The 113728-nt window shown below is 66.4% G+C and carries 103 protein-coding genes, 3 tRNA genes, 2 rRNA genes, 3 pseudogenes and 1 riboswitch (2 of these 112 running past the window's edge); of the genes and pseudogenes, 64 read left to right on the top strand and 47 right to left on the bottom strand.

Annotated features, from left to right (window positions below):
- The 3 genes from PXD02_RS12765 to PXD02_RS12755 form a co-directional block, all read left to right on the top strand.
- Positions 1 to 985: ribosomal RNA gene (locus PXD02_RS12765) — 23S ribosomal RNA — on the top strand (it extends 1847 nt beyond the left edge of the window).
- An 86-nt stretch (positions 986 to 1071) separates the two neighbouring features.
- Positions 1072 to 1186 (top strand): 5S ribosomal RNA (rrf, locus tag PXD02_RS12760).
- Positions 1187 to 1246: 60 nt separating this feature from the next.
- Positions 1247 to 1323 (top strand) — tRNA-Met (locus PXD02_RS12755).
- A 450-nt stretch (positions 1324 to 1773) separates the two neighbouring features.
- Here the strand turns inward: PXD02_RS12755 and PXD02_RS12750 are convergent.
- Positions 1774 to 2934 (bottom strand): recombinase family protein, encoded by a 1161-nt coding sequence (locus PXD02_RS12750; protein WP_342759027.1) that lies wholly within the window; start codon positions 2932 to 2934, stop codon positions 1774 to 1776.
- A 502-nt stretch (positions 2935 to 3436) separates the two neighbouring features.
- On the opposite strand from PXD02_RS12750, the gene PXD02_RS12745 reads away from it, so the two are divergent.
- Positions 3437 to 3742: a hypothetical protein gene (locus PXD02_RS12745; RefSeq protein ID WP_275104229.1), complete on the top strand. Its 306-nt coding sequence runs from the start codon at positions 3437 to 3439 to the stop codon at positions 3740 to 3742.
- A complete protein-coding gene (locus PXD02_RS12740) occupies positions 3739 to 4170 on the top strand; it encodes a PIN domain-containing protein (RefSeq protein ID WP_275104228.1) in 432 nt (143 codons plus the stop codon). The genes PXD02_RS12745 and PXD02_RS12740 overlap by 4 nt, the downstream gene beginning before the upstream one ends.
- On the opposite strand, the gene PXD02_RS12735 is transcribed toward PXD02_RS12740, so the two are convergent.
- The 4 genes and pseudogenes from PXD02_RS12735 to istA all read right to left on the bottom strand — a co-directional run bounded on the left by PXD02_RS12735 (position 4145) and on the right by istA (position 7139).
- Complete coding sequence (locus tag PXD02_RS12735; protein ID WP_275104227.1) at positions 4145 to 4522, bottom strand: hypothetical protein; 378 nt, start codon at positions 4520 to 4522, stop codon at positions 4145 to 4147. The genes PXD02_RS12740 and PXD02_RS12735 overlap by 26 nt on opposite strands.
- Before the next feature lie 21 nt (positions 4523 to 4543).
- A complete protein-coding gene (locus PXD02_RS16905) occupies positions 4544 to 4771 on the bottom strand; it encodes a DinB/UmuC family translesion DNA polymerase (protein WP_473092086.1) in 228 nt (75 codons plus the stop codon).
- A gap of 55 nt (positions 4772 to 4826) precedes the next feature.
- Positions 4827 to 5621 (bottom strand): IS21-like element helper ATPase IstB, encoded by a 795-nt coding sequence (gene istB, locus PXD02_RS12730; protein WP_275104226.1) that lies wholly within the window; start codon positions 5619 to 5621, stop codon positions 4827 to 4829.
- Positions 5611 to 7139, bottom strand: a pseudogene (istA, locus tag PXD02_RS12725) (IS21 family transposase). The gene istB and the pseudogene istA overlap by 11 nt, the downstream one beginning before the upstream one ends.
- On the opposite strand from istA, the gene PXD02_RS12720 reads away from it, so the two are divergent.
- From PXD02_RS12720 to PXD02_RS12710, 3 genes and pseudogenes are all read left to right on the top strand, one after another.
- Complete coding sequence (locus PXD02_RS12720; protein ID WP_473092024.1) at positions 7138 to 7506, top strand: ATP-binding protein; 369 nt, start codon at positions 7138 to 7140, stop codon at positions 7504 to 7506. The pseudogene istA and the gene PXD02_RS12720 sit on opposite strands and share 2 nt — an antisense overlap.
- Positions 7506 to 8480, top strand: coding sequence for a Fic family protein (locus PXD02_RS12715; RefSeq protein WP_275104225.1), 975 nt, complete (start codon positions 7506 to 7508; stop codon positions 8478 to 8480). The genes PXD02_RS12720 and PXD02_RS12715 overlap by 1 nt, the downstream gene beginning before the upstream one ends.
- A 334-nt stretch (positions 8481 to 8814) precedes the next feature.
- A pseudogene (locus PXD02_RS12710) lies at positions 8815 to 9784 on the top strand (IS481 family transposase); the annotation flags it as partial.
- Positions 9785 to 9819: 35 nt separating this feature from the next.
- Here the strand turns inward: PXD02_RS12710 and PXD02_RS12705 are convergent.
- Together PXD02_RS12705 and PXD02_RS12700 are read right to left on the bottom strand one after the other, a co-directional pair.
- Positions 9820 to 10970 (bottom strand): IS3 family transposase gene (locus PXD02_RS12705; protein WP_473092014.1). Its coding sequence is split into 2 segments (ribosomal slippage): positions 9820 to 10697 and positions 10697 to 10970, totalling 1152 coding nucleotides; the frame shifts between segments, so codons are not numbered across the junction.
- 226 nt (positions 10971 to 11196) lie between these two features.
- Entirely contained in the window at positions 11197 to 12117 is a 921-nt protein-coding gene (locus PXD02_RS12700) for a helix-turn-helix domain-containing protein (RefSeq protein ID WP_275104224.1), read from the bottom strand.
- 299 nt (positions 12118 to 12416) lie between these two features.
- Between PXD02_RS12700 and PXD02_RS12695 the strand changes: the two genes are divergently transcribed.
- The 16 genes and pseudogenes from PXD02_RS12695 to opgC all read left to right on the top strand — a co-directional run bounded on the left by PXD02_RS12695 (position 12417) and on the right by opgC (position 34734).
- Entirely contained in the window at positions 12417 to 12680 is a 264-nt protein-coding gene (locus PXD02_RS12695) for a helix-turn-helix domain-containing protein (protein WP_275104223.1), read from the top strand.
- 11 nt (positions 12681 to 12691) lie between these two features.
- Positions 12692 to 13936, top strand: a complete 1245-nt coding sequence (locus PXD02_RS12690; protein WP_275104222.1) for a type II toxin-antitoxin system HipA family toxin — start codon at positions 12692 to 12694, stop codon at positions 13934 to 13936.
- A 479-nt stretch (positions 13937 to 14415) separates the two neighbouring features.
- A protein-coding gene (locus PXD02_RS12685; RefSeq protein ID WP_275103585.1) for an IS3 family transposase occupies positions 14416 to 15605 on the top strand; the annotation gives its coding sequence in 2 pieces (ribosomal slippage) (positions 14416 to 14668 and positions 14668 to 15605; 1191 coding nt in all).
- Positions 15606 to 15682: 77 nt separating this feature from the next.
- Positions 15683 to 16467, top strand: a pseudogene (locus PXD02_RS12680) (IS3 family transposase); the annotation flags it as partial.
- A gap of 57 nt (positions 16468 to 16524) precedes the next feature.
- Complete coding sequence (locus tag PXD02_RS12675) at positions 16525 to 17625, top strand: IS481 family transposase (protein WP_275104221.1); 1101 nt, start codon at positions 16525 to 16527, stop codon at positions 17623 to 17625.
- Positions 17626 to 18181: 556 nt separating this feature from the next.
- Positions 18182 to 18814 (top strand): hypothetical protein, encoded by a 633-nt coding sequence (locus PXD02_RS12670; RefSeq protein WP_275104220.1) that lies wholly within the window; start codon positions 18182 to 18184, stop codon positions 18812 to 18814.
- Entirely contained in the window at positions 18804 to 20234 is a 1431-nt protein-coding gene (locus PXD02_RS12665; protein WP_342759021.1) for a Y-family DNA polymerase, read from the top strand. Before PXD02_RS12670 ends, PXD02_RS12665 begins: the two co-directional genes overlap by 11 nt.
- Positions 20234 to 23512, top strand: coding sequence for an error-prone DNA polymerase (locus PXD02_RS12660; protein ID WP_275104218.1), 3279 nt, complete (start codon positions 20234 to 20236; stop codon positions 23510 to 23512). Before PXD02_RS12665 ends, PXD02_RS12660 begins: the two co-directional genes overlap by 1 nt.
- 348 nt (positions 23513 to 23860) lie before the next feature.
- Positions 23861 to 25090 (top strand): 3-deoxy-D-manno-octulosonic acid transferase, encoded by a 1230-nt coding sequence (locus tag PXD02_RS12655; protein ID WP_275104217.1) that lies wholly within the window; start codon positions 23861 to 23863, stop codon positions 25088 to 25090.
- A complete protein-coding gene (locus PXD02_RS12650; RefSeq protein WP_275104216.1) occupies positions 25087 to 25491 on the top strand; it encodes a DUF1178 family protein in 405 nt (134 codons plus the stop codon). Before PXD02_RS12655 ends, PXD02_RS12650 begins: the two co-directional genes overlap by 4 nt.
- Positions 25491 to 26123 carry an SDR family NAD(P)-dependent oxidoreductase gene (locus PXD02_RS12645; RefSeq protein ID WP_275104215.1) on the top strand — a complete coding sequence of 211 codons (633 nt, stop codon included), beginning with the start codon at positions 25491 to 25493 and terminating at the stop codon, positions 26121 to 26123. The genes PXD02_RS12650 and PXD02_RS12645 overlap by 1 nt, the downstream gene beginning before the upstream one ends.
- Positions 26124 to 26223: 100 nt before the next feature.
- Positions 26224 to 27480 carry an aspartate kinase gene (locus tag PXD02_RS12640; protein WP_275104214.1) on the top strand — a complete coding sequence of 419 codons (1257 nt, stop codon included), beginning with the start codon at positions 26224 to 26226 and terminating at the stop codon, positions 27478 to 27480.
- A gap of 68 nt (positions 27481 to 27548) precedes the next feature.
- Positions 27549 to 29795 carry a phosphoenolpyruvate--protein phosphotransferase gene (ptsP, locus tag PXD02_RS12635; protein ID WP_275104213.1) on the top strand — a complete coding sequence of 749 codons (2247 nt, stop codon included), beginning with the start codon at positions 27549 to 27551 and terminating at the stop codon, positions 29793 to 29795.
- Positions 29796 to 29930: 135 nt separating this feature from the next.
- Positions 29931 to 31508 carry an OpgD/OpgG family glucan biosynthesis protein gene (locus PXD02_RS12630; RefSeq protein ID WP_275104212.1) on the top strand — a complete coding sequence of 526 codons (1578 nt, stop codon included), beginning with the start codon at positions 29931 to 29933 and terminating at the stop codon, positions 31506 to 31508.
- Entirely contained in the window at positions 31505 to 33604 is a 2100-nt protein-coding gene (gene mdoH, locus PXD02_RS12625; protein WP_275104211.1) for a glucans biosynthesis glucosyltransferase MdoH, read from the top strand. The genes PXD02_RS12630 and mdoH overlap by 4 nt, the downstream gene beginning before the upstream one ends.
- Positions 33601 to 34734 carry an OpgC domain-containing protein gene (gene opgC / locus PXD02_RS12620; RefSeq protein ID WP_275104210.1) on the top strand — a complete coding sequence of 378 codons (1134 nt, stop codon included), beginning with the start codon at positions 33601 to 33603 and terminating at the stop codon, positions 34732 to 34734. The genes mdoH and opgC overlap by 4 nt, the downstream gene beginning before the upstream one ends.
- Before the next feature lie 30 nt (positions 34735 to 34764).
- Here the strand turns inward: opgC and PXD02_RS12615 are convergent.
- A tRNA-Cys gene (locus tag PXD02_RS12615) sits at positions 34765 to 34838 on the bottom strand.
- A 124-nt stretch (positions 34839 to 34962) separates the two neighbouring features.
- Here PXD02_RS12615 and PXD02_RS12610 point away from each other — a divergent pair.
- The 3 genes from PXD02_RS12610 to PXD02_RS12600 are packed head-to-tail and all read left to right on the top strand — an operon-like array spanning position 34963 to position 37897.
- Positions 34963 to 35616 carry a protein-L-isoaspartate O-methyltransferase family protein gene (locus PXD02_RS12610; protein WP_275104209.1) on the top strand — a complete coding sequence of 218 codons (654 nt, stop codon included), beginning with the start codon at positions 34963 to 34965 and terminating at the stop codon, positions 35614 to 35616.
- Positions 35613 to 37004, top strand: coding sequence for a TolC family outer membrane protein (locus tag PXD02_RS12605; protein WP_275104208.1), 1392 nt, complete (start codon positions 35613 to 35615; stop codon positions 37002 to 37004). Before PXD02_RS12610 ends, PXD02_RS12605 begins: the two co-directional genes overlap by 4 nt.
- A 23-nt stretch (positions 37005 to 37027) precedes the next feature.
- Entirely contained in the window at positions 37028 to 37897 is an 870-nt protein-coding gene (locus tag PXD02_RS12600; RefSeq protein ID WP_275104207.1) for a hypothetical protein, read from the top strand.
- Positions 37898 to 37941: 44 nt separating this feature from the next.
- Here the strand turns inward: PXD02_RS12600 and PXD02_RS12595 are convergent, their stop codons facing one another.
- Entirely contained in the window at positions 37942 to 38523 is a 582-nt protein-coding gene (locus PXD02_RS12595) for an NADPH-dependent FMN reductase (RefSeq protein WP_275104206.1), read from the bottom strand.
- A 169-nt stretch (positions 38524 to 38692) separates the two neighbouring features.
- Between PXD02_RS12595 and cobT the strand changes: the two genes are divergently transcribed.
- A complete protein-coding gene (gene cobT / locus PXD02_RS12590) occupies positions 38693 to 40555 on the top strand; it encodes a cobaltochelatase subunit CobT (protein ID WP_275104205.1) in 1863 nt (620 codons plus the stop codon).
- A 71-nt stretch (positions 40556 to 40626) separates the two neighbouring features.
- Here the strand turns inward: cobT and PXD02_RS12585 are convergent, their stop codons facing one another.
- Both PXD02_RS12585 and PXD02_RS12580 read right to left on the bottom strand, forming a co-directional pair.
- A complete protein-coding gene (locus tag PXD02_RS12585; protein WP_275104204.1) occupies positions 40627 to 41436 on the bottom strand; it encodes an NAD-dependent epimerase/dehydratase family protein in 810 nt (269 codons plus the stop codon).
- Positions 41436 to 42269, bottom strand: coding sequence for a glycosyltransferase (locus PXD02_RS12580; protein ID WP_275106421.1), 834 nt, complete (start codon positions 42267 to 42269; stop codon positions 41436 to 41438). The genes PXD02_RS12585 and PXD02_RS12580 overlap by 1 nt, the downstream gene beginning before the upstream one ends.
- 208 nt (positions 42270 to 42477) lie before the next feature.
- Here PXD02_RS12580 and PXD02_RS12575 point away from each other — a divergent pair, with 208 nt between their 5' ends.
- The 5 genes from PXD02_RS12575 (at position 42478) to aspS (ending at position 47577) form a co-directional block, all read left to right on the top strand.
- The gene (locus PXD02_RS12575; RefSeq protein WP_275104203.1) at positions 42478 to 43857 is read left to right on the top strand and encodes an FAD-binding oxidoreductase; all 1380 of its coding nucleotides are present in this window, start codon (positions 42478 to 42480) and stop codon (positions 43855 to 43857) included.
- Between the two features lie 48 nt (positions 43858 to 43905).
- Positions 43906 to 44211, top strand: a complete 306-nt coding sequence (locus tag PXD02_RS12570; RefSeq protein WP_275104202.1) for a hypothetical protein — start codon at positions 43906 to 43908, stop codon at positions 44209 to 44211.
- A 142-nt stretch (positions 44212 to 44353) separates the two neighbouring features.
- A complete protein-coding gene (locus PXD02_RS12565) occupies positions 44354 to 45112 on the top strand; it encodes a glycoside hydrolase family 25 protein (protein ID WP_241232623.1) in 759 nt (252 codons plus the stop codon).
- On the top strand, positions 45085 to 45741 hold the full coding sequence (locus PXD02_RS12560) for a CPBP family intramembrane glutamic endopeptidase (protein ID WP_126152786.1): 657 nt from the start codon (positions 45085 to 45087) through the stop codon (positions 45739 to 45741). Before PXD02_RS12565 ends, PXD02_RS12560 begins: the two co-directional genes overlap by 28 nt.
- Before the next feature lie 60 nt (positions 45742 to 45801).
- A complete protein-coding gene (gene aspS, locus PXD02_RS12555) occupies positions 45802 to 47577 on the top strand; it encodes an aspartate--tRNA ligase (protein WP_126152785.1) in 1776 nt (591 codons plus the stop codon).
- A gap of 448 nt (positions 47578 to 48025) precedes the next feature.
- Here aspS and PXD02_RS12550 read toward each other — a convergent pair whose 3' ends face one another.
- Positions 48026 to 48769, bottom strand: coding sequence for a response regulator (locus PXD02_RS12550; RefSeq protein WP_473092023.1), 744 nt, complete (start codon positions 48767 to 48769; stop codon positions 48026 to 48028).
- 130 nt (positions 48770 to 48899) lie between these two features.
- On the opposite strand from PXD02_RS12550, the gene mce reads away from it, so the two are divergent.
- The gene (gene mce, locus PXD02_RS12545; RefSeq protein WP_275104201.1) at positions 48900 to 49304 is read left to right on the top strand and encodes a methylmalonyl-CoA epimerase; all 405 of its coding nucleotides are present in this window, start codon (positions 48900 to 48902) and stop codon (positions 49302 to 49304) included.
- A complete protein-coding gene (locus PXD02_RS12540; protein WP_275104200.1) occupies positions 49304 to 49573 on the top strand; it encodes a DUF1467 family protein in 270 nt (89 codons plus the stop codon). Before mce ends, PXD02_RS12540 begins: the two co-directional genes overlap by 1 nt.
- Here the strand turns inward: PXD02_RS12540 and PXD02_RS12535 are convergent.
- Positions 49530 to 50246 (bottom strand): EI24 domain-containing protein, encoded by a 717-nt coding sequence (locus tag PXD02_RS12535; RefSeq protein WP_275104199.1) that lies wholly within the window; start codon positions 50244 to 50246, stop codon positions 49530 to 49532. The two genes, PXD02_RS12540 and PXD02_RS12535, sit on opposite strands and share 44 nt — an antisense overlap.
- Complete coding sequence (locus tag PXD02_RS12530; RefSeq protein WP_275104198.1) at positions 50243 to 50815, bottom strand: nitroreductase family protein; 573 nt, start codon at positions 50813 to 50815, stop codon at positions 50243 to 50245. Before PXD02_RS12530 ends, PXD02_RS12535 begins: the two co-directional genes overlap by 4 nt.
- Positions 50816 to 50905: 90 nt before the next feature.
- Here PXD02_RS12530 and PXD02_RS12525 point away from each other — a divergent pair, with 90 nt between their 5' ends.
- The gene (locus PXD02_RS12525; protein WP_275104197.1) at positions 50906 to 51175 is read left to right on the top strand and encodes a DUF167 domain-containing protein; all 270 of its coding nucleotides are present in this window, start codon (positions 50906 to 50908) and stop codon (positions 51173 to 51175) included.
- On the opposite strand, the gene PXD02_RS12520 is transcribed toward PXD02_RS12525, so the two are convergent.
- Positions 51154 to 51393 carry a hypothetical protein gene (locus PXD02_RS12520; protein ID WP_126152779.1) on the bottom strand — a complete coding sequence of 80 codons (240 nt, stop codon included), beginning with the start codon at positions 51391 to 51393 and terminating at the stop codon, positions 51154 to 51156. The genes PXD02_RS12525 and PXD02_RS12520 overlap by 22 nt on opposite strands.
- A 156-nt stretch (positions 51394 to 51549) precedes the next feature.
- Here PXD02_RS12520 and PXD02_RS12515 point away from each other — a divergent pair, with 156 nt between their 5' ends.
- Entirely contained in the window at positions 51550 to 52302 is a 753-nt protein-coding gene (locus tag PXD02_RS12515; protein WP_275104196.1) for a M48 family metallopeptidase, read from the top strand.
- 300 nt (positions 52303 to 52602) lie between these two features.
- A complete protein-coding gene (locus tag PXD02_RS12510; RefSeq protein WP_275104195.1) occupies positions 52603 to 52947 on the top strand; it encodes a hypothetical protein in 345 nt (114 codons plus the stop codon).
- 6 nt (positions 52948 to 52953) lie between these two features.
- Here PXD02_RS12510 and ilvN read toward each other — a convergent pair whose 3' ends face one another.
- From ilvN to PXD02_RS12495, 3 genes are all read right to left on the bottom strand, one after another.
- Positions 52954 to 53514, bottom strand: a complete 561-nt coding sequence (gene ilvN, locus PXD02_RS12505) for an acetolactate synthase small subunit (protein ID WP_275104194.1) — start codon at positions 53512 to 53514, stop codon at positions 52954 to 52956.
- 133 nt (positions 53515 to 53647) lie between these two features.
- Positions 53648 to 55402: an acetolactate synthase 3 large subunit gene (locus PXD02_RS12500; protein ID WP_275104193.1), complete on the bottom strand. Its 1755-nt coding sequence runs from the start codon at positions 55400 to 55402 to the stop codon at positions 53648 to 53650.
- Between the two features lie 142 nt (positions 55403 to 55544).
- Positions 55545 to 56384: an arginyltransferase gene (locus PXD02_RS12495; protein WP_275104192.1), complete on the bottom strand. Its 840-nt coding sequence runs from the start codon at positions 56382 to 56384 to the stop codon at positions 55545 to 55547.
- Positions 56385 to 56578: 194 nt separating this feature from the next.
- Between PXD02_RS12495 and PXD02_RS12490 the strand changes: the two genes are divergently transcribed.
- Positions 56579 to 59383, top strand: a complete 2805-nt coding sequence (locus tag PXD02_RS12490) for a [protein-PII] uridylyltransferase family protein (RefSeq protein WP_275104191.1) — start codon at positions 56579 to 56581, stop codon at positions 59381 to 59383.
- A gap of 58 nt (positions 59384 to 59441) precedes the next feature.
- Here PXD02_RS12490 and PXD02_RS12485 read toward each other — a convergent pair whose 3' ends face one another.
- Positions 59442 to 61502 carry a glycosyltransferase gene (locus PXD02_RS12485; RefSeq protein WP_275104190.1) on the bottom strand — a complete coding sequence of 687 codons (2061 nt, stop codon included), beginning with the start codon at positions 61500 to 61502 and terminating at the stop codon, positions 59442 to 59444.
- 54 nt (positions 61503 to 61556) lie between these two features.
- Positions 61557 to 62711 (bottom strand): glutamine-hydrolyzing carbamoyl-phosphate synthase small subunit, encoded by a 1155-nt coding sequence (gene carA, locus PXD02_RS12480; RefSeq protein WP_275104189.1) that lies wholly within the window; start codon positions 62709 to 62711, stop codon positions 61557 to 61559.
- Between the two features lie 127 nt (positions 62712 to 62838).
- Between carA and PXD02_RS12475 the strand changes: the two genes are divergently transcribed.
- Both PXD02_RS12475 and PXD02_RS12470 read left to right on the top strand, forming a co-directional pair.
- Positions 62839 to 63300 (top strand): GatB/YqeY domain-containing protein, encoded by a 462-nt coding sequence (locus tag PXD02_RS12475; protein ID WP_275104188.1) that lies wholly within the window; start codon positions 62839 to 62841, stop codon positions 63298 to 63300.
- 40 nt (positions 63301 to 63340) lie between these two features.
- Entirely contained in the window at positions 63341 to 63532 is a 192-nt protein-coding gene (locus tag PXD02_RS12470; protein WP_275104187.1) for a DUF3008 family protein, read from the top strand.
- On the opposite strand, the gene PXD02_RS12465 is transcribed toward PXD02_RS12470, so the two are convergent.
- From PXD02_RS12465 to lipB, 5 genes are all read right to left on the bottom strand, one after another.
- Positions 63533 to 63982: a DUF2244 domain-containing protein gene (locus PXD02_RS12465; RefSeq protein WP_342759006.1), complete on the bottom strand. Its 450-nt coding sequence runs from the start codon at positions 63980 to 63982 to the stop codon at positions 63533 to 63535. It lies immediately after the preceding gene.
- Between the two features lie 54 nt (positions 63983 to 64036).
- Complete coding sequence (ctaD, locus tag PXD02_RS12460; RefSeq protein WP_275104185.1) at positions 64037 to 65713, bottom strand: cytochrome c oxidase subunit I; 1677 nt, start codon at positions 65711 to 65713, stop codon at positions 64037 to 64039.
- A gap of 141 nt (positions 65714 to 65854) precedes the next feature.
- Positions 65855 to 66292, bottom strand: a complete 438-nt coding sequence (locus PXD02_RS12455; RefSeq protein ID WP_275104184.1) for a universal stress protein — start codon at positions 66290 to 66292, stop codon at positions 65855 to 65857.
- Positions 66293 to 66444: 152 nt separating this feature from the next.
- Positions 66445 to 66861: a c-type cytochrome gene (locus PXD02_RS12450; protein WP_275104183.1), complete on the bottom strand. Its 417-nt coding sequence runs from the start codon at positions 66859 to 66861 to the stop codon at positions 66445 to 66447.
- A gap of 47 nt (positions 66862 to 66908) precedes the next feature.
- Positions 66909 to 67646, bottom strand: coding sequence for a lipoyl(octanoyl) transferase LipB (lipB, locus tag PXD02_RS12445; protein ID WP_275104182.1), 738 nt, complete (start codon positions 67644 to 67646; stop codon positions 66909 to 66911).
- Positions 67647 to 67715: 69 nt separating this feature from the next.
- Here lipB and PXD02_RS12440 point away from each other — a divergent pair.
- From PXD02_RS12440 to PXD02_RS12410, 7 genes are all read left to right on the top strand, one after another.
- Positions 67716 to 67802 (top strand) — tRNA-Leu (locus tag PXD02_RS12440).
- Positions 67803 to 67861: 59 nt separating this feature from the next.
- The gene (locus PXD02_RS12435) at positions 67862 to 69031 is read left to right on the top strand and encodes a nucleotide sugar dehydrogenase (RefSeq protein ID WP_275104181.1); all 1170 of its coding nucleotides are present in this window, start codon (positions 67862 to 67864) and stop codon (positions 69029 to 69031) included.
- Positions 69028 to 70170 carry an RsmB/NOP family class I SAM-dependent RNA methyltransferase gene (locus PXD02_RS12430; protein WP_275104180.1) on the top strand — a complete coding sequence of 381 codons (1143 nt, stop codon included), beginning with the start codon at positions 69028 to 69030 and terminating at the stop codon, positions 70168 to 70170. The genes PXD02_RS12435 and PXD02_RS12430 overlap by 4 nt, the downstream gene beginning before the upstream one ends.
- Before the next feature lie 80 nt (positions 70171 to 70250).
- Positions 70251 to 72335: an ATP-binding response regulator gene (locus PXD02_RS12425; RefSeq protein ID WP_275104179.1), complete on the top strand. Its 2085-nt coding sequence runs from the start codon at positions 70251 to 70253 to the stop codon at positions 72333 to 72335.
- A gap of 178 nt (positions 72336 to 72513) precedes the next feature.
- Positions 72514 to 73590, top strand: a complete 1077-nt coding sequence (gene recA, locus PXD02_RS12420; RefSeq protein ID WP_275104178.1) for a recombinase RecA — start codon at positions 72514 to 72516, stop codon at positions 73588 to 73590.
- 181 nt (positions 73591 to 73771) lie between these two features.
- A complete protein-coding gene (gene alaS, locus PXD02_RS12415; protein ID WP_275104177.1) occupies positions 73772 to 76429 on the top strand; it encodes an alanine--tRNA ligase in 2658 nt (885 codons plus the stop codon).
- Complete coding sequence (locus PXD02_RS12410) at positions 76426 to 76725, top strand: DUF1330 domain-containing protein (protein WP_275104176.1); 300 nt, start codon at positions 76426 to 76428, stop codon at positions 76723 to 76725. The genes alaS and PXD02_RS12410 overlap by 4 nt, the downstream gene beginning before the upstream one ends.
- 264 nt (positions 76726 to 76989) lie before the next feature.
- Here the strand turns inward: PXD02_RS12410 and PXD02_RS12405 are convergent, their stop codons facing one another.
- Positions 76990 to 77439, bottom strand: a complete 450-nt coding sequence (locus tag PXD02_RS12405) for a DUF4177 domain-containing protein (RefSeq protein WP_275104175.1) — start codon at positions 77437 to 77439, stop codon at positions 76990 to 76992.
- Positions 77440 to 77486: 47 nt separating this feature from the next.
- Complete coding sequence (gatB, locus tag PXD02_RS12400; RefSeq protein ID WP_275104174.1) at positions 77487 to 79016, bottom strand: Asp-tRNA(Asn)/Glu-tRNA(Gln) amidotransferase subunit GatB; 1530 nt, start codon at positions 79014 to 79016, stop codon at positions 77487 to 77489.
- Positions 79017 to 79310: 294 nt separating this feature from the next.
- Between gatB and PXD02_RS12395 the strand changes: the two genes are divergently transcribed.
- Positions 79311 to 79931: a transglycosylase SLT domain-containing protein gene (locus tag PXD02_RS12395; RefSeq protein WP_275104173.1), complete on the top strand. Its 621-nt coding sequence runs from the start codon at positions 79311 to 79313 to the stop codon at positions 79929 to 79931.
- Between the two features lie 85 nt (positions 79932 to 80016).
- Here the strand turns inward: PXD02_RS12395 and PXD02_RS12390 are convergent, their stop codons facing one another.
- Complete coding sequence (locus PXD02_RS12390) at positions 80017 to 81402, bottom strand: M20/M25/M40 family metallo-hydrolase (RefSeq protein WP_275104172.1); 1386 nt, start codon at positions 81400 to 81402, stop codon at positions 80017 to 80019.
- 166 nt (positions 81403 to 81568) lie between these two features.
- On the opposite strand from PXD02_RS12390, the gene hemA reads away from it, so the two are divergent.
- Positions 81569 to 82798: a 5-aminolevulinate synthase gene (gene hemA / locus PXD02_RS12385; protein ID WP_275104171.1), complete on the top strand. Its 1230-nt coding sequence runs from the start codon at positions 81569 to 81571 to the stop codon at positions 82796 to 82798.
- A gap of 110 nt (positions 82799 to 82908) precedes the next feature.
- Entirely contained in the window at positions 82909 to 84183 is a 1275-nt protein-coding gene (locus PXD02_RS12380; protein ID WP_275104170.1) for a helix-turn-helix domain-containing protein, read from the top strand.
- A 140-nt stretch (positions 84184 to 84323) separates the two neighbouring features.
- Here PXD02_RS12380 and PXD02_RS12375 read toward each other — a convergent pair whose 3' ends face one another.
- Positions 84324 to 85364 carry a dipeptidase gene (locus PXD02_RS12375; RefSeq protein WP_275104169.1) on the bottom strand — a complete coding sequence of 347 codons (1041 nt, stop codon included), beginning with the start codon at positions 85362 to 85364 and terminating at the stop codon, positions 84324 to 84326.
- 121 nt (positions 85365 to 85485) lie between these two features.
- On the opposite strand from PXD02_RS12375, the gene PXD02_RS12370 reads away from it, so the two are divergent.
- On the top strand, positions 85486 to 85809 hold the full coding sequence (locus tag PXD02_RS12370; protein WP_275104168.1) for an antibiotic biosynthesis monooxygenase family protein: 324 nt from the start codon (positions 85486 to 85488) through the stop codon (positions 85807 to 85809).
- 80 nt (positions 85810 to 85889) lie between these two features.
- Positions 85890 to 86525 (top strand): ParA family partition ATPase, encoded by a 636-nt coding sequence (parA, locus tag PXD02_RS12365; RefSeq protein ID WP_275104167.1) that lies wholly within the window; start codon positions 85890 to 85892, stop codon positions 86523 to 86525.
- Here the strand turns inward: parA and PXD02_RS12360 are convergent.
- The 7 genes from PXD02_RS12360 to PXD02_RS12330 all read right to left on the bottom strand — a co-directional run bounded on the left by PXD02_RS12360 (position 86522) and on the right by PXD02_RS12330 (position 92529).
- Positions 86522 to 87262, bottom strand: coding sequence for an ABC transporter ATP-binding protein (locus tag PXD02_RS12360; RefSeq protein WP_473092085.1), 741 nt, complete (start codon positions 87260 to 87262; stop codon positions 86522 to 86524). The genes parA and PXD02_RS12360 overlap by 4 nt on opposite strands.
- Positions 87259 to 88245 carry a FecCD family ABC transporter permease gene (locus PXD02_RS12355; RefSeq protein ID WP_275104165.1) on the bottom strand — a complete coding sequence of 329 codons (987 nt, stop codon included), beginning with the start codon at positions 88243 to 88245 and terminating at the stop codon, positions 87259 to 87261. The genes PXD02_RS12360 and PXD02_RS12355 overlap by 4 nt, the downstream gene beginning before the upstream one ends.
- Positions 88242 to 89036 (bottom strand): ABC transporter substrate-binding protein, encoded by a 795-nt coding sequence (locus PXD02_RS12350; protein WP_275104164.1) that lies wholly within the window; start codon positions 89034 to 89036, stop codon positions 88242 to 88244. Before PXD02_RS12350 ends, PXD02_RS12355 begins: the two co-directional genes overlap by 4 nt.
- Entirely contained in the window at positions 89023 to 90849 is a 1827-nt protein-coding gene (locus PXD02_RS12345) for a TonB-dependent receptor plug domain-containing protein (RefSeq protein WP_275104163.1), read from the bottom strand. Before PXD02_RS12345 ends, PXD02_RS12350 begins: the two co-directional genes overlap by 14 nt.
- A 131-nt stretch (positions 90850 to 90980) precedes the next feature.
- A riboswitch (cobalamin riboswitch) is annotated at positions 90981 to 91171 on the bottom strand.
- Positions 91172 to 91200: 29 nt separating this feature from the next.
- Complete coding sequence (locus PXD02_RS12340; protein WP_275104162.1) at positions 91201 to 91878, bottom strand: NAD-dependent deacylase; 678 nt, start codon at positions 91876 to 91878, stop codon at positions 91201 to 91203.
- A gap of 7 nt (positions 91879 to 91885) precedes the next feature.
- Positions 91886 to 92188 (bottom strand): hypothetical protein, encoded by a 303-nt coding sequence (locus tag PXD02_RS12335; RefSeq protein ID WP_275104161.1) that lies wholly within the window; start codon positions 92186 to 92188, stop codon positions 91886 to 91888.
- A gap of 155 nt (positions 92189 to 92343) precedes the next feature.
- Positions 92344 to 92529, bottom strand: a complete 186-nt coding sequence (locus tag PXD02_RS12330; RefSeq protein WP_275104160.1) for a heavy-metal-associated domain-containing protein — start codon at positions 92527 to 92529, stop codon at positions 92344 to 92346.
- Positions 92530 to 92566: 37 nt separating this feature from the next.
- Here PXD02_RS12330 and PXD02_RS12325 point away from each other — a divergent pair, with 37 nt between their 5' ends.
- Genes PXD02_RS12325 through PXD02_RS12310 form a run of 4 tightly spaced genes read left to right on the top strand, consistent with a single transcriptional unit; the run spans position 92567 to position 97503 of the window.
- On the top strand, positions 92567 to 93304 hold the full coding sequence (locus PXD02_RS12325; RefSeq protein ID WP_275104159.1) for an HAD family hydrolase: 738 nt from the start codon (positions 92567 to 92569) through the stop codon (positions 93302 to 93304).
- The gene (locus PXD02_RS12320; protein WP_275104158.1) at positions 93297 to 94181 is read left to right on the top strand and encodes a DMT family transporter; all 885 of its coding nucleotides are present in this window, start codon (positions 93297 to 93299) and stop codon (positions 94179 to 94181) included. Before PXD02_RS12325 ends, PXD02_RS12320 begins: the two co-directional genes overlap by 8 nt.
- Positions 94182 to 94227: 46 nt before the next feature.
- Positions 94228 to 96024 carry a translation elongation factor 4 gene (gene lepA, locus PXD02_RS12315; protein ID WP_275104157.1) on the top strand — a complete coding sequence of 599 codons (1797 nt, stop codon included), beginning with the start codon at positions 94228 to 94230 and terminating at the stop codon, positions 96022 to 96024.
- Between the two features lie 3 nt (positions 96025 to 96027).
- Positions 96028 to 97503 carry a TIR domain-containing protein gene (locus PXD02_RS12310; RefSeq protein WP_275104156.1) on the top strand — a complete coding sequence of 492 codons (1476 nt, stop codon included), beginning with the start codon at positions 96028 to 96030 and terminating at the stop codon, positions 97501 to 97503.
- Positions 97504 to 98085: 582 nt separating this feature from the next.
- On the opposite strand, the gene PXD02_RS12305 is transcribed toward PXD02_RS12310, so the two are convergent.
- From PXD02_RS12305 to PXD02_RS12295, 3 genes are all read right to left on the bottom strand, one after another.
- Positions 98086 to 98259, bottom strand: a complete 174-nt coding sequence (locus PXD02_RS12305) for a hypothetical protein (RefSeq protein WP_275104155.1) — start codon at positions 98257 to 98259, stop codon at positions 98086 to 98088.
- Positions 98260 to 98301: 42 nt separating this feature from the next.
- Complete coding sequence (locus PXD02_RS12300; RefSeq protein WP_473092022.1) at positions 98302 to 99903, bottom strand: transglutaminase family protein; 1602 nt, start codon at positions 99901 to 99903, stop codon at positions 98302 to 98304.
- A gap of 71 nt (positions 99904 to 99974) precedes the next feature.
- Entirely contained in the window at positions 99975 to 100916 is a 942-nt protein-coding gene (locus PXD02_RS12295; protein ID WP_275104154.1) for a threonine-phosphate decarboxylase, read from the bottom strand.
- A gap of 202 nt (positions 100917 to 101118) precedes the next feature.
- On the opposite strand from PXD02_RS12295, the gene PXD02_RS12290 reads away from it, so the two are divergent.
- The 7 genes from PXD02_RS12290 to PXD02_RS12260 all read left to right on the top strand — a co-directional run bounded on the left by PXD02_RS12290 (position 101119) and on the right by PXD02_RS12260 (position 106265).
- Complete coding sequence (locus tag PXD02_RS12290) at positions 101119 to 101622, top strand: type III secretion system chaperone family protein (protein ID WP_275104153.1); 504 nt, start codon at positions 101119 to 101121, stop codon at positions 101620 to 101622.
- A gap of 38 nt (positions 101623 to 101660) precedes the next feature.
- Entirely contained in the window at positions 101661 to 102476 is an 816-nt protein-coding gene (gene proC / locus PXD02_RS12285; protein WP_275104152.1) for a pyrroline-5-carboxylate reductase, read from the top strand.
- Positions 102473 to 102805 (top strand): tRNA-binding protein, encoded by a 333-nt coding sequence (locus PXD02_RS12280; RefSeq protein WP_275104151.1) that lies wholly within the window; start codon positions 102473 to 102475, stop codon positions 102803 to 102805. The genes proC and PXD02_RS12280 overlap by 4 nt, the downstream gene beginning before the upstream one ends.
- Positions 102805 to 103752, top strand: coding sequence for a 2-hydroxyacid dehydrogenase (locus tag PXD02_RS12275; protein WP_275104150.1), 948 nt, complete (start codon positions 102805 to 102807; stop codon positions 103750 to 103752). Before PXD02_RS12280 ends, PXD02_RS12275 begins: the two co-directional genes overlap by 1 nt.
- Before the next feature lie 74 nt (positions 103753 to 103826).
- The gene (locus PXD02_RS12270; protein ID WP_275104149.1) at positions 103827 to 104030 is read left to right on the top strand and encodes a CsbD family protein; all 204 of its coding nucleotides are present in this window, start codon (positions 103827 to 103829) and stop codon (positions 104028 to 104030) included.
- A 130-nt stretch (positions 104031 to 104160) separates the two neighbouring features.
- Complete coding sequence (locus PXD02_RS12265) at positions 104161 to 105123, top strand: magnesium transporter CorA family protein (RefSeq protein ID WP_275104148.1); 963 nt, start codon at positions 104161 to 104163, stop codon at positions 105121 to 105123.
- An 83-nt stretch (positions 105124 to 105206) separates the two neighbouring features.
- Positions 105207 to 106265 carry a DUF475 domain-containing protein gene (locus tag PXD02_RS12260; protein ID WP_275104147.1) on the top strand — a complete coding sequence of 353 codons (1059 nt, stop codon included), beginning with the start codon at positions 105207 to 105209 and terminating at the stop codon, positions 106263 to 106265.
- Positions 106266 to 106335: 70 nt separating this feature from the next.
- Here PXD02_RS12260 and PXD02_RS12255 read toward each other — a convergent pair whose 3' ends face one another.
- From PXD02_RS12255 to PXD02_RS12220, 8 genes are all read right to left on the bottom strand, one after another.
- Positions 106336 to 106617, bottom strand: coding sequence for a protealysin inhibitor emfourin (locus PXD02_RS12255; RefSeq protein ID WP_275104146.1), 282 nt, complete (start codon positions 106615 to 106617; stop codon positions 106336 to 106338).
- 34 nt (positions 106618 to 106651) lie between these two features.
- Positions 106652 to 107752, bottom strand: coding sequence for a M4 family metallopeptidase (locus tag PXD02_RS12250; protein ID WP_275104145.1), 1101 nt, complete (start codon positions 107750 to 107752; stop codon positions 106652 to 106654).
- A 68-nt stretch (positions 107753 to 107820) separates the two neighbouring features.
- On the bottom strand, positions 107821 to 108828 hold the full coding sequence (locus PXD02_RS12245) for a sn-glycerol-3-phosphate import ATP-binding protein UgpC (RefSeq protein ID WP_275104143.1): 1008 nt from the start codon (positions 108826 to 108828) through the stop codon (positions 107821 to 107823).
- 3 nt (positions 108829 to 108831) lie between these two features.
- Positions 108832 to 109680: a sn-glycerol-3-phosphate ABC transporter permease UgpE gene (ugpE, locus tag PXD02_RS12240; protein ID WP_275104142.1), complete on the bottom strand. Its 849-nt coding sequence runs from the start codon at positions 109678 to 109680 to the stop codon at positions 108832 to 108834.
- Positions 109680 to 110558, bottom strand: a complete 879-nt coding sequence (ugpA, locus tag PXD02_RS12235; protein WP_275104141.1) for a sn-glycerol-3-phosphate ABC transporter permease UgpA — start codon at positions 110556 to 110558, stop codon at positions 109680 to 109682. Before ugpA ends, ugpE begins: the two co-directional genes overlap by 1 nt.
- A 52-nt stretch (positions 110559 to 110610) precedes the next feature.
- Positions 110611 to 111924: a sn-glycerol-3-phosphate ABC transporter substrate-binding protein UgpB gene (gene ugpB, locus PXD02_RS12230; RefSeq protein ID WP_275104140.1), complete on the bottom strand. Its 1314-nt coding sequence runs from the start codon at positions 111922 to 111924 to the stop codon at positions 110611 to 110613.
- Positions 111925 to 112092: 168 nt separating this feature from the next.
- The gene (locus tag PXD02_RS12225) at positions 112093 to 113076 is read right to left on the bottom strand and encodes a DUF808 domain-containing protein (protein ID WP_275104139.1); all 984 of its coding nucleotides are present in this window, start codon (positions 113074 to 113076) and stop codon (positions 112093 to 112095) included.
- Positions 113077 to 113154: 78 nt separating this feature from the next.
- A protein-coding gene (locus PXD02_RS12220; RefSeq protein ID WP_275104138.1) for a Bug family tripartite tricarboxylate transporter substrate binding protein crosses the window boundary here: on the bottom strand, positions 113155 to 113728 show its 3' portion. The gene runs 389 nt beyond the window's last position; 574 of the gene's 963 nt are visible here — the last part of the coding sequence; its start codon lies beyond the right edge, outside the window — the gene reads right to left on this strand; the stop codon is at positions 113155 to 113157.

The following is a 113728-nucleotide window of genomic DNA, read 5'->3' as shown; positions in this document are numbered from 1 at the left end:
GGCGGCCGTAACTATAACGGTCCTAAGGTAGCGAAATTCCTTGTCGGGTAAGTTCCGACCTGCACGAATGGCGTAACGACTTCCCCGCTGTCTCAAATGTGGACTCAGCGAAATTGAATTGTCTGTGAAGATGCAGACTTCCCGCGGTTAGACGGAAAGACCCCATGCACCTTTACTACAACTTCGCACTGGCATCAGGATTGCGATGTGCAGGATAGGCGGTAGGCTTTGAAGCGGGGACGCCAGTTCCCGTGGAGCCATCCTTGAGATACCGCCCTTCGCTGTTCTGATGTCTAACCGCGGTCCGTCATCCGGATCCGGGACCCTGCGTGGTGGGTAGTTTGACTGGGGCGGTCGCCTCCCAAACAGTAACGGAGGCGCGCGAAGGTTGGCTCAGAGCGGTCGGAAATCGCTCGTTGAGTGCAATGGCAGAAGCCAGCCTGACTGCAAGACTGACAAGTCGAGCAGAGACGAAAGTCGGCCATAGTGATCCGGTGGTCCCGAGTGGAAGGGCCATCGCTCAACGGATAAAAGGTACGCTGGGGATAACAGGCTGATGATGCCCAAGAGTCCATATCGACGGCATCGTTTGGCACCTCGATGTCGGCTCATCTCATCCTGGGGCTGGAGCAGGTCCCAAGGGTACGGCTGTTCGCCGTTTAAAGAGGTACGTGAGCTGGGTTTAGAACGTCGTGAGACAGTTCGGTCCCTATCTGCCGTGGGTGTTGGAGACTTGAGAGGAGTTGCCCCTAGTACGAGAGGACCGGGGTGAACGTTCCACTGGTGGACCTGTTGTCGTGCCAACGGCAGTGCAGGGTAGCTATGAACGGACAGGATAAACGCTGAAGGCATCTAAGCGTGAAGCCCCCCTCAAAACAAGGTCTCCCTTGAGAGCCGTGGAAGACCACCACGTCGATAGGCCGGAGGTGTAAGTGCAGCAATGTATTCAGCTGACCGGTACTAATGGCTCGATAGGCTTGATTTGATCCGGAAGAAGCAGGACTTCTTCCCGAAAGCATCCTTGGACAACACGTTCCCGAAAACGGAACACGCTGATCGCTTCTTTCCCGGTCTGGTGGCCCTAGCGCGAGCAAAACACCCGATCCCATCCCGAACTCGGCCGTTAAGTGCCGCTGCGCCGATGGTACTGCGTCAAAAGACGTGGGAGAGTAGGTCACCGCCAGACCTGGAAAGACGCGAACATCTCTCCGACACGATGAAAAAAACCGAGCAGGACATCCATTGGCGCGGGGTAGAGCAGCCCGGTAGCTCGTCAGGCTCATAACCTGAAGGCCGCAGGTTCAAATCCTGCCCCCGCAACCATCGTCACTTGCGATCCGCCCGCCCCTTCGGCGGGCTTTTTCGTTTGTGCGGAAATCGTAAGGATTCCAGCGAGATCGCCCTGAACGTCGATTTCCACCTTGCCGTCCACCGGCGTCAGCACGATCTTTTCCACCAGCGAGCGCAGGATGTCTGCTGCCTCGACCCGCTTCTCTTCCTCTTCGTCCTGCAGGGCTTCATAGAGCTGCTGCACCCGCCTGCGGTATTGCAGCGCCATCGAGGGGTGCAGAAGGGGAGGCGGTTCCTCGGCCTCGGCCAGGAACAGAGCCAGCTCCTTCTTGCGGTGTTCGAGCAGGACCATCTTGGAATTGATGGCGTCAGCCGCGCCGCCCTTGAGGATCAGGTTGAGCAGCGTGTCGAGTTCCCGGTCGATCTTCGCCATCTCGGCCTCGGCCGCGGCGATACCGGCGCGGCCTTCCATCCGCAGCCGGTTCATCTCCTGCGTAAACACCGCGCAGAAGTGAGCGAACAATTCGGGATCGACAATTTGGTGCGAAGCGCATTCAGCACGCGCGTCTCCAATTCGTCGCGGCGGATGTTGGTTCGGTTGTCGCAGGTGCCTTTGTTCCGTGCTGTCGAGCAGCCGATCAGCGTGGCCGAGATGGCGGAGTATCCTCCGCCGCAGCAGGCGCATTTGGTCAGGCCCGAGAAGAGATATTTCGGCCGGCGTCGGTAGTTCATCTTGCGGACGTCGGCGACGCCGCTCTCGTCCCGCTCAGTCCGGTTCTCGTCCTGCCTCGCCTTCACGGCGTTCCAGAGGTCGTCATCGAGGATGCGCAGCTCCGGCGCCTCCTGAATGACCCATTCCGATTCTGGGTTGGGCCGGGCCTGGCGCTTGCCGGTATCGGAGTCTTTGACGAAACGCTGGCGGTTCCAGACGATCTTGCCGACATACATCTCGTTGTTGAGGATGCCGTTGCCACGCTTCGGGTTGCCGTTGATCGTGCTGAACCCCCAGTCTCCGCCCGACGGCGCGGGGATACGGTCCCTGTTCAGGGCGAAGGCAATGGTCTTGGCCGACTTGCCGGCGGCGTAGTCGCGGAAGATGCGACGCACGACATCAGCCTGCGCCTCGTTGATGGTCCGGTCGCCGCGAATGGGCTCGCCATTGGCGTCGAACTTCTTGACGACATCATGGCCGTAGGAATTGCCGCCGCCCGACTTGCCCGCCTCGACACGCCCGCGCTGACCGCGCCGGGTTTTGTCGGCGAGATCTTTCAGGAACAGCGCGTTCATCGTGCCCTTCAGGCCAACATGCAATTCGCTGATCTCGCCCTCGGACAGGGTGAACATCCTCACATCGGCATAGCGCATGCGCTTGTAGATGCCGGCGATGTCTTCCTGGTCACGGCTGATCCGGTCGAGCGCTTCGGCCATGATCAGGTCGAAGCGGCCGCGCGAGGAATCCATGATCAGCGCCTGGATGCCGGGACGCTGAATCATGCTGGAGCCGGAGATGGCGTGATCGGAATATTCCTCGACCACCGTCCAGCCTTCCTTCTCCGCCCGCAGGCGGCACATGCGGAACTGGTCGGCGATGGACGCCTCGCGCTGATTGTCCGACGAATAGCGGGCGTAGATCGCGACTTTCACTGCACATCTCCTTTCGGCATCAGGAGGTGCGCTTCCCCCGTCGACGCGTCATCTTCACTCCTCGGCGTAGCATTCCCGCGCTGCCTGCCGCGCCAGAAACTCGACGAGACGCAGAAGGCGCGGATCGGGATTGCCGCACGGGGTGAACGTCAGTTCCGGCTCGTCGATCATCAGGGATTCGAGTAACGCTTCGCGCTCTCGTCCTGACATCTTTGCTGTGTTTCCGGGGGCTCGCAAGGTCATGCTTCGCAGCATCGCCACCTGAAGCCAGCCAAGCAACTGAAATCAAACCCGTAATTCTGGCGGTGGAGGAGGCGTGATCGGCGTCTTCCGCGCGGTCTGGCGAAGCGTAGCGCATCACAGCATATGGAAAATACTGGCGGGAACGCGCAGTTTTCTTCTGCACTAACGGTCTATGGTGCGAGTCGCGCGGCATCGCTGACATCCCTTGTTTGTAAGGATAATATCGGCTATATATCAGGATATAGAACGGAGGCCAGCAATGAGCAATGCCGCACAGAAAAGAGCGATCGAGAACTACCGGGCGCGCCTGACGCAGCGTGGCTTCAAGCGCTTTGAGGTCCTGGCATTGGAATCCGACCGCGAACTGATCCGGTCGCTCGCCCGCCAACTGGCGGAGGAGGGACCGGAAGCGGATCAGGCGCGGGCTGCGGTCAAGGCAGCCCTCGTCGCGGGTGAGCCGCCAAAATCTGGCGGCATCCTGTCCGCGCTGCGCCGTTCGCCCCTTGTCGGCGCCAATCTCGATCTGTCGCGCCCGCGCGAGGAAGGGCGCCGGGTCGATCTGTGACGCGCTATCTCCTCGATACCAACATCATCAGCAACGTCGTCAAGCCGCATCCGTCGGAAGCGCTGTTGGCGTGGTGGGCGGAGCAGCGCGACGAAGACCTGCTTATTTCGGCGCTGACCATCGCCGAGATCCGGCGCGGTATTCTGGAGAAACCGCGCGGGAAAAAGCGCGATGCTCTCGAGGCATGGTTCTCAGGACCGGAGGGGCCGCGGGAACTGTTCACCGGTCGAATTCTCTCGTTCGATGACAAAGCGGGCCTGATCTGGGCGCGGTTGATGGCGGAAGGGAAGGCGGCAGGTCGTCCGCGTAGCGCCTTGGATATGATCATCGCTTCTGTCGCAGGTGCGAACGACTGCATTGTGGTTACGGACAACGAGAAGGACTTCGCCGGGCTGGAGTTCGTCAATCCGCTGCGTCCGGGGGGATGATGCCAGGCAGGCCGGGATCAAGAACGGGTTCGTCCCACTTGCGTGCGACGCCGAGCCAGCGGTTCACGAATGCCTGAAACTCGGGCTCTCCGAAGCGAAGCTGGAACGTATAGAGGCGATTTACTACCTGCCGCATCAGATCACGCATTTCGTTGTCGTCAATGCGCGAAAGCTCTTGCCATGGAATTTGATTGCCGTCGGCATCGACGACGATAACATCGGAGAAATCTCCGGCTTTCGTTACCGGCACGCGCCCCGCATGGATGTTCTCCAGCATGGTGTTGCGTACGCAGATCATGGCCATCGCCTTGGCGAGTTGGGCCGCAATCCTTTCCTCGTCACGCCGCTTCATCCGGCCACTCCCGTTCGGTTTCTACAGACCCGGCAGTTCGAGGCTAAGTTGCCGGACGACATCTTCGTCTCTTTCCGGCTCCAATGAGGATAGCGTCACGCCAAGAAGCCGCACACCCTTTTCGACCGGGAACAGCGCCTCCAGAAGCACCCACGCGATCGCGGTGAGTTCCTCCGCTCCGCGCAGTCTGCGCTCGATTGTCCGGCTGCGGGTGATCTGCTGGAAGTCAGCGTGTTGATTTCCACCCAGAACTGAGCCGGCATTTCCATCGAGAAGTGAGCCACCTCTGATTATGGTTTTCGGGTCATTCAGTGGTCAAGGCGTGATTGCTCTCCTTCTTTTGGCGCGCTGCGGCGGCTGAACTGGCTTTGAAGCGGAAGCTGTCGTTTCCGGTCTCCAGGATGTGGCAGCGATGGGTGAGGCGGTCGAGCAGCGCGGTGGTCATCTTGGCGTCGCCGAAGACCGTGGCCCATTCGCTGAAGCTGAGGTTTGTGGTGATGACGACGCTGGTGCGTTCGTAGAGCTTGCTCAGCAGATGGAAGAGCAGCGCCCCGCCCGAGGCACTGAAGGGCAGATAGCCCAGCTCATCGAGGATCACGAGATCGAGGCGGGTCAGGCTTTCGGCGATCTGCCCGGCCTTGCCCTTGGCCTTTTCCTGTTCGAGGGCGTTGACCAGTTCGATGGTGGAGAAGAAGCGGACCTTGCGGCGGTGATGCTCTATGGCCTGAACGCCGAGGGCGGTTGCGGCGTGGGTCTTCCCCGTGCCCGGACCGCCAATCAGAACCACGTTCTGTGCCCCGTCCATGAACTCGCAACGATGCAGCTGGCGCACCGTGGCTTCGTTGATCTCGCTGGCCGAGAAGTCGAAGCCTGAGAGGTCCTTGTATGCCGGGAAGCGTGCGGCCTTCATGTGATAGGCGATGGAGCGGACCTCGCGCTCGGCCATCTCGGCTTTCAGCAGTTGAGACAGGATCGGCACGGCTGCATCAAAGGCCGGCGCCCCTTGCTCGATCAGGTCCGTCACGGCCTGCGCCATGCCATGCATCTTCAGGCTGCGAAGCATGATGACGATGGCGCCGCTGGCAGGATCATGACGCATGACGGCCTCCTGCAGCTTGGGTGCGCAGGCCGTCGTAGCGTTCGACATTGGCCTTTGGCTCGCGGCGCAGGGCCAAGGCCTGCGGAGTATCAAGGGGCGGCCCGCAATGACCTTTCTGTCGACCAGCCGGTGCAGGAGGTTCAGCACATGGGTCTTGGTTGCCACGCGCTCGGCCAGGGCCAACTCCACCGCGGTCAGCACGGCCTGTTCGTCGTGCTGGAGAACCAGGGCGAGAATGTCGACCATCTCGCGGTCCCCACCGGGTTTGCGGAGCATCTGCTCCTGCAGTTGCCGGAAGGCAGGCGGGAACTCGGCAAAGGGCGCGCCATTGCGCAATGCACCGGGCTTGCGCTGAAGAACGGCAAGATAGTGCCGCCAGTCATAGATCGTCCGCGGCGGCACCTGGTGATTGCGCTGGAACACGCGGCCATGCTCGCACAGGATGTTGCCCTCGGCCGCCACGACCAACCGGTCCGGATAGATCCGCAGGCTGACAGGCCGGTTTGCGAAAGACGCCGGCACGCTGTAGCGATTGCGCTCGAAGCTGATCAGGCAGGTGGGCGAGACGCGCTTGCTCAGTTCGATGAAGCCGTCAAAGGCGGGCGGCAACGGCATCAGCGCGGTCCGCTCCTCAGCCCAGACATCGGCGATCGTGCCGGGCAGCGTGCCGTGCGGGGTCTCCTGCCACACCTCCAGGCAGCGCTGTTCCAGCCAGGCATTCATCGTGGCAAGGTCGGGAAAGCCCGGCATCTCCTGCAGGAGCTGGCGGCGGGAGTCCTGAACGTTCTTCTCGACCTGACCCTTCTCCCAGCCTGCGGCCGGATTGCAGAACTCCGGTTCGAAGACGTAGTGGTTCGTCATGGCCAGAAAGCGGAGGTTGACCTGCCGCTCCTTGCCGCGGCCGACCCGGTCCACCGCCGTCTTCATGTTGTCGTAAATGCCTCGTTCGGGCACGCCGCCGAACACGCGGAAGCCATGCCAGTGGGCGTCAAACAGCATCTCGTGGGTCTGCAACAGATAGGCGCGCAGGAACGCCCGGCTGTGGGACAGCTTGATATGTGCCATCTGAAGCTTGGTGCGATCGTCGGTCAGATGCCCGTAGTCTTCGCTCCAGTCGAACTGGAACGCTTCGCCCGGTCGAAAGGACAGCGGAACAAAGGTGCCGCGTCCCGTGGTCTGCTGTTCGCGCTGGCGATCTTTCCGCCATTGCCGCGCAAATGCCGCAACCCGGTTGTAGGAGCCGGTGAACCCAAGCTTGACGAGATCGGCATGCATCTGCTTCAGCGTCCGCCGCTGCTTGCGCGACTTGCCGGCCTCCGTTTTCAACCAGCCGGCCAGCTTCTCGGCGAAAGGATCAAGCTTGCTCGGCCGATCCGGCGTCGCGAACTTCGGCTCGATCGTGCCCTCCGCCAGGTGCTTGGTAATCGTGTTGCGCGACAGGCCGGTGCGCCGCGCGATCTCGCGGACCGACAGCTTCTGCCGCAAGTGCATGCGTCGAATGAGGTTCAAAAGTCCCATGTGGATCACTCCCGTTACCCCCGCCGCTCATCGCTTTGGGGAAAGGTTCACATGGCTCAATTCTCAGTGGAAATTACGCGCCTATCCGGCTCAGTTCTGGGTGGAAATCAACAGCCTGACCTCAAATCGCGGCTTCGCAGAATGGGGCGAGATCTTCGGTGATCCCGTTGTTGCGACCGCGCTTCTGGATCGGCTCCTGCACCATGCCGTCGTGGTTCAGATCGAAGGCGCCAGCTACCGGCTACGCCAACACGCCGACCTGATCCCGGAACACACCCGGGCGCACGCCACCATTACGCCGCCGCCCCCGCCAAAGCGGCGCGATCGGCCGCTCAAAAATGGAGGAGCCCATCACCTGCACGGCTGATGGCCGAACCCGAAGGGTGGGGAATATTGCGCCAGCACTTCTGGGGAATTGTGATCCAGCATTTACACGACCTTCTGCGCTTCGAGACCGAAGCCCAGGCCGGGGAGCCGATAGACGACATCCGCGAGGTGTCGAACTATGTCGATGCGATGATGTATGGGCTGGAGCGGCTGGAGGAATTGCCGTTGTCCCTGCGCCTGATCCGCGAGATGCACGCGCGGTTGCTGCAAAGTGGGCGGGGCGGCACGAAAAGTCCAGGCGAGTTCCGCCGTTCGCAGAACTGGATCGGCGGCTCGCGTCCCGGCAACGCGCTCTATGTTCCGCCGCCCGTCACCGAACTCGATGCCTGCCTCGACGCGCTGGAGCGTTTCATGCACGAGGACAGTTCGCGATTGCCGGCGCTGATCAAGGCTGGCCTACTGCATGTCCAGTTCGAGACCATCCACCCGTTCCTCGATGGCAACGGCCGTATCGGCCGCCTGCTGGTGACGCTGTATCTTTGCGTCAACGGGGTGCTGCGCAAGCCGCTGCTCTATCTCAGCCTCTATCTGAAGACACATCGGGCCGACTATTACCGCCTGCTTCAGGAGGTGCGCGAGCATGGCAATTGGGAGGCCTGGCTGGATTTCTTCCTTGCCGGGGTGGCCGAGACGGCAAACCAGGCGTTCGAGGCAGCGACCAGGATCGTCGACTTGTTCAAGGAAGACCGCGAGCGCATCACTACCGAAAGTGATCGCGCCGGATCGACCCTCCGCATCCACGACCTCTTCCAACAAAACCCGTTCCTGACCTCCAACCAACTGGTCCGGCAGACAGGCCTGTCGGCTCCGACGGTCAATGCCGCCTTGGCCGATCTGGAGAAGATGGGCATCGTCGACGAAATCACCGGGCGCAAGCGGGGGCGGGTGTTCAGCTACCGCCGCTATCTTGCGATCCTTAGCGAAGGGACCGATCCCTTGCCTGCGGGTAGCTGATCTGTCCGTTCCCAAGGAACTCGAGACAGGCTAGGCAGCGTTGAATTGCCGACGATAGAAACGCGAAGCAGTGGTGAAAAGGTCGCATTCGGTTTCGGTCTGTCTCCTACGCTGCTGTGCGAAATACTTCGCCATGGAGCGATGTTTCCGTCCGGAGCAGCATAGCGCGAGGAGAATAGGGCGGTCACGGGCAACGACAATGGCAGCTTTCGAGTTGCTGTTTTCGGAGATGAAGCACCTGATCAGGTCAGGCCTTATCATTGTGCAGCGCGCAGCAATTCATGTGTCCTCTTAACCTTCTTGCGGTGCTATTCTCAGCAAGGAGGAAGGGACCATGGATAGATCATCGAAGATCAGGAAATCGGCACCACGTGACGCGATCAGCAAGGTTGCGCAGCAGCGGATGAGCGTGCTGGACCTGGCGCGAGAACTTGGGAATGTCGCCGAAGCCTGCCGCCAGCGGGGCATGGATCGCACCAGCTTCTATGACTGGAAGCGCCGCTTTCAGACGCAGGGCTTTGACGGCCTGAAGGACCTGCCGCCGATCCACAAGTCCCATCCTCGGGCGACCGCGCCGGAGGTCGTCGACCGCATCCGGGCCCTGGCGCTGGAGCATCCCGCCTACGGCTGCAACCGTCTTGAGGCCATCCTGTCGCTGGAGGGGACGCGGGTCTCGGCGATCACGATCCAGAAAGCTGCTCAACGACCATGGCTTGGGCACCAGGATCGAGCGCTGGCTGGCGCTGGAGGAGGCGAACGCCGGCAAGGTGATCGACATCACTCCCGAACAGGCTACGTTCCTTGAGAAGCTCAATCCCTGCTTCCGGGAGCGCCATGTCGAGAGCAGCGCTCCTGGCGCGCTTCTGTCGGCTGACACCTTCTTCGTCGGCAGCCTGAAGGGCGTGGGAAAAGTCTACCTGCATGCAGTGGTCGACACCTACGGCTCCTGCGCTTTCGGCTTTCTGCACGTCTCCAAGCAGCCGGAGGCCGCGGTGGCGGTGCTGCACAACGCCGTGCTGCCCTTCTCCGCGAATCTGGACCTGCCGGTGAAAGCCGTGCTGACCGACAACGGCCGAGAGTTCTGCGGCACCGAGAAGCATCCCTACGAGCTCTACCTGGATCTCAACGGCATTGAGCACCGCCGCACCAAGGTCAGGACGCCCAAGACCAACGGCTTCGCCGAGCGCTTCAACGGCACGGTCCTCGACGAATTCTTCCGCATCAAGATGCGCGAGACCTTCTACGACAGCGTCGAGGCGATGCAGGCAGATCTCGATGCCTGGCTTGTCCACTACAACACTGAGCTACTCCCCGATCCTTGGACAGCTTTCCGGCTGATTTAAGCTACTGCCTGTGCCTGCTGATCGGTTTCGCTGCTGTTGAAGTAGACCACGGCGGGCGGCTGCCCGCCATGGGCAGTGTGGGGTCGTCGATGGTTGTAGAAGTTGATCCAGTGCCCAATACCAACCTTGGCCTGCGATCCCGTTTCCCAGGCGTGCAGGTAGACGCATTCATACTTCAGGGATCGCCACAGACGCTCGATGAAGACGTTGTCGATGCAGCGCCCCTTGCCGTCCATCGAGATCCGAGTGCCAATGCGCTTCAGCCGATCAGTCCAGGCGAAGGACGTGAACTGTGAGCCCTGATCCGTGTTCATGATCCCGGGCGCGCCGAAGCGATGGATGGCCTCGTTCAGCGCCTCGACGCAGAAGTCGGCCTCCAGCGTGTTCGATATCCGCCAGGCCAGCACCTTGCGGGTGAACCAGTCCATGATCGCCACCAGATACAGAAAGCCCCGCCGCATCGGCAAATAGGTGATATCTGCGCACCAGACCTGACCGGGCCGATCCACCCGCAGCCCGCCCAACAGATAGGGATAGGTCTTGTGGCCTTTTCTCGGCTTGCTGGTGTTGGGCCTCTGGTAGATCGGCATCAGGCGCATGAGCCGCATCAGCCGCCGGATGCGTTTCTGGTTCACACCATGCCCCTCGTTCTGCAGGTGCCACGTCATCTGCCGCACGCCGTAGAAGGGTGTATCCAGGAACTGCTTGTCGATCAACAGCATGAGGTCGAGGTTCATCGCCGTCTCGCCCTGCGGCGCGTAATAGAACGACGACCGCGAGATCGATAGCAGGCGGCACTGCGCCCCGACCGACAGGCTTGGGTGGTTCTTCTCAACCATTCCGCGCCTCACTTGCCGATCCAGGGCTTGAGCTTTCGTGACAAAAAATCGTTGGCGACGGCCAGCTCTCCGATCTTGGCGTGCAGGTCACGGACAGTTTCTTCGGCAACCTCGGCCGCTGCCGCAGCCTTGCCGCCCCGCTCGAAGATCCCTGCGGCACCCTCCAGAAGCGACCGTTTCCATTGATGGATCATCGTCGGATGCACGCCATATTCGGCGGCCAGCTCTGACACTGTGCGCTCCCCCTTCACGGCTTCCAGCGCCACACGCGCCTTGAACGCCGCATCGTGGTTCCTGCGTCTCGACATCTCTGTTCTCCTCGTTCTTGGAGACCAGCAGACTTCAGATCGTAGCTTCCGTCACTGTCCGATTTTCGGGGGGTAGCTCAACACCGAGCGGCCGCATCTCGGCTACCGCAACATGGGGCGCAGACCAATCGAAACCGTCATGTCATTCGTTAGCCAAGAAGGTTAAGAGGACAATTCATAAAAATATTCACCGCATATGCTGGAATTTTTGATCCGGAGTCGCCTGTCAGTCGATATTGTCGACCTCATCATTAGAAAGTTCGGAATCCAATGCTTCCAAGCCGCGCTTCAAGATGATCAACGGAAGCTCCATAAGCGAGACAAGGCCTGTAGAGATGAATACGCTATGATCGCCATGCTTATCATCGAGATGAAGCATGGCAGAATCATCAAGATCAAAGCCGAGATCAACTTGTGCCACTATATCAGCTAGCCGATCCGGGGAACAGCAGAAGAGGCTGCTTGTCCCATCGGTATATATGACCCGAGTATCGACGCACATCTCTTCTAACTTTTCATCATCAAGATCGTGATCACCTATAAGCGTGTTGGCCAAGTGGATGAGTTTGTCGGAAAACTGGTCATTCGCGCGAACGCTGTGCCTTTCGTACATCAGATGCTCTAGGCATCCGTAAACTTCCATCGGCCAGCCTTCGACGTCGGCCGGGCCAACCTGCCAATCCCCTTCAATCTGATCCTCGGCTTCGTCGAGGAACGTAAACGCCTTTACTGAAGCCGGGCGACAGCAAACCATCTTGTTATTTAGTGTTTGGAACGAAATCCAGTTATCAGCCGCCACGGACTGCAGATCTGAGGAAAGGCGCCGCATTGTTGTGGTCGTGATCGGATACCAGCGGGAAAATGAAGCCTGAGGCAGGCGAAGCCCGATATTACCCCAGTAACCGCTCTCGTCCCCGGAAATCCACGCGAAAGGATCGGTGGTTTGATGCGCGATCACCGAGGTTCTGCCTACGAGACCATCCACAGTTGTTCCAAGGCAGATTGCCAGATCACGTAACGCGGCAAGGTTCGGTTCTGCTTTTCCCGCTTCCCATCTGGCGATTGTCTGCTGCGTTGTGCCTACCCGCTGGGCAAGTTCAGTTTGAGTAAGGCGGGATTTCTCCCTGAGCGCTTTCAGATTCTTCATACCATACCGCACATCAAAAATTGAGTTTTATACTCGTATAATGTGTTTTCTTGTTGGTCAACCTCTCCTTGTCAGCATCGATTTCGCCTGTGTCGTGTGATTTGCAGCCTTCGGTGGAACGACATGCCCAGTGCTACAGTGCTATTGAGATACCGCTCTTTATCATCCGACGGGCGGCCAGGTGAGATGGTACCAAACTGTATCATTTTGGTTCTGGCGCTAGAATGCTACATCAAGGTACCATATTGCTTCTTCATGCCCAATGAGATACATCTGCGTATCATTTGTGCGAGGATTTTATGGGCCTGTCCACGGCAGAAGAACGCTTGGCTCAAGAGTTCGGCGCAGCCATCCGGGCGCGCCGCAAGGCGCTTGGGCATACACAGGCGGACCTCGCTAGCATGATCGGCACCAATCGACGCTTCGTCAGTGAACTCGAGCGAGGAAAGGGGACCAGCTACCTTGCCCCGGCTCTGGCTGCGGCCGAGGCGCTGGGCATGCGGATTGAGGGTCTGTTCTCCGAGGGGCCGAAGTCTTCCGGCTCCATGCTGCCGCCTTTGTGAGCAGATGACCCATGCAGCTGTTCTATGAGCGTTATCCGGTCGGCGAGATCATCACGGGCGAAAGCACCGCCCCGGAGTTCCGCTATGATCCGGCATGGCTGGCGCAGGACGGTGCCTTTCCGCTCTCGACAACCATGCCGCTCAGCGCCGAGCCATGGGGCTGGCCGATGCTTGCTCCGTGGCTGATCAACCTGCTGCCCGAAGACAATGATGCCATCCGCATGATGGCGCGCATCCTTGATGTTCCTCATACCGATGTGCTGGCCCTGCTCGGACGGGTGGGGCGCGACACGTCGGGGGCGATTTCCTTCGCCGAGCGCGGCATGACCGGCTCTGAGGTGCGCGAGGTTGCCTCTGAAGAGGAACTCGAACGGATCATCGGCGAACTCCCGCGAAAGCCATTCCTCGCAGGCGAAGACGGGGTCTCCATGTCGCTTGCCGGAGTGCAGAGCAAGCTGGCCGTGCGCGTTTTGGAGGGCAGTCGTATTGCCATCCCGGTCAACGGCACAGCCTCGAGCCATATCCTGAAGCCGGACAGCGATCGCCTCTGGGGCGGCGTGCAGAATGAGGCGCTGTGCCTGACACTGGCGCGGCTGGTCGGCCTGCGTGCACCGGATGTTAGTACGGGCAGGGCGGGGCAGCGGTTCTATCTACTGGTCGGGCGTTATGACCGATTGCAGCAGGGCGAGGCCTTGCGGCGGCTGCATCAGGAGGACTTCTGTCAGGCGCTTGGCCTGCCACCCTCGGCGAAATACCAGCACAACCAGACGAACGGTCCGAAGGGCAGTTTCGCCGCCATGATGGACCGGCTGCGCGCCATCGGAGGCGCGGCCGAGGTGTTCCGGCTGTGGGACGCCATGGTCTTCAACGTGCTGTGCTGCAACACGGATGCGCATCTGAAGAACTATTCCATCCTGATCCGGGGCGATGGTATCGAACTTGCCCCGATCTACGATGTGATGTGCGCCAAGATCTGGCCCGGGATTACCGAGAACCTTGCCCTTGATGTCGATGACAAACGCCGCGGGGAGTATATCGAGGGGCGGCATTGGGCGCGCGAGGCGAAAAAATGCGGGCTCGCACCAAGGGTCGCGCTTGAGCGTGTGAAAGTGCTGGCCGAGGCGATCCAGGAACGGCTTGCCGATGCGAGAGCAGCCGTCGCGGCCATGTCGGCAGGCGATCATCCGATGCTCGACGAAGTCGAGAAGGCGATCCGGTCCAGGTGTGGCAGCATCCTGAAGACGCTGGATCGGTAAGCGATTGTGGAATACCGCATGGCCTGTCGTTGTCAGGGGCGACCTGTGTATGTAGCATGTCGGCGTCGTCGATCCGCCCCGGCAAGTTGCCTTCCCTGTAATTCTTCGTGTGAGTGGGCAGGCGGAAATTACGCTGCGGCGCGAAACGGACCGCCACTACCCTCCAATGCCAGAAGAGTTCTTGCGGTGTGTTCGACTGGGGCGAATTGCAGGTACTGATTGAGGGGCATACCTGCAACCATCTTTACTTGCTCCGGTCGCAAGTAAAGATCATAGCTTGCCCCCGCAACCAAAATCTAGCGCCAGATCAAATACATATGCCCCGCCACAACGCGGGGCTTTCTGCTGTGCGCAGATGACTCAACGCTGACTCAACAAAATGTTCCGAGATGGGAAAGCGGCAGTGGCAGGCCGCGTGACCTGCCACGGGATTTTTCCTCCACCGTCGATTAGAGTCCGGCCCAACCTGAGGACGGACAATGAAGCGAACGAGATTCACGGACGAGCAGATCATCGGCATTCTGGCCGAGCACGACGCGGGCGCGAAGTGCGCCGATCTGTGTCGGAAGCACGGGATGTCGGAAGGCACCTTCTACAACTGGAAAGCCAAGCTCGGCGGCATGACGGTGCCTGAGGCGAAGCGGCTGAAGGCGCTCGAGGATGAGAATGCCAAGCTGAAGAGGCTCTTGGCCGAGCAGATGCTCGACATGGCCGCGATGAAGGATCTGCTGGCAAAAAAATGGTGACGCCCGTCGTGAAGCGCGAGGCGGTCGCGCATCTGCAGGCCCGGTTCGGGGTCTCGGAGCGGCGGGCGTGCCGGATCGCGGGCGCCGATCGCAGGATGGTCCGCTATCGGTCGCGGCGCCCGGCAGATGGGGCGCTGCGCGGACGATTGCGCGAGCTTGCCAACGAGCGGCGCAGGTTCGGATACCGGCGGCTGTTCGTGCTGCTGCGGCGGGAAGGAGAGCCGTCTGGCATCAACCGGATCTATCGGCTCTACCGCGAAGAGGGGTTAACCGTCCGTAAACGCAGCGCCCGCCGCAAGGCGCTTGGCACCCGCGCGCCGATCCTGGTCGAGCCGCGGGCCAATGCACGCTGGTCCCTCGACTTCGTTCACGACCAGTTCGCCTGCGGGCGCCGGTTCCGGATCCTGAATGTGGTCGATGACGTGACCCGGGAATGCCTTGCCGCCATCCCCGACACGTCGATCTCGGGCCGCCGTGTCGCGCGGGAGCTGACGGCACTGATCGAACGGCGGGGGCGCCCGGGCATGATCGTCTCCGACAACAGCACGGAACTGACCTCGAATGCCATCCTGAAATGGTGCGGCGAGCATCGGATCGAGTGGCACTACATCGCGCCGGGAAAGCCCATGCAGAACGGCTTCGTCGAAAGCTTCAACGGCCGGATGCGCGACGAATTCCTCAACGAAACGCTGTTCCATAGCTTGGCCCATGCTCGCCATCTGATCGCGTCCTGGGTCCGGGACTACAACACAGAGCGGCCCCACTCGGCGCTCGGCTATCAGACGCCGGCAGACTTTGCCCGGGCTCTGATCACCGCAATCGACCGCCCCGTTGCGCGAATGGAGGCCCATGCAAGCCGAGCCATTGCTTTTACATCGAAGACACCCACAAATGATCACTGGGCTCCGGTCGCAACTGGATGAAAGACCAGTGGCAGGACATGAATAGCCCCATGTTTCGTGGACGCCTTTTTCGCTAACTTTGAGGCAAGGAGGCCATGATGGGCACAGGTAATTTCACTGACGATTTCAAGCGCGATGCGGTGGCGCAGATCACGGAGCGGGGCTACCCGGCCAAGGAGGTCTCTGAGCGGCTCGGGGTGAGCACGCACTCGCTCTATGCCTGGAAGCGCAAGTTCGCGAAGGCGGTGTCGGGTGAGACGGCAAAGGATGCCGAGATCCGACGACTGAAGCGAGAGCTGGTCCGGGTATCGGAGGAACGTGACATCCTAAATAAAGCCACCGCGTATTTCGCCAGGGATGCAAAGTGAGATACGCGTTCGTGGCCGAGCATCGGGGTCAGTTTTCCATCCGTGCGATGTGCCGGTGCCTGCGCATCCAGCCGAGCGGGTTCTATGCCTGGCTGCAGGCGCCGGTGAGCGCGCGAGCCCAGGAAGACAGGCGCCAGACCGAACTGCTGCAGAAGGCTTGGGCCGAGAGCGGCAAGGTCTACGGCTACCGCAAGCTGCATGATGATCTGGTTGAACAGGGCGAAAGCATTTGTCCGAACCGGGTCGCCCGATTGACGCAGCTTGCGGGGATCAAGGCGCAGATCGGCTACAAGCGCCGCCCCGGAAGTTATGGCGGCAAGCCGTCGGTCGTGGTCGACAACACCCTCGACCGGCAGTTCAACGTCGAGGCCCCGGACAAGGTCTGGGTGACCGATATCACTTACATCCGGACGCAAGAGGGGTTCGCCTACCTCGCGGTGGTCATCGATCTCTATTCCCGGCGTGTGGTTGGCTGGTCGATGCAAAGTCGGCAGACGACAGATGTCGTTCTGCAGGTGTTTGATCCCACGGTTTGATGGTGCGATCCTTTCTCAGGAATGGAGGGAAGCATTATGGGCCAGGTTCGTCACGGGAGCGCCACGACCACGCACGCCGTCAGAGCTGCAATACAACGATCGCAAGCTTCGCTCGCGACGCTGAGCCGGGAGCTCGGCATTAACCCCAAGACAGTGGCGAAGTGGCGCAAGCGAGTGACGGTCGATGATCTCAAGACAGGGCCGAAGGAGCCACGCTCCACGGTTTTGACAGAAGCCGAGGAGGCGGCCATCGTCGCGTTCAGGCTGCACACGCTTTTGCCGCTGGACGACTGCCTCTATGCCCTGCAGCCATCAATTCCACACCTGACACGCTCAGCGCTGCATCGGTGCCTTCAGCGCCACGGCATCTCTCGACTGCCCGACGTGGAAGGCGACAAGCCGAAACGGTCGAAGTTCAAGCGCTACCCTATCGGCTTCTTTCATATCGACATCGCCGAGGTGCAGACTGCTGAAGGCAAGCTTTACCTGTTCGTCGGCATTGACCGCACGAGCAAGTTTGCCGTGACCCAGCTCGTCGACAAGGCGGACAGGAAGACAGCTTGGGAGTTCCTGCAGCACATGCTCGAAGCCGTGCCCTATCAGGTCCATACCATCCTCACCGACAACGGTATTCAGTTCGCCGAGCAGCCTCGGAACCGGAACACCATCTATTCCAGACCTATGCGCTTTGACATGATCTGCGAGGCCAACGGCATTGAGCACCGCCTGACGAAGCCCAACCACCCGTGGACCAACGGTCAGGTCGAGCGGATGAACCGCACGATCAAGGACGCCACCGTCAAACGCTTTCACTACACCAGCCACGACGAGCTCCGCACGCATCTCGCCGACTTCATGGCAGCCTACAACTTCGCGCGTAGGCTCAAGACCCTCGGCGGCCTCACGCCCTACGAATACATCTGCAAGATCTGGACATCAGAGCCAGACAGATTCATCCTAAACCCGATCCACCAGATGCCGGGACTGAACACCTACCGGACCCGCGAAGACGCAAGGCAGGACGTGTTCGATTATATCGAGATGTTCTATAACCCGAAGCGCAAACATGCGAGAAACGGAATGCTGTCGCCCGCAGAGTTCGAGCGACGGCAGATGATGAGACGGGAAGGCGTCTAAGAAACTCGAAGGCTATTCACTCCCGGCCGCACCTCATAGGTGACAGCGCCGTTCTCCGTGACAGGGCGAATGTCCACTAAAACACCGAGCGGCCGCATCTCGGCTACCGCAACATGGGGCGCAGACCAATCGAAACCGTCATGTCATTCGTTAGCCAAGAAGGTTAAGAGGACATCTTAGACGATATGCAGCCGGAGTTCCCGGGCATGTGCCAATCGACGCCAACCAGCCGATCTCGAGGCTCGGGTCTGTGAACAGTCTGCTGAAAATGGGGTAGAAATGCTTGGCGTTTGGGGTGGAAGTGCCTGACAGGAATCCGGCCGATCTCCAAGTAATCGAACCTGATTGAGTCAATAATCGCTGACATCTGACAACAAGGGCTTAGGCATCGTTGCCTTGGCCCTTTTTCTTTTTCTCGACCCTGCATTCACAGACATCCGCCGCGCGCGAAGATTGACGACTCATCAGGCGAGGCATAGAACAAAACATAAACATTCATCTGCTGCCGTCATGTATGTCTGTCCATGTCCTGCGGCCTCTGGCGCCTGTGAGGCGGGTGCCGGACCTGTGCGCCGCCACCCTGGCCGAGATCATCTGCGCCGCGTCGCTGGACGGGGCGGCGGCGGGATTCGCGCTGGCGGCCCTGCCGGAAGGGGCGCTGTTCTGGGCGCAGGACCGGCTGAGCGGGCGCGAGGCGGGGGCGCCGTTCCTGCCCGGCATCGGCCGCCGCCTGCTGCGGGCCGATCTGTCGCGTCCGGCGGATGTGCTGGCGGCGATGGAGGATGCGCTGTCCTGTCCCAGCCTGGCGGCCGTGGTGGGCGAGATCTGGGGCGATCCCGCGGCGCTGGATTTCACCGCCACGCGACGGCTGGCGATGCGGGCCGAGGCCGCCGGGCGGCCCTGCTGGCTGCTGCGCCGGGCGGCCTCGGCGGATGCTTCGGCGGCGCGGATGCGGTGGCGGGTGGCGGCCTGTCCCTCGGTCCCATCGGCGGACGATCCGGCCGCGCCGGGCGATCCCTGCTGGCGGGTCGGCCTGTTCCGGTCGCGCCTGTCGCCGCCCGGCGAATGGCTGGTGCGCCATGAACGGGGCCGGGACGGGGCGCCGGATCGCCTGCATTTTTCTGCCCTCGCTGCCGATCGAGCGCTGGCAGAACCACCGGCTGAGACGGGGCGAAGCGGTGCCGAATGACGTGCCGGTCGTGCTGTCGGCCGAGGGCACGCATGGCCCGGTCGTCCATGACCTGAACCACGCCGCCCGGATCGAGGGGGTGCAGCGGGGCGCGCGCGTGGTGGACATGCGGGCGATCTGCCCGGCGCTTCGGACCGTGCCCGCCCAGCCGCAGGCCGATTCGGCCGCGCTGTCGCGGCTGATGTTCTGGGCGCGGCGGTGGGGGCCGTTTTCCGCCACCGATGGCGAGGACGGACTGGTCGTCGACACCACCGGCACCGCGCATCTGTTCGGGGGCGAGGAGTCGCTGCTGTCCGACATGCAGGCGCGCCTTGGCCGCGCCGGGCTGACCGCGCGGGTGGCGATGGCGCCCAACTGGGGCGCGGCCTGGGGGCTGGCGCGGTTCGGGGTCGGGGGCGCTGTCTGCCGCGATCTGGCCGACCTGCACCCGCTGCCCCTGGCCGCGCTGCGCCTGTCGGCCGAGACGCTGCTGCTGCTGCGCCGCCTGGGCTTGCGGCGGATCGGCGATCTGGCGGCGATCCCCCGCCCGCCGCTGATGCGCCGCTTTGCCCGCGCACCGGCCTGGGACAATCCGCTGACCCGGCTGGATCAGGCCATGGGCCGTCTGGCCGAGCCGCTGGTCGCCCCCGATCCGCCCCCCAATGTCGTCGTCGAGGCGCGCCTGGCCGAGCCGGTCCTGGATCCGACCGACTGGCTGCCGGGCCTGATCGGCGATCTGGCCGCGAAGATGGCCGAACATGACCTGGGCTGCCGCAGGCTGTGCCTGTCGGTGTTCCGCGTCGATGGCGAGCGGGGGGACATCCGCGTCTCGACCGCCGCGCCCAGCCGCGAGGCGGCGCATCTGCTGCGGCTGTTCAACGGCCGGCTGGAGGGTCTGGATCCCGGCTATGGCTTCGACCTGATCCGGCTGGCGGCCGAGGCGACCGAGCCCCTGGCCAAGGCGCAGGTCGGGCTGGACGGCAGCGCCGATGCCGCCCTGCACCTGTCGCGGCTGATCGACCGGCTGACGGCGCGCTTTGGCGCGGGGGCCGTTTCGCGCCCCGTGCCCGTCGAAAGCCATATCCCGGAACGGTCCCAGGCGCGGGCCAGCCCCATGCGCGACGATCCGCCCCCGCCGCCGCGCCCCGACCGCCCGATCCGGCTGTTCGACCCGCCCGAGGAGGTGCGCGTCCTCTATGCCGTGCCCGACGGCCCGCCCGCCTTGTTCCTCTGGCGCCGCCAGCGGATCGCGGTCGCCCGCCATGCCGGGCCGGAACGCATCGCCCCCGAATGGTGGCGCGACGGGCCGGGCACCCGGCTGCGCGACTATTTCCGCATCGAGGATACCGTCGGCCGCCGCCTGTGGCTGTATCGAGAGGGCCTGCCCGGCAACGGGCGGGGCGGGATGCCGCGCTGGTTCATCCACGGAGTCTTCGCCTGATGCCGCAGAACGATCATCAGGCCCCGCGCCGCACGCTGAGCGGCGATTTCGCGCCGAACCCGCGCGCGCCCTTCGTGGAACTGGGGGTCACCTCGGCCTTTTCGTTCCTGCGCGGGGCCTCGGAGGCGACGGAACTTGTCCTGACGGCGCATATGCTTGGCTATGACGCCCTGGGCATCGCCGACCTGAACAGCCTGGCCGGGGTGGTGCGCCTGCATGCCGCCGCCCATCGCGCCGCGCTGCGTCCGATCATCGGCGCGCGGATCGTGCTGACCTGCGGGACGGGCTTTCTGGCCTATCCCCGCGACCGCGCGGCCTATGGGCGGCTGTCCGCCCTGATCTCCAAGGGCCGGATGCGCGACCCTCAGGGACGCTGGCAGGCCAAGGGCCTCTGCGACCTGGTGCTGGACGATCTGGCCGATCATGCCGAGGGGCTGGCGCTGATCTGGCTGCCGGGCGAGGATCTGTCGGCGCTGCCCGGCCTTGCCGCCCGGCTGCCGGGGTTGCGCCATGTCGCGGCGTCGTGGCTTTGCCGCGGCGACGACGTGGCGCGGATCAACCGGCTGGACCGGGCGGCACGGGCCTGTGGGCTGTCGATCCTGGCCACCAACGACGTGCATTATCACCTTCCCGAACGCCGTCCCTTGCAGGACGTGATGACCTGCATCCGCCACGGCACCACCATCGACCGCGCCGGATTCCTGTTGCAGGCCAATGCGGAACGCCATCTGAAATCGCCCGGAGAGATGGTCCGGCTGTTCGCCCGCTGGCCCCATGCGATCCGCGCCGCCCGCGATCTGGCCGACGAGCTGACCTTTTCGCTGAAGGAACTGTCCTATGAATACCCGCGCGAGACCGCCCCGCCGGGGCGCGAGCCGCTGGACTATCTGACCGAGGTGACCTGGGCGGGGGCGGCGGCGCGCTATCCCGGCGGCGTGCCCGACAAGGTTCGCGCCGCGCTGAACCACGAGCTTGCGCTGATCGGCAAGAAGGATATCGCCCAGTATTTCCTGACCATCCGCGAAATCGTGGAATTCGCCCGGTCGCAGGGCATCCTGTGCCAGGGGCGCGGCTCGGCCGCCAATTCGGCGGTCTGCTTCGTGCTGGGCATCACGCCCGTCGATCCCGCGCATTTCGATCTGCTGTTCGAGCGTTTCATCAGCGAGGACCGCGACGAGCCGCCCGATATCGACGTGGATTTCGAACATGAGCGCCGCGAGGAGGTGATCCAGTATATCTATGACAAATACGGCCGCGACCGCGCCGCGCTGTGCGCCACGGTGATCCATTACCGCCCGCGTTCCGCCATCCGCGAGGTCGGCCGCGCGATGGGCCTGTCCGAGGACATCACCGGCGCGCTGGCCCGCACCGTCTGGGGATCCTGGGGCAGCGACATGGGCCAGGCCGAAGCGCATGAGGCGGGCGTGGACCTGAGCGATCGGCGCCTGCGCCGCACCTTGACGCTGGCCGAGCAGATGATCGGGATGCCCCGCCACCTGTCCCAGCATGTCGGCGGCTTCATCCTGACCCAGGGCCTGCTGACCGAGACGGTGCCCATCGGCAACGGCGCCATGGCCGATCGCAGCTTCATCGAATGGGACAAGGACGATATCGACGAACTGGGCATCCTCAAGGTCGATGTGCTGGCCTTGGGGATGCTGACCTGCATCCGCAAATGCTTCGACCTGATCGCCGCGCATCACGGCCGGCGGCTGACGCTGGCCGACCTGAACCCCGCCGCGCCCGACGCAGGCCCGGTCTTCGAGATGCTGTGCCGGGGCGACAGCGTGGGCGTGTTCCAGGTCGAAAGCCGGGCGCAGATGAACATGCTGCCGCGCCTGAGGCCGCGCAAATTCTATGATCTGGTGATCGAGGTCGCCATCGTCCGTCCCGGCCCGATCCAGGGCGACATGGTCCACCCCTATCTGCGCCGCCGCAATGGGCAGGAACCGGTGGAGTATCCGCAACCGGGGCCGTCCCATCCGCCGGACGAGCTGAAGAAGATCCTGAAACGCACGAAAGGCGTGCCGATCTTTCAGGAACAGGCCATGAAGATCGCCATGGTGGCGGCCCAGTTCGATTCGAAGAAGGCCAATGAATTGCGCAAGGCGATGGCGACCTTCCGGTCGCGCGGCACGATCCAGGATCTTGAGAACGACATGATCGAGGGCATGACCCGGCGCGGCTATGACCCGACCTTCGCGCGGCGCTGCTTCGACCAGATCAAGGGGTTCGGCGAATACGGCTTTCCCGAAAGCCATGCGGCGGCCTTCGCGCATCTGGTCTATGTCTCGTCCTGGCTGAAGCATTACTATCCCGCGGCCTTCGCCGCCGCGCTGCTGAACAGCCAGCCGATGGGCTTCTATGCCCCCGCCCAGATCGTCCGCGACGCGCGCGAGCATGGCGTTCCGGTGCGGGCGGTGGATGTGAATTTCTCGGACTGGAACAATACGCTGGAACCGGACGGGGGCGGCGTGGCCCTGCGGCTGGGGCTGCGCCAGGTCGAGGGGTTGGGACAGGCGGCGGCCCAGCGGCTGATCGCGGCGCGCGACAGGCCCTATGCGGGGCTGGCCGATCTGCAAGGGCGGGCGCGGCTGGATACGGGGGCGATCCGGCGGCTGGCTGCGGCGGATGCGTTCCGCTCGGCCGGGCTGGACCGGCGTGCGGCGCTGTGGGATGCCAAGGCGCTGCGCGACGCGCCCGACCTGCCGCTGTTCCGGCAGGGCCAGGACGAGGGGCCGGAAACCCCCGTCATCCTGCCCGCGATGCCGGTCTGCGAACAGGTCGTGGCCGATTACCAGACGCTGCGGCTGTCGCTGAAGGCGCATCCGATGCGCTTCCTGCGCCGCTCGATGACGCGGCAGGGCTATGTCCGCGCCGCCGACCTGCCGGGGATCGGCCAGGGCCAGCCCGTGCGGCTGGCGGGGCTGGTCCTGATCCGCCAGCGGCCCGGCAGCGCCAAGGGCGTCTGCTTCATCACCGTCGAGGACGAGACCGGCACCGCCAATCTGGTGATCTGGCCCCAGACCTTCGGCGCCTTCCGCAAGGTCATCATGACGGCGCGGTTGATCGACATCCAGGGCCGGGTGCAGCGCGGCGAGGGGGTGATCCACGTCGTCGTCGCCCGACTGGCCGACCGCAGCGACGTGCTGGCGCGCCTGTCGGGCGAATTGCAGCCCCTGCCGGGGGCCGAAGGGGCTGTCCGCGCCCTGCCGGACCGCCGCCAGACCCATCCGCGCGATGTCAGGGTGATCCCGAAGTCGCGGGATTTCCACTGAGGACCGGATGGGCCGAACAGGCGGTCATCGGCGGTCGGGGACGGAATAATTCCTGAAAATTCTAAAAAGATGAAGTTTCTGAAATGCCCTTGCCTGACGGGCCGCCCCCTTGGACAGGGCTCATCAGGTTGGCACTGGTCTCGCCTCAGAAAACTCCCGTCAGATACAGGATGATGATGACGATCACGGGCACGCCCAGCCACCAGGCGACAAGACCTTTCATGAGAACCTCCTTCGGATGTTGCGCGGTTGAAGGGCTAACGTGGGGTCATTCCTTCGGTTCCGCCCGGCCTTCATGGCGGCGGTTTCGTCGGTTATAGCGGCAGGGTCGTCCTGTCCGGGAAAACCATGTCCTATCGCGCCCTTGCCCATGTCGTCGAAGCCTCTCTTCGCCTGCGCGCCCTGGCGGGCGGGGCCGAGGCGCTGCGGCAGCGGCTGGCCCTGGATGCCGTCGCGCCGGCCGATATCTGGGTCCATGGCGCGTCGGTGGGGGAACTGACCTCGGCCCGGCCGGTCATCGCGGCCCTGGCGCGGACGCATCGGGTGCTGGTGACGGCCAACAGCGTCACCGGGCGGGACCGGGCCGCGGGCTGGGGGCTGCCCGCGCGCCTGGCGCCGCTGGATGTGCCGGGGGCGCTGGCGCGGTTCCTGGACCGGGTGCGGCCCCGGTTGCAGGTCACGGTCGAATCCGAGTTCTGGCCGCTGCGGTCGCAGGCCCTGGCGGCGCGGGGCATTCCGCAGGCGGTGATCGGCGCGCGGCTGTCGCAGCGTTCCGCCGCGCGGTGGGCGCGCCTGCCGGGGCTGATCGGCCCGACCCTGCGGCGGCTTGCCGCCCTGTCCGCGCAGGATCCCGGCAGCGAATCGCGGCTGCGCGGGCTGGGGCTGCCCGCCGCCTCCATCCTGCCGCCGCTGGATCTGAAGCTGCTGACCCCGGCGGGGATCGTGCCGCCTCCGCCCGGACCGGACCGCGACCGGACGCTGCTGGCGGCCTCGACCCATGAGCGAGAGGAAGCGGCGGTTCTGGACGCATGGGCGCAGGCGCGGCGGCATCGCCCCGACCTGCGGCTGATCCTGGCCATCCGCCATCCGCCGCGCGGCGATGCGGTGGCGGCCCAGCTGGCGCAACGCGGCCTTGCCTTCGAACGGCGATCCCAGGGCGGGGCGGGGGGCACGGTGCTGCTGGCCGATACGCTGGGCGAAATGGACCGCTGGTATGCGGCGGCGGGGATCTGCTTTGTCGGCGGGTCGCTGACCGACCGGGGCGGACATACGCCCTGGGAACCCGCCGCCCATGGCTGCGCGATCCTGCACGGCCCGCATGTCGGCAATTTCCGCGATGCCTATGCCGCACTGGACGGCGCGGGCGGGGCATGGTCCGTCGATGCGGCGGGACTGGCCGACCAGGCGGCGCGGCTGGCGGGCGATCCGGCGCAGGCCCGCCGGATGGGGCGGGCGGCCCGCGCGGTGCTGGACCGACGCGCGGGCGATCCGGCCGCCCTGATCGCGCATCTGCGGGAACTTGCGGGAAGGCCGCGCCGACCCGATATAGGCGGGGAAGGGGAAAGGTTCGACCGATGATCCGCTATGCTTTGCGCTGCGACCAGGGCCATGATTTCGACGGCTGGTTCCGTTCCTCCGACGCGTTCGAGCGGACTCGGGCGGCCGGTCATGTCGCCTGCACGCATTGCGGATCGATCAGGGTCGAAAAGACCCTGATGGCCCCCTCGGTCGCCGCCAAGCCCTCGGAACCGGCCCCCGGCTCGGCCGAGGCCGCCCTGCGCGCCCTGCGCCGGCAGGTCGAGGCGAACAGCGATTATGTCGGCCTGAAATTCGTCGACGAGGCCCGCGCCATGCACGAAGGCCGCGCCCCCAGCCGCGCGATCCACGGCGAGGCGAAGATCGAGGATGCACGCAGGCTGATCGAGGACGGCGTGCCGGTGGCGCCCTTGCCCTTCATTCCCCGACAGAAGGCGAACTGATGACGATCCTTGTGACCGGCGCCAGCCGGGGCATCGGCCATGCGCTGGCCGCGGCCTATGCGGCGGCGGGACAGCGCGTGATCCGCGCCAACCGCAATCCGGTGGGCGATCAATGGCGGCTGGACGTGACACGGCCCGCCGATTTCGATGCGCTGCGGGACCGGCTGGAGGGCGAAAGCCTTGACCTGCTGGTCTGCAACGCCGGGATCTATAACGACGAGGCGTCGGCGGATGCCCAGCGGACCGCCGAACTCTGGGCTCAGGCTTTCGCGGTCAACGTCACCGGCGCCTTCCTGACCGTCCAGGCCTGCCTGCCCGCCTTGCGGCGCGGGGCGGGCAAGATCGCGCTGATCGGCAGCGCCATGGGGTCGGATCAGCGCGCGCCGGGCGGATCCTATGCCTATCGCGCCAGCAAGGCCGCGCTGCTGAATCTGGGCCGCAATCTGGCGGCCGATCTGGACCTGCCGGTGGGCATCTATCACCCCGGCTGGGTCAGGACCGACATGGGCGGGGCGGGGGCCGAGATCGAGCTGCGGCAATCGGTGGCGGGGCTGATGCAGCGCTTTGCCGAACTGGACACGGACAGCAGCGGTTGTTTCCGGGCCTTCGACGGCAGTTCCGTGCCGTTCTGACCCATCGCGGTTTTCCGCCGCCTTTTTCCGCCCTTGCGGTTTCGCCCCCCCGCCCATAAAAGCCGCGCCGAACAGGAAACCCCAAGCCGGAGACCCCGCGATGCCGCTTCTGGTGATGAAATTCGGCGGAACCTCGGTGGCCGATCTTGACCGGATCAAGAACGCGGCCACCAAGGTCCGGCGCGAGGTCGAGCGCGGCTATGACGTGATCGTCATCGTCAGCGCCATGTCCGGCAAGACCAACGAACTGGTGGGCTGGGTCGAACAGACCTCGCCGCTGTTCGACGCGCGCGAATACGACGCGGTGGTCAGTTCGGGCGAGAACGTGACCGCCGGGCTGATGGCGCTGACGCTTCAGGAAATGGGCGTGCCCGCGCGGTCCTGGCAGGGCTGGCAGGTGCCGATCAACACCACCGCGCAGCATTCCGCCGCGCGTTTCGTGGACATTCCGCGCGCCAATATCGACGCGAAATTCGCCGAGGGCTTCAAGGTCGCCGTGGTCGCGGGCTTCCAGGGGCTTGGCCCGGACGGGCGCATCACCACGCTGGGCCGGGGCGGCTCGGACACCACCGCTGTGGCCTTCGCCGCCGCCTTCGGGGCCGAACGCTGCGACATCTATACCGATGTGGACGGCGTCTATACGACCGACCCGCGCATCACCTCGAAGGCCCGCAAGCTGAACAGGATCGCCTTCGAGGAGATGCTGGAACTGGCCTCGCTGGGCGCCAAGGTGCTGCAAACCCGGTCGGTCGAGCTTGCGATGCGCTACAAGGTGCGACTGCGCGTGCTATCCTCGTTCGAGGACACGGACGAAAATTCGGGCACCCTGATCTGTGCCGAGGAGGAAATCATGGAATCCAAAGTCGTCAACGGCGTCGCCTCGTCCCGCGACGAGGCCAAGATCACCCTGGTCACGGTCGAGGATCGCCCCGGCATTTCCGCCGCCATCTTCGCCCCCCTGGCGGATGCCGGCGTGAACGTCGACATGATCGTCCAGAACATTTCCGAAAAGGATTACGAGGATCACCCCGGTTCGGTGACCGACATGACCTTTTCCGTCCCGATCAACCAGGTCGAACGCGCCAAGCGGGCCATGGAAGAAGCCAAGGCCGCGGGCCATATCGCCTATGACGAACTGGTCGTCGATACCGAGGTCGCCAAGGTCTCGGTCGTCGGCATCGGGATGCGCAGCCATGCGGGCGTCGCCGCGAAGATGTTCAAGGCGCTTGCCGATGAAAACGTCAACATCAAGGTCATCGCCACCAGCGAGATCAAGATTTCGGTGCTGATCGACCGCAAATATATGGAATTGGCGGTGCAGGCGCTGCATGATGCCTTTGGCCTGGAAGCGGCCTGACATCTTCGCCACGGCGTGCCGGACGGCATCTGCGGGCAAAAGCAAGGCAGGGCAAGACAAGGCAGGCGATGCAAGACCGCAAGGACAGCGACTCACGAAACCTGTTGCGACGGTTGAAGGAAATCCTGGGCGCCCCCGGCGGCGGCCAGGACCGGCTTGACCAGATCACCCACCACATCGCCGATTCCATGGGAACGCAGGTCTGCTCGATCTATCTGTTCCGCGATCCCAACACCCTGGAACTGTGCGCGACCGAGGGGCTGCGCCCCGAATCCGTCCACCGCACCCGCCTGCGCCTGGGCGAGGGGCTGGTCGGCCGCGTGGCCCGGACGGGGCGCTATGTGAACACCGCAGACGCGCCGTCGGAACCCGGTTTCCGCTTCATGCCCGAAACCGGCGAGGAGGTGTTTCCCAGCTTCCTGGGCGTGCCGATCCAGCGGGTCGGCGAAAGGCTGGGCGTTCTGGTCGTGCAGTGCCGCGAGGCGCGGCTGTTTTCCGAAGACGAGATCTATGGCCTGGAAGTCGTCGCCATGGTCCTGGCCGAAATGACCGAGCTGGGCGCCTTCCAGGGCAGCCAGTCCGACAGCCTGCCGCCCAAGCACCGCTTCCCGCTGATGATCCGGGGGTCCACCGGGCAGGAAGGCGCGGCCGAGGGGCGGGTCTGGCTGCACGAGGCGCGCGTCGTCGTCACCAACCCGGTGGGCGACGATCCCGACCGCGAGATCGCGCGCCTGCACGAGGGCGTGGCGATGCTGCGCAATACCGTGGACAAGATGGTCGCGGCCGCCGACATGGGCGGCGACGGCGAACATACGGCCGTGCTGGAAACCTATCGCATGTTCGCCCATTCGCGCAGCTGGCTGAAGCGCATGGAAGAGGACATCCGCCTGGGCCTGTCGGCCGAGGCCGCGGTGGAAAAGGAACAGTCCGCCGCCCGCGCCCGGCTGGAGATGTCGGCCGATCCCTATCTGCGCGACCGGCTGCACGACCTGGACGACCTGTCGAACCGGCTGCTGCGCATCCTGACCGGGCAGGGGACCGATACCGGCGCCGAAATGCCCGACAACCCGATCCTGGTCGCGCGCAACATCGGCCCCGCCGAACTGCTGGAATACGGCCGCCGCCTGCGCGGCGTCGTGCTGGAGGAAGGATCGGTCGGCAGCCACGCGGCCATCGTCGCGCGGGCCTTGGCGATCCCGCTGATCATCCACGCCGCGCGCATCACGACCGAGGCGCTGAACGGCGACACCATAATGGTCGACGGCGACCAGGGCATCGTCCACCTGCGCCCCGAGGAATCGGTCTACAAGGCGTTCCTCGACAAGATCGCCATGCAGGCCGAGGCGCAGAACCGCTATGCCAGCCTGCGCGGCCTGCCCGCCACGGGCACCTGCGGCACGACCGTCCAGCTTTACATGAATGCGGGCCTGATGGCCGACCTGCCGTCCCTGGCCGGTTCGGGCGCCGAAGGCGTGGGCCTGTTCCGCACCGAATTGCAGTTCCTGATCCGCAACCACGTCCCCCGCCGGGGCGAGTTGGCGGAACTGTATCGCCGGGTCATGGACAACGCCCAGGGCAAGCCGGTGATGTTTCGCACGCTGGACATCGGGTCCGACAAGGTTCTGCCCTATATGAAGCCGCAGGACGAACCGAACCCGGCGATGGGCTGGCGGGCGATCCGCGTGGGGCTGGACAAGCGCGGCGTGCTGCGGATGCAGTTGCAGGCGCTGATCCGGGCGTCCGTCGGGCGGCCGCTGCATGTCATGTTCCCCTTCATCGCCGATATCGGCGAATACGAGGTCGCCTACAAGATCCTGATGCAGGAGCTGTCGCGCGAACAGCGCGTCGGTCATCCGATGCCCAGCGACATCCGCGTGGGCGCGATGCTGGAAACGCCGTCGCTGGCCTTCGCGCCGAAGAAGTTCTTCGAGATGTGCGATTTCATTTCCGTCGGCGGCAACGACCTGAAGCAGTTCTTCTTTGCCGCCGACCGGGAAAACGAACGGGTGCGGCGGCGCTACGACACGCTCAGCTCGTCCTTCCTGCTGCTCTTGCGCCAGATCATCGCCCGCTGCGAAGAGGCACGCGTGCCGCTGTCCTTCTGCGGCGAGGATGCGGGCCGCCCGGTCGAGGCGCTGACCTTCGCCGCCCTGGGCATCCCGCGCCTGTCGATGCGCCCGGCCTCGATCGGGCCGGTCAAGCACCTGATCCGCCGGGTGTCGCTGGCCGACCTGCGCAAGCTGATCGACGAAGGGCTGGATTCGGGCCAGCCGAACCTGCGCCGCCCCATCACCGAATGGCTGGCGCAGCAATAGGCGGAAAGCCGCGAAACCGGGCAGGGGCCGGGCGGCCGCGCCAGCCCCTGCTGGTCCCGCAGGCTTCGGCTTGCGCCTTGCTGCGACACCGCAGCATCCTTATAGTGAAACGGTTTTTGGCAAGCATCACCTGATATGAAACGCCGTCATTTTCTGAACGCAGCGACCGCCCTGGCCGCAGGTGGGGCGTTTGTCGCCACGCCCGCGCAGGCGCAGACAGCACCGGCCGGAACGGCGCCGGCCGGGGCAGGGACCGACACCGCTCCGGCCGCGCCGCCGACCCCCTTCGGATTCGAGGATGTCGCGGCCCTGGCGGCGGAACGCGCCACCCGCGTCTATGAACAGCCGGTGGCCGAACAGGTGGGCAGTTTCGCGAACCTGACCTATGACCAGTATCGCGCCATCCGGTTCCGCCGCGACCGCGATCCCTTGGCGGGCAATCCGCGCTTCGGCATGGATCTGCTGCCGCCCGGCGCGATCTTCTATGAGCCGGTCAATATCAGCATCGTGCGCGACGGCGTGCCGCAGCGGCTGGACTTCGACCCCTCGATGCTGAACTTCGACCCCTCGCATTTCCCCAAGGGCGCGGATGTGCAGAACAAGGGGCAGATGGGCTGGTCGGGCTTTCGGATGCGCACGATCCTGAACCGCCCCGGCGTGATGGACGAATTCCTGGTCTTCCAGGGCGCGACCTATTTCCGCGCGGTGGCGCGCGGCACGATCTATGGCCTGTCCGCGCGCGGGCTGGCGATCAAGACCGGCAGCCCCGATGGCGAGGAATTCCCCCTGTTCACCGATTTCTGGATCCAGGAACCGACCGACGGATCGGACTGGGTGCGCATCTATGCGGTGCTGGACAGCAAGTCGGTGGCGGGCGCCTATCAGTTCGACGTCAATCCCGGCGCGGTGACGGTGGTGCGCACCCGCGTGGCGCTGTTCCCGCGCGTCGATCTGCAAAACACCGGGCTGGCGCCCCTGACCTCGATGTTCTGGTTCGGTCCGGCCAGCCGCCGCGACGTGGACGACTATCGCCCCGCCGTCCATGACAGCGACGGATTGCAGATGCATACCGGCGCGGGCCAGGCGCTGTGGCGGACCCTGGGCGCGCACAAGACCTTGCAGATCTCGTCCTTCGTGGACAACAATCCGCGCGGTTTCGGCCTGGTCCAGCGCCGCCGCGATTTCGACGCCTACCAGGATTCCGAGGCGCTGTATCACCTGCGCCCCTCGGCCTGGATCGAGCCCGAGGGCAATTGGGGCGACGGCGAGGTGCGGCTGGTCGAAATCCCGGTCGAGAACGAGTTCAACGACAATATCGTCAGCTGCTGGATCCCCAAGGAGCCGCTCGCCCGCGACAAGCGCCACGAATTTCAATACCGCCTGATCTTCGCGCCCCTGCCCGCCAACGACCTGCCCCTGGCCAAGGTGCGGCAGGTCCGCAGCGGGCGGTCGATCAATTCCCCCGCCGCGCGCAGCGTCATCGTGGATTTCGACCTGTCGCTGTTCACCGACGCGATGCCGGAATCCAAGGTCACGACCTCGACCGGGTCCATCATCCATGCCTATCTGAAGCCCCTGGTGGATCAGGGCGTGCTGCGGCTGGCCTTCGAATTCGAACCGGGCGACGCGACGCTGGCGGATTTGCAGGCGGTGCTGACCAGCCCCGACGGGGTGGCCCAAAGCGAAACCTGGCTGGCGCGCTGGACCGCATGAGCCCGGCAGATCCGCGTCCCGGCGATCCGGCGGTTTCCTTGGCCACGCCGCCCGAATCGCCCCTGGCCATGCCGGTGCAGGATTTCGGCGCCCCGCCCCGGCTGGCCTTTCCCCGCCAGCGGAACGGCTGGCGCGTCTGGATGGCGCGGCTGGTGGCCTTCGGCGGCATGGCGGCCATCGCTTTCGTCGGCTTCCAGCAGATGCTGCGGACCTTCGGCGACAACCCGACGCCGATGCAATGGGCGCTGCTGGTGCTGTTCGTGCCCACCTTCGCCTGGGTCGGCTTTTCCTTCTGCAACGTGCTGGCCGGGCTGTTCGCGTCCCGCCCGACGACGCCCGACGGCCCCAACGACGCCCGCCTTGCGGTGGTGATGCCGATCTATCACGAGGATGCGCAGAAAAGCATCGGCCTGCTGACCGCCCTGGCGCGGGAGCTGGAGCGCGAGGGCATGGCGGGCCGGACCGAGATCTTCGTTCTGTCCGACAGCCGCGACCCGGTCATCGCCGTGAACGAGACGCTGGTGATCGACGCCGCGCGCAAGCTGTCGCCCCTGCCGATCTGGTATCGCCGCCGCATCACCAACGAGGATCGCAAGACCGGCAATATCAGCGATTTCGTGCGCCGATGGGGCGGGCGCTATGACCAGATGGTCGTTCTGGACGCCGACAGCATCATGACCGGCGCGACGATCCGGGCGCTGTCGGCGCGGATGAACGCCGATCCCCGGCTGGCGCTGATCCAGACCATGCCGATCCTGGTGGGCGGAGAGACGATCTTCGCCCGCCTGACGCAATTCGCGGGCCGCGTCTACGGCCCGATGATCGCGCGGGGGGTGTCGGCCTGGTCGGGCGATACCAGCAATTTCTGGGGCCATAACGCCATCATCCGCATGTCGGCCTTCGCGTCGGCCTGCGGGCTGCCGCGCCTGCCCGGCAGGCCGCCCTTTGGCGGCACCATCCTGTCCCACGATTTCGTGGAAGCCGCCGCCCTGTGCCGCGCGGGCTGGAAGGTGCGGCTGGACCACGACCTGCGCGGCAGTTTCGAGGGCTGCCCGCCCACCCTTCTGGACATGGCCGCGCGCGAACGCCGCTGGGCGCAGGGCAATCTGCAACATTCCCGCCTGTTCGGGATGCGTGGCGCCCGCGCCATCACGCTGGCCCATTTCACCATCGGCATCCTGGGCTTTCTGATGAGCCCGCTGTGGCTGGCGCTGATCCTGGTGGGCCTGGTGCTGTCGGCCACGGTGCTGCTGTCCACGCCCGAATATTTCCCGACCGCCTATCAATTGTTCCCCGATTGGCCGGTCTTCGACGCCCGGCGGATGCTGTGGCTGTTCGCCGCCGCCATGGGGCTGCTGCTGCTGCCGAAACTGATCGCGACTTTCCGCGCCTGGTCGCGGCCCTTGGCACGCAATTCCGGCGGACCGGTGCGGATCTTCGCAAGCTCGCTGTTCGAGATCCTGCTGTCCGCCCTGATCGCCCCGGTGCAGATGCTGATCCAGACCCGCCAGATCTATGAGATTCTGCGCGGCCGGGACAGCGGCTGGAACGCGCAGGTCAGGGCCGGATCCATGCCCGACTGGAACGTGGTGATTTCCCGGCACTGGGTCCATGTCCTGCTGGGCATCGGCACGCTGATCGTGCTGGCGCAGTTCTCTCCCGCGCAGCTGATCTGGCTGTCGCCGATCCTGGCCGGGCTGATCCTGTCGCCGGTCACCTCGCGCCTGTCGGCCAGCCCGGTCTTCGGCCGCTGGGCGCGGATGCGCGGCCTGCTGGTCACGCCCGAGGAGCGCGATCCCCCCGCGATCCTGTCGGCTGCGAACGCCGTCGTCCGGGCGATGCCCCGGCCGCTGAAGGGTGCGGCGGGCCTGCTGGAATTCGGCGGCGATGCCGACCGGATCCGACGCCATGTCGCGCTGCTGCCCGCAGACCCGACCCGGCCCGAGGACAAGCGCCTGGCCCGCATCACCGCCGCCGCCAAGATCGCCCATGCCCGCAGCCGGGCGCAGGCCCTGGACTATCTGACCCGCGACGAGACCGACGCCCTGGTTTCCGACGCCGCCCTGCTGCGGCAGTGGAGCGTCCTTCCCTCATGAATCGGCTGATCGCTCTGGACATGCTGCGCGGCTATGCGCTGGTCTGCATCATGCTGGACCACATGCCGATTTCGGCCCTGCGCCGGTTCACCCTGGCCAATTTCGCGATTTTCGACGCGGCGGAACTGTTCGTGCTGCTGTCCGGCTTCCTGGTCGGCATGGTCTGGCTATCGGTCGAGACAAAACACGGCCGCCGCGCCGCGCAATGGCGTTTCGCCCGCCGCGCCTTCGAGGTGTGGCGCGCCCTGGTGTTCGGCGGGCTGCTGATGGCCCTGGTCTCGGCCGGGCTGCTGGCCCTGGACATGGACCACACCGCGATCTGGCACCAATACGCGGTCTGGATCCTGGAAAATCCGGTCGGATTCTTCGGCGTGCTGGCAAGCATGTGGTTGCAGCCGAACCTGCTGGACGTGCTGGCGGTCTATGTGATCCTGCTGGCCTCGGTCCCGCTGCTGGTGCCGCTGCTGCTGCGCCATCCGATCAGCTTCGCGGCGGGATCCTTCGCCTTGTGGTGCTTTGCCCCGGTCCTGAACGCCTTCGTGCCGAATCACCGGCTGGGCGGGCTGCTGTTCAACCCCTTCGGCTGGCAGATGCTGTTCTTTTCCGGCATCGCCATGGGTCTGTTCCGCAAGCAGGTCATGCCGGTCCTGATGCCGCACCGCCGGCTGCTGACGATCCTGTCGGCGGGCATGTTCGCCTTCGGCAGCACCATCGTCATCGCCGCCAAGTTCGGCGAACCGGCCTTGCCCCTGCGTGATGCGCTGCGCCTGGTCTATGGCGGAGAGATCGGCAAGTGGGATCTGGACGGCGCGCGCTACATGGCGATCATGGGGGCAAGCTGGCTGGTCGCCGTGCCCCTGGCCGGGATCATGGAGCGCATGGCCGCCAGCCGCCTGGGGACGGCGCTGCAACAGATCGGCCGGGGCGGGCTGTTTTCCTTCCTGGCCTGCGTGCTGCTGTCGGTGCTGGGCGACGCCTTCCAGATGAACCCCCTGGGCCAGGGCATCGCGCGCCGCATGGCGGTCGATGTCTGGGCGATGGTCGCGCTGTGGTGGATTTCCGCCCTGTGGCTGAGCTTCGGCGCGCCCTGGCAACTCTCCGTCCGCTTCCGCCGCGAAACCGGGGCCTGACGGCAACAGATTGCAGGGCAAGGGAAACCTTGGAGGCGGGTACCGGAATCGAACCGGTCTTCACGGATTTGCAATCCGCTGCGTAACCTCTCCGCCAACCCGCCGCCGTTCGAGGTTCGCATGGAATAAAGGATCGGCGGTCCGCTTGCAAGACGGGAACGCGCGACGTTGCCCAGCCCCCGGAATCGTGGCAATAAGCGCCAAAGCAGCTCGCAGAGGTTCCCGGAGATGAGCGATTTCGCCGCGCGGCGCATCATGATGGTGGATACGCAGGTCCGCCCCAATGATGTCACGAAGTTCCCCGTGATCGAGGCCATGCTGGCGGTCCCGATGGAGGATTTCGTTCCCCCTTCGCGCCGGGCCGTGGCCTATTCGGGTGAAAACCTGGATCTGGGACATGGCAGGGTGCTGCTGGAACCCCGCACCTTGGGCAAGATGATCGACATGCTGGACCTGCAGCCGGACGGCCTGGTCCTGGATCTGGGCTGCGGCTATGGCTATTCCTCGGCGGTGCTGGCGCGGCTGGTCCAGGCCGTCGTCGCCATCGAGGAGGACGCCGACATGGCCGCCGAGGCCGAGCGCCGCCTGAACGAGGCCGGCGTCTTCAACGTCGCGGTCCTGAACGCGCCCCTGAACGAGGGTGCGCCCAAGCAGGCCCCCTATGATGCCATCCTGATCAACGGCGGGGTCGAGGACGTGCCCGAAGCGATCCTGTCGCAACTGAAGGAAGGCGGCCGCATCGCCGCGCTGTTTGTCGAGGGCGCCCTGGGCGTGGTCAGGATCGGGCATTGCCTGAACGGCCGGATCGTCTGGCGCTATGCCTTCAACGCGGGCGCGCCGCTGCTGCCGGGCTTCGAGCGCGCGCGGAGTTTTTCGCTGTGAGGGGGCTTCGTTTCTTGGCGGCCGCCGCGCTGATCGCATTCGGCGGGCAGGCGGCCAAGGCCGAATCGCTGGCCGACACCATGGTCGCGGCCTATCGCCATTCCGCGCTGATCGAACAGAACCGCGCCGTCCTGCGCGCCGCCGACGAAGACGTGGCCGCGGCCATCGCCGCGCTGCGCCCGATCGTGCAATGGACTGCCGCCCATACCGTCCAGCGGGCCGAGGGGTTGGCCGGCTATACCACGGCGCGAACGACCTCGCTTCAGATCGGGGCGCAGATGACGCTCTATGACTGGGGGCGGTCGCAACTGGCCATCGACGCGGCCAAGGAACAGGTTCTGGCGACGCGCCAGGGGCTTGTGGCCGTCGAACAGGATATCCTGCTGGCCGCGGCGGTGGCGTTCTTCGACATCAAGCAGGCCAATGAGCGGGTGGCCTTGCAGCAGAACTCGGTCGAGGTTCTCGGCCGCGAACGCCAGGCCGCCCAGGACCGCTTCGACGTGGGCGAGATCACCGTGACCGACGTGGCCCTGGCCGATGCGCAGCTGGCGCAGACCCAGGCGGGGCTGGCCTCGGCCCAAGGCGATCTGGAAATCGCGCGCGAGGGGTATCTGGCGGCGACCGGCCGATTCCCCGGACGGCTGGACGCGCCCCCGCCGCTGCCCAAGCTGCCCGCCTCGGTCGACGAGGCGCGGGCCATCGGGCAGCGCAACCATCCGCTGATCGCGCAGGCGCAGCGCCGGGCGGCGGCGGCCGAACTGGGCGTGGCCATCGCGGCGGCGGAACGCAACCCCACGCTGACCGGCAACCTCGGCGTGGGCGTCACGCGCAGCCCGCAGACGCAGTTGGGCGGGGTCTATGACAACCGCAACAGCGCCTCGGTCGGGCTGGAACTGAACCAGACCATCTATTCGGGCGGCCGTCTGCCCGCCGCGCATCGCCGGGCCATGGCGGAACGCGATCAGGCGCGGTCGGCGCTGCTGAACCTGTCGCGCCAGATCAGCCAGCAGGTCGGCGAATCATGGGCCAATATCGACGTGGCCCGCGCGCAGATCGGCGCCATCGACGAACAGATCGCCGCAGCCCAGCAGGCCTATAACGGCGTCCGAGAGGAAGCGGCCCTGGGCGCGCGCACCACGCTGGACGTTCTGGACGCGGAACAGTCGCTGCTGGAGGCGCGGGCCGACAAGATCACGGCGGAAGCCAATCTCCAGTTAGCACATTATCAACTTCTGGCTGCTATGGGTCGTCTTACGGTAGAACACCTGAACCTAGGGATTCCGACCTATGACCCTTCGCAATACTACAACGCCGTGCGCGATGCGCCTTACACCAGCAAGCAGGGCGAAAGCCTTGATCGCGTCCTGCGCGCGATCGGGCGCGACTGACGCCCTGAACGGCGGGGGGCAGCATGGCTGACCCCCGCCTGTCCCAGAACGCCGCCCGCCTGTCGGAAGACATCGGCGATGTCCTGTCCGCCATCCGCCGCATGATCGCCGACGACGACGCGCTGTCCTCGGCGCGCGACAACATCCGCGCCGAACGCAGCAGCCTGGTTCAGGACGACGCGGGCGAATTCCTGGCGCGCCGCTATGGCGGCAACGCTGCCTTGGCGCGGCAGATGGTCGAAACGGCGGTGCGCCCGGTGCCCGCCCCGGTCGTCCCCGAACCCGAACCGGCCCCTGCGGTCCCGCAATTCATCCTGCGGGCCAAGCCCGAGGTGGTGCCTGCGACCAACGTTTCTCCGCTGCGGCTTGGGGCCGAACGGCGGGTCGATGAACCCGAGGCGCAGAAGGCATCGGGCTGGCGTGCCTGGCTGCGCCCCGAGACGCGGGAACCCGAACCGCGGGTCGAACACGACCCCACGCGCGGCCCGGTGAACCTTGCCGAGGCGGTCCAGGATTTCAGCGACGACGCCGACGATTTCGCCGAGGCCTTTGACTGGAAGGCCCGGATGCGCCCCGAGTTGGAGGAACCGGCCCCGGCCGCCCTGGCCGAGGCGAAGCCCGCCGAACAGCGCCTGTCCGGCTGGGCTTTGCCGCCCCAGCCCGCGGCCTTCGATCCGGTCGCCCGGCTTGCCGCCGAGGCCGAGGCCTTCGCCGCCGAACAGCACGCCCAGGCCGACCCGACCGACGAGGAGCAGAGCATCCGCGACCTGCTGCGCGAAATGGTGCAAGAGGAGTTGAACGGCGAACTTGGCGAACGGTTCTCGGCCAATCTGCGCGCCGTGATCCGGCGCGAGATCGCCGCCGCCATCGACGCGCATCTGGACCGTTTCTGACAGTCTCGGACAGCGCCCGCCGAGGCGCTGTCCGACAAGGCCGCTCAGTTCCGGGCGTTTTGCAGGGTCTTGGCCCACCAGGACAATTCGTCCAGCGTCGCCTTCAGCGAGCCTTCCAGGTTGCCTTCGATCTCGGACATCGGGGCGTTGGCGCCCAGCGGCGAGACCTTGAAGAAATCGCCCCCGCCGATATGGACGGCATTGCGCAGCGGCACCATCTGAAGCTCGATCCCGATCAGGCGCAGATGTTCCAGGGCGCGCGCGCCCCCCATGCTGCCATAGGCCAGGGCGCTGAACGGCTTGCGGTTCCATTCCTTGTAGGCCTGGTCCAGGGCGTTCTTCAGCGCCCCCGTGATCGAGCGGTTGTATTCCGCCACCACGAAGAGGAACCCGTCGAAACTGGCCAGCTTTTCCTGCCAGGCGACCGCATTCGGGTCGCTGGACGGCATCCACAGGTTCGACGCCGGTTCGTTGAAGAAGGGCAGGTTCGCGTCGCGCAGGTCGATCAGTTCGAACTCCAGATCCGCGTGATCCTTCACCTTGTCCATGAGCCATTGCGCAGGCTTGTCGGCGAAGCGCGTGTCACGGGTGGAACTGATGATGACGCCGATGCGGGGCTTTGCCATGAGGGTCTCCTTTCGGGCTGTTGCCGTCGCAGCGTAACGCCGAACCTGCCGCGTTGTTCGGTTTTTATTGCGGCAGTGGCGCACATCGGTTCTTGCGTTCCCGCACATCGGCCCGTGCATCCCGCACAACGGCCTTGCCTGGGACGCGCGGCAATGGTCTATGAATCGCATGAAAAAGTCCGACAACCCCGCCGATCCCTTCAAGAAGGCCCTGTCCGAGGCGACCCGCGCCCTGGCTGACGACCGGGATCTGAACGTGACCTTCAGCGCCGATCCCTCGGGCGTGGCGGGCGACACGATGCGCCTGCCGCAGGTCAGCCGCCGGATGGGCCGGGATGAGGTGTTGCAGGCCCGCGGCACCGCCGACGCCCTGGCGATGCGGATGCGCCACCACGACACGGCGACGCATACGCGCTTTGCCCCCTCGGGGCCGATGGCGCGGGAGTTGTACGAGGCGATGGAAACCGCCCGCTGCGAGGCGCTTGGAGCCCGTGACATGCCGGGCGCGCTGTCCAATATCGACGCCCGGATCGGCGCGGATGCCGACAGAAAGGGCTATGCCCAGATCAAGGCGCCGGCCGACGCGCCGCTGGCGGTGGCGGCGGGATATATCGTCCGCCAGGCCGCGACGGGCCGCGCGCTGCCCGGCGGGGCCCAGCATGTGGCCGACCTGTGGCGGCCTTTTGTCGAACAGCAGGCGGGCGGGTCGCTGACCCATGTGAACGAGGTGCTGGCCGACCAGGCGGCCTTCGCGCGGCTGTCGCGGCAGGTGATCAGCGACCTGGGCTATGGCGACCAGCTTGGCGAGGATCCCGACCAGTCCGAGGACGACGCCGAGGACAATGCCGAACAGCAGGAGGAAGCGGGCGACAACCAGTCCCGCGACCAGGACGACAGCGAGGATGCCGAGGCATCCCCCGAACAATCGCAGGAGCAGCAGCAGGACGAGCGGCAGGCCCAGGTCAGCATGGACGACCAGTCCGACGAACAGTTGACCGACGAGGCCGAGATGCCGGAATCTGACACTCCGCCCGATCTGCCGCCGCCGGTCAGCGAGGCGAGCGCGGATTACAAGGTCTTTTCGCAGATCTGGGACGAGGAAATCCGCGCCGAGGATCTGGCCGATCCGGCGGAACTGGAGCGGCTGCGCGCCTATCTGGACAAGCAGCTGGAACCGCTGCGCGGCGCCGTCAGCCGGCTGGCCAACAAGTTGCAGCGCCGCCTTCAGGCCCAGCAAAGCCGCAGCTGGGAATTCGACAAGGAGGAAGGCGTTCTGGACGCGGGCCGCCTGGCGCGGGTGGTGGCGAACCCGACGACGCCGCTGTCCTTCAAGGTCGAGAAGGACACCGAGTTCCGCGATACGGTGGTGACGCTGCTGATCGACAATTCCGGGTCGATGCGCGGGCGTCCCATCAGCATCGCGGCGATCTGCGCCGACGTGCTGGCCCGGACGCTGGAGCGGTGCAGCGTCAAGGTCGAGATCCTGGGCTTCACCACCCGCGCCTGGAAGGGCGGGCAGTCGCGCGAGGCCTGGTTGCAGGCGGGGCGGCCCGCCCAGCCGGGGCGGCTGAACGACCTGCGCCACATCATCTACAAGCCCGCCGACGCGCCCTGGCGGCGGGTGCGGCCGAATCTGGGCCTGATGATGAAAGAAGGGCTGCTGAAGGAGAACATCGACGGCGAGGCGCTGGAATGGGCGCACAAGCGCCTGGTCAAGCGCAGCGAGGCGCGCAAGATCCTGATGGTGATTTCCGACGGCGCGCCGGTCGATGATTCGACGCTTTCGGTCAATCCGGCGAATTACCTGGAAAAGCACCTGCGCGACGTGATCGCCATGGTCGAGAAGAAGCGCATGGTGGAACTGCTGGCGATCGGCATCGGCCATGACGTGACGCGCTATTACGAACGCGCGGTGACGATCACCGATGCCGACCAGTTGGCGGGCGCGATCACCGAACAGCTTGCGGCGCTGTTCGACGCCGATCCGCGCAAGCGGGCGCGCGCCCTGGGAATGGTCGCGCGGCGCGGCTGATTGCGTCCCGCGAGGGCAGGGGGCTGTCCGCTCCCTGCGGACGCCTGCGGCGTCCTGCCCCCGAGGATATTTCAGCACAGAAGATCGGGCAGGGCGGTCCGCAGCTTTGTCATGCCGCCGGGGCGCCATCCGATCCGGTGCAGCCGGTCGCAGCGTTGCACGCGCAACGGCGCGGGATCCGCGCGGGCGGGCAGGGGATGCGGGCAGCCGGTCAGGGCCTGGACCCGTGCCAGCAGATCGTGGCGGTCCAGGATCAGGTCGCTGCAATTCACCTGCCGGGGCGGGTCCGGCTGGTCCAGCAGCAGCAGGATCGCGGCGGCGAGGTCGTCGCCATGGACCTCGGTCGCGATGCGGGGCGGGACGGGGCGGCCGGCCAGATAGTCCTCGAAGAGGTCGCGCCATTTGTTCGCGGGGCCGGGGCCATAGACTCCGGTCGCGCGGACCGCCGTGCCGTTCACGGGCAGCCGCGCAAGGTGGGTCTCGGCATCCGCCTTGACCTGGCCATAGAGATCGGCGGGCCGGGCGGGCAGGTCGTCGGGCAGCGATGTGCCTGCGGGATAGCCGTCATGGACCGCGCGCGAGGACAGGAAGACGATCCGTTCGACCCCGTCGCGGGCGGCCGCGTCGAACAGGCGGCGGGTGCCGTCGCCGTTCAGGCGCAGGAAGGTTTCGGGGTCGTCGCCCTCTCCTCCCCGATAGCGGCCGGGGGCATGGGCGAAGGCGCAGTGGATCAGCGCGTCATGGCCGCGCAGGTCAGGGTCGCCGCCAAGCTGGAAGCCGTTGCCGCGGTCCAGGCGCGTGACCCGGTGCCCCGCCGCCTGCGCCGCGCGCAGCACGAAGCCGCCGACGATGCCCGAGGCGCCGGTCAGGGCGATGCGCATCAGGCGGCGGGGCGGACCTGGGCTGCCAGGTCGGGCACCGGCTGACCCTCGGCGATGGCGCGCCACAGGTCGATCAGGGGGCGCAGAAGATGGGTCTTGCCGTGGTCCTGCCAAGGCTTTTCGTATTGGAAATGCAGGATGCGGATGTCCTCCCAGCTCCACAGCTCGGGCATGTTCATCCAGACATATTGCAGCATGTTGTGATGGATCGACAGGCCGTGCCAGTCGGGGAAATAGTCTTGCAGGAAGGTCTGGTCGGTGCGCCGCCAGAAGACGCCGGGGCGGTCCAGATGCGACATCATCGCGTTGAAGGTGCGGATGTCGGGGCGGGCCGTGAAGACGCCCGAATTCATCCTGTGGAACCCGTCCAGCCCGTCATAGACATTGGGCGCGGCGCAGAATTCCGGCAGTTCGAACAGCTTTTCGACCGACCGCAGCACCACCGCGTCGGCGTCGATGAAGACGCAGCGGTCGTAATCCAGCTGCCACAGCCGCAGCTTGACGAAATTGTCCAGCGGGGTGTGGAAATCGGGCTTGCCGCCCTGGGTGAACGCCGCGCGGGCGTGCAGCGCGTCCCTTGCGTGGGCGCGGTCGAACGCATCCGAGGTCGGCAGCAGGTCGGCGGCGATCAGCCGGGCGCCGTGGGCGCGCAGCCGCGCCAGATGCGCCGGGCCAAGGCCGCGATGCATCACCGCCAGATCGGCGCGCGTGCCGGTCAGCTTCAGCGACCGCAGCAGCGCCTCGGCCCCCGGAAGATAGTCGGGATTGGTCACCAGCGTGACATAGGCCCGGTCGGACCGTGCCCCCGTCTCGGGCCGCAGGCCCTGGGGCAGGGCGTGATCGCCACCCTGCGCTGCGGTTGGGTACAAGGGGGAAATCCGGTTGGTGTCCATCTGGGATCCTGGAAAGTCCAAATTCTGGCAAGGGCCTGGCTGGCGCGACGGTATGGCGTTTTTGTATCCCTTTGATGACAGAACGCGGTGGGGTTTGCCAAGTTTCATCTTGCCGCTAACCTGCCGCCAACAACGAGGGGACCGAACCATGAGCCTGCCCACCGCGATTTCCGGCCGCTTGCGCGCCATCCTGGGCAACCGCCTGTCCGAAACCGCCGCGGACCGCGACCACCACGCCCAGTCCGAGGCGTTCCACCGATCCCCTCCGCCCGATGCCGTGGCCTGGCCCGAGACCGCCGAGGAGGTCGCGGCGATCCTGTCGGCCTGCAACGACGCGCGCGTTCCTGTGATCGCCTGGGGCACCGGCACGTCGCTGGAGGGCCATGCCCTGCCGTTCAGGGGCGGCATCAGCCTGGATCTGTCGCGCATGGACAAGGTGCTGGAGGTGCGCCCCGAGGACATGCAGGCCAGCGTCCAGCCGGGCGTCACGCGCGAGGCGCTGAACACCGAATTGCGCGCCACCGGGCTGTTCTTCCCGGTCGATCCCGGCGCCAATGCTTCCCTGGGCGGGATGGCGGCGACGCGGGCCAGCGGCACCACGGCGGTGCGCTATGGCACGATGCGCGACAATCTGCTGGGCTTGCAGGTGGTGCTGGCCGACGGGCGCATCATCCGCACCGGCACCCGCGCCGCGAAATCCAGCGCGGGCTATGACCTGACAGGGCTGTTCGTCGGATCCGAGGGCACCCTGGGCGTCATCACCGAGCTGACGGTCCGCCTGCACGGCCAGCCCGAGGAGGTCGCGGCCGCCGTCTGCGCCTTCGACAGCCTGGATCAGGCGGTGGAATGCGTCAGCGCGACGATCCAGTCGGGGATCCCGATGGCGCGGATCGAATTCGTCGACGCGGATTCTGCCCGCGCCTTCAACCTGGATTCGGGCAGCAGCCTGCCCGAAACGCCGCATCTGATGATCGAATTCCACGGCAGCCCCGGCGCCGTCCGCGAGGATGCGGCGCGGTTCGGCGAGATCGCCGCCGAATTCGGCGCCCAGGGCTTCGACTGGGCCACCACGGCCGAGGATCGCGCCCGGCTGTGGCGGATGCGCCACGGCGCCTATCATGCCTGCCTGGCGTTACGGCCGGGCGCCTCGGGGCTGATCACCGATGTCTGCGTGCCGATGTCGCATCTGCCCGCCGCCGTCCATGCCGCCGCGCAGGACATCGCCGCCGAGGGGCTGGTCGGCCCGATCCTGGGCCATGTGGGGGACGGCAATTTCCATTCCCTGCTGCTGGTCGATCCGGGCAATGCCGACGAGATCGCGGCGGCCAAGCGGGTGGCCCTGCGCATGGCGGAACGGGCGCTTGCCGTGGGCGGCACGATCAGCGGCGAACATGGCGTCGGCATCGGCAAGCGCGGACTGATGGCCGCCCAGCATGGCGAGGGATGGCAACTGATGGGCCAGATCAAGGCGGCGCTTGATCCCCATGACATCCTGAACCCCGGAAAGCTGGTGCCGGACCGGAACTAGGGTTCGCGTCCTGCCGTTGCATTTCCAAGCCATTCGGAGATGAACCCCATGTCCCACAACGACAACAACCCGCAGCGGTCGGCCAGCCGGCACCGGCCCGCGCTGATCGCGATCGTCGTCGCGCTGCTGGCGGCGATCCTGGCCTTTCTGGTCTTCCGGCCCGGCATGAACGAACAGAACGACGGCATCGCCACCACGCCCCCGCCCGCCGAAACCCCCGTCACCGGCGCCGAGGGCACGGACGGCACCGCGCCCCCGGCGGTGTCGCCACCCGGCACCCCGCAGGTCGAGGAAGGCGCGGTCCGGGGCACCGACGCCGCGCCCGTCGCCGAGGGAGAGCCTGCCGACCAGTAAGCCCTTCTCTGACGCACTCGTGACCGTCACGGCCCGGTGACTTTGCCTCACGCCTTTGCGATAAGCGGGGCGCAACAAGATCCGGTTCAGGACGGCATTCGAGGGCAGGATGAGGGTTTTTTCTACGCTATTGCTTGGCTTGATGTTGGTATTGGCGGTGGCCTGCGCGCGCACGCCCGAACGCGGCGGATACAGGCCCGCCCCAGGCCCCGGCGCCAACCCGCAACTGGGCGATTCCGCCCCCCACGACTGGGGCGGGCGCCACCCCTACGCCCATGCGGTCCACGGCATCGACGTGTCCCGCTGGCAGGGCGACATCGACTGGAACCGTGTCCGCAACGCGGGCATCAGCTTTGCCTTCATCAAGGCGACCGAAGGAGGCGACCATTACGACCCCAGCTTCCATCGCTACTGGCGCGAGGCCGCCGAGGCGCGCATCCCGCGCGGTGCCTATCATTATTACTATTTCTGCCGCTCAGGCGCGGAACAGGCCGCCTGGTTCATCCGCCAGGTGCCGCGCGAGATCGGGTCGCTGCCGCCGGTCATCGACCTGGAATGGACCAATTCCCGGACCTGCCCCTATCGCCCCTCTCCGCAGGAGATCAAGCAGCAGGCGTCCATCTTCATGGACATCGTGGGCCGTCACTATGGCCAGCGGCCGATCATCTATACGACCGTCGATTTCTATCGCGACAACCGGCTGGGCGACATGCGCGCCGAATTCTGGCTGCGGTCCGTCGCGAACCATCCCAGCGTTCCCTATCCCGGCCAGCGTTGGGCCTTCTGGCAATATACCGGGACCGGCATCGTTCCGGGGATCCGCGGGAATACCGACCTTAACGCCTTTGCCGGGACACGCGCGGATTGGGTCCGATGGTTGCAAACACGACTGACACGGTAAGACCCCGGATCTGGCTGGGGATCGAGTTCGCGGCGCTCTATATCGGGGCGCCGCTGGCGATTGCGCTGTTCATGCCGGGCCGTCACCTGTTCGAGGCGCTGGCCGTATTCTCGCTGGTGGGCCTGTTCCTGCTGTGGCGCACCGGCGGCTTCGGTTTCCGGTCGCTGGTCCGGGGCTGGCGCCGGGTGCCCTTGCTGGAGGTTCTGGCCCTGTCGGCCGTCACCCTGCTGGCGGGGGTGGCGATCCTGTATGTGACCTATCCCGAACGGCTGTTCACCATGCTGCGGTCGGGGATGCTGCCGCTGATCTGGGTGTTCTATCCGCTGCTGTCCGCCCTGCCGCAGGAACTGATCTTCCGGCCGCTGTTCTTCCACCGCTATGGCGCGCTGCTGCCTGCGGGGCAGGGGGCCATCGCCATCAATGCCGGGATCTTCTCCTTTGCGCATCTGATGTACTGGTCGGCGGTGGTGGCGGTCATGACCTTCGTCGGCGGCTGGATCTTCGCCCGCGCCTATCTGCGCTATGGCTTTCCGGCGGCCTGGCTGCTGCACGCGGTTGCCGGGAACGTGCTGTTCACCGTGGGCATGGGCGCCTATTTCTATACCGGCAACGTGGTGCGTCCGTTCTAGACAGGTTGACTTCCCGCCCCCGCCGCGCTTGATGCGGGGCGGATTATTCGGGGAACGACCATGCACGCCTATCGCAGCCATACCTGCGGCGATCTGACCGCCGCGAATGCCGGTGAAACCGTCCGCCTGTCGGGCTGGGTCCACCGGGTCCGCGATCATGGCGGCGTGCTGTTCGTCGACCTGCGCGATCATTACGGCATGACCCAGGTGCTGGCCGACAGCGACAGCCCGGCCTTCGCCGCGATGGACAAGCTGCGCGCGGAAACCGTGATCCGCATCGACGGCCGCGTGAAGCTGCGCGACCCCAGCCTGGTGAACGCCAAGCTGCCCACCGGAGAGATCGAGGTCTATGCGACCGACCTGGAGGTGCTTGGCCCGGCGGACGAACTGCCGCTGCCGGTCTTCGGCGACCAGGAATACCCCGAGGAAACGCGCCTCGCCTATCGCTTCCTGGACCTGCGGCGCGAGAGCCTGCACAACAACATCATGCTGCGTTCCAAGGTGATCCGGTCCTTGCGCAACCGCATGTGGGACCAGGGCTTCACCGAATTCCAGACGCCGATCATCACCGCGTCCTCGCCCGAAGGCGCGCGCGACTTCCTGGTGCCCTCGCGCCTGCATCCGGGCAAGTTCTACGCGCTGCCGCAGGCCCCCCAGCAGTTCAAGCAGCTGATCATGGTCGCGGGCTTCGACCGTTATTTCCAGATCGCCCCCTGCTTCCGCGACGAGGATCCCCGCGCCGACCGCAGCCCGACCGACTTCTACCAGCTTGACCTGGAGATGTCCTTTGTCGAGCAGGAGGACGTGTTCGCCGCCATCCAGCCGGTGATCCAGGGCCTGTTCGAGGAATTCGGCGGCGGCCGCCCGGTCGATGCCGACTGGCCGCGCATTCCTTACGCGGAATCGATGCTGAAATACGGCAGCGACAAGCCCGACCTGCGCAACCCGATCCAGATGCAGGTGGTCAGCGACCATTTCCGCGGCTCGGGCTTCGGCATCTTCGCCAAGCTGCTGGAGCAGGAGGGAACCGAGGTCCGCGCCATCCCCGCGCCGACCGGCGGTTCCCGCAAGTTCGCCGACCGCATGAACGCCTTCGCGCAGCGCGAGGGCCTGCCGGGCATGGGCTATATCTTCTGGCGCAAGGCCGAGGACGGGTCGACCGAAGCCGCCGGTCCCATCGCCAAGGCCCTGGGCCACGAGCCGACCGAGGCGATCCGCATCCAGCTTGGCCTGGGCGAGGGCGATGCGGCCTTTTTCCTGGGCGGCAAGCCCGAACAGTTCGAGGCCGTCGCGGGCCGCGCCCGCAACGAGATCGGCCGGGAACTGGGCCTGACCGATGAAAACCAGTTCAAGTTCGCCTGGATCGTCGATTTCCCGATGTATGAAAAGACCGACGACGGCAAGATCGACTTTTCCCACAACCCGTTCTCCATGCCGCAGGGCGGGCTGGAGGCGCTGTCGGGCGACCCCTTGCAGGTCAAGGGCTTCCAATACGACCTCGCCTGCAACGGCTATGAACTGATCTCCGGCGCGATCCGCAACCACAAGCCCGAGATCATGTTCAAGGCCTTCGAACTGGCGGGCTATCCGGCCAGTGAGGTGGAAAAGCGTTTCGGCGGCATGGTCAAGGCCTTCCGCTATGGCGCGCCGCCGCACGGGGGATGTGCCGCAGGCATCGACCGGATCGTGATGCTGCTGGCCGACGAGGTGAACATCCGCCAGGTCATCATGTTCCCCATGAACCAGCGGGCCGAGGATCTGATGATGGGCGCCCCTTCGGAACCCACCAACGAACAATTGCGCGACCTGCGCCTGCGCGTCCTGCCGAAAGAGTAGGCCCCTGCGCCACGTCCGCGCCCATGCTCCCTGCGTCATGGGCGGGGGTGTCCGGCATCTGGAACGCAGCGTCTTTCCGGGCCTCGACATGGGCGAGGAGCCGCGCATTCTGACGCGACCGCAGCCCGGACGATCAACGATGCCAGACCATTCCCGGCCCGACCTTGCCGGTTTCGCGCCGCCGCCCGGCCCCGGCGGACCGGCCGATCCACAGCGCCCTGTTGCCGCCCCTGTGGCCGAACCATGACAGCCTGTGGACTTATATGCCCTACGGTCCCTTTTTTGCCGATGGGCAGGGGTATCGGGCCTGGGCCGTGCGGGCCGAGGCTTCCGGCGATCCGCTGTTCCGGGCGACCCTGGATCCCGGCACCGTACGGGCTGCCGGCCATGCGTCGTTCCTGCGCATCGTCCGCCCGGCCGGCTTGATCGGCGCAGCGATGGGCGCTGATCACATCCCTGCGACGCGGGCCAGCCGTTCCTGGACCAGCCCGCTGATCCGCGCAAGATCGGTGGCCAGGGCGTGGCCCGCGTCGCGGTCGCGCGCAAGCGCGGTGGCCGCGGCCTCCAGCACCGGGTCATGGGCGGAACGGGCGATTCCCGCCAGGAAATGCGCGATATAGTCGACCGCCGCGGTATCCTGCGCCGTGGACAGGATTTCGGCCACATGGGCCAGATCATCGCGCAGCCCCGAGGGGTCGGGCCGGATCACCTCATTCGCCTCATCCGGCAGGATGTGCAGGCCGAGGCCCCGCGCCTCGACCGGCAGGGCCGACAGGATGGTCTGCTGGAACACCGCCAGGCTTTCGATGGGCTTGGCCAGGAAACCGTCCGCCCCCGCCATCAGGGCCGCATCGGCCAGGTCGGGATCGCCCGAGATGCCCAGCAGCACCGGAACGCGGGGTTCGGTCGCGGCGATCTGGCGGATCAGATCCGCGCCGTTGCCGTCGGGCAGGCCCAGATCGACGATCACCACCGCCGGGCGATAGGTCTGCAAATGCCGGGCGGCCGAGCGCAGGCAGTCGGCCCGCCGGATCCGCGCCCCCGACCGCAGGCACAGCAGCCGCACGGCCTCGCTGGCGAAGCGCGAATCCTCGACCACAAGAACGGTCAGGCCGGTCAGCGGCCGGTTGGGCATCGAGACGCGCCAGATGGGCAAGGCGTCGGTCACCTCGGATGCGATGTCGTTCTGCATGTCATGTACCCCTTACCGATGTGGCCCTGTCAGTTAGCCGCCGATTCGCTAAGAAGCGGTTAACGCGGTTGGGTTTTCCTTTCGCCGCCGCGCGGAAAGCCCTAGAACCGCCCAAAACCCGGAGGACAGGATGATCGGACGTCTTAACCATGTGGCCATCGCGGTTCCCGACCTGGCTGCGGCATCCGCCCAATATGCCGATACGCTGGGCGCCAGGGTCGGCGCGCCCCAGGACGAACCGGACCATGGCGTGACGGTGGTCTTCATCGAACTGCCCAACACCAAGATCGAACTGCTGTATCCCCTGGGCGAGAACAGCCCGATCCAGGGATTCCTGGACAAGAACCCGTCCGGCGGCATCCATCACATGTGCTTCGAGGTGGAGGACATCCTGGCCGCCCGCGACCGCCTGAAATCCGAAGGCGCCCGCGTCCTGGGCAGCGGCGAACCCAGGATCGGCGCCCATGGCAAGCCGGTCCTGTTCCTGCATCCCAAGGATTTCAACGGCTGCCTCATCGAACTGGAGCAGGTCTGATGAACCTGACCGGGGGCATCGTCCTGTTCGCCGTCCTGTGGTTCCTGACGCTGTTCATCGTCGTTGTGATCGGCCAGCGCAGCCAGCAGGACGCGGGCGAGATCGTGCCGGGCACCCCGGCAGGCGCGCCCGCCGACCTGCGGCTGAAGGGCAAGCTGATCTGGACCACGGTGATCGCGGCGATCATCTGGGCCGCGATCGCCTATGTGATCCTGGGCGGGCTGATCACCCGCGCGGATATCGAGAATCTGGACCGGCTGATCCGCTGATCAGGTGGAACAGATGCGTGAAGGCCGCTGCCGCCAGCAGCGGCACCGCGATATTGACCAGGGGAATCACCAGGGCCACCGCGACCAGCACGCCCGCCAGCGTCACGCGCCCCGCATTCGCCTTGCGCAGGGCGGTGGCTTGGGGTTGATCCATGTGGCGGCGGGCGGCCATCTGAAAGAACTCCCGCCCCAGCAGCCAGCCGTTCGCGCCGAAGAACAGCAGCGGCGCCAGCGGACCCAGGACCGGCGTCAGGAACAGCGACAGGATCGCGACCGCCAGCACGGCCAGCATCACCGCGACCGATTCCAGCAGCCCGTCCAGGAAATCCAGCGAGGCGCCCTGGCGGGCGGGATAGTGCATCTCCTCGACCGCGTCGGCGACATGATCGGCGAACAGGCCGGAAAAGCCTGCGGCGACGGGGGCCATCAGGAAGAACCCCATCAGCGGGAACAGCGCCAGCGACCCCCAGGACAGCGCCGATCCGACATCCAGCGTGCCGATCCAGGGCAGCGACAGGCTGCCCGGCACGAAGCTGCGGACCGCCCAGAACAGCGCCGATTGCAGGACGACGAACAGCAGGACGGTCAGCGCGACGCCCATCAGGGCCAGCCGCAGGATGCGCGGCCGCAGCAGATCCAGCCAGCCCAGGGTGAGGGCGCGAAAGACGATCATTCCAGCCAGCACGTCTTGGCGGCGACGTCGGGGCGCGGGCGTTCGGGCGGCGCGTCCCCCCGGCTGCCCAGATGGACCAGGCCCACCAGGCGTTCGCCATCGGTCAGGCCCAGGTGGCTGCGCCCGAAGGTCTCGTCCAGCACCGCCGGACCGGTCAGCCAGGCCGCCCCCCAGCCCGAGGCGAGCGCCGCATTCACCAGCCCCAGGCAGACCGCGCCTGCCGACAGGAACTGTTCCCAGCCCGGCACCTTGTCGCTGGCGACGGGCGCCGACACCACCGCCACGATCACCGGCGACCCGAAGGCCGAGGCCGCCTTGTCGGCCGCCGCCTGATCCTGGCCCGCGGCCAGCACCTGCGCGCGCAGCACCGGCGCCAGCCGGTCCAGGACCGCGCGTTCCAGCACCACGAAGCGCCAGGGCTCCAGCTTGCCGTGGTCGGGGACGCGCGCGGCCAGGGTCAGCAGGCGCAGGATCTCGGCCCGGTCGGGGGCGGGTTCGCGCAGCATCTTGGGCGGGTGCGACCGGCGCGTCGCCAGAAAGTCCAGGGCGGCATCGTTGCGATGGGTCATGGCGTTCTCCTTTCCGGCTGTTCTTCCCGAAACGGGCGGGACGCGCAAGCAAGGCTTGCCAGCGGCGGCGGCAGACGGGATGCTGCGGCCATGAGCGACGATCTGCGCCATCTGGCCGTTCCCGGCGCCACCCTGGCCGTGCGCGTGACGCCCCGCGCGCGCCGCAATGCCGTCATCCTGGCCGAGGATGGCCTGCGCGTCCACACCACCACCGTCCCCGAGGACGGCAAGGCGAACGACGCGGTGATCCGGCTGCTGTCAAAGGCCCTGGACGTGCCCCGGTCGCAGCTGACGCTGCTGCGCGGCGCCACCTCGCGCGACAAGCTGTTCCGCGTCGATCAGCCCCGGTCGATGCGGTAATTCCCCTCGGGCAGGTTCAGGGCCAGGCGCAGTTCGGCCAGCTGGTGCATCGACAGGGTGATGCGCACCACCTCGTCGTCTGGACCGACCTGTTCCAGCACCACGCGGTCGTCGAAGGACAGGATCACCACATCCTCGTTCAGCGGGCCGGTATCGGGATCGGCTTCGTCGATCAGGGTGATGACGGTGGCGTCGAAATCATGCTCGATGGTGAACATCGCGGGCCTCCTTGGTTCGGGACGACATTCGCGTGATGCGGCGCCAGGGGCAAGCGGGCAGGGTTTGCGCGGGTTTTCACGACCGGCTAAGATCGGCCAACGCAAACGGTACGACCGCGCCGGGCCAAGGCGCGGCGATGGGGCAAGGGGCAGGCGATGAAGCGGGTCACGGCGATCTTGGGTGCAGGGCTTCTGGGCGTGGCCGCCTGCGCGCCCCGGCCGATGGATCCGGTCAGCATTCCGTCCGGACCTTACGGCGCGCCCCAACCCGCGCCGGTCCTGACCAATGACGGCAGCCCGCAATCGGCCGCGCGCATGTTCGTGGCGGTGATGCGCCGGATGGAACCGGCGATCGAACGCGAATGCCTGCAACGGCGCACCCAGCCGATCAACTGCGATTTCCAGTTCGTCGTCGACGACCGTCCGGGGCAAGAGGTCAACGCCTTCCAGACCATCGACGCCACCGGCCGCCCGATCATCGGCTTCACCCTGTCCCTGATCGCCCAGACCCGCAACGGCGATGAGATCGCCTTCGTCGTGGGTCACGAGGCCAGCCACCACATCCTGAACCACCTGGATCGCAAGGCGGGCGCCGCCGCCGCCGGGGCGGTGATTCTGGGCAGCATCGCCTCGGTCTATGGCAACAACCCGGAAGCCATCGAGACGGCGCAGCGAATCGGCGCCTCGGTCGGGTCGCGCTATTATTCGCGAGAATGGGAGCTTCAGGCGGATTATCTGGGCGCCATCATGGCGCTGAACGCGGGCTTCGATCCGATCCACGGATCGCTGTTCTTCGAGCGAATCCCCGATCCGGGCGATCATGTCCTGGGCACCCATCCCCCGCGCGCGGCCCGTCTGGCCCAGGTCAGGCGCGCTGTGGCGGATGTCCAAAGCGGCCGAATCCGCTGAACGCGGCATATCATACAAAAGTTGCGGCAGAAAAGTCACAGGTTACCCCGCGTTAACGCCAGGGTTGTCCGAAGGCCCGATTTTCATTGTGAAAAAACCGCTGAAATGCGGGCGGAAAATCAGCGCCTTGGTGCAAATCTCCTGCCCGGAACAGGCGTGCGGCGGAAAGCCGCCGAAAATTTTTGAAAAAAGCTGCTCAACCGGCGGAATTTTGCTTTTTCCGACATTACCATGCACATAAACTGCAATCAGATTTGATCACATTGACGCGATGCCACGGCATCCGTGTGGAGTCTCGGAATGATCGGGGTTGTCGTCTGGAGCAGTGCGGAACGTGAAAAGGCGGTGATCTGGTGCGAGGATCATGCGGCCCTTGCCTATTTGCAGGGGCGCGAAAACCTGACGCGGGCGGTCTGCTGGCCGCAACCCGGCGATCTGGTCGAACTGGAAAGCGAAGCCATCGGCGCCCTGCGCCATGCGCGCAATGTCACGATGCTGTCCGAACAGGAATTCACGCATCTGCCCGACATGCTGCGCGCCAACACCCCCCCGGCCGAGCCGCATCTGCGAATCGTCTCCTCGACCCCCGAACCGAGAGAGCAGACGGCGGCCCAGCCGGTTTTCAGGGCCGCCGCCGCCCGCTGAGCCGCCCTAGACGCCGCGCGACAGGGCCGCGACGCCGGTCCGGGCCAGATCGGTCAGCCCCAGCGGCCGCATCAGGTCGGCGAAGGCATCCAGCTTGCCGGGCGTGCCGACCAGTTCGAAGACAAAGCTTTCCAGCGTCGAATCGACCACATTGGCGCGGAAGATTTCCGCGATCCGCAGCGATTCGACCCGCTTTTCCCCTTGTCCCCGCACCTTGAACAGCCCCAGTTCCCGTTCGACGGCCGGGCCTTCCACGGTCAGGTCGTGGACCTCGTGGACCGGGACGATCCGGCCCAGTTGCGCCTTGACCTGGGCGATCACGGCGGGGGTTCCGCGTGTGACCAGGGTGATGCGCGACCGGTGGCCGGTGTGATCCACCTCGGCCACGGTCAGGCTGTCGATGTTGTAGCCGCGCCCGGAAAACAGCCCGATCACGCGCGCCAGGACGCCCGGTTCGTTTTCGACCAGCACGGCCAGGGTGTGGCTTTCCTCGACCTGGGAATTCGGATCGCGCAGGTCATAGGCCGAATGGCTGGACGCGCCCTTCTGGATGTTCAAAGCGTTCATTGTGTTGCCTCATCTTGGCAGAAATATCCCGAGGGGGTGAGGAGCGCCCGGAAAAGGGTCCGGTGGACCATATTCAGCGACGAACGCCTGCCCCCCCGCCGGCAGGCGGGGGCAAAGCCCCCACGCGACAGTTTCAAACCAGCACCGCGCCTTCCGATTCGATCACCCCGAATGTCGCGGCCTCGCCCAGCAGCATCTCGTTATGCGGCTTGCCCGAGGGGATCATCGGGAAGCAGTTCTCGTGCTTCTCGACCAGGACATCCAGGATGAACGGGCCGTCGTAATCCAGCATCTGCTGGATCGCCTCGTCCAGACCTTTCGGATCCTTGACCACCGCGCCCTTGCAGCCGAAGGCGTCCGCCAGCTTGACGAAATCGGGCAGGCTGTCCGACCAGGACTGGCTGTAACGCTCTCCATGCAGCAATTGCTGCCATTGCCGCACCATGCCCAGCCGTTCGTTGTTCAGGATGAACTGCTTGACCGGCAGGCGGAACTGCACCGCCGTGCCCATTTCCTGCATGTTCATCAGCCAGCTGGCATCGCCCGCGACATTGATGACCAGGGCTTCGGGATGGGCCATCTGCACGCCGATGCTGGCGGGCAACCCGTAACCCATGGTCCCCAGCCCGCCCGAGGTCATCCAGCGATTCGGCTGGTCGAAATGCAGGTATTGCGCCGCCCACATCTGGTGCTGGCCGACCTCGGTCGTGATGTAACGGTCGCGGCCCTTGGTCAGCGCCTCCAGCCGTTCCAGGGCGTATTGCGGCTTGATCAGCGAATCGCTGTTGCGATAGGCAAGGCATTTCCTGGCCTTCCAGCCCTCGATCTGCGCCCACCACTCGCGCAGGGCCGGGCCGTTGACCTTGCGGCCGCGCGATTTCCAGACCTTCAGCAGATCCTCCAGGACATGGCCCACATCGCCGACGATGGGGATGTCGACCCGGATCACCTTGTTGATGCTGGACGGGTCGATGTCGATATGCGCCTTGACCGAATGCGGGCTGAAATCGGCCACGCGCCCGGTGATGCGGTCGTCGAAGCGCGCGCCGATATTGATCATCAGGTCGCAGCCATGCATCGCCAGGTTCGCCTCGTACAGCCCGTGCATCCCCAGCATTCCCAGCCAGTTCTTGCCCGATGCCGGATAGGCGCCCAGCCCCATCAGGGTCGAGGTCACCGGGAATCCGGTCGCATCCGCCAGTTCGCGCAAAAGCTGGCTGGCGCCGGGACCGGAATTGATGACGCCGCCGCCGGTATAGAGGATCGGTCGTTCCGCCCCCTCTATCAGTTCCACCAGCCGGGTGATCGCCTGGATGTCGCCCTTGCGGACCGGCTGATAGCGGGCGGGTTCCACCTGCTTCGGCCCGACATAGGCGCCGCTGGCGAACTGCACGTCCTTCGGAATATCGACCAGCACCGGCCCCGGCCGCCCCGAGGTGGCGACCTGGAAGGCCTTGTGGATCGTCTCGGCCAGCCTGTCGGTGTCCTTGACCAGCCAGTTGTGCTTGGTGCAGGGGCGGGTGATGCCGACCGTATCGGCCTCCTGGAAGCCGTCGGTGCCGATCATGAAGGTCGGAACCTGGCCCGACAGCACGACCAGCGGGATCGAATCCAGCAGCGCGTCGGTCAGCCCGGTGACGGCATTCGTCGCGCCCGGACCCGAGGTGACCAGCACGACCCCCGGCTTGCCCGTGGACCGGGCATAGCCTTCGGCCATGTGGACCGCGCCCTGTTCGTGGCGCACCAGGACATGGGTGATGTCGTTCTGCTGGAAAATCTCGTCATAGATGGGTAGCACCGCCCCGCCCGGATAGCCGAATACCGTATCGACGCCCTGATCGCGCAAGGCTTCGACAACCATTCTTGCACCCGTCATCATTCGGGACATGCCTTCCTCCATCACATCTAGACCCGGCGGCGCAAACCGTCCGCGAGTCGGCGCAAACTATGGAGGCGGCCGGACAGGGTCAATGGGGTCGCGCGGATAAAATGACGCGTATCGCGCAAAAATTGTAATTTTCTTTCGCGGATCAGCGATCGAATTGCGGCAGGGCGATGCGCGCGACCTGTTCGACGATGGGATCGACGGACAGGGGATGGGCCTCGTTCGAATGATCCTGGGGGTCGCCGATATTCTGCCAGACCCCGCCCTTGTAGATCTCCAGCGCGGAAAAGCGCGCCTTGTAATCCATCTTGCGGCTGCCCGGCACCCAATAGCCCAGATAGATATAGGGCAGCTTGGCCGCCCGCGCGATCTCGATATGGTCGAGGATCAGGTATGTGCCCAGGCTGGCCGGTTGCAGGATCGGATGGTAGAAGCTGTAGACGAGGCTCAGCCCGTCATCCAGCACGTCGGTCAGGCAGACGGCGGCCAGGAAATCGTCGCCGGGCGCCAGCCGTTCGGGATTGTCCCCGCTGCACCGGTATTCGATCACGCGGGTCTTGACCGGCGTCTCCTCGATCATGGCGGCGAATTCGAAGATATCCATGTCGGCCATCCCGCCGTCCGCATGGCGGCTGTCCAGATAGCGGCGGAACAGGTCGAACTGTTCCTCGGTCGCCCAGGCGCTTGTGGCCAGGCGCCGCAGGCCCGCATTGCGCCGCATCAGCCGCCGCTGCGTGCGCGAGGGCTGGAAATCCGCCACCCGGATCCGCGCCGACATGCAGGCCACGCAGCTTTCGCAACTGGGCCGATAGAGGACGTTCTGCGACCGCCGGAAACCCTGGCGCGACAGGGCGTTGTTCAGTTCCGCCGCATTGTCGCCATGCAGCGCGGTGAACAGCTTGCGTTCGGCGCGGCCATGCAGATAGGGGCAGGGCTGCGGAGCCGTCACATAAAATTGCGGCGCATGGGGCAGGGTATGACGCATCAGCGCGGGCCTTTACGGCGGAGTGTCGTTCCAGAATTGATCATGCGCCAAAAAGGATCCGTGTTTCCGACCTGTCGATTGCGCGAAAGCCTAACAATGATTGCACCACCCGCCAAGCGGGGAAAGGGTTAAAGCTTGAACGGCCCGCCGAACGGGGCGTTGACGGCAAAGGGCCTTGGGCTAGTCTGCCGGGCATGGATTTCGCAGCCCGCATCACCCGCCACCCGATCGCCGCCGACCCCGACCGGGCGCGGCATGTGCTTGCCCTGTTCCTGACCCTGGATCCGGCGCTTGATCCGGCCCTGTCGGACCTGATCGGCGGTGCCGCCGGATGCAGCCCCTATCTGGCGGGACTGCTGGCGAAAGAGGCGGACTGGCTGCCCGGCGCGCTGAACCATGACGACGTGGTCGCGCGCGAGACGGCGGGATTCGAGGCCCTGTCCCCCGACGACCTGGCGGTGGCCCTGCGCCGGGCCAAGCGCCGCGTGGCGCTGTTGACCGCCCTGGCCGATCTGGGCGGTGTCTGGCCGCTGGAACAGGTGACGGGCACGCTGTCCGACCTGGCCGACCGCGCCGTCGACCTGGCGCTGCGGGTCCAGGTCGCCCAGGAACGCCGGCGCGGCAAGCTGCCCGAAACCGCTGCCGATGCGGGCGGCCTCTTCGCCCTGGCGATGGGCAAGGGCGGCGCGCGCGAGCTGAACTACAGCTCGGACATCGACCTGATCGTGCTGTTCGATGAAACCGCCTATGCGGGATCCGACCAGCAGGAGGCGCGCGCCGCGTTGATCCGGGCCACGCGCAAGATGGCGACGATGCTGTCGGACGTGACCGAGCACGGCTATGTCTTCCGAACCGACCTGCGGCTGCGGCCCGACGCGGCGGTGACTCCGGTCTGCATCTCGACCGCCGCCGCCCTGGCCTATTACGAGGCCGAGGGACGAACCTGGGAACGCGCGGCCTTCATCAAGGCGCGGGCGGCGGCGGGCGACGTCGCGGCGGGCGAACGCTTCCTGCGTGAATTGCGCCCCTTCGTCTGGCGCAAGCATCTGGACTTCGCGGCGATCCAGGACGCCCACGACATGCGCCTGCGGATCCGCGACCACAAGGGCCTGGGCGGGCGGCTGGAGATTCCCGGCCACAACCTGAAGCTGGGTCGCGGCGGCATCCGCGAGATCGAATTCTTCACCCAGACCCGCCAGTTGATCGCGGGCGGGCGCGACCCGGACCTGCGCCGGCGCGACACGGTGGGCGGGCTGGCGGCCTTGGCGGACAAGGGGTGGATCCCTGCGGATGTGGCGCGGCAGCTGACCGATCACTATCGCGAACATCGCGACATCGAACACCGCATCCAGATGGTGAACGACGCCCAGACCCATTGCCTGCCGCGCGATGCGGCCGGGGTGGCGCTGATCGCGGCGATGATGGGCGATGCCGACGCCGAGGCCTGGTCCGCCCGGCTGCGCGCGCGGCTGGAACATGTCCACGATCTGACCGACAGCTTCTTCTCGCCCGCAGATACGGCGGCGCGCCCCGCGATCTCGGCGGAATCGCAGGCGATCATCGACCGCTGGCAGACCTATCCCGCGCTGCGGTCCACCCGCGCGCAGCAGATCTTCCGCCGCGTCGAACCGGAACTGCTGTCGCGCATGGCCCGCACCGGCCACCCGAACGAGGCGCTGTCGCGCTTCGACGCCTTCCTGTCGGCGCTGCCCGCTGGCGTGCAGATCTTTTCCCTGTTCGAGGCCAATCCCCAACTGATCGACCTGCTGGTCGACATCTGCGGCAGCGCGCCGGGCCTTGCCGCCTATCTGACCCGGCATTCGGCCGTCCTGGACGCGGTGCTGGGGGGCAGCTTCTTTTCGCCCTGGCCGGGCGCGCGGGGGCTGCGCGCCGATGCCGACCGGCTGCTGCATTCCGCGCTGACCGGGCCGGGCGGCGGATACGAGGCCGCCTTGGACACTGCCCGCCGCTGGGCGCATGAATGGCATTTCCGGGTCGGCGTCCATCACCTGCGCGGGCTGATCGACGCGGACGAGGCCGCCGTCCAATATGCCGATATCGCCGATGCCTGCCTGGGCGCGCTGTTTCCCGTCACCGCCGCCGATTTCACCCGCAAGCATGGGCCGCCGCCGGGGCGGGGGGCGGTGGTGCTGGGCATGGGCTCGCTGGGCGCGCGCAGCCTGAACGCGGGATCCGATCTGGACCTGATCGTGATCTATGACGCGGCGGGGACCGAATCCTCGGACGGGCCGCGCCCGCTGGCGGCGCGCCCCTATTACGCGCGGCTGACCCAGGCGATGATCACCGCCGTGTCGGCCCCCACGGCCGAGGGGCGGCTTTATGAGGTGGACATGCGCCTGCGCCCGTCGGGGCGGCAGGGTCCGGTCGCGACCGCGATCCAGAGCTTCGAGAGCTATCAGATGACCGAGGCCTGGACCTGGGAACATCTGGCCCTGACCCGCGCCCGCGTCGCGGCCTGGGCGGGCGACAGGGCCGAGGAACTGGCCCATGATGTCGAGGCGCTGCGGCTGGAGGTCTTGCGCAGTCGCGGCCGCGATCCGCGCGTGATGCCGGATCTGGCGGACATGCGCGAACGCATCTTCGCCGCCCGTCCGCTGGATGGCGCGTGGGAGGCCAAGGTCGGGCCGGGGCGGCTGCAGGACATCGACCTGCTGGCGCAATCGCTGGCGCTGCGGGCGGGCGATCCGGCGCGGGGGACGCTGGCGCAACTGCGCGCGGGGCGGCGGGCCGGGCTGATCGCTGCGGCGGATGCGGACCGGCTGGGGTCGATCTGGCGGTTTCTGTGGCGGCTTCACGCCTCGGGGCGGCTGCTGACCACGAAGCCGCTGGACATGGAGGAGATCGGCTTGGGCGGACAGGAATTGCTGCTGCGCGAAAGCGGCGCGGCCGGCGTGGACGACCTGGCCCGGCGGCTGCGCGACCACTGCGCCGAGGCCGCGTCCCTGATCGACGCGGCCCTGCCGGTCGATGTGGGCTGACAGGCGCCCGCGCCCGGTGGGGGACAGCGATGCCGCCCCTGTCACGCGCCCGTCCGGTTCAGGCGCTTTTGCGGACCGGCACGGCAGGCGGCGCGGCGATGTCCACAAGGGGCGCGGGCGCTGCGCGCCGGACGGCGGAGGCGGGATCGCCGATCTGTCCCAGCAGGGGGATCGAAACGGTCCCCTCGGGCAGGGTCACCGCCGCATCGGCCGCGTCATAGATGCCATGCGCGGTCTTGTCCCAGTAGAAGGGCTTCACGACGACCTCGTAGATGGCCTTCCACCCGGCCAGGCAGCCCAGCGGGAAATACAGGTGCAGGCTGGGCACCCAATAGATCAGGTGGCGATGCTTGTCGGCGCGCACGGCCCACATGCCGACCCCGATCGACAGCAGTTCGGAGGCGACGAACGTCCCGAACAGCGCCGGAATCGCATAGCCGCCCCAGACCCCCGCCAGCGGCTCGCGCAGCGGATGGGGCAGGCCCAGGCTCAGCAGCCAGAAGCTCCACAGGATCGGGGCCAGCAGGTATTGCGACAGGCTGCCCAGGAACTGGATCTGGAAGCCGATGAAGCGCCAGGCGCCAAGTTCGCGCCACAGCAGGCGCGGGTTGCGCATGTGGACGCCCCAGGTCATCGCGTAGCCTTTCAACCAGCGGGACCGCTGCTTGATCCAGGGCAGGGCGCGGCAATTCGCCTCTTCGTCGGTGGTGGTGTCGATGATCTCGGTCCGCCAGCCGCGCCGGGCCAGGCGCACGCCCAGGTCAGCATCCTCGGTCACGTTCCAGGCGTCCCAGGCGCCGACCTGCTCCAATGCGTCGCGGCGGAAGAACAGCGTCGTCCCGCCCAGCGGCACGACCAGGCCCAGCCGCGCCACGCCCGGCAGGATCACCCGGAACCAGGCCGCGTATTCGATGGTGAAGCAGCGCGCCAGCCAGTTGGTGCGCGGGTTGTAGTAATCCAGCGCGCCTTGCAGGCAGGCCACGTCGGTGGCGGCGAAATGGAAGCGGCGCGCGACGGTATGCAGCTGGTCGGGATCGGGCCGGTCCTCGGCGTCCCAGACGCCGATGATCGCGCCCCGGCAGAAGTTCAGGGCATAGTTCAGCGCGCGGGGCTTGGTCTGGACGGGGCCGTTCGGCACCTCGACCACGCGGATCCAGCCGGGCAGGCGCGCGCCTTGCAGGGCGTTGCGGGTCACCTGGTCGCTGGCCTCGATCACCAGCAGGATGTCCATCAGCTCTCGCGGATAGTCCAGGCGCGACAGCCGCACCACCAGCTTGCCCGCGACATCGCTTTCGCGAAACAGCGGCACCATGACCGAGATCACGGGCAGCGGGCCGGTCATTTCGGCCCGCGCGGCGCGGCCCTGGGCGAGGTCTTCGGACTGGGCGCGTTCCTCGGCCTGGATGCGGCGGCTGGCGACAAGGGCCGCCAGCTTCAGACCGCTTTGCGCGATCAGCGACAGCGTGGCCCACAGGGTCAGCGCCGACAGCACCGCCACCGGCACCAGCCACAGCCCAAGCGCCAGCCCCGCCATGACGCCCAAGGCGATGCGGCCGGTCCGCGCCTCGTTCCGGGACCGGCAGGATTCGGCGGCAGGCACGCGCATCTCGGCCTTGCGGATCATGGCGATGCGGCGCGATGCCAGGACGGCGGCCTGCACCTGGTCTTCGGAACACAAAAGCATCCGCACCTTGCCGAAGCTGTCGGGCAGGCCGGGGATCAGGTCCGCGAAAAGCTCGGGGCGGGCGGTGGCGATCCAGGTGACGCCGCCGATGCGGCGCCAGGGCAGGATGGCGTTGGCCAGGCAGAATTCCGCGCCCAGGGCGTCGATCAGGCGCGGATCGCCCGGCGTCCGGGCGGGATCGAGCGCCGAGGTCCGCCACTGGCGGCACAGCGCGCGCAGCAGCGCCTCGGGCGTGACCCAGCCTTGCGACAGAAGGATCTGGCCCAGGCGGCTGTCCTGCCGCCCGCGCATCACGCTGGCCTTCAGCAGGTTGCCGGGATCGACGGCGCCGTCTTCCAGCAGCAACTGCCCCAGCGGCGCCTGGTGGCGCGGCGCCATGGTCGGCGCGGGGGCAGCATCGTGGGGAACAAAGGCAACTGGTTGAGGACTGACCATGGGCGATTCCCTGTTGGATCGCCCATGGGTGGCATAAAAGCGGTTAAGAAGGGGTTAAGCGCCCGCGCGGCGGCTGCGCATGGCGTCGGCGAAACGCTGGAACAGATACAGGCTGTCCTGCGGCCCCGGCGCGGCCTCGGGGTGGTATTGCACCGAGAACACCGGCTTGCCCTGAACCCGGATGCCGCAATTGCTGCCGTCGAACAGGCTGACATGGGTTTCGATCACGCCCAGAGGCAGGGTCTGGCTGTCCACCGCGAAGCCGTGGTTCATCGAGGTGATCTCGACCTTGCCGGTTTCGGTGTCGCGCACCGGATGGTTCGCGCCGTGATGGCCGTGGCCCATCTTCACCGTCCGCGCGCCAAGCGCCAGCGCCAGCATCTGGTGGCCCAGGCAGATGCCGAAGATCGGCAAGTCGCGGTCCAGCAGGGTCTGGATCATCGGCACGGCATATTCGCCCGTCGCCTCGGGGTCGCCGGGACCGTTCGACAGGAACACGCCCTCGGGGTCATGGGCCAGAACCTCCTCGGCCGTGGCGGTGGCGGGCAGGACGGTCACATCGGCGCCGTAAGCCACCAGCGACCGCAGGATGTTGCGTTTCGCGCCATAATCCAGGGCCACGACCTTGAAGGGCTTCCGTCCGGGCTGGGTGCCGAAGCCCTTGCCCCATTCCCAGGCGCCCTGGTCCCAGCGATAGCCTTGGCGGCAGGTGACATCCTTGGCCAGATCCAGCCCGACGATGCCGGTCCAGGCGCGGGCGCGGGCGACCATCGCGGCGATGTCGAAATTGCCGTCCGGGTCATGGGCCAGCACCACATGCGGCGCGCCCTGCTGGCGGATCGCGCGGGTCAGGCGGCGGGTGTCGACGCCGCCCATGCCGATGCGGCCGCGCCGGGCCATCCAGTCGGGCAGGGCGCCCGCCGCGCGCCAGTTCGACGGCTGGGTCGGATCCCAGCGGACGACGATGCCGCTGGCGACGGGATCGGGGGCCTCGTCATCCTCGGGCGTGACGCCGGTATTGCCGATATGGGGAAAGGTGAAGGTGACGATCTGGCTGGCATAGCTGGGATCGGTCATGATCTCTTGATAGCCGGTCATCGCGGTGTTGAAGACCAGTTCGGCCACGACCTCTCCGGGGGCGCCGAAGCCCTGGCCGTAGAAGACTGTCCCGTCGGCAAGCGCAAGGCAGGCGGTCGGTTTGTTGGCCATGGCGGCACCCTTTGTCTGAATCAGGCGGTGAATAGGGGGCCGGGCGGCCAAGGTCAAGAACACAGCCCGGCTTGATTTGCCGCGCCCGCTGGCCTAGATAGCAGGCTTTCGCGACCAGGAGACGCCAATGGACCTGCGAGCCAGGCTGCAAGCCGCCACCAAGGAAGCCATGAAGGCCAAGGACAGCGCGCGGCTGTCCACGCTGCGCCTGATCGGCGCCGCCATCAAGGACAAGGAAATCGCCGCCCGCACCGGCGACGGCGACGGCACGCTGACCGACGCCGACCTGATCGCGATCCTGTCGAAGATGGTCAAGCAGCGCCAGGAATCCGCCAAGGCCTATGAGGAAGGCGGCCGGCTGGAGCTGGCCCAGAAGGAAGAGGCCGAGATCGCCATCATCCAGGAGTTCCTCCCCCGGCAATTGACCGAGGCCGAAGCCACCGCGGCCATCGACGCCGCCATCGCCGCGCTTGGCGCGACGGGCATCCGCGATGTGGGACGCGTGATGGCGGAACTGCGCGACCACCATGCCGGGCAGATGGATTTCGGCGCCGTCGGGCCGATGGTCAAGGCGCGGCTGCTGAACTGAATCGGCCGCCATGCGTTCCGCCGGGCAGGAGGTAACAGCCATGCCCGCCAAATCGAAAGCCCAGCAGAAAGCCGCAGGCGCGGCCCTGTCCGCCAAGCGCGGCGAGACCAAGGTCAAGGATCTGAAAGGCCCGTCCAAGGACATGTATGACAGCATGTCCGAAAGCCAGCTTGAGGATTTCGCCGAAACCAAGCGGAAGGGCAAGCCCGAGCACGTGGCGAAGAAGGACTGATCAGCGCAGGCTGGCCAGCCGCCGCATCAGGTCGTCATAGAGGCTGCGGCGTTCCTGGGGCGTGAGGAAGGCACCCAGTTCGATTTCCCTCTGGCCGTCGGTCAGGGTCAGGTAGGATTCGACCGGACCTTTGCGCAGGGCGGGCCGCAGCCAATAGCTGTTGGTCGTCCATTCCCGCAACGCACCGCCGGGATCGCGGCGCGACACCCGGACGGATGTGCGGTCCAGGACCAGCTCCTCGGCCATGTCGGCCTGGGCATAGCTGCGCTGGATCGCATACCAGACGCCGCCGATCACCAGCAGCACGAAGGGCAGCAGACCCCACAGGACGGCGGTGCCCAGCATCGCCACCACCGGCAGCGCCATGAAGCCCGCCGTCAGGCCGATGAACCAGACAAACCCCTTGCGCGGCAGCGACCGATAGGGCCACAGCCGCAGCCGATATGACAAGGCCCCGGAGTGATCCGGGGCCGTATCCTGCCATTCATAGGGCATCGATGGGCATCAGTGCGCGTGGCTGTGGTCCCAATCCTCGCGCCGGGGAAGCTGCTCGAACGTGTGTTCGGGCGGGGGCGAGGACAGGGTCCATTCCAGCGTGTCGGCATGTTCGTTCCAGTAGTTGTTCTGTGTCACCCGCTGGCCGGCGCGCAGCGTATAGGCGATGATGCCGATGAAGAACAGGAAAGAGGCGAAGCTGATATAGGCGCCGATCGAGCTGATATTGTTCCAGTAGGCGAATTCGACCGGATAGTCGATATAGCGGCGCGGCATGCCCTGACGGCCCAGGAAGTGCTGCGGGAAGAAGGTCAGGTTCGCGCCGATGAACATCATCCAGAAATGCAGCTTGCCCGCCCATTCGGGATATTGCCGGCCGGACATCTTGCCGATCCAGTAATAGACGCCCGCGAACAGCGCAAAGACCGCGCCCAGCGACATCACATAGTGGAAATGCGCGACGATGTAATAGGTATCGTGGTAAACGCGATCCAGCGGGGCCTGGGCGATGACGACCCCCGTCACGCCGCCCACGGTGAACAGGAACAGGAAGCCGAAGGCCCAGAGCATCGGCGTCTTGAACTCGATCGACCCGCCCCACATCGTCGCGATCCAGGAAAACACCTTGATGCCGGTGGGCACCGCGATGGTCATCGTGGCCAGCATGAAATAGCTTTGCTGGGTCAGCGACATGCCGACCGTATACATGTGGTGGGCCCAGACGACGAAGCCCAAGACCCCGATCGCGGCCATCGCCAGCACCATCGGCAGATAGCCGAAGATCGGCTTCTTGGCGAAGGTGGCGATGACATGGCTGATGATGCCGAAGCCCGGCAGGATGATGATATAGACCTCGGGATGGCCGAAGAACCACAGGATGTGCTGGTACAGGACCGGGTCGCCGCCGCCGGCCGGGTTGAAGAAGTTGGTGCCGAAGTTGCGGTCCATCAGCAGCATGGTGATGGCGCCGGCCAGCACCGGCAGGGCCAGAAGGATCATCCAGGCGGTGATGAAGACCGACCAGGCGAACAGCGGCACCTTGAACAGCGTCATGCCCGGCGCGCGCATGTTCAGGAAGGTGGTGATGATGTTGATCGACCCCAGGATCGACGACGCGCCCGAGACGTGGACGGCGAAGATCGCCAGGTCCATGGAATACCCGGCTTCGGTCGTGGACAGCGGCGGATACAGCACCCAGCCGACGCCCGACCCCATCTGGTCCGACCCGCCCGGCGCCAGCAGCGAGGCCACGCCCAAGGCGACGCCCGCCACATACATCCAGTAGGACAGGTTGTTCAGGCGCGGAAAGCTCATGTCCGGGGCGCCGATATGCAGCGGCATGAAATAGTTGCCGAAGCCGCCGAACAGGGCCGGAATCACCACGAAGAACATCATCAGGACGCCGTGATAGGTGATCATCACGTTCCACAGATGGCCGTTCGGGGTGCATTCGGCCGCCGCGTCGGCGATGAAGCGCGCGCCCTCCAGGCACATGTATTGCACGCCCGGATGTTGCAGTTCCATCCGCATGTAGACGGTGAAGCAGACCGAGATCAGCCCCACGATCCCCGCGGTGAACAGGTATAGGATACCGATGTCCTTGTGATTGGTGGACATGAACCAGCGGGTGAAGAACCCGCGCGTGTCGTGATGGTCGTCGTGGCCATGAACGGCTGCGTCTGCCATACCCGAACTCCCTCAGATATAGTGATCCGGTCCGGCAGACCGGCAATTCCCTGTGGTCGTTCTAGACCAGCCGTGCCGACCCGGCAATGCCCTAAGGTCGCCGGGACGACAGCTTTTGGTGGCAGATGCCGGGCGGCCGGATCAGCGATAGACCAGCACCGGAATCTTGGAATGCGTCAGGATCCGGGTGGCCTGGCTGCCCATCACCACCGCAGCCACGCCGCGCCGCCCGTGCGAGGCCATGGCGATCAGGTCGCAGCCCTCGTCCAGCGCGGTGTCGATGATCGCCTGATAGGGATTGTCGTGCCACTTGTGATGCGTCTGGACCCGGACGCCCGCCGCCTCGGCCTTGGCGCGGGCGGCCTTCAGAACCCGGTCGGCATAGGCGGCGGCATCCGTGTCATAGCTGGACCGGCTGCTTTCCACCTGCACCGCATCGGTGCTGAGGATGTGGAACGGTTCGGTCACGATGACGACCGTCACCGCCGCGCCCAGGCTGGCGGCCAGGGCCAGGCCCTTGTCGATGGCCTGCCCGGCCAGTTCGGACCCGTCGGTCGGGATCAGGATATGCTTGAACATGATGCTCCTCCTCTCGCGGCGGCAGCGCGCCGCTGGGGCGCGGGCCTGGTTGCGGCGCCGACGCTGCCACAACAGAGGCAGGGGAAACATGATGTGAATCAAACAGGCCGGCCTAGGGGGACCGGCCCGCCGACGTGGCGCGTCGGCCCGCGCTATTGCCCGGCGCTGGCCAGGAAGGCCGCGATATCGGCCTGGTTCTTGTTCAGCTTGAAGGTCATCTTGGTGCGGGCCGACGAATCGCCGGTCTTTTCCTGCACGAACTTGTTGGGATCGGTCATGTAGGCGGCCAGATCCTCGGGCGTCCAGACCTCGCCCGCATCCTTCAGGGCAATCAGCGCGTCGGAATACTTGAAGCCTTCCTCGGATCCCGCGGGCCGTCCGACCACGCCAAAGAGGTTCGGCCCCGTCTTGCCGCCCTTCACGATATCCTCGCCCGAGGGCGACTGGATCATGTGGCAGGCCTTGCACTTGCGGAATTCCTTTTCTCCGGCGGCGGCGTCGCCGTCCTGTGCAAGCGCGGGTGTCGCTAGGGCAGCGCCCAGCAGGGCGCCGATGATGGCAAATCTCATTCTTTTCCTCGCTATTCCAAAGATCTTGGAAGTCCCAACAGAACACATTAAGGCGCCGAAACGGATTCGCCACCTGTCAGAAGGTCGCATCCGGCCCCGCCGCCCTGGTCGAAGATCGTATCGAAGCCGTGGCGCAGCGCCAGATCCAAGTCGCCCATGCCGACCGGCAGGCCCAGGTCGACCAGGCTGGTCACGCCATGACCGCTGATTCCGCAGGGCACGATCCCGGAATAATGGCTCAGCTCGGGTTCGACATTGATGGCGATGCCGTGAAAGCTGACCCAACGGCGCAGCTTGACGCCGATGGCCGCGATCTTGTCGTCGCGCATCGTCCCGTCGGGCAGGGGCGCCTTGTCGGGGCGCGGCACCCAGACGCCGACCCGGCCGTCGCGGATCACCCCGGTCACGCCGAATTCCGCCAGCGAGGCGATGACCCATGCCTCCAGCCGGGCCACGAAGGCGCGCACGTCGCGCCCGCGCCGGTTCAGATCCAGCATGACATAGACGATTCGCTGGCCCGGCCCGTGATAGGTGTATTGCCCGCCCCGCCCGGTGACATGCACGGGAAAGCGCGCCTCCAGCAGGTCGCCGTCGCGCGCGCTGGTTCCGGCGGTGTAGAGCGGCGGATGTTCGACCAGCCAGACCAGTTCGTCCGCCTGGCCCGCATGGATCGCCGCGACCCGCGCCTCCATGAAGGACACGGCCTCGTCGTAACCCGTCAGCCCCGGTGCCGTGATCCATTCCACCATGCGCCCGGATCTGGCCCGGCGCGCGCGCGGCGTCAAGCCGGGGGCGACAGAATCCCCCTTTTCAATCCCCCCTGCCTCGGCTATCACCCGCCGCACTGCCCGGATGCGGTCGTGGCGGAATTGGTAGACGCGCAGCGTTGAGGTCGCTGTTCCTTAACCGGAGTGGAAGTTCGAGTCTTCTCGACCGCACCATACCTTCCCATACCCATCCAAGGAAACCGGGCAACGGCCCGTTGCGGATGAGGGATGCGATGAAGATAGCGGTTGTCGGCCTTGGCTATGTCGGCTTGTCGAATGCGGTTCTGCTGGCGCAGCACTCCACCGTGGTGGCCCTGGACATCGACAAGGCCCGCGTCGATGCCGTCAACGCCCGCAAGCCCCCCATCGAGGACGCCGAGATCAGCCGCTTCTTCGCGGAGCGCGACCTGGACCTGGCGGCCACCACCGATGCCGGGCAGGCCATGGCGGGCGCGGATTTCGTGATCGTGGCGACGCCCACCAATTACGACCCCCGGACGAACAGCTTCGACACCAGCTCGGTCGAGTCGGTGATCGCCCTGGCCCGCCAGCACACCCCCACCACGCCGATCATCATCAAGTCCACGGTTCCGGTGGGCTTCACCGAACGGATGCGGGCCGCGACCGGCTTCCAGGGCGTCATCTTCTCGCCCGAGTTCCTGCGCGAGGGGCTGGCGCTGCACGACAACCTGCATCCCAGCCGGATCGTGGTCGGCGACAAGGGCGAGGCCGGGCGGCGCTTCGCGGCGCTCCTGGCGGAAGGCGCGCTGGACCGGGACGTGCCCGTCCTGTTCACCGAATCGACCGAGGCCGAGGCGATCAAGCTGTTCGCCAACACCTTCCTGGCGATGCGCGTGGCCTATTTCAACGAGCTGGACAGCTATGCCCTGACCAACGGGCTGGATCCGCGCGCGATCATCAAGGGCGTCGGGCTGGATCCGCGGGTGGGCGATTACTACAACAACCCGTCCTTCGGCTATGGCGGCTATTGCCTGCCCAAGGACACCAAGCAGCTGCTGGCGAACTATTCGTCGGTGCCGCAGAACCTGATCGCGGCCATCGTGGAATCGAACCGCACCCGCAAGGACTTCATCGCCGAACAGATCGTTGCCCAAAATCCCCGGACGGTCGGCATCTATCGCCTGGTGATGAAGGAAGGGTCGGACAATTTCCGCGACAGCGCCGTCCAGGGGATCATGAAGCGGATCAAGGCCAAGGGCATCGCCTGCGTCGTCTATGAACCGGCCCTGGCGGCGGATCATTTCTTCCATTCGCCGGTGGAACGGGATCTGGCGGCGTTCAAGGCCCGGTCCGACCTGATCGTCGCCAACCGCCGCCACGACGACCTGGCCGATGTGGCCGACAAGCTGTTCACCCGCGACCTGCTGCAACGCGACATATGACGCCGGCCGCCCGCATCTCTGCCGCGATCGGGATCCTTGATCATGTCCTTGCGGGCCAGCCCGCCGAACAGGCGCTGCTGCGGTGGTCGCGGTCCAGCCGGTTCGCGGGATCCGGGGACCGGGCGGCGGTGCGGGATCTGGTCTTCGACGCCCTGCGCCGCCGCGACAGCCATGCGGCGCTTGGCGGGGCGCTGACGGGCAGGGGGCTGATGATCGGCGGGCTGCGTGCTGCCGGGCGCGATCCGGCAGGGCTTTTCACCGGCCAGGGCCATGCGCCCCCGCCGCTGGGACCGGGCGACCGGCCCGGCACGGCGGAAGGCATCACCGACATCCCCGCCTGGATCCGCCCCCTGTGGGACGCGTCTCTGGGAGACCGGGCCCAGGCCGTCGCCGACCGGATGCGCCAGCGGGCGCCGGTCTGGCTGCGGGTCAATCCGGTCAAGGCGGATGCCGCCCTGGCCATCGGCGCGCTGGCCCAGGACGGGATCGCGGCGGAACCCGATGCGCGCCTGCCCACCGCCTTGCGGGTGACGGCGCATGAACGGCGCCTGTCGCAAGGCCGCGCCTATCGCGACGGCCTGGTCGAGCTTCAGGATCTGTCCCCGCAACTGGCCTGCGCCGCCTTGCCCCTGGCTGCGGGGATGCGGGTGCTGGACTACTGCGCGGGCGGCGGCGGCAAGACGCTGGCCATCGCGGGCCGCGCGCCGGGGCTGAGCCCGGTGGCCCATGACGCCGATCCCGCCCGGATGCGCGACCTGCCGCAACGGGCCGAACGCGCGGGCGTCAGCGTCCAGATCGTGGCCGCCCCGAAGGGCGCCTTCGATCTGGTCATCGCCGACGTGCCCTGTTCGGGGTCGGGAACCTGGCGGCGCACGCCCGATTCGAAATGGCGCCTGAACGCGCAGGGCTTGCGCGACCTGATGGCGGTGCAGGCCCAGATCCTGCGCCGGGCGGCGGGTCTTGTCGGGCCGGGCGGGCATCTGGCCTATATGACCTGCTCGGTCCTTGACGATGAAAACGGCGCGCAGGTCGACCGGTTCCTGGGTGAAAATCCCGGTTTTCGACAGGTTTCGCGGCAATCCTGGACCCCGCTGGAGGCCAGCGACGGCTTTTTCCTGTCCCTGATGGCGCGCGGATGAAGCGGCGGGCCGCCATTAACGGCTTGTTAAGCGGTTTGGCGGTATCGACGATCCTGAAGGCTTGGAAAGGGGCTAGACGGATGACATTCGGGGAAACGCAATCCGCCGTCTCTCGCAATGCGGCCGTGGCGCTTCCGCTGCTGATGCTGCCGGTGGTGGTCGCCGCCGTGGCGGCCCTGGCGCTGCCGCAAAGCGGCTATGGGCTGGCGGGGCTGGTGATCGGCACCATCGCGGTTGCCTGGTATATCCTGGGGGGCGTGATCTCGCTGGGCTATGTGCTGGACCGGCTGGCGGCGCGGCGCGCCCTGGCCTCGATCCGGCACGAGGTCGCGGCGGCCGCCGATCCGATCTGGATCTGCGATTCCGACGGCCTGGTGGTCTTGCAGAACGAGGCGTCGCGGACCGGATTCGGCGACATCGCCGGGCAGAACATCCTGCGGCTGGTCTCGCAGTTGCGGGCGGACGCCGTGGACGACGTGAACGGGCTGGTGCGCCGCGCGGGCTATGTCGGCTGCGCGGATCTGGCGCTCGGCTCGGGCGATACGCTGACGCTCAGCCGGGCCGAGGATGCGCCCTTGCAGGTCTGGTCCTATCACCGGCAGGGCACCCCGCCCGCCGATCCCCTGGCCGCCGACGAGGCCGAGGCCCCCGACGATTTCGAGGCGATCCCCGTGGCCCTGCTGCGCATCGCGCCCAACGGCTATATCCGCCGGGCGAATGCGGCGGCGCGGCGGCTGCTGGGCGCCAGCCTGCCGCAGGGGGCCGATCCCGTCCATATCGGCAGCCTGCTGGACGGTCCCGGCCGCCCGGCGGGGGAATGGATCGCCGAAACCTATGCCGCGCGCCGCAGCGACGGCCGGTCCGAGGTGCTGCGCCTGCGGTCGCCCGACGACGCGGCCAAGGAACAGCATTTCCAGGTGACGCTGGCCATGGATCCGGTCGAACAGCCGGGCCTGATCGCGGTCCTGAACGACGCAAGCGCGCTCAAGACGCTCGAGGCGCAGTTCGTGCAAAGCCAGAAGATGCAGGCCATCGGCCAGTTGGCGGGGGGCGTCGCGCATGATTTCAACAACCTGCTGACCGCGATCCGCGGCCATTGCGACCTCTTGATGCTGCGCCACGACAAGGGCGATCCCGACTATGCCGACCTGGACCAGATCGGCCAGAACGCCAACCGCGCGGCCTCGCTGGTGGGGCAGCTTCTGGCCTTCTCGCGCCGCCAGCAATTGCAGTTGGAAACGCTGGACACGCGCGACGTGCTGGCGGAACTGACCCACCTGCTGAACCGCCTGGTGGGCGAGAAGATCACCCTGACGATCAGCCACGACCCCACCCTGCGCGCCATCCGCGCCGACAAGAGACAATTGGAGCAGGTCATCATGAACCTTGTCGTGAACGCCCGCGACGCCATGCCTGCGGGCGGCAATATCGAGATCCGGACCGATGTCCTGTCGATCGACGGCGATCTGGCCCGCGACAAGGTGTCCCTGCCCAAGGGCGATTACCTGCGCATCCGCGTCACCGACGAAGGCTGCGGCATCGACGCGGCCCTGCGCGACAAGATCTTCGAGCCGTTCTTCACCACCAAGCGCGTGGGCGAGGGGACCGGGCTGGGCCTGTCCACCGCCTATGGCATCGTCAAGCAGACCGGCGGCTATATCTTCTGCGACAGCGAACTGGGCAAGGGCACCTGCTTCTCGCTCTACTTCCCCGCCCAGGCCGGCGTCCGGCAGGCCGTCCGCCCGGTGGCGGCGGTGGCCGCGATGACCCAGCCCGCGCAGCGCGCCAGCGTCCTGTTGGTCGAGGACGAGGCCCCCGTCCGCGCCTTCGCCGCGCGCGCCCTGCGGCTGAAGGGCTATGAGGTCCACGAGGCCGCCAGCGCCGAGGAGGCGCTGGCCCTGCTGAACGGCGGGCTGGCGGTCGACATCTTCGTCACCGATGTGGTGATGCCCGGCATGGACGGGCCAAGCTGGGTCCGCGCCGCCCTGCGCGACCGGCCCGGAACCAGGGTCGTCTTCATGTCCGGCTATACCGAGGACATCTTCGGCGAAGGCCATGACCCGATTCCGAACGCGGCCTTCCTGGCGAAACCCTTTACCCTGAACGAACTGATCCAGGCGGTCGCCCGCCAGATGCAGGATCCGCCCCGCAGGTTGGATGCGTGAAGGGTTTGTCAATCACGCGGGGTCCAGACTGGTTGAGGAAATGTGAGTCCCCGGCCGGATAATGCTTGAAAAACTGGCCGGGAACGCGCATTTATCCACAGGAACAAGAAGTGAACATAAACCATCATGGCCGGCAGATTGCCCCGTCGGCCAGGCTGTGAAATAACGGTGAGGACGTATGGCACAGGCGAGCATCTTCGACATGAACGACAAGCGCAGCGCGGACAAGCAGAAGGCGCTCGACAGCGCCCTGGCCCAGATCGAACGCCAGTTCGGCAAGGGTTCGATCATGAAGCTGGGCAAGGACAGCCCGGTGGCCGAGATCGAGGCGACCTCGACCGGATCGCTGGGCCTGGACATCGCGCTTGGCATCGGCGGCCTGCCCAAGGGCCGCATCATCGAGATTTTCGGCCCGGAAAGCTCGGGCAAGACCACGCTGACGCTGCATGTCGTGGCCGAGGAACAGAAGAAGGGCGGCGTCTGCGCCTTTGTCGACGCCGAACACGCGCTGGATCCTCAATACGCCAGGAAGCTGGGCGTGAACCTGGACGAGCTGCTGATCAGCCAGCCCGATACTGGCGAACAGGCGCTTGAGATCGTCGATACGCTGGTGCGCTCTGGCGCGGTCAGCCTGGTGGTGGTCGATTCGGTCGCGGCGTTGACGCCCAAGTCGGAGATCGAGGGCGACATGGGCGACATGCAGATGGGCAGCCAGGCCCGATTGATGAGCCAGGCGATGCGCAAGCTGACCGCCAGCATCGGGCGCAGCAACTGCATGGTGATCTTCATCAACCAGATCCGCATGAAGATCGGCGTGATGTTCGGCAACCCGGAAACCACCACGGGCGGCAACGCGCTGAAATTCTATGCCTCGGTGCGCCTGGACATCCGCCGCACCGGCGCCGTCAAGGACCGCGACGAGGTGATCGGCAACACCACCCGCGTGAAGGTCGTCAAGAACAAGGTGGCGCCCCCGTTCCGGCAGGTGGAATTCGACATCATGTATGGCGAGGGCATCAGCAAGGTGGGCGAGTTGATCGACCTGGGCGTCAAGGCCGGCGTGGTGGAAAAGTCGGGCGCCTGGTATTCCTATGGCGACGAACGCATCGGCCAGGGCCGCGAGAACGCCAAGCAGTTCCTGCGCGACAATCCCGACCGCGCCATGGCCATCGAGGACAAGATCCGCGCCAGCCACGGCCTGGAATTCGCAGCCGAGGGCGGCGACTCCGAGGAGGACAGCCTGACCGAGGAGTGATCGGCAGGCAGGCCGCAAGACCGGGCGCGCGGGCAGGGTTGTCCGCGCGTTTTTCCGTTTCCGGCGACCCTGTGCGGCAAGCCCGGCCTTGCGGCGATTGCTGGACAGGACGGGCCGCCGGTTATAGACCATGCGCCAGCCCGGCCCGTCCGGCCCCGCCCCTAGATTGCGAAAGCCCACCATGCCCACATTGAACGACATCCGCTCGACGTTCCTGAGCTTTTTCGAGCGCAACGGCCACCGCGTCGTCGAGTCCTCGCCCCTGGTGCCGCGCAACGATCCGACGCTGATGTTCACCAATTCGGGCATGGTGCAGTTCAAGAACCTGTTCACGGGGCTTGAGACGCGCGACTATAACCGCGCGACCACCGCGCAGAAATGCGTGCGCGCGGGCGGCAAGCACAACGACCTCGACAACGTGGGCTATACCGCGCGGCACCACACGTTCTTCGAGATGCTGGGCAATTTCAGCTTTGGCGACTATTTCAAGGACCAGGCGATCCCGTTCGCCTGGGAACTGCTGACCAAGGACTTCGGCATTCCGAAAGACAAGCTGCTGGTCACGGTGTATCACACCGACGACGAGGCCGCGAATATCTGGAAGAAGGTCGCTGGCTTGACCGACGACCGGATCATCCGCATCCCGACCAGCGACAACTTCTGGCAGATGGGTCCGACCGGCCCCTGCGGCCCCTGCACCGAGATTTTCTTCGACCACGGCGACCACATCTGGGGCGGCCCTCCGGGATCGGCGGACGAAGACGGCGACCGCTTCATCGAGATCTGGAACCTGGTCTTCATGCAGAACGAGCAGTTCGAGGACGGCTCGATGCGCGCGCTGGACATGCAGTCGATCGACACCGGCATGGGGCTGGAGCGGATCGGCGCGCTGCTGCAAGGCAAGCACGACAACTATGACACCGACCTGATGCGCAGCCTCATCGAGGCGTCGGCCCATGCCACCAGCAACGACCCGGACGGGCCGGGCAAGGTGCATCACAGGGTGATCGCCGACCATCTGCGCTCCACCAGCTTCCTGATCGCCGACGGGGTGATGCCCAGCAATGAAGGGCGCGGCTATGTGCTGCGGCGAATCATGCGCCGGGCGATGCGCCACGCGCATATGCTGGGGGCGCAGGATCCGGTGATGCACCGGTTGGTGCCCGCCCTGGTGCGGCAGATGGGCGCGGCCTATCCCGAACTGACCCGCGCCCAGGCCCTGATCGAGGAAACCCTGCGCAGCGAGGAAACCCGCTTCCGTCAGACGCTGGACCGCGGCCTGCGCCTGCTGGACGACGAACTTGCCCGCCTGCCCGAAGGCGCGAACCTGCCGGGCGAGGCGGCGTTCAAGCTGTATGACACCTATGGCTTCCCGCTGGACCTGACGCAGGACGCGTTGCGCGAAAAGGGCCGGTCGGTCGATACCGCCGGTTTCGACGCGGCGATGGCCGAACAGAAGGCCAAGGCGCGCGCCGCCTGGGCGGGGTCGGGCGAATCCAGGGACGCCGCCATCTGGTACGAACTGGCCGAAAAGCATGGCGCGACCGAATTCCTGGGCTATGACACGGAAGAGGCCGAGGGCCAGATCCTTGCCGTCGTCGCCGATGGCGCCGATGTGGGCGAGGCGACCGAAGGCCAGAGCGTGCATCTGGTCGTCAACCAGTCGCCCTTCTATGCGGAATCCGGCGGCCAGGTCGGCGATACCGGGCTGATCAAGACCGAAACCGGCGCGGCCCGCGTCACCGACACGAAGAAGGTGGCGGGCGTGTTCCTGCATGTGGCCGAGGTGACGCTGGGCACGATCAGCCGGGGGCAGGGCGCGACCCTCTCGGTCGATCACGCCCGCCGCAGCGCGATCCGGGCGAACCATTCGGCCACCCACCTGCTGCACGAGGCGCTGCGCCGCGCGCTTGGCGAGCATGTCGCGCAGCGCGGCAGCCTGAACGCGCCCGACCGGCTGCGCTTCGACTTCAGCCATAACAGCGCGGTGTCGCCCGAGGAACTGGCCCGGATCGAGGCCGAGGTGAACGATTTCATCCGCCAGAACAGCCCGGTGGAAACCCGCATCATGACGCCCGACGACGCGCGCGCCCTGGGCGCGCAGGCGCTGTTCGGCGAGAAATACGGCGACGAGGTGCGGGTCGTCTCGATGGGCAGCCTGACGGGCAGCGGAAAGGGCGGGGACGGGGCGACCTATTCGCTGGAGCTGTGCGGCGGCACCCATGTCGCGCGCACCGGCGACATCGGCGCCTTCGCGCTGCTGGGCGACAGCGCCAGCAGCGCCGGGGTGCGGCGGATCGAGGCCTTGACCGGGCAGGCCGCCCTGGCCCATCTGCGCCATTCCGACAGCCAGTTGTCGGAAATCGCCGGGCTGCTCAAGGCACAGGCGGGCGATGTGGTGAACCGCGTCAAGGCGCTTGCCGAGGAACGCAAGGCGCTGGCGAATGAGGTCGCGCAACTGAAGCGCCAGTTGGCGATGGGCGGCGGTCAGGCCCAGGCCGCGAAAGAGATCGGCGGCGTCAGGTTCATCGGCCGCAGGGTCGAGGGGGTCGGCGGCAAGGAACTGGGCGCGCTTGTCGATGAGATGAAATCGCAGCTTGGCAGCGGCGCGGTGCTGGTCCTGGCCGAGGCCGAGGGCAAGGCGACCGTCGCGGCGGGCGTGACGCCGGATCTGGTGGACCGGATCAGCGCGGTGACGCTGGTCCAGACCGCCACCGCCGCGCTTGGCGGCAAGGGCGGCGGCGGGCGTCCCGACCGCGCGCAGGGCGGCGCGCCCAGCCTGGAAGCGGCCGATGACGCCATCGCCCAGGTCGAGAAACTGCTGGCGGAATCGGCATGACCGCGCTGTGGATTGCCCATGTGACCGTCACCGATCCGGACGCTTACGCGAAATATGCCCAGGCCGCCGGTCCGGCGATCGCGGCGCATGGCGGGGTCTTCCTGGCGCGCGGCGGGCGTTACCAGCAAATGGAGGGCAAGGACCGGCTCCGCAACGTGGTCGCCCGCTTTCCCAGCTTTGACGCGGCCGTGGCCTGCTATAACAGCAGGGAATACCAGGCGGCGCTGGCCCATGCGCGGGGTGCGTCGGAACGCGAACTTGTGATCGTCGAGGAAACGCCCCCGCTGGCGGAATAGGCTGTTCATGACGGAAAGACGACACGACGAGGCAGGGTCATGTGCCGTTGGGCCGCCTGGCTGGGCCAGACGGTCTTTCTGGCAGATATCGTCAGCCGCCCGGATCCAACGGCCGCGCCGTGGCGCTAGAACCGCTGGAGACGGAAAAAAGCGACTGGACCGCGAGGTGCCGCCCGGCAGCTTCCGCATCTTCGACCGGGACAGCGTGACGGTGCAGCCGTTGATTCCGCCGGTGCAGGCCCGCGCGGCCTGATCAGGGCTGCATCAAGGCTGCGAGGACGGGGCGTGGCGTGGCGCGGGCGGCATCGCCTCGGCCCCGGCGGCGACGGTATCCTGGGGCTTTGCGCCCTCCGCATGGTCGCTGGGCTGCGGGGCCGCCGCCTGCGGCAGATCCGGCACGGGTTCCGGTGCGCGCACCGGCGACGCGGCGGCGGGATATTCCGGCTGCGGCTGGCGGGCGGGCGCAGCCGCCGCGGGGGCCGGGACCATGCGGCGGAACACCAGCAGGTTGTGATAGACCGTGCTGCGTCCGGTCAGGCCGCTGCGCTCCTCGGACGGCAGCACGTCGGCGCGGACATATTCCCAGCCGTCGCGGGCCATCCGGTTCAGTTCCGTGGTCAGCGCCGCCGAATAGCGGTCCGAAGGGGTCTTGGCGTCCTTGGCCTTTTCGCCGCGCGCGGGGGCGGGGATGACGCTGTATTCGAAATGGCTCAAGGCGCGGCTCCTTTCGGTGGGGGATGGGACCGGGGACGGGCGGGCCGTCACATCCCCAGCTTGCGGGCGACGAGGTCGTTGACGGCGGCCGGATTGGCCTTGCCGCCGGTGGCTTTCAGCACCTGGCCCACGAACCAGCCCGCCAGCTTCGGATTGGCGCGGGCCTTTTCCACCTGGGCGGGATTGGCCGCGATGATGTCATCCACCGCCTTTTCGATGGCGCCCAGGTCGGTGACCTGCTTCATGCCGCGCGAATCCACGATCTCGGCGGGATCGCCGCCCTCGGTCCAGACGATCTCGAACAGATCCTTGGCGATCTTGCCGGAAATCGCGCCCGAGGCGATCAGGTCGATCACGCCGCCAAGCTGGGCGGGGGAGACGGGCGAGGTTTCGACCGTCAGCCCCTCTTTGTTCAGCCGGCCGAACAGCTCGTTGATGACCCAGTTCGCGGCCATCTTGCCGTCGCGGCCTCCCGACTCTCCTCCACCGACCACGGCTTCGAAATAATCGGCGTTCTCGACCTCGGCGGTCAGCACGCCCGCGTCGTATTCCGACAGGCCCAGATCACGCACGAAGCGGGCCTTCTTCTCGTCGGGCAGTTCGGGCATGGAGGCGGCGATGCCCTCCACCCAGGCCTGCTCGATATCCAGCGGCAGAAGGTCGGGATCGGGGAAATAGCGATAGTCATGCGCTTCCTCCTTGGACCGCATCGACCGCGTCTCGCCCTTGTCGGGATCGTAGAGGCGGGTTTCCTGCACGACCGTTCCGCCATCCTCGATGATGGCGATCTGGCGGCGCGCTTCGTAGTCGATGGCCTGCTGGATGAAGCGCAGCGAATTCATGTTCTTGATCTCGCAGCGGGTGCCCAGATGGCTGAAATCCTGGGTTTCCTGATAGCGTTCGTAATCGCCGGGCTTGCAGACGCTGACGTTCACGTCGGCGCGCAGGTTGCCGTTCTGCATGTTGCCGTCGCAGGTGCCCAGATAGCGCATGATCTGGCGCAGCTTGGCGACATAGGCCGCCGCTTCCTCGGGGCCGCGGATGTCGGGGCGGCTGACGATCTCCATCAGGGCGACGCCGGTGCGGTTCAGGTCGACAAAGGACATGGTCGGGTCCATGTCATGGATCGACTTGCCCGCATCCTGTTCCAGGTGGATGCGCTCGATGCGGACGCGGCGGGCAATGCCGGGGGCCATGTCGACGATCACCTCGCCCTCGCCCACGATGGGGTGGTAAAGCTGGCTGATCTGATAGCCCTGCGGCAGGTCGGGATAGAAATAGTTCTTGCGGTCGAAGGCCGAACGCAGGTTGATCGCGGCCTTCAGGCCCAGGCCCGTGCGCACCGCCTGGGCCACGCAGAATTCGTTGATGACCGGCAGCATCCCCGGCATGGCGGCATCGACGAAGGCCACATGGCTGTTCGGTTCCGCCCCGAAGCCGGTCGAGGCGCCGGAAAACAGCTTGGCGTTCGAGGCGACCTGGGCGTGGACCTCCAGCCCGATGACCAGTTCCCAGTCGCCCTTGGCCCCGGCGATGGTCTTGGGCTGGGGCGCGGTGAAGGAAAGATGGTCGAGCATCGGAAACCTCGGATCGGGCTGGCGGGTTTTGCAGGTGCAGGTCTTTTAGGTCAGCGCGCGGATGATGTCACGGGGGCGGTGGACCAAAAGCGGCAAGGCCCCGGCGAATCGCGGGCTGGCACGAAACGGGCGCAGGAATCGTTAACGCCGGGTCGGCAAAACGGCTTTCGGCGGATTTCCGACCATGGGACATCCGCCGTTTGGCGTGATGCCGCCGACGGTTGTGCGTCGGGCTTGCGCGATTTTCCAAGCCGGATAAGGGGATGGCTGACGAAACAACCCCCTGAGGTTCCGATGCGCGCTGCGCTTGCGCCCCTGGCCGCCCTGGCGTTTCTGGCCGCGTGCCAGTCCACCCTGTCCCCGCAATCCGAAGGCAAGGCGCCGGTCGACGCGCAGCAGATGCACCTGGCAAGCACGCCGCCGATGCGGTGGGGACAGGCAGCCGGGTCCGAGCAGTGGACGCGGGCCACGCTGGCCGCCCTCGACCGCGAAGGGGTCACGATCCTGTCGAACGTTCCGGGCGACATCCACACCTACTGCCCCAACTATGCCGAACTGAACACCACCGGGCGCAAGGCGTTCTGGGCCGGGCTGCTGTCGGCGGTGGCCAAGCATGAAAGCACCTACAACCCGCAGGCCAGCGGCGGCGGCGGCAAGTGGCTGGGCCTGATGCAGATCGCGCCCGCGACCTGGCGGCATCACGGTTGCGACGGCAACATCAGAAACGGCGGCGACAACATGTCCTGCGCGGTCAAGATCATGTCGCGCCAGGTGGCGCGGGACAATGCGGTCGCCCAGGACGGCGGGGGCTGGCGCGGCATTGCCCGCGACTGGGCGCCGCTGCGCAATGCGTCCAAGCGCGCGGATATCGCCGCCTGGACCAGCAGCCAGAGCTATTGCCAGCCGAAGGCGTAAGGGGCTTCGCCCCTCGGCCCGTTCCGGGCCTCACCCCAGGATATTTAAGTGAAGAAGAAGGGCGGGGGTTTTTCCCCGCCTTTCCTTATCGCAGCGCCGCGAGGATCCGCGCCCAGGACCGTGCGCCCTTGGCGAAGCTCTGCACGTCGTATTTCTCGTTCGGGGAATGGATGCGGTCGTCGTCGCGGGCGAAGCCCACCAGCATCGAATCCATGCCCAGGATGGACTTGAAGTCCCCCGCGATGGGGATCGATCCGCCGCTGCCGATGAAGGCGGCCTCTTGCCCCCATTCGTCGCCCAAGGCGCGGCGCGCGGCGGCGAAGGCGGGGTCGCGGGTATCCATCACGCTGGCCGGGCTGCCGCCATGGTCGTGGAATTCCACCGAGCAGTCGGGCGGCAGGAAGCCCCGCACATGGTCGCGGAAGGCGGCCCGGATCGCGGCCGGATCCTGGGTGCCGGTCAGGCGGAAGCTGACCTTGGCGCGGGCCTCGGCCGGAAGCACGGTCTTGAAGCCCTCGCCGGTATAGCCGCCAGTGATGCCGTTGATTTCGGCGGTGGGGCGGTTCCAGGCCATCTCGACCGGCATCCGGCCCTTTTCGCCGATCGGATCGGACAGGCCCACGCGGCCCAGCATCGCGCCGGCGTCGAAGCCCAGCGAGTCCCAGTCGCGGCGCAGGTCAGGGGACAGTTCCTGCACGCCGTCGTAGAAGCCGGGCAGGGTGACGCGGCCATCGGCGTCCTTCAGCGCGGCAAGCGCCTGGGCCAGCACCATGGTCGGATTGGCGGCCAGCCCGCCGAACAGGCCGGAATGCAGGTCGCGGTCGGCGCCGCGGATCACGACCTCTTCGCCCACCAACCCGCGCAGTTGCGTGACGATGGCCGGGCGGGTGCCGCCGAACAGTTCGGTGTCGCAGATCATCGCCAGCGACGCGCGCAATTCGTCGGCGTTTTCGTGCAGGAACGGCCGCAGCGAAGGCGAGCCGGATTCCTCCTCGCCCTCGAACAGCAGGATCAGGTCGCTGGGCAATTCGCCGTGAACGTCGCGCCAGGCGCGGAGGGCCTCGACGAAGGTCATCAGCTGGCCCTTGTCGTCGGATGCGCCGCGCGCGCGGATCACCTTGCCGTCCGGCCTCTCCTCGATCAGCGGATCGAAGGGCGGGCGGTCCCACAAGGACAGCGGATCGACCGGCTGCACGTCATAGTGGCCATAGAACAGCAGGGACCGCGCCCCGCCGGGCTGCGAGCGGGCGACCACCATCGGATGGCCCGCCGTGTCGCGGACCGATGCGTCGCAGCCCAGCCTTGCCAGTTCGTCGCGCAGCCATTCCGCCGCCGCCCGCACATCCCCTGCATGGGCCGGATCGGTCGAGATCGAGGGGATGCGCAGGAAGGCGGCCAGCCGATCCAGGGCCGCATCCAGATCCTGGTCCAGCCGATGCAAGACGGCGTCCAATGTGGTATCCTGTGTCATCCTGTCCCCTGTTTCCCGAGTGGTTTCATAGGATTTTTGCATGGTCCTTTGGTCGACCTGCGACAATTTTAACCTGTCATTCGCGTCATTTGACATGTATCAACGCAGGACCGCGCGCGATCTGACAATGATTGCACCCAGCCAGCTATGCAAGGGAACGCCCGCAATGAATTATGATGCCGCCTTGGACCAGGCCATCGGTCGGCTGCATGAGGAAGGCCGCTATCGCACCTTCATCGACATCGAGCGGACGAAGGGCCAGTTCCCGCAGGCCGTCTGGACGCGCCCCGATGGCGAGACGCAGGACATCACCGTCTGGTGCGGCAACGACTATCTGGGCATGGGCCAGCATCCCGTGGTGCTGGAGGCGATGCACGAGGCCCTGGACGCGGTGGGCGCCGGGTCGGGCGGGACGCGCAACATTTCCGGCACCACCGTCTATCACAAGCGGCTGGAGGCCGAACTGGCCGACCTGCACGGCAAGGAAGCGGCCTTGGTGTTTTCCAGCGCCTATATCGCCAATGACGCGACGCTTTCGACGCTGCGCAAGCTGTTTCCCGGCCTGATCATCTATTCGGACGAACTGAACCATGCGTCCATGATCGAGGGGATCAAGCGTTTCGACGGCGCCAAGCGGATCTTCCGCCACAACGACCTGGCCCATCTGCGGCAGTTGCTGGCCGCCGACGATCCGGCCCTGCCCAAGCTGATCGCCTTTGAATCCATCTATTCGATGGATGGCGATTTCGGCCCGATCAAGGCGATCTGCGACCTGGCGGACGAATTCAACGCCCTGACCTATCTGGACGAGGTTCATGCGGTCGGCATGTACGGGCCGCGCGGCGGCGGCGTGGCCGAACGCGACGGGCTGATGGACCGCATCGACATCTTCAACGGCACGCTGGGCAAGGCCTTCGGCGTCTTCGGCGGCTATATCGCGGGCACGGCCAGGATGATGGACGCGATCCGGTCCTATGCGCCGGGCTTCATCTTCACCACCTCGCTGCCGCCGGCGGTGGCGGCGGGGGCCGCGGCCTCGATCGCCTTCCTGAAGGGGGCCGAGGGCCAGCACCTGCGCGACGCCCAGCAACTGCACGCCCGGATCCTGAAGATGCGGCTGAAATCGCTGGGGATGCCGATCATCGACCATGGCAGCCATATCGTGCCGGTCCATGTCGGCCATCCGGTCCATTGCAAGATGCTGTCGGACATGCTGCTGCGCGACTATGGCATCTATGTCCAGCCGATCAACTTCCCGACCGTGCCGCGCGGCACGGAACGGCTGCGCTTCACCCCGTCCCCGGTCCATGCGCCCCGCCAGATCGACCATCTGGTCAAGGCAATGGACAAATTGTGGTCGCATTGCGCACTCAACCGTCAGGAAATGAGTGCCTGATCCATTCGACGGGTGAACTGCTCTCGCCTGCGTGATAAGGTCGCGTTAAACAACAAAAGGTAACGTCTGATTCGGGCGTTTCCGACATCGGGCGATGAGGCGGACAGGTCATGAGCAGGCTGCGGGTCGATGACCCGGCAGAGGAGAATAGGCAGGTGGAGGAAGTGGACCATTTCCTCGACAACGACACGCGCCTTGGCGACATCATGCGGGGCGAACGGGCGACCATGGGCAAGTCGCTGCTGGATGTGCAGCGCGAATTGCGCATCCGGGCCTCTTACGTCGCCGCGATCGAGAATTGCGACATCACCGCCTTCGACACGCCCAGCTTCGTGTCGGGCTATGTCCGGTCCTATGCGCGCTATCTGGGCATGGATTCCGACTGGACCTTCCGGCGGTTCTGCCTGGAATCGGGCTTCCAGCCCACGCATGGCATGGCGCCCACCGCAGCCGGGCCGAAGCCCGCCAGGCGCCCCTCTGACCCGGTCGAGGCCCTGGCCAATCCCAAGGCGCTGTTCATCCCCCAGGAGGAAAGCTTCTGGTCGGATATCGAGCCGCGCGCCATCGGCGCCCTTCTGGTGCTGATCGCCCTGGTCTGCGGCCTGGGCTATGGCGGCTGGGCGGTCCTGCAAGAGGTTCAGCGCGTGACCCTGACACCGGGCGAAAACGCGCCGGGCATCGTCACCGCGCTGGATCCGGTCGAGGGGACGGGGATGGCGGAACCCGCCCTGGATCTGTCCGATACCACCGACCTGGCCCAGTCCCTGCCGCAACCCGAGGGGTTGGACAGGCTGTATCGCCCGCAGATCCTGGAAGCGCCGGTCCTGACCGCGCGCGACGGTCCCATCGCGGCCATCGACCCCGGCCTGGCGCAGGTTCCCGCGCCCCAGGACATGGCCGCGGCCCAGGCGACCCCCGCCGCCGCGACCGACATTCAGCGCGCCCTGGCCGAGGCCGGCGCCACCCCCTTTGGCCCGCCGATGCCGGAACAGCCGGGTGCCGCCGCGATCACCGTGGCGCCCGACGCGCCTGCCCTGGAACTGCTGGCGGCGCGGCCCGCCTGGGTGCGCGTGACATCCGCGGATGGAACGGTCCTTCTGGAAAAGATCATGGATGCCGGGGAACGCTTCACCCTGCCGGCTTTGGAGGAGCCGCCCGTCCTGCGCACCGGCAATTCGGGGGCGGTCTATTTCGCGGTGAACGGCCAGACCTATGGTCCGGCGGCGCCGGGTCCGCAGGTGGTCAAGAACATCAAGCTGTCGCCCGAAGCCGTGACGGGCAGCTTTGCCCTGGCCGATCTGAACGCCGATCCCGAACTGGCGCAGATGGTCGCCGTGGCGCAGGCGGCGCCCATCGCCGATCCGCAGGCCACCGCCACCGAGTAGCGTGCCGCGATGGCCGGGGGCGCTTCGCCCCCCCCCGCTCGGGCCTGCCGACCCCTTCCTCGCTGAAAAAGGTCCACAGGATCTTTTTCCAAGCGCTTCGAAGCCCCCGAGGATATCCAGGCCAAGGTGAAGAATGGGGATCATTCCCCCCAGGTGCGCTCCAGCAGGGTGATCCAGTTCTCGCTGGCGATCTTGCGGATCAGCGTGTCGCCATAGCCACGCCCGGCCATCGCGTCCAGAAGCGCGGGCAGGGCGGCCGCGTCGGGCAGGTCGCGCGGCATCAGCGCCCCGTCGAAATCAGAGCCGAGCGCCACGCCGTCCTCGCCCAGGATCGCCAGCAGGTGATCCAGGTGGCGCAGCATCGTGTCGAAGCCTTCCAGCGGCAGGCGGCGGCCATCCTCGCGCAGGAAGCTGGAGGCGAAGTTCAGGCCGACCAGCCCCCCGCTGTCGGCGATCACCCGCAATTGCCGGTCAGTCAGGTTGCGGCTGCTTTCGCTGATCGCGTGGACGCAGCTGTGGCTGGCGACCAGGGCCGCGTCCGAGAGGGCGGCGACATCGTTGAACCCGGCCTCGTTCAGATGCGACAGATCCAGCATGATCCGCAGGGCGTTGCATTCGCGGACCAGGGTCTTGCCCGCCGGGGTCAGGCCGTCGCCGGTATCGGGCGATGACGGAAAGGCGAAGGGCACGCCCTGGCCGTAAGCCGTGGGCCGCGACCAGACCGGACCCAGCGACCGCAGCCCCGCCGCGTGCCACAGGTGCAGCGCATCCATGTCGGGGATCGCCTCGGCGCCTTCCATATGCATGATCGCGGCGATGCGGCCCGCCGCCACCGTGTCGCGCAAGCCGCGCGCCGTCGTCACGATGTCCAGCGTCCCGGTCCGTTCCAGGGCCTTCAGCGCGGCGGCCTGGGCGAAGGCGTGGGGCAGGGCCTCGGCAAAGGGGATCCGGGGCGGCAGGGGCATCGCGAAGGGCGGGTTTTCCATCAGCGCGACGGCGGCGGCGTCGTTCGGGCCGTGGGGCGCGGGGATCCAGATCGCGAAGAAGCCGCCGACAAGCCCGCCCGCGCGGGCGCGGGGCAGGTCCAGATGGCCGGTGCCGTCGCCCTCCAGCCAGACCTGGGGGCCGGATGCCACCACGCGTTGCAGGAAATCGTTGTGGCCGTCGAATACCGGGATCATCCGCTTCTCCTTGCTTTGTGCCGACCATGCACATCCGGGCGCGGGCGGCAATGGCCGGCGCTTGGCGAGGTGCGCGATTCGGCGCTAGGCTGGGCCTTGCAAGCCAAGGGAGAGGCCAGCCATGCCCGACATCCGCCGCGATTTCGACGGACAGACCGTCATCACCACCTTCGAGGTGACACCCGGCAGCGCCCATGACGTGCTGGATCTGCTGACCGATGCCTGGGATCAGGTGATCCGCCGCCAGCCGGGCTTCGTGTCGGGGGCGATCCATCTGAACGACGCGCAGACCCGCATCGCCACCTATTCGCAGTGGCGCGACCGCAAGGACTATCAGGCCATGCTGCGCAGCGAGGAGATGCGCCGCCGCAACCGGGAAATCCACGGCATGTGCAAAAGCTTCGAGCCGGTCATGTACGAGGTCCAGTCCGTTTTCGACGACTGATGCTGCATCTGCAAAAAGGCCGTGCAATCGCACCGGGCGGCGGCTAACCTTCCGAATACGTCAGGCGGGGGCAGCAGGCGATGGCAGGCAGGATCATCACGGTCGCGCAGCAAAAGGGCGGGTCGGGCAAGACGACCCTGGCCGTGAACCTGGCCGTCAGCCTGCACGGGCGCGGCCATTCCGTCGCGCTGATCGACACCGATCCGCAGGGCAGCCTGGGCCGCTGGTTCATCGAACGGATGCACAGCCAGGGCGAGGATGAGGCGATGGATTTCTCGACCTCCTCGGCCTGGGGGGCCAGCTACGAATCCGAGAAGCTGAAGAAGCGGTTCGATTTCGTCATCATCGACACGCCCCCCAAGATCGACAGCGACCTGCGCCCGGCGCTGCGGGTGGCCGATCTGGTGCTGGTGCCGGTGGCGACCAGCCATGTCGACCTGTGGGCGACCGAGGGCGTTCTGGATCTGGCGCGCCGCGAAAAGGCGCAGGTGCTGGTGGTGATGAACCGCGTGCGCCCGCATACCCGCCTGTCGGCCGAGGTCGCGCAGAAGGCCGCCGAACTGGGGGCCGAGGTGGCCGAGACGCAGGTGTCGAACCGGGTGCTGTATGCCGAAACCCTGGGCCAGGGCGCGGGCGCCATGGAACGCGCGCGCAGCGGCCCGGCGCGGGACGAAATCGCCGCGCTGACGGACGAGGTGCTGGCGGCCATCGGCTAGACCGGCAGGATCGCCGGGCCGTCCGGCGTATCGACCCGGCGCACGGTGATGCCGAAGGCGCGGCGCAGCAGGTCGTCGCGCAGCACCGCATCGGCGGGACCGTCGGCCAGCACCTGCCCGTCCCAGATCAGCACCAGCCGCGTGCAGAACCGCGCCGCCAGACCCAGGTCGTGGATCGAGGCCAGCACCGTCCGCCCTTCCGCCGCCAGATCGCGGAACAGCCGCAGGCAGGCCAGTTGCTGCGCCGGATCCAGCCCCGCGATGGGTTCGTCCGCGATCAGCAGAGGCGTGTCCTGCGCCAGGGCGCGGGCGATCAGCGCGCGGTTCTGCTCGCCCCCCGACAGGCGCAGGGCGGTGCGCTTGCGGAACGCCTGTAACCCCATGCGGGCGATGGCTTCGTCGATGGCCGCGCGGTCGGCGGTGCCCCGTCCGCCGCCGGGCCAGGGAATGCGGCCAAGCGCCACCAGATCCTGAACGCTGAGGGGCCAGGCGATCTCGCGCGACTGCGGCAGATAGGCGGCGTGGCGGGCGCGCGCGCCGGGCGTCATGGCGGCCAGGGTGGATGCGCCGGTGAAGGGGATCAGGCCAAGCGCGGCCTCCATCAGCGTGGATTTCCCGGCGCCGTTGGGACCGATCAGGCCGACGAACTCGGCCCGTTTCAGGGCCAGAGAGACGCCGTGCAGCACCGGGCGGCCGCGGCGCGTGACGGTCAGGCCGGACAGACGCAGGACCATCAGACGCGCCCTCCGCTGCGGGTTTTCCAGATCAGGTGCAGGAACAGCGGCGCGCCGACGATGGCGGTCAGCACGCCCAGCTTCAGGTCGCGGTCGGGCACGATCAGCCGCACGGCGATGTCGGCCCCCAGCAGCAGCGCCGCCCCGCCAAGCGCCGAGGCGGGCAGCAGGGCGGATGGCCGCGCGTCCACGAAAGGCCGCAGGATATGCGGGACGACCAGCCCGATGAAGCCGATGGCCCCGGCCACGGCCGTCGCCGGGCCGACGATCAGCGCCGTGCCCGCGACCAGCCGCCAGCGCAGCGCGGCGGCGGACACGCCCATCGCCTGGGCCGCGGCCTCGCCCAGGGTCAGGGCGTCCAGGGCGCGGCGGGTGGACAGGATCAGCGCGGCGCCAAGGACCATGGGCGGCAGGGCCAGCCAGACATGCAGCATGGACCGGTCGGCCAGCGATCCCATCAGCCAGAAGACGATCTCGTTCGCGGCATAGGGGTTGGGCGACAGGTTCAGCGCCAGTGCCGTGCCCGCGCCCGCAAGCGCCGAAATGGCGACCCCCGCCAGGATCAGCGTGACCGAGCCTCCGCGCGGCCCGGCCAGCGCCACCAGCAGGCTGACGCCGACCGCCGCCCCCGCAAGCGCGGCCAGCGGCAGGGCCAGCACCGCCGCCATCGACAGCCCGGTCTGGATCGCCAGCACCGCCCCAAGCGCCGCCATCCCCGAGACGCCGATCAGCGCGGGTTCGGCCAGCGGGTTGCGCAGATAGCCTTGCAGGGCGGCGCCCGTCAGGCCCAGCCCGGCGCCCACCGCGATCCCCAGGATCGCGCGGGGCAGGCGGATTTCGCGCATCACGATGGGCAGCGGGCCATCGCCGCCCAGGACCAGGGCGCGCAGCGAGTCCGTCACCGGCAATCCCGCGGGCCCGGTCAGCAGCGAGGCCAGGAACAGCGCGGCCACCAGGCCGGACAGGAAGACGAACAGCCCCCTCATCGCAGCGACCGGATGGCCTGGACGATGAAGGGCGTGCCGCAGACCCAGTCGCGGTCGGTCACCTGCCCCTCGGCCGGGGCGATGGCGGACAGGGCGGGATGATCCAGGATCGCCTCGCCCCGCGACTGGCCGGGCCATTTCGCGCCGGTGATCAGCCGGTCGGGACGGGTCATCACCAGCAGCTCCATCGGCAGGGGGGTGGTCGTCGCGATGCCGTAATCGCCCGCCACATTGTCATAGCCCGCCGCGTCCAGGATCGTCCCGGCCAGCGTCGCGCGGCCCGAGGTGAAGCCGTTCGCGTAATACAGCGCCGCGCGGCCCCGGCGGTCGGGGCTGCGCGCCTGGGCCAGGTCGGCGTCGAAGCGGTCCAGAAGATCGCGCGCGGCCTGTTGGCGGCCCAGCAGATCGCCCATGCGAAGGATTTCCGCGCGGACCGCGTCAAGGCTTTCGGCGGGGGGCAGGGTCTCGACCCGGATGCCCAGGCGGCGCAGCATCGCCACGGTCGCGGCGGCGGTGAAGGTGCCGGCGATCACCAGATCGGGCCGCATCAGATAGATTTCCTCGGCCCGGCCGGTGTTCTTCGCGTAATCCGCCGCCCGATCCGCCATCGGCGACATGCGCGGATCCCCCGCCAGGTCGCTGACGGAGATCAGCTGCCCCGGCGCGGCCAGCAGCATCGCCAGCTGGTCGCTGCACAGGTTCATCGACACCACGCGCCGCGGCGCCGCCTGCGCGGGCAGGACGGCGGCGATCAGGGCCGCCGCCGCAAGAAGGACGCTAGAACGACGCACGCAGCCCCGCATAGATCGCCCGGCCCGATGTGCCATAACCGCTGACCCACTGGTAATCCTCGTCAAGGACGTTTTCCAGCCGCAGATAGGCGGTGGCGTCGTCGCGGATGGAGTGGCTGACCAGCAGGTCCACGGTGGTGAAATCGTCCATGTCGTTCGGACGGCCGGCGACGTGTTGCACCTGGATGCCCGCCGTGGTGCCGGTGGCAAACACCGTCTCGGCCCCCAGGTTCAGCACGCGTTCGGGCACCTTGGCCCATTCCGAGTCGACCTGGTTGTCGATGAAGGTATAGCTGGCGGTCAGCGCATGGCCCGCGCCAAAGACATAGCGGCCGTCCAGTTCGACGCCCCGGCGGCGGGCGGTGCCCGGCACCTGGTTATAGCCGTCGTCCGACCAGTCGGCGGTGCCGCGATCATCCCAGCCGATCAGGTTGTTCGCCCGCAGCCAGAACGCGGTCGCGCGCAGATGGCTGTCGCCCCATTGCTTTTCCACGCCGATCTCGTGCGTGCGGCTTTCCTCTCGTTCCAGCGAGGCGTTGCCATAGGGGCCGAACAGTTCGTAAAGCGAGGGCGCGCGGAAGCCGTTGCCCAGGGCCGCGCGGAACAGCAGGTCGTCGGTCGCGCGCCAGACCGCCGTCACCCGGCCCGAGGTGAAGCCGCCGAAGCGCGAATGATCGTCGCGCCGAAGCGATGTCGTCACGTCGATCCGGTCGCCAAGCGCCGTGGTCGTTTCCACGAAAACGCCGTTCAGGCGGGCATCGCCGTTGCCTTCGGCTTCCTCTTTTTCCGTGTCGGCGCCGAACACGGCGCGGATGCCCGCGCCCAGGTCGGTCGCGCCCTGCCAGGACAGTTTCGTGCGCGTGCCGACAAAGGGCGAGACGGTGCCGTTCGACCAGCTTTGCCGGTCGATGCGGTAACGCGTCAGGGCGATCTCGTGATCGACGGTGCCGGTCTGGAACTGCGCGAAGCCGCGCAGGCCATAGCTTTCGCGGTCGTTATAGTCGTCGCCTGGCGTGCCAGCCACATCGCCGTTGAAGTCGTCGAAATCGCCGCTGCTGTCTTCCCAGAAGCCGTTGAAGCCGATGGTCGCGCCGTTTTCCAGCGCATAGGCGGAATAGAAGGACAGGCGCGTCGCCTCGTAGCCGTCATCCTCGAAATTGCCGTTCTGTTCGTCGCGGGCGGAAAAGCCGTCGCTGCGGATATGGCTGACCTGGAAGGCCAGGTCCGCATCCGCGCGGCGCAGCGTCGCGCCATAGCTGGCGGTCAGGGTGTCGAAGCTGCCTGCCTCGATCCCGAAATGGTGGTGCAGGCCGTCCTGCGTCGGGCGCAGGGATTGCAGCGACAGCACGCCCGCCACCGCGCGCGAGCCGTACAGCGCCGATTGCGCGCCGCGCAGCAATTCGGCCCGGTTCACCGACTGGCCGATCATCCCGCCGATGTCATAGGATGGCTGGCCCGCCGCGGGATCCGCAACCTCGATCCCGTCGATCACGACGGGCAGGTATTGCGCCGGGGCGCCGCGCAGGATCAGCGATCCGGTGGTGCCCAGCGGCCCGTATTGGCGCAGGGTGACGCCCGGCAGCCGCGACAGGCTGCGGGCCAGGGGCTGGCCTGCGCGATCGGCCAGGTCTTCGGCGCCCAGCACGGAGACGGAACTGCCCGACCGGCTCAGGTCGGTGGCCTCGCGGTTGGCGGTCAGGGTGATGTCGTCCAGGACGATGGCGTCGGGGGCGGCATCCTGCGCGGCGGCGGGCAGGGCCGTGGTCAGGGCCAAGGCGGCGGTCAGGGTCAGGACAATGGGTCTTGCGGTCACGAATGACATCCTTCCAGGAACCCCGGCCAGGGGCCAGGGCGCGATGCGGTTGGTCTGGCAGGTTTTGGCCCGCCGGACAGCGACACCACCACGACGGAAGTTTCCGTTTCCGGCGCGCCCCTCGCACGCCGTCAGGGTGATCGCGTTCGGCAGGTCTCCTGACTTGCGGGTCAAGGCTTGGCCGGGCCTTCCCGGTCCCTCTGGGACCAGTGGCGTTGTCCGGCCCGGCTCTCCGCTGACAGTTGCGGGGGCAGTCGCGGATTTTCACCGCGTTCCCTTTTAACCGGGTTTGAGGCCCGGAACCGAGGCATCGCTGCCATAGCCCAGGGACCGGCGCGCAGGCAAGCGCAATCAGCCCAGCGAGGCCACCCAGTCCGGCACCGTCCGGCTGGCGGGCCCGGTGATGCGGCGGTGGAAGTCGCGCGCATTGGCGCTGGCATCCAGGTTCAGTTCCACGCATTCGACGCCGCGCCGCCGGACATGTTGGGCAAAGCCCGCCGCCGGATAGACATTGCCCGAGGTGCCGATGGCCGCGAACAGCTCGGCGCTTTCCAGCGCGTCCCAGATGCGTTCCATGTGATAGGGCATTTCCCCGAACCAGACGATGTCGGGCCGGGTTGCGGGGCGGGCGCAGGCGGGGCAGGGGTCGGCGGGGGACATGACCGGCGGCGCGGGCCAGCGATATCCGCAGGCCGCGCACAGCGCGCCGGTCAGGCTGCCGTGCATGTGGATCACGTCCGGGCTGCCCGCGCGTTCGTGCAGGTCGTCGACATTCTGCGTGACCAGCGTCAGGTCGTGCCGCCGCGCCAGATCGGCCAGGGCCAGATGCGCCGGATTGGGCTGCGCCGCCGCCGCCGCCGCGCGGCGCATGTTGTAGAAGCGATGCACCAGGTCGGGATCGGCGGCAAAGCCTTCGGGCGTCGCCACGTCCTCGACCCGGTGGTTTTCCCACAAGCCGTCGCTGGCGCGGAAGGTCGCCAGCCCGCTTTCGGCGGAAATGCCCGCGCCGGTCAGGACGGTGATACGCAATGCAGGCTTACCGGCAATAAGCCTCGGCCTGGGACGCGAACCGCTTGTAGCGTGCCCAGAAGGCGTTGTCGGCGTTGGATTTCGACATCCGGACCTCTTGCGCCTCGTGCGGGTCGCGGAAGAAGGAGGCGGCGCGGCGTTGGTCGGACCGCGACAGGGTCTGGTTCGCGACCTGCTGGATGCAGCCGCATAGCGGCGCATTGCCGCGCGCGCGGTCGGACCGGACGCAGGCGCTGTCGATGGGACCGGCGACGGCCAGCGGCGCGGTCATCATGATGGCCGCGGCCGCAATGACGATGCGGTTGAGCATGAACTGTCTCCTCGGTTTGCCTTGTCTGCGAGGGCGGGTGCCGGTTGTCCCGGTCTGTAACGGCCCGTCCGTCCGCGACGGTATCAGAAAGGGCCCGCCCGCTCAATCGGGCGCTGTGCGGCGCCTTCGCCTGCGGCGTCAAGGCGTTGCGTCTGTCAGGCGGGGCCGACCTCGTATCCGGCGCCGCGAATCGCCTGTGCCGCGCGGTCGGCGTCCAGCCCGTCCACCGCGACGGTCTTCTGCGCCAGATCGACCGTGGCGCGGCCGCCCGCCTCGGCGATGGCGGCTTCGATGGCGGCCTTGCAATGGCCGCAGGTCATGTCGGGAACGGTGAAGGTCATGGCAATCCTTTCGGGGGTTTGACAAGCTGGCGCCAGCATGGTCCTGCATGACGGCGACGGCAAGACGGGGGATGCGATGATCGAGGCCATCGGACTGGATGCCGACGACACCCTGTGGGAAAACGAGACGTTCTTCCGCGTGACCGAAGGCGAATTCGTGGCGCTGCTGGGCGATCATGCCGAAGGCGCCGACATCGCCAGCCGCCTGCTGGACGTGGAACGCGCGAACCTGGCCCGTTACGGCTTCGGCATCAAGGGCTTCATGCTGTCGATGGTCCAGACCGCCATCGAACTGACCGACGGGCGCATCGACGGGTGCGCCATCGGCCGGATCCTGGAACTGGGGCAAGAGATGCTGGCCCATCCGGTCGATCTGCTGCCGGGCGTTGCGCAGGCGCTGGACGCGCTGAACGGGCGGCGGCTGATCCTGATCACCAAGGGCGACCTGATCGACCAGGAACGCAAGATCGCCGCATCCGGGCTGGCAGACCGCTTCGAGGCCGTCGAGATCCTCGCCGACAAGTCCCCCGAGACCTATTCTCGCATCCTGTTTCGCGCCGGTGTCGCGCCCGACCGCTTCGTGATGGTCGGCAATTCGATGAAAAGCGACGTGCTGCCGGTCGTGACCTTGGGCGGGCACGGCGTCTTCATCCCCCATGACCTGACCTGGGCCGTCGAACAGGCCGAGGCGCCCGATCATCCCCGTGCGCACCGGCTGGAGACCATCGCCGATCTGCCCGCCCTGATCGACCGGCTGGAGTCCCGCCATGCATAACCTGCGCGCCGCCCTGCTGATGGTCCTGGCGATGGGCGCCTTCGCGGCCGAGGACGCGCTGCTGAAGGGCCTGTCGGGCGGCATCCCCACCGGGCAACTGCTGGCCATGCTGGGGTTTTCCGGCATGGTCGTGTTCGGCCTGTGGATCGCCCTTGGCGGCGAGGGGCTGCACCCGCGCATCCTGCTGCGCCCGCAGGTGGCGCTTCGCAACCTGTGCGAGGGGGTCTGCGCCATCACCTTCGTGACCGCGCTTGCCACGGGCGATCTGTCCATCGCCTCGGCCATCCTTCAGGCCCAGCCGCTGCTGATGACGCTGGGCGCGGCGCTGTTTCTGGGCGAACGGGTCGGCTGGCGCCGCTGGTGCTCCATCGCGGTGGGCTTCTGCGGGGTGCTGCTGATCGTGAAGCCGGGCACCGCGTCCTTCGAGATGAGCTCGATCTTCGCGGTGATCGCGGTGATGACGCTGGCTGTGCGCGACCTGATCACCCGGCGCCTGCCGCCCGAGGTGGGGTCGGGCCTGCTGTCCGCGGGGGCCTTCGGGTCGATGGGCATCGCCGGGCTGGTGCTGCTGGTCCTGGGCGGACAGTCGCCGGTCGTGCCCACGCCGGGGCAGGGCGCGCTGATGGTGACGACGCTGGGCTTCGGCATCCTCGGCTATATCACCATGGTCATCGCCACCCGCATCGCCGAGATCGCGGTCATCGCGCCGTTCCGCTATTCCCGGCTGCTGTTCGCGCTGATCCTGGCGGTGACGCTGTTCGGCGAACGCCCCGATGCCCTGACGCTGACGGGGGCCGCGCTGATCGCCGGGGCGGGCATCTATTCCATGTGGCGCGAAGCCCGGCGGCGGCAGGCGGTCCTGGCCGCCGCGCCCTGATCCAAACCCTCTTCCCGCGGGCGTTTCCCCCTTGTATAGCCCGGCCATGACCCAGCTTTCCCTGATCCGCAATTTCTCGATCGTGGCCCATATCGACCACGGCAAATCCACCCTGGCCGACCGGCTGATCCAGTTGACGGGCACCGTCGCCGAACGCGACATGAAGGCCCAGTTGCTGGACAGCATGGATATCGAGCGGGAACGCGGCATCACCATCAAGGCCAACACCGTCCGCATCAGCTATCCGGCGAAGGACGGCCAGACCTATGTGCTGAACCTGATCGACACGCCGGGCCATGTCGACTTCGCCTATGAGGTCAGCCGGTCGATGCGCGCCGTCGAGGGCTCGCTGCTGGTCGTCGATGCGTCCCAGGGGGTCGAGGCGCAGACGCTGGCCAATGTCTATCAGGCCATCGACGCGGGCCACGAGATCGTGCCGGTGCTGAACAAGATCGACCTGCCCGCCGCCGAACCCGAACGCGTCAAGGCCAACATCGAGGAGGTGATCGGCATCGACGCGTCCGACGCGATCCCGATTTCCGCCAAGACCGGCCTCGGCATCCCGGACGTGCTGGAGGCCATCGTCACCCGCCTGCCCGCGCCCAAGGGCGACCGCGACGCGCCGCTGACGGCGATGCTGGTCGACAGCTGGTATGACGCCTATCTGGGCGTCGTGGTGATGATCCGCGTCATGGACGGCATCATCCGCAAGGGCGACCGGGTGCGCATGATGCAGACCGGCGCCATCTACGGCATCGACAAGCTGGCCGTGCTGACCCCGCAGATGGTCGACATCCCCGAACTGGGACCGGGCGAGATCGGCGTCTTCACCGCCTCGATCAAGCAGGTCCGCGACACCCGCGTGGGCGATACCATCACCCATGAAAAGCGGGGCGCGGCCGCCGCCCTGCCCGGCTTCAAGCCCGCCCAGCCGGTGGTCTTCTGCGGGCTGTTCCCGGTCGACGCCAACGATTTCGAGGCCCTGCGCGACGCCATCGAGAAGCTGGCCCTGAACGATGCGTCCTTCAGCTATGAGATGGAAACCTCGGCCGCGCTCGGCTTCGGCTTCCGCTGCGGCTTCCTGGGGCTTTTGCACCTGGAGGTGATCCGCGACCGGCTGGAACGCGAATACGATCTGGACCTGATCACCACTGCGCCCTCGGTCGTCTTCAAGCTGCACATGCGCGACGGCGAGGTGCGCGACCTGCACAATCCCGCCGACATGCCCGACCTGACCCATGTCGATCATATCGAGGAGCCGCGCATCAAGGCGACGATCATGGTCCCCGATGAATATCTGGGCGACGTGCTGAAGCTGTGTCAGGACCGCCGCGGCATCCAGCTGGACCTGACCTATGCGGGCAACCGCGCCATGGTCGTCTATGACCTGCCGCTGGCCGAGGTGGTCTTCGACTTCTACGACCGGCTGAAATCGGTGACCAAGGGCTATGCCAGCTTCGATTACCAGATTTCGGAATACCGCGAGGATTTCCTGGTCAAGATGTCGATCCTGGTGAACGACGAGCCCGTGGACGCCCTGTCGATCATGGTCCACCGCGACCGCGCCGAGGCGCGCGGCCGGGTGATGGTGGAAAAGCTGAAGGAACTGATCCCCCGGCACATGTTCAAGATCCCGATCCAGGCGGCCATCGGCGCACGGGTGATCGCGCGCGAAACGCTGTCGGCGATGCGCAAGGACGTGACGGCCAAGTGCTATGGCGGGGATGCGACCCGCAAGAAGAAGCTGCTGGAGAAGCAGAAGGCCGGCAAGAAGAAGATGCGCCAGTTCGGGAAGGTGGAGATTCCGCAGACGGCGTTTATTCAGGCGTTGAAGATGGAGTGAGGGATGGAAATTTACGGTGTAGAGGACGTATTTGTTACTGAGGGGGTTCCCGAGCACACGTTTGTGCGCCCGCCAAACTATGGGGAAATTCTTGTCGACATACGTCGGCCAGGAAAGCCGGTTATTGTTGAGGGGCAGTCCGGGACTGGTAAGACCACCGCAGTCAAAAAAATTATTGCGGAGATTGACCCTGCTGGTGCAGCCGTTTTGCTTACGCCTAGAAATCCGAAAGATATTAGTAAGATTGAAGCAATATCGCTCGACAGCGGCAACAAAACTTTCATCATAGACGACTTTCATCGGCTTCCAGAAGTAGAAAAGGAGCGGCTCGCAAACATCGCTAAGGTTATCGCTGAAGCTGATGATAGAACTGAGTTTCCAAAGATAGTAATAATTGGAATAAACAATGTCGGCGCTGACTTGATTGAGTTGGTTCATGACATCGCAAAGCGGATAGGCATTCATCGAATCCAACCGGGATCGAGGGAAACAATTGCCGCCCTTGTAAACGCGGGGTGTCAAGCACTAAACATCCGCTTTGTTGATGCAGCGCAAATCTTTGAAGCAAGTCGAGGAGATTATTGGCTTGCTCAGCAGCTAGCCAAGACAGCTTGTGTTGCTGCCAATGTAACAGAGACTTCTTTGGATTTTAAGCCGATTGATCTCGATATGCCGAGCGTTCGACATCGAGTCGTTCAAGCACTTCAGCACACTTATGATGATGCAGTAAGGCAGTTTTGCCGAGGCGCAAAATTTAGGCCGACGAATGATCCATATTTTAAGTTATTGCGCTTGGTCGGCGAACAAGGAATATCCAGTGTCGATTTGAATGAGCTTGCAAACGCTCATCCTGATGTGCGAGGAAGTATTAATAACGTCAAGGATGTGCGGCTTCCTGCACTGCTAGCCTCAAAGCCAATTTGCGCTGAATTTTTCTACTATAATTCAAGAACAAAAAACTTTGCTATTGAAGATCCCGCTCTCTTTTTCTATATTCAAAATTTAGATTGGGATGATCTTAGAAGGCGAGCTGGTTTTCGCAATGGGGCAAACGACTACGAACACGATATAGCCATATCTTTTGCTGGAGAAAACCGTGCACTTGCCCAGTTTATATCTGAGCAACTTGGTGTTCTAGATATTGGTGTCTTCTACGACAGACACTACGAAGACAATTATCTTGGTGGGGCATGGCACGCCGTATTCTCCGAAAAGTTTGCGGCAAAATCTCGGCTGGTTGTGGCATTGCTTGATAAGAGGCATCTAGAGAAAATATGGCCAACTTTTGAGCGAGATTGCTTCCGACATCGTGTTGTAAACTCCGAGGTAATTCCTGTTCGCTTGGATGATAGCATATTCCCAGGCATTCCTAATGACATCAACTCGATCAGGTTCAATTTTAAAGGAGATGTTGATGCCCAACGGGACGAGATTATCGATGACATAGTGCTTCGAATAGCAGCACGTTTGGAAGTATGACGGCTCAGCAAGCGTAGGACGGGGTTCCACCCCACCGTTCCCACGCTTCCGCTACTAAACAGTGGGGTAAAACCCCACCCTACGCCTCACGATCCTCAACCGACACATGGCCCGTCACTGGGCCGTGGTGGGGTGAAACCCCACCCTACGGGGCGCAGAGGCGGCTTGCCCAATCCACCCGGCCTGCCGCCATGTCGCGGTGAAACGACGAATACGGCCAATCCTTGGGGCGGGCCACCAACCCATGCTTCACCGGATTGACCCAACAATACCGCATATGCGCGGCGCAATCGGCCTCATCCCGCAGATGATGCTCCCAAAACCGCCGCTGCCAAACGCCCGCGTCCCCCTCGCCACCTTGGACGCCGACCGTAGGGTGGGGTTCCACCCCGAACGGCCGTTCCGCCCGCGTCATCCTCACCGCCCCTCGCAGTGCCTCGACCTGATCCACCAACAGCCATCCCCACGCTGCGCCAGGGCAACGGTGAAGAACACCGGCACATCGGACAAACGGGCGCGGAGATAGCGCGGCATCCCCCATCATCGCAGGCAGAACTTAACAGGGGGTTGCCGGACGCGCCGTCACTTGCGCGGACCGATCCCCCACATCCGCAGCCAGGACTCGGCCCAGGCCTTCTGCCAGTCCCGCATCATCCGGGTCTGCGCCTTGCTCATCTCGGCCATCATCTGGCCCTTGGCCGCGCCGGTCGCGCTGTTGGCGGCGGACAGCCACGCGCTCATCCAGGGGTTCTTCATGGGTGTCTCCTGTGAAAGATCAGTCGAAAAACGGTAAGATCATCACCCGGCAGAAACTGCCCACCGCCATGCCGACCGGAATCGACCCATCGCGCGGCCCGCTGCCGAATTGCGACAGGCCCGCGCCCTCGGCCTGCCGCGCGGGATCCAGGGTGAAGAGGATCCCCTCGCCCGCCCGGCGCGGTCGAAGACGGCGGCGATGCGGTGGCGGGCCTCGGGGTCGGCCAGTTCGCTGTTTTCCGGCGTGACATTGGCGGGCAGCCTGGCCTCGCGCAGCAGCCATTCGGCCGGATCCTCATAGGCGGGCAGCACGTTGTCGCCGGAAACCCCCAGTTCGGCGGCCATGTCCCGCAACAGATCCTGCGCCTGCACGGGCGTCGCCGCCGCGCCGCCGCCGGTTTCGCGCGCGATCAGGTGAGGGTTCTGCCAGACCGGCTGGCCGTCGCGCCGCCAATACAGCGAGAAGGTCCAGCGGGGTAGCGTCTCGCCCGGATACCACTTGCCCTGGCCGTGATGCAGGAACCCGTTCGGCGCGAAGCGGTCGCGCAGCTTGCGGATCAGCACATCGGCGCGGCCGCGTTTCGTCGGGCCGACCGCATCGGTGTTCCATTCCGGGCTTTCGAAATCGTCGATGGACACGAAGGTCGGTTCCCCGCCCATGGTCAGGCGCACGTCGCCCTCGCGCAGGGCGGCGTCGACCTGATGGCCCAGGCGGTTCAGGTCGGCCCAGGCGTCGTCGCTGAAGGGCCTGGTGATGCGCGGATGTTCGGCCACGCGGCGGACCTGCATGTCGAAGGTGAAATCGACCTCGGCAAAGCTGGCGGCGCCGGAAATCGGCGCGCAACTGCGGTAATGGGGCGCGGCGGCCAGCGGGATATGGCTTTCCCCCGCCAGCAGGCCCGATGTCGGATCCAGCCCGATCCAGCCCGCGCCGGGCAGATAGACCTCGGCCCAGGCGTGCAGGTCGGTGAAGTCGTGAGCGGTGCCCGAGGGACCGTCAAGCGCCTGGAGATCCGGTTTCAACTGGATCAGGTATCCCGACACGAAGCGCGCGGCAAAGCCCAGCCGGCGCAGCGCGTTGACCAGCAGCCAGGTGGAATCGCGGCAGGATCCGCTGCGCAGGGCCAGCGTCTCCTCGGGCGTCTGGACGCCGGGTTCCATGCGGATGGTATAGGCGGTCTCGCCTGCGATGCGCGCGTTCAGCGCCACCACGAAATCGACGGTGCGGGTGCGGTCGCGCGGGACCGCGTCCAGCAGCGCGCGCAGCAACGGCCCGGCGGGTTCGACGGCGCGATAGGGGACCAGTTCCTCGGCCAGGTCGGGGGCATAGTCGAAGGGCCAGTGTTCGGCGCTGTCTTCCACGAAGAAGTCGAAGGGGTTGTAGACGGTCATGTCGGCTGTCAGATCGACCTCGATCTTCAATTCGCGGACGGGTTCGGGAAAGACGAAGCGGGCCAGCCAGTTGCCGAAGGGATCCTGCTGGTGGTTCACGAAATGGCCTTCGGGCGTGACCTTCAGCGAATGGGAGATCACGCGGGTGCGCGAATGCGGCGCGGGGCGCAGCCGGATCACCTGCGGGCCAAGGATCACCGGACGGTCGTATCGGTAATGCGTCAGGTGATAGATGCTGGCCTTGATCGACATGGGCGTCCCCGTGGTCTTTCCCGCAGCTTACACAATGCGGTCCGGGGCGCGAGGTCTTGCGGAACCGTTGCCTAAAATTCGCGCAGGGCGGCGGAGAGGCGGTCCCATTCCGCGTGATCGGCCGGGATGCCCAGCCGCAGGCGGCAGTCCGGCCAGGCGGGCCGATGCAGGCGGATCCGCGCGCGGGCCAGTTGGTCCTGCGCCGCCGCCGCATCGCCGCTGTCGTACAGGCGGAACAGATGCGTGCCGCCCGCCGGGCGCCATCCCGCCGCCACGGCCAGCCGGTCCAGGCGCAACGCGGCCTCGGCCAGATACAGGATCGTCTGGTCGGCCCAGCCCCGGTCGGCCAGGGCCTGGGCGCCAAGCGCCAGGGCCGTGCCATCGGGGGCCGTGCCACCGGGGGGCGTATCATCGGGGGGCGGGCGATCGGACAGGCGGTCCAGAAGGGCAGGGTGCGCCAGCACCAGGCCAAGCCCTCGCAGGCCCCAGAACGGAAACAGATCCCGCAGGATCAGCGCATTGGCGGGCAGGGCAGGGGCCAGCGACAGGTCGGGGCGCGGATCGGCAAGGCTTTCGTCCAGGACCAGATGGCCCACTTGGCGGGCCAGCCGGGACAGCGCCTCGGGCCGCCATTCCCGGCCATCGGCATCGTCCGGGTTCCTCACCACCGCCAGGTCGGCGCCCACCATGTCGCGGATCTCCGCGACCTGGGCCACCTGCCAGCCCGCCGCGCGCAGGCGCACCGCATCGCTGGCATCGCTGGCATCGCTGCCCGCCAGCACCGCCGCCCGGCCGGGCGGCAGGCGCAGGATCGCCGCGCGCGCATCCGCCACCGCAACGACCTGCGCGGGATCGCAGCCCAGCCAGTCCGCCGCGGCCCGCGCCAGCCGGCCCTGCGATCCGGCCGCGGGATTCGCGCCCCCCGGCCAGGGGCGGCGGTTGACCGCCCCGGACAGGTCGATCCAGCCCTGCGCGGCCGCCTTGTCGATATCCCCGCCGGGACCGTCTTGCATGGCCTTCGCCTGTCTTGGGGATCGGTTGGCGCTATTTAGCCAATCGGCATGTTTTCCGCAATCTTTCGGGAATTTTGCTTTACAGCGGGCAAAATCATGACCACGATATGCTGTAGGAACATCCGGGCAACCCCGCCCGGTCTTGTTTCACGCACAAGGGACAGCGGCATCGTATCGCGTCCCGTCCGAGGCAGGATACGAGATGGCGCAAACGGAAGCAGTGATTCCGACCGATGAGATTCATCCTATCGACATCGTCGAGGTGGTCGCCGCCCATCACGACTGGGATTTCGACCGCCTGGCCGACGACCAGATCGTCATGACGGTCCAGGGGCAGTGGCGCAGCTATACCCTGACGCTGGCCTGGTCCCCTCGGGAAGAGGTGCTGCGCCTGATCTGCACCTTCGACCTGGACCCGCCCGCCGACCGGCTGCCGCTGATCTATGAGACGCTGAACCTGGCCAATGATCAGGTCTGGGACGGCGGCTTCACCTTCTGGTCCAAGCAGCGGCTGATGGTCTGGCGCTATGGCCTGGTGCTGGGCGGCGACGCCGTGGCCTCGGCCGAGCAGGTGAACCAGATGATCGGCAGCGCGCTGCTGGGCTGCGAACGGTTCTATCCGTCCTTCCAGCTGGTTGCCTGGGGCAACAGCACCCCCGCCGCCGCACTGGACATCGCCCTGGGCGAGGCCTACGGACGGGCATAAGGGGCGCGGCCCCGCTGCAAGAGACAAGGGGGGGCCGGATGGGCGAGTTCGACGATATCAACAGGCGCGGGCTGGTGCTGGTCGGCTGCGGGCGGATGGGCGGCGCGATGCTGCGCGGCTGGCTGGCGCGCGGCCTGGAACCCGGCGCGGTCACGGTGATCGACCCCCGGCTGGCGCCCGAATGGCAGGACAAGGGGCTGCGGGTGAACGCCGCGCTGCCCGACCACCCGGCGGTGCTGGTGCTGGCCGTCAAGCCGCAGATGATGGCCGATGCCCTGGGCGGCGTGCCGCGCCTTGCCGATACGCTGGTGCTGTCGGTCGCGGCGGGCACCACCCTCGCCACCTTCGAAGCCGCCTTTCCCGGCGCGCCCATCGTCCGGGTGATGCCCAACACCCCTGCCGCCATCGGCCAGGGCATCAGCGCGATGATCGGCAACGGCCAGGCGATCCCGGCGCATCTGGATCTGGCCCAGACGCTGATGGCGGCCGTGGGCCGCGTCGTGCGCCTGGAGTCCGAGGACCAGATGGACGCCGTCACCGGCCTGTCGGGCAGCGGCCCGGCCTATGTCTTTCACCTGATCGAGGCGATGGCCCGCGCGGGCGAGGCGCAGGGCCTGCCCGCCGCGCTGTCGCTGGACCTGGCGCGCATGACCGTCGCCGGGGCGGGCGCGCTTGCCATCGACGCCGACGAGGATCCGGCGGTCTTGCGCGAAAACGTCACCTCGCCCGGCGGGACCACGGCCGCCGGGTTGCGGGTGCTGATGGACCCGGTTACCGGCCTGCCGCCGCTGATGGCGCGCACCATTGCTGCCGCCACCGAACGGGGGCGCGAACTGGGAAAGGCTTCACAATGACGATCGGCTTCGATGATTTCCTGAAGGTCGACATCCGCACCGCCACCATCACCCGCGCCGAGCCCTTCGCCGAGGCGAAGAAGCCCGCCTTCAAGCTGTGGCTGGACGTGGGCGAGCTGGGGGAACGCAAATCCTCGGCCCAGATCACCCGGCATTATGATCCGGAAAGGCTGGTCGGCAGGCAGGTTCTGTGCGTGGTGAACTTTCCGCCCCGCCAGATCGGCCCCGTCCGGTCCGAGGTTCTGGTCCTGGGCGTCCCCGACCCGGACGGAGAGGTCGTGCTGATCCGCCCCGACCTGAACGTGCCGAACGGCGGGCGGCTGTTCTGATGCGGCTGCTGGTCACGCGGCCCATGACCGACCGGGCCACCCAGGCGATCCGCGACCGCTTCGACGCCACCTTCCGCAACAATACTCCGCTGTCGGACTCTGAAGCCGCGCAGGCGCTGCGCGATTACGACGCGATCATCCCGACGCTGGGCGACGCCTTCACCGCCGCCGCCTTCGCGGGACGCCCGCGCTGCCGGATCCTGGCGAATTTCGGGGCGGGCTATAACCATATCGACGTGGCGGCCGCGGCGGCGGCGGGGGTCGTGGTCACCAACACGCCCGGCGTCGTGACCGACGCCACCGCCGACATCGCGCTGACGCTGATCCTGATGACCCTGCGCCGCGCCTCCGAGGGTGAGCGGATCCTGCGCGCCGGTCAGTGGCGGGGGTGGAACCCGACGCAGCTTCTGGGCGGCCAGGTCAGCGGGCGCACCGTCGGCATCGTCGGCATGGGCCGGATCGGCAAGGCCGTCGCCCGGCGCTGCCATTTCGGCTTCGGGATGCAGGTGGTGTTCTTCAACCGGTCCCCGGTCGCCGACCTGGATTTCCCGGCCCGCCGGATCGCCGACCTGGACGGGATGCTGGAACAGGCCGATGTGGCGGTCGTCGCCGTTCCGGGCGGCGCGGGAACCCGGCACCTGATCGGCGCCCGGCAGATGGCGGCGCTTGGGCCGCGGGGCTATCTGGTCAATATCGCGCGCGGCGACGTGGTGGACGAGGCCGCGCTGATCCAGGCGCTGAACGCGGGGCAGATCGCGGGCGCGGGGCTGGACGTCTATGAACGCGAGCCGCTGGTGCCGCAGGCGCTGCTGGATGCCCCGAACGCCACGCTGCTGCCCCATCTGGGCACCGCCACGGAGGACACGCGCACGGCCATGGGGCTGCGCGCCCTGGACAACCTGACGGCCTTTGCCGAAGGGCGCGACCCTCACGACCGGGTGAACTGAGGCAGGCGCGCGGGAACCCTGCGGCGGAGCCGGATGTTCATTCCCCAGATCACTCGCTTCGAAAGGAGACAGACATGAACTGGGATATCATCCAGGGGAAATGGAAACAGGTCAAAGGCTCGCTCAAGGAAAAATGGGGCGATCTGACCGACGACGACCTGGACCGGATCGACGGCAACAAGGACCAGTTGGCCGGCACGTTGCAGGAAAAATACGGCTGGACCAAGGACGAGGCCGAACGCAACATCGACGACCATTTCCGCGACCGCACTATCTGAGGCGGCGACGGGCCACGGCGGCCACGGGCCGAACGGGAAAGGGTGCCTTCCGGGCACCCTTTTTCTTTGGCTGGCGGCAGGCTACCAAGGCGGTGTTTGCCCGGATCGGGCCAGGATCGGGAGCGCCGCCATGATGTATTCCTATGTCATCCGCAACGGGCGCATCGTCCGGCAGGACAAGGACGCCCTCTTGGCCGAGGCGATCTGGATCGACCTGATCGCGCCCGGCAAGCAGGAAACCGCGCTGCTGCGCGAACTGGGCGTGGACGTTCCCACCCTGGCAGACATGGAAGAGATCGAGATCTCGAACCGCCTGTATCGAGAGGAGGGGATGGACTACATGACCGCCGTCCTGCCGGGGGAACGGGGCGACGGCGACCGCGTGACGATGCCGGTCAGCTTCATCCTGTCGCCGGGGCGGCTGGTCACGGTGCGGCACCATTCGCCGCGCCCCTTCCTGACCTATCCCGAACGCGGCGAACGATCGACGCTGGGCTGTTCGACCTCTCACCGCCTGTTCCTGGGCCTGGCCGAGGAGATCATCGCCCGGCTGGCCGACATCCTGGAAGGATCGGGCCGGCTGCTGGACGAGGCGACCATCTCGATCTTCGAGACCCGCAGCGCGCGCGGCCAGGGCGACCGGCTGCAAGCCGCGCTGCGCCAGGTGGGCCGCGAGGCCGAGGCCATGGCCCGCGTGCGGCTGTCGCTTCTGACCATCGAGCGGATGCTGGCCTTCTATATCGCGACCATCGACGAACAGCCCGAATCCGGGCGGCTGCGCCCGGTGGTCAAGGGCCAGTTGCGTGATGTCCAGGCGTTGGAGGTCCATGCCGATTTCCTGGGGTCTCGGGTCAGCCTGGCGGTGGATACGACGCTGGGCATGATCAACCTGGAACAGAACAACACCGTGCGTATCCTGTCGGTGGTGGCCGCGCTGTTCCTGCCGCCGACGCTGATCGCCAGCATCTATGGCATGAACTTCGAGATGATGCCGGAACTGGACGAGACCTGGGGCTATCCCATGGCGCTGTTGCTGATGGCGGGGACGGCGGTGGCGACCTGGCTGGTGCTGCGATGGAAGCGCTGGCTGTAGGGGCGGAAGCCCCGGCGGCGCAAAGGCCCTTGCCGCCCCAGCCCCAGCCGCCTATTGGTCGGTCCGTAAAGGGGGGAAACCCGATGCGTTCGTCCTTGTCCTATCTTCGTGGGCCATTCATCGCCACGGCGACGGGCGTCGTCCTGGCCGCCTGGCTGGGTTATCGCTTTACCGGCAGCGCCTCGGGCGCGGTGTCCTTCCTGATGATCGCGGTGGTGCTGGCGATCCTGGAAATCTCGCTGTCCTTCGACAACGCCATCGTCAATGCCAACAAGCTGAAGGAAATGGCCCCCGCCTGGCAGCGCCGCTTCCTGACCTGGGGGATCCTCATCGCGGTCTTCGGGATGCGGGTCATCTTTCCGCTGCTGATCGTGGTGATCGCCGCCGGGATCGGGCCCTGGGCCGCGATCAGGCTGGCCGCCACCAACCCCCAGGAATATTCCCGCCTGATCAAAGAGGCGCATCTGCCCATCGCGGCCTTCGGCGGCGCCTTCCTGATGCTGGTCGCGCTGACCTTCTTCTTCGACCAGTCCAAGGAGGTCGACTGGATCGGCAAGGTCGAACGCGCGCTGCGCGCCTGCGGATCGGTGCGCGGGATGGAGGTGGGCTTCGTGCTGGTCATCATCCTGGTCTTCGTCTGGCTGCTGCCGGTGCGCGACGAACACCTGTTCATGTTCAGCGCCATGTGGGGGATCGTGACCTTCCTGGCGGTGGACGCGCTCGGCCATGTGCTGGACCGCTGGGGCGAGGCGCAAGAGCGGTCCCACAGCACCGCCCAGGCGGGGCTGGGCGGGTTCCTGTATCTGGAAGTTCTGGACGCGTCCTTCAGCTTTGACGGCGTGATCGGCGCCTTCGCCCTGACTCAGAACCTGTTCCTGATCGCCATCGGCCTGGGCATCGGGGCGATGTATGTGCGGTCGATGACGGTGATGCTGGTCGAACGCGGCACGCTGGCCGAATTCCGTTACCTGGAACACGGCGCCTTCTGGTCGATCCTGATCCTGTCGATCATCATGTTCGGCCAGACCATGTGGCATCTGCCCGAGGTCGTGACCGGAATGCTGGGCGCGGTCTTCATCGGGGCGGCCTTCGTCAATTCGGTGATGTGGAACCGCCGCCACAAGCGTGGGGCGCATCGCTGAGGTCAAAGCCGGGGGTTTCACACCCCCGGACCCCCGTGGGATATTTGTGCCAAGATGAAGGGGCGCCGTCCTACATCTGGTCGATCAGGTCCAGCATGTCGGGCGGGATCTGCTGTTCGCGCAGGGTGAAGCTGCGGGTCCGGCGATCCTCGGTTACGGTGATCCGATAGGTCAGCCGGTCGGCGCAGTCGCCGCAGGGCTGGCTGGCCAGGCGGGCGAGTTCGTCAGGCTCGAACGCGTGGCACAGTTCCTGGCGCATCTGTTCGGGCTGGTCCGCCACGTCGATGGTCTTGTGCAGGTTGGCGGCGGCGATGCCGCCAAAGCCGCCCTGCGCCGCGATTTCGATGATCATGGCCGGATTCCCCGCTGATGCGGGAAATCTAGGGTCAGATGGCGATTCCCACAAGTTTCCAGGCGCGGCGCAGCATCACCGCCTCATAGCTGCCGCGGCTGGTCAGTTCGATGGCGGCGTCCATGGTCTGGTCGGCCCAGTCGGAAAAGCTGGCCATCGGGTTGTTCAGGGTCTGAAGCGCGCGATACCAGACCCGCCCCGGCAGTTCCCAGGCCCGCCCGCCCAGATAGGCGCAGAACAGATAGAAGGCGTGGTTGGGGATGCCGGAATTGATATGCACCCCGCCGTTGTCGTCGCTGGTCGCCACGAAATGATCCATGTGCCAGGGCTGCGGATCCACGCCCAGCAGGTCGTCGGAATAGGCGGTGCCCGGCGCCTTCATGCTGCGCAGCGCCGCGCCGTTGATGCCGGGGCCGAGGATGCCGCGCCCGACCAGCCAGTCGGCCTGATGAGCCTCTTGCCCAAGCGCCCGTTGCAGCGCGAGCGAGCCGAACACGTCGGCGATGCTTTCGTTCAGCGCGCCGGACTGGTTTTCATAGATCAGCCCGCCGGAATGCTGGATGACGCCATGCGCCATCTCGTGCCCGATCACCGACAGTTCCAGGAAGGTGCGGAACACCTTGCCGTCGCCGGTGCCATAGGCCATCTGTTCGCCGTTCCAGAAGGCGTTGTTGTAATCGCGCCGGTGGTGGACGGTGGCGACCAGCGGCATTCCCGCGCCGTCCAGGGAATTGCGGCCGTATTCCTCGGCAAACAGCGAGAAAACCTGGCCCGCCGCGTCATAGGCCGTGTCGGCATCCGCGATGCCCGTGGGATCCTGGCCTTCCGACCGGATCAGCTTGCCGGGCAGGGCGGCGCGGAACTGGCCGTCATGGATGCGGCGGTCGGGGCAGCACAGATCCTCGGCCGGGGTGACGGCCGTGGAGGCATAGGCGCCGCCGGGGGCCTCGGCCGGGGGCAGGCCCGCGCGGGTGAATTCCGCCCGTTCCTCGCGCAGCTTTTCGGTCTGCTTCAGCAGCGTGCGCGCCATTTCCGCCATCCTGGCATCGCCGCGCAGGACCAGCACCCGCAGCATATAGGGCGGCACGATGCACTGGATCGAAGGGTGCTGCGAACCGGTCAGCGAAAAGCACATGAGGCGAATCCCGTCCTGGAAGATTCATCCCAGAATAGCACGGGCCGAACATGAACGAAATAGGAACATCAGTCGATGCGGCGCCCGCTTTCCGCCTGAAACAGGTGCAGCGATCCGGGGCGCCAGGCCAGGCGCAGGCTATCCGGCAGTTCGGTCCCCGAGGGCAGCGTCACCGTCAGCCGCTCGCCCCCGGTCTGGCCGTGGACCAGGCGTTGCGCGCCCAGTTCCTCGACCGCCAGAACCTCCATCTCGATGGGTCCGTCCGGGGCGGGGGTCAGATCCTCGGGGCGGATGCCGATGGTTCCGGCATGGGCCGTGCCGGGCAGGTGCGGGACCGCGCGATTGCTGATCAGGTTCATGGCCGGGCTGCCGATGAAGCCCGCGACGAAGGTCGAGGCGGGCTTGCGATAGACCTCGAGCGGGGTGCCGATCTGTTCGATCCGGCCCGCGTTCAGCACCACCAGCCGGTCAGCCAGGGTCATCGCCTCGAGCTGGTCATGCGTGACATAGATCGAGGTCGTGCGCAGGCGGCGCTGCAAATCCTTGATCTCCAGCCGCATGGTCACGCGCAGCTTGGCGTCCAGGTTCGACAGCGGCTCGTCGAACAGAAAGGCGGCGGGGTCGCGGACGATGGCGCGGCCCATGGCGACGCGCTGACGCTGGCCACCCGACAGGGCACGGGGCTTGCGGTCCAGATAGGGGCCGATTTGCAGGATCTCGGCCGCTTGGGCCACGCGGCGGTCGATTTCCGCGCGCGGCGTGCGGCGGTTCTTCAACCCGTAGGCCAGGTTCTGGCGCACCGACATATGCGGATAGAGCGCGTAATTCTGGAACACCATGGCGATGTCGCGGTCGGCGGGCTCGATGTCGTTGACCACCTGGTCGCCGATGCGGACCGTGCCTTCGCTGATGCCTTCCAGCCCGGCGATCATCCGCAGCAGCGTGGACTTGCCGCAGCCGGACGGGCCGACCAGCACGATGAATTCGCCGTCCGCGATGTCGATGGACACGTCGCCCACGGCGCGGGTGCCGCCGGGATAGATCTTGCCGACCTTGTCGAGGGTGATGGATGCCATGTCTTACTTCTCCGTCTCGACAAGACCTTTGACGAACAGGCGCTGCATCCCGATCACCACCGCGACCGGGGGCAGCATCGCCAGCATCGCCGTCGCCATCACCAGATGCCATTGCGGCAGCCCGTCCACCGCATCCGCCATCCGCTTGATGCCCGCGACGATGGTATAGTAATCGCTGCTGGTGGTGATCAGCAGCGGCCACAGATACTGGTTCCACCCATAGATGAACAGGATCACGAACAGCGCCGCGATATTGGTGCGCGACAGCGGGATCAGGATGTCGCGGAAGAATTTCATCGGGCCCGCGCCGTCGATGCGGGCGGCCTCGGTCAACTCGTCGGGGATGGTCAGGAACACCTGGCGGAACAGGAAGGTCGCGGTGGCCGATGCGATCAGCGGCACCGACAGCCCGGCATAGCTGTTCAGCATCCCCAGGTCGGCGACCACCTGGAAGGTCGGGACGATGCGCACCTCGACCGGCAGCATCAGGGTGATGAAGATGCACCAGAAGGCCAGTTGCCGCAGCGGAAAGCGGAAATAGACGATGGCGAAGGCCGAGGTGATCGAGATCGCGATCTTGCCGCAGGCGATCAGCAGCGCCATGATCAGGCTGTTCAGCATCATCGTGCCGACCGGCGGCGTGCCGCTGGTGGAAACGCCCGAATCCAGCATCCGGGCATAGTTTTCCAGCAGATGCGGGCCGGGCCACATCGGGATGGTCCCCGACATGAAGTCGGTCGCGGTATGGGTCGAGGCGACGAAAGCCACCCAGACGGGCAGGGCGACGATGACGACCCCCAGCATCAGCGTCAGATGCGCCAGCAGGTTCAGGCCGGGGCGGTTCTCGATCATCAATAGGCGACCTTCTTTTCGACCCAGCGGAACTGGATCACCGTCAGCGCGATCACGATCAGCATCAGCACCACCGACTGCGCCGCCGACGATCCCATGTTCTGGCCCACGAAGCCGTCGAAATAGACCTTGTAGACCAGGATGTTGGTGGCCTGGGCCGGGCCGCCCTCGGTCGTGGCGTCGATCACGGCGAAGGTGTCGAACATCGCATAGACGATGTTCACGACCAGCAGGAAGAACGTCGTCGGAGAGATCAGCGGCAGGGTGATGTCGAAGAAGCGGCGCACCGGACCCGCGCCGTCGATGGCGGCGGCCTCGCGCAGGGATGCCGGGATGGATTGCAGGCCCGCCACGAAGAACAGGAAGTTATAGCTGATCTGCTTCCAGGCGGATGCGATCACCACCAGAATCATCGCGTCCGTCTTCGAACCGATATGGTTCCAGTCATAGCCGACCATCGCCAGCACATAGGGCATGACGCCGATGGTCGGGTTGAAGATGAACCACCACAGGATCCCCGCCACCGCCGGGGCCACCGCATAGGGCCAGACCAGCAGCGTCGTATACAGGCTGGACGACCGGATCATCCGGTCCACGGCCACCGCCAGCAGCAGCGAAAACCCCATCGACAGGATCGTGACCGACACGGCGAAGACCGCCGTGACCTGCAACGAATTCAGGTATTCCGCGCTGTTCCACAGCGCCCTGAAGTTCGCCATCCCGACGAATTGCGTGCTGATGCCGAAGGCGTCCTGGCGCAGGACGCTTTGCCGGATGGCCTGGGCGGCGGGCCACAGGAAGAACACGAAGGTGATCGCAAGCTGCGGCGCCAGCAGAAGCCAGGGCAGAAGCTGGTTGCGGAAGATCGTGCGCTTCATGGGCCCGCCTTGTCAGGGGACGGGGCCGCGACGATGCGCGGCCCCGTGCCGGTTACTGGTTCTGCGCCTGGAACTCTTCCAGCAGCGCGTTGCCGCGCTCGACCACGGAATCAAGCGCTGCTTGGGCATCCTTGGACCCCGACAGCACCTGCTCGAACTCCTCGTCGATGATGCCGCGGATCTGGACATAATTGCCGAAGCGCAGGCCCTTGGAATTCTCGGTCGGCTCGTTCAGGGTCATCTGGCGGATGCCGGTATCGGCGCCGGGGTTTTCGGCGAAGAAGCCCGCCATCTCCTCGGTGGCCGCCTGCGTGATCGGCAGATAGCCCGAGAAGGACGCCCAGTCGGCCTGGACCGAAGGCGAGGACAGGTATTCGAAGAACTTGGCGACGCCCGCATATTCGGCATCGTCGCGGCCCGACAGCACCCACAGCGTCGCCCCGCCGATGATGGAGTTCTGCGGCGCGCCTTCGACATCGTCGTAATAGGGCATCATCCCGAAGCCCAGTTCGAAGTCCTTGGCATTGGCGACGACGCCTGCCCGGCTGGCCGAGCTGTTCATGATCATCGCGCAGTCCTGCGCATAGAACATCGGCGGGGCGTTGTCGCCGCCGACCGGACCGCCGTATTTGAACACGCCCTCGTCGGCCCAACGCTTGAGGTTTTCCCAATGCTTGACCTGCACCGGCCCGTTCACCGTCAGCCGGGCCGAGGTGCCGCCGAAGCCGTTCTGTTCCGTGCCGATCGGCTGGTTGTGCCAAGCGGACAGGTTTTCGGTGTGGATCCAGCTGATCCAGCCGGTCGTGAAGCCGCAGGTCGCCGCGCCCGAGTCGATGATCTTCTTCGAGAACTCCTCCATCTCGGCCCAGGTCTTCGGCGGGGTGTTCGGGTCAAGGCCCGCCTTCTCGAACACGGTCTTGTTGTAATACAGGATCGGGGTCGAGCTGTTGAAGGGCATCGACAGCATGTTGCCCTCGGTGTCGCTGTAATAGCCGACGACGGCCGGGATGAAGGCGGCCGGATCGAAGGCCACTTCGTTATCGGCCATGAGCTGGTGGACCGGAATGATGGCGCCCTTGGCGGCCATCATGGTGCCGGTTCCGACCTCGAACACCTGGACGATGGCGGGCTGCTGCTGCGCGCGGAAGGCGGCGATCGCGGCGGTCATCGTTTCGGGATAGGTGCCTTTGTAGGACGGCACCACGGTGTATTCGTCCTGGCTGTCGTTGAAGCCCTTGGTGATCTCTTCCAGCTTGGCGCCCAGCTCGCCGCCCATGGCGTGCCACCACTGGATCTCGGTCTGCGCATTCGCCGCCGACAGCGATGCGATCAGCGCCATCGCGGACGCCGTGATAAGTCGGTTCATGATTTACCTCCCTTATGGAGCTGCGGTTCGCGACGGGCCTAGCGGGCCGAGGTGACGCAAACGCAACATCCGCATGACGGAAAGGTGACATCCCTTGACCATCCGGTCAATCTTTCCGGGCCGCCGTCCGCCTTAATATAATTTCAGGCGGTTGCGTCGCGTGGCCGGTCACGCCCCGCGCAGCCGCGCCATCAGCGGCACCACCGTCGCCTGCAAGACCGGGTTGATGATGCGGTGGATGACGGGGATCAGGATCAGGCCCAGGACCAGCCCGAAGATGCCGTCGAAAAACGCCGTCACCACCCAGGCGACTGTCCCCGCCGCCTGCGGAACGGCATGGGCCGCGGCCTCGGCCCGGTGGTGGATCCAGTCATAGGGACCGGCCCAGCCCAGTTCGGCAAAGCCGTGCAGCACGATCTGGCCGCCGACCCAGATCATGGCGGCGGTGCCGACAATGGTCAGCGTCGTCATGAAGCCGGGCATGAATTTGACAATGCCGCGCCCGATGGCCGAGGACAGGCCGTTGCGCCGCGTCGCCAGGTGGACGCCCATGTCGTCGGCCTTCACGATCAGCGCCACGAAGCCATAGACGGCGGCGGTGATGCACACCGCCACCAGGACCAGGATCAGCGCCTTCGTCCAGATCGAATCGCCGACTGGAATGGTCGCCAGCGCGATGGTCATGATTTCCGCCGACAGGATGAAGTCGGTCTTGATCGCGCCCGCAACCCGCGCCTCCTCCAGCGCCGCGCCGTCCGAATCGGGATGGACATGTTCCGCGCTGTCATGCGTGTCGCCATGGCCAAGCGCATGGGCGATCTTCTCGGCCCCCTCATAGCACAGATAGGCGCCCCCCACCATCAGCAGGGGAGAGATCGCCCAGGGCGCGAAGGCCGACAGCAGCAGCGCCACCGGCAGCAGGATCACCAGCTTGTTGAACAGCGACCCCCGCGCGATCTTCCAGACGATGGGAATCTCGCGGCTGGCATCGAAGCCGTGGACGTATTTCGGCGTCACCGCCGCGTCGTCGATCACCGCCCCCGCCGCCTTGGCCCCGGCCTTGGCCGCCTGTCCCGCCACATCGTCGATGGACGCGGCCGCGACCTTGGAGATCGTGGCCACATCGTCCAGAAGTGCTAGAAGTCCGCTCATCCGATCCTCACCGGCTGTTTCCGGCGCGATCCTTGGCGCTGTTCACGCCGAAAGCAAGCCTTTGTTGGGCGGGTTTGTTCAATCCAGCCTGACGTTGGCGTCGCGGACCACGGGTTCCCATTTCGCCATCTCGGCCTTCACATGCCGGGCCAGTTCCTCGGGGCCCGAGGCGACGATGGTGGCCGAGAATTCGGCCATGCGGGCGGCGACCGCCGGGTCGGCCATGGTTGCCTGCGCCGCCGCGGCCAGGGCCTCGATGGCCTCGGGCGGGGTGCCTGCGGGGGCGAACAGCGCGTTCCAGCTATAGGTCTCGTAGCCCGGCAGGGTTTCGGCGATGGTCGGGATGTCCGGGAAGCTGGGGCCGCGTTCCGCCGTGGTCACGCCAAGCGCGCGCAGCTTGCCGCTGCTGATATGGCCCGATGCCGAGGGCAGGTTGTCGAAGATGATCGGCACCTGATTGCCCAGCACGTCGGTCAGCGCCGGGCCGGATCCCTTGTAGGGTATGTGGTCGATCTGGATCCCCGCCATGGACTTGAACAATTCGCCCGACAGGTGCAGCGGCGTGCCGTTGCCCGAGGACGCATAGGCCAGCGGTTCGGTCTTTGCCAGGTCGATCAGTTCCTGCACGGTGTTGACCGGCAGTTCCGGGTTC

This window comes from Paracoccus sp. S3-43 (assembly GCF_029027965.1).
Lineage (GTDB): Bacteria > Pseudomonadota > Alphaproteobacteria > Rhodobacterales > Rhodobacteraceae > Paracoccus.
The sequence above is the reverse complement of the archived record's forward strand: the minus strand, read 5'-3'. Positions and strand labels throughout refer to the sequence as shown.

Bases quoted from the DNA above. Each gene is read 5' to 3' on its own strand.
- PXD02_RS12745 (WP_275104229.1), top strand. From the start codon at position 3,437: ATGAGCAATGCCGCACAGAAAAGAGCGATCGAGAACTACCGGGCGCGC.
- PXD02_RS12735 (WP_275104227.1), bottom strand. From the start codon at position 4,522: ATGAAGCGGCGTGACGAGGAAAGGATTGCGGCCCAACTCGCCAAGGCG.
- istB (WP_275104226.1), bottom strand. From the start codon at position 5,621: ATGCGTCATGATCCTGCCAGCGGCGCCATCGTCATCATGCTTCGCAGC.
- PXD02_RS12720 (WP_473092024.1), top strand. From the start codon at position 7,138: ATGTGGATCACTCCCGTTACCCCCGCCGCTCATCGCTTTGGGGAAAGG.
- PXD02_RS12715 (WP_275104225.1), top strand. From the start codon at position 7,506: ATGGCCGAACCCGAAGGGTGGGGAATATTGCGCCAGCACTTCTGGGGA.
- PXD02_RS12700 (WP_275104224.1), bottom strand. From the start codon at position 12,117: ATGAAGAATCTGAAAGCGCTCAGGGAGAAATCCCGCCTTACTCAAACT.
- PXD02_RS12695 (WP_275104223.1), top strand. From the start codon at position 12,417: ATGGGCCTGTCCACGGCAGAAGAACGCTTGGCTCAAGAGTTCGGCGCA.
- PXD02_RS12690 (WP_275104222.1), top strand. From the start codon at position 12,692: ATGCAGCTGTTCTATGAGCGTTATCCGGTCGGCGAGATCATCACGGGC.
- PXD02_RS12675 (WP_275104221.1), top strand. From the start codon at position 16,525: ATGGGCCAGGTTCGTCACGGGAGCGCCACGACCACGCACGCCGTCAGA.
- PXD02_RS12660 (WP_275104218.1), top strand. From the start codon at position 20,234: ATGCCGCAGAACGATCATCAGGCCCCGCGCCGCACGCTGAGCGGCGAT.
- PXD02_RS12655 (WP_275104217.1), top strand. From the start codon at position 23,861: ATGTCCTATCGCGCCCTTGCCCATGTCGTCGAAGCCTCTCTTCGCCTG.
- PXD02_RS12650 (WP_275104216.1), top strand. From the start codon at position 25,087: ATGATCCGCTATGCTTTGCGCTGCGACCAGGGCCATGATTTCGACGGC.
- PXD02_RS12645 (WP_275104215.1), top strand. From the start codon at position 25,491: ATGACGATCCTTGTGACCGGCGCCAGCCGGGGCATCGGCCATGCGCTG.
- PXD02_RS12640 (WP_275104214.1), top strand. From the start codon at position 26,224: ATGCCGCTTCTGGTGATGAAATTCGGCGGAACCTCGGTGGCCGATCTT.
- ptsP (WP_275104213.1), top strand. From the start codon at position 27,549: ATGCAAGACCGCAAGGACAGCGACTCACGAAACCTGTTGCGACGGTTG.
- PXD02_RS12630 (WP_275104212.1), top strand. From the start codon at position 29,931: ATGAAACGCCGTCATTTTCTGAACGCAGCGACCGCCCTGGCCGCAGGT.
- mdoH (WP_275104211.1), top strand. From the start codon at position 31,505: ATGAGCCCGGCAGATCCGCGTCCCGGCGATCCGGCGGTTTCCTTGGCC.
- opgC (WP_275104210.1), top strand. From the start codon at position 33,601: ATGAATCGGCTGATCGCTCTGGACATGCTGCGCGGCTATGCGCTGGTC.
- PXD02_RS12610 (WP_275104209.1), top strand. From the start codon at position 34,963: ATGAGCGATTTCGCCGCGCGGCGCATCATGATGGTGGATACGCAGGTC.
- PXD02_RS12600 (WP_275104207.1), top strand. From the start codon at position 37,028: ATGGCTGACCCCCGCCTGTCCCAGAACGCCGCCCGCCTGTCGGAAGAC.
- PXD02_RS12595 (WP_275104206.1), bottom strand. From the start codon at position 38,523: ATGGCAAAGCCCCGCATCGGCGTCATCATCAGTTCCACCCGTGACACG.
- cobT (WP_275104205.1), top strand. From the start codon at position 38,693: ATGAAAAAGTCCGACAACCCCGCCGATCCCTTCAAGAAGGCCCTGTCC.
- PXD02_RS12585 (WP_275104204.1), bottom strand. From the start codon at position 41,436: ATGCGCATCGCCCTGACCGGCGCCTCGGGCATCGTCGGCGGCTTCGTG.
- PXD02_RS12575 (WP_275104203.1), top strand. From the start codon at position 42,478: ATGAGCCTGCCCACCGCGATTTCCGGCCGCTTGCGCGCCATCCTGGGC.
- PXD02_RS12570 (WP_275104202.1), top strand. From the start codon at position 43,906: ATGTCCCACAACGACAACAACCCGCAGCGGTCGGCCAGCCGGCACCGG.
- PXD02_RS12565 (WP_241232623.1), top strand. From the start codon at position 44,354: ATGTTGGTATTGGCGGTGGCCTGCGCGCGCACGCCCGAACGCGGCGGA.
- PXD02_RS12560 (WP_126152786.1), top strand. From the start codon at position 45,085: ATGGTTGCAAACACGACTGACACGGTAAGACCCCGGATCTGGCTGGGG.
- aspS (WP_126152785.1), top strand. From the start codon at position 45,802: ATGCACGCCTATCGCAGCCATACCTGCGGCGATCTGACCGCCGCGAAT.
- PXD02_RS12550 (WP_473092023.1), bottom strand. From the start codon at position 48,769: ATGCAGAACGACATCGCATCCGAGGTGACCGACGCCTTGCCCATCTGG.
- mce (WP_275104201.1), top strand. From the start codon at position 48,900: ATGATCGGACGTCTTAACCATGTGGCCATCGCGGTTCCCGACCTGGCT.
- PXD02_RS12540 (WP_275104200.1), top strand. From the start codon at position 49,304: ATGAACCTGACCGGGGGCATCGTCCTGTTCGCCGTCCTGTGGTTCCTG.
- PXD02_RS12535 (WP_275104199.1), bottom strand. From the start codon at position 50,246: ATGATCGTCTTTCGCGCCCTCACCCTGGGCTGGCTGGATCTGCTGCGG.
- PXD02_RS12530 (WP_275104198.1), bottom strand. From the start codon at position 50,815: ATGACCCATCGCAACGATGCCGCCCTGGACTTTCTGGCGACGCGCCGG.
- PXD02_RS12525 (WP_275104197.1), top strand. From the start codon at position 50,906: ATGAGCGACGATCTGCGCCATCTGGCCGTTCCCGGCGCCACCCTGGCC.
- PXD02_RS12520 (WP_126152779.1), bottom strand. From the start codon at position 51,393: ATGTTCACCATCGAGCATGATTTCGACGCCACCGTCATCACCCTGATC.
- PXD02_RS12515 (WP_275104196.1), top strand. From the start codon at position 51,550: ATGAAGCGGGTCACGGCGATCTTGGGTGCAGGGCTTCTGGGCGTGGCC.
- PXD02_RS12510 (WP_275104195.1), top strand. From the start codon at position 52,603: ATGATCGGGGTTGTCGTCTGGAGCAGTGCGGAACGTGAAAAGGCGGTG.
- ilvN (WP_275104194.1), bottom strand. From the start codon at position 53,514: ATGAACGCTTTGAACATCCAGAAGGGCGCGTCCAGCCATTCGGCCTAT.
- PXD02_RS12500 (WP_275104193.1), bottom strand. From the start codon at position 55,402: ATGTCCCGAATGATGACGGGTGCAAGAATGGTTGTCGAAGCCTTGCGC.
- PXD02_RS12495 (WP_275104192.1), bottom strand. From the start codon at position 56,384: ATGCGTCATACCCTGCCCCATGCGCCGCAATTTTATGTGACGGCTCCG.
- PXD02_RS12490 (WP_275104191.1), top strand. From the start codon at position 56,579: ATGGATTTCGCAGCCCGCATCACCCGCCACCCGATCGCCGCCGACCCC.
- PXD02_RS12485 (WP_275104190.1), bottom strand. From the start codon at position 61,502: ATGGTCAGTCCTCAACCAGTTGCCTTTGTTCCCCACGATGCTGCCCCC.
- carA (WP_275104189.1), bottom strand. From the start codon at position 62,711: ATGGCCAACAAACCGACCGCCTGCCTTGCGCTTGCCGACGGGACAGTC.
- PXD02_RS12475 (WP_275104188.1), top strand. From the start codon at position 62,839: ATGGACCTGCGAGCCAGGCTGCAAGCCGCCACCAAGGAAGCCATGAAG.
- PXD02_RS12470 (WP_275104187.1), top strand. From the start codon at position 63,341: ATGCCCGCCAAATCGAAAGCCCAGCAGAAAGCCGCAGGCGCGGCCCTG.
- ctaD (WP_275104185.1), bottom strand. From the start codon at position 65,713: ATGGCAGACGCAGCCGTTCATGGCCACGACGACCATCACGACACGCGC.
- PXD02_RS12455 (WP_275104184.1), bottom strand. From the start codon at position 66,292: ATGTTCAAGCATATCCTGATCCCGACCGACGGGTCCGAACTGGCCGGG.
- PXD02_RS12450 (WP_275104183.1), bottom strand. From the start codon at position 66,861: ATGAGATTTGCCATCATCGGCGCCCTGCTGGGCGCTGCCCTAGCGACA.
- PXD02_RS12435 (WP_275104181.1), top strand. From the start codon at position 67,862: ATGAAGATAGCGGTTGTCGGCCTTGGCTATGTCGGCTTGTCGAATGCG.
- PXD02_RS12430 (WP_275104180.1), top strand. From the start codon at position 69,028: ATGACGCCGGCCGCCCGCATCTCTGCCGCGATCGGGATCCTTGATCAT.
- PXD02_RS12425 (WP_275104179.1), top strand. From the start codon at position 70,251: ATGACATTCGGGGAAACGCAATCCGCCGTCTCTCGCAATGCGGCCGTG.
- recA (WP_275104178.1), top strand. From the start codon at position 72,514: ATGGCACAGGCGAGCATCTTCGACATGAACGACAAGCGCAGCGCGGAC.
- alaS (WP_275104177.1), top strand. From the start codon at position 73,772: ATGCCCACATTGAACGACATCCGCTCGACGTTCCTGAGCTTTTTCGAG.
- PXD02_RS12410 (WP_275104176.1), top strand. From the start codon at position 76,426: ATGACCGCGCTGTGGATTGCCCATGTGACCGTCACCGATCCGGACGCT.
- gatB (WP_275104174.1), bottom strand. From the start codon at position 79,016: ATGCTCGACCATCTTTCCTTCACCGCGCCCCAGCCCAAGACCATCGCC.
- PXD02_RS12395 (WP_275104173.1), top strand. From the start codon at position 79,311: ATGCGCGCTGCGCTTGCGCCCCTGGCCGCCCTGGCGTTTCTGGCCGCG.
- PXD02_RS12390 (WP_275104172.1), bottom strand. From the start codon at position 81,402: ATGACACAGGATACCACATTGGACGCCGTCTTGCATCGGCTGGACCAG.
- hemA (WP_275104171.1), top strand. From the start codon at position 81,569: ATGAATTATGATGCCGCCTTGGACCAGGCCATCGGTCGGCTGCATGAG.
- PXD02_RS12380 (WP_275104170.1), top strand. From the start codon at position 82,909: ATGAGCAGGCTGCGGGTCGATGACCCGGCAGAGGAGAATAGGCAGGTG.
- PXD02_RS12375 (WP_275104169.1), bottom strand. From the start codon at position 85,364: ATGATCCCGGTATTCGACGGCCACAACGATTTCCTGCAACGCGTGGTG.
- PXD02_RS12370 (WP_275104168.1), top strand. From the start codon at position 85,486: ATGCCCGACATCCGCCGCGATTTCGACGGACAGACCGTCATCACCACC.
- parA (WP_275104167.1), top strand. From the start codon at position 85,890: ATGGCAGGCAGGATCATCACGGTCGCGCAGCAAAAGGGCGGGTCGGGC.
- PXD02_RS12355 (WP_275104165.1), bottom strand. From the start codon at position 88,245: ATGAGGGGGCTGTTCGTCTTCCTGTCCGGCCTGGTGGCCGCGCTGTTC.
- PXD02_RS12335 (WP_275104161.1), bottom strand. From the start codon at position 92,188: ATGCTCAACCGCATCGTCATTGCGGCCGCGGCCATCATGATGACCGCG.
- PXD02_RS12330 (WP_275104160.1), bottom strand. From the start codon at position 92,529: ATGACCTTCACCGTTCCCGACATGACCTGCGGCCATTGCAAGGCCGCC.
- PXD02_RS12325 (WP_275104159.1), top strand. From the start codon at position 92,567: ATGGTCCTGCATGACGGCGACGGCAAGACGGGGGATGCGATGATCGAG.
- PXD02_RS12320 (WP_275104158.1), top strand. From the start codon at position 93,297: ATGCATAACCTGCGCGCCGCCCTGCTGATGGTCCTGGCGATGGGCGCC.
- lepA (WP_275104157.1), top strand. From the start codon at position 94,228: ATGACCCAGCTTTCCCTGATCCGCAATTTCTCGATCGTGGCCCATATC.
- PXD02_RS12310 (WP_275104156.1), top strand. From the start codon at position 96,028: ATGGAAATTTACGGTGTAGAGGACGTATTTGTTACTGAGGGGGTTCCC.
- PXD02_RS12305 (WP_275104155.1), bottom strand. From the start codon at position 98,259: ATGAAGAACCCCTGGATGAGCGCGTGGCTGTCCGCCGCCAACAGCGCG.
- PXD02_RS12300 (WP_473092022.1), bottom strand. From the start codon at position 99,903: ATGTCGATCAAGGCCAGCATCTATCACCTGACGCATTACCGATACGAC.
- PXD02_RS12295 (WP_275104154.1), bottom strand. From the start codon at position 100,916: ATGCAAGACGGTCCCGGCGGGGATATCGACAAGGCGGCCGCGCAGGGC.
- PXD02_RS12290 (WP_275104153.1), top strand. From the start codon at position 101,119: ATGGCGCAAACGGAAGCAGTGATTCCGACCGATGAGATTCATCCTATC.
- proC (WP_275104152.1), top strand. From the start codon at position 101,661: ATGGGCGAGTTCGACGATATCAACAGGCGCGGGCTGGTGCTGGTCGGC.
- PXD02_RS12280 (WP_275104151.1), top strand. From the start codon at position 102,473: ATGACGATCGGCTTCGATGATTTCCTGAAGGTCGACATCCGCACCGCC.
- PXD02_RS12275 (WP_275104150.1), top strand. From the start codon at position 102,805: ATGCGGCTGCTGGTCACGCGGCCCATGACCGACCGGGCCACCCAGGCG.
- PXD02_RS12270 (WP_275104149.1), top strand. From the start codon at position 103,827: ATGAACTGGGATATCATCCAGGGGAAATGGAAACAGGTCAAAGGCTCG.
- PXD02_RS12265 (WP_275104148.1), top strand. From the start codon at position 104,161: ATGATGTATTCCTATGTCATCCGCAACGGGCGCATCGTCCGGCAGGAC.
- PXD02_RS12260 (WP_275104147.1), top strand. From the start codon at position 105,207: ATGCGTTCGTCCTTGTCCTATCTTCGTGGGCCATTCATCGCCACGGCG.
- PXD02_RS12255 (WP_275104146.1), bottom strand. From the start codon at position 106,617: ATGATCATCGAAATCGCGGCGCAGGGCGGCTTTGGCGGCATCGCCGCC.
- PXD02_RS12250 (WP_275104145.1), bottom strand. From the start codon at position 107,752: ATGTGCTTTTCGCTGACCGGTTCGCAGCACCCTTCGATCCAGTGCATC.
- PXD02_RS12245 (WP_275104143.1), bottom strand. From the start codon at position 108,828: ATGGCATCCATCACCCTCGACAAGGTCGGCAAGATCTATCCCGGCGGC.
- ugpE (WP_275104142.1), bottom strand. From the start codon at position 109,680: ATGATCGAGAACCGCCCCGGCCTGAACCTGCTGGCGCATCTGACGCTG.
- ugpA (WP_275104141.1), bottom strand. From the start codon at position 110,558: ATGAAGCGCACGATCTTCCGCAACCAGCTTCTGCCCTGGCTTCTGCTG.
- ugpB (WP_275104140.1), bottom strand. From the start codon at position 111,924: ATGAACCGACTTATCACGGCGTCCGCGATGGCGCTGATCGCATCGCTG.
- PXD02_RS12225 (WP_275104139.1), bottom strand. From the start codon at position 113,076: ATGAGCGGACTTCTAGCACTTCTGGACGATGTGGCCACGATCTCCAAG.